The organism is Sphingobium sp. CR2-8, from assembly GCF_035818615.1.
Lineage (GTDB): Bacteria > Pseudomonadota > Alphaproteobacteria > Sphingomonadales > Sphingomonadaceae > Sphingobium.
This window is the reverse complement of record NZ_JAYKZY010000001.1, coordinates 733693-849035: the sequence shown is the minus strand read 5'-3', so window position 1 is coordinate 849035 and position 115343 is coordinate 733693. Positions and strand designations below refer to the sequence as shown.

The window sequence follows — 115343 nt, the reverse complement described above, 5'->3', positions numbered from 1 at the left end:
ATTTTTGCAATAGGGGCATCGCGGCGCGCATCACGCGCCAAGTGCCGAGCAGGAACATATCGACGTTACGTTCGAAATCGTCATACTCGTCCGTGGAGGTCCTGCCGGCAGAGTTCACGACGACGTCGAGCCTGCCAAATTGATCGACGGCAGCACCTAGGCTCGACCTCACAGACAGGTCGTCCAATACATCGACCCGGCAAAACGCGGCCTCGCCGTCGTAACTTTTTATGTAGGCGATGGTCTGAGCCGCTGCGTCCTCATCGACATCGGCAATCAGCACTTTCACACCGCTGGCAGCAAGCGACAGGGCGATCGCGCGCCCGATGCCGCTCGAGCCGCCCGAAACCCAACCGACCTTGCCGCGAAGGCTGGGGTAGGTAATATCGTCCATGCAATTTTCTCCCTCATGTGCCGCAGCTCGTGCGATGCATCGTCCCAGGCTAATGAGCGCGATCCCGCTGGTATGTGCCCCAACTCTTACAGGCACCATCATACACAGGGCAACGAGCATCCCTAATCTGTTCTCCGGGCGAACTACCGTAGCTGGTTTCCGCAATCCGTTCGATCAACGCTGTGCCTGGCAAGTGCAACGTCACCAAGAGTTGGCAGTGTTTGCCGCGAGTCGCAATAACTGACCGGCAATGTTCGCGCAGTGAACGATCCAATCATTCGTGATTGCGAAGGCAATAAGCAGCATTTACGCCACAACAAAGCACGTCGCGCTGAGCCTGCGGCCGGGCCTCCCCTGGAGGCGCTGGGCCTCATCATCTCCGAAGCGCCCGGTGTCGAGTTAGGAATAGGATGCGTTCATGAATGATCTTCAAGTCGAGACCGAAGTGGTCGAGTGGGTTTCGGCACTCGAGGACGCAATCGCTTCACGAGATGCGGCCAAGCTGAAGGATCTGTTCAGCGACCCCGCTTATTTCCGGGACAATGGCGCTTTAACCTGGGATTATCGGCAGTTCCATGGACGCGATGTCGTCCTCTCGACCTTGCTCGGTCTGGCCGACGAGATGCAGCCGCATCGCTTCCGTATCTCGAGCGAATGGCCTGCGCCGAACCTGCAGGATCGCGGAGGCAATGAGATTATTGAAGCCTTCTTCGACTTCGACACAAAATTCGGCAAGGGCGTTATGGTGCTGAATGCGGTTCGCGACGGTGCGTCCTCAAGTTTGAGGGCCCGTGCGATCTTCACGCGTTTGGAAGCTCTCCATAGTGAGGAAACTCCGGCGCGTCATCCCGCTGGACGTGGCTATGTAGCTGCGCATCCAGGCCAGACCTGGAAGCAGCACCGTGATGCCGCCCGGCAATATCTGGACAGGGAACCGGAGGTAGTCGTCGTCGGCGCCGGACAGGCGGGGCTGACGACTGCAGCGTGCTTACGGCGGCTGGGCGTGGATGTACTCAATATCGACCGGTACGATCATGTGGGTGACAGTTGGAACAAGCGCTACGCTGCTCTTTACCTGCACAATCCCATTGAGATGAACGGCTTTCCCTTCCTGCCCTTCCCGCCACACTATCCCCAGTATTTGCCCAAGGACCTGATCGGGGATTGGCTCGACATCTACGCCCGCTACATGGATCTGACTGTGTGGACCGGAACAGAATTTGTCAGTGCGACCTACGACTCAAGTGCAGACCGCTGGGATGCGGTGGTTCGGTTGTCCGACGGAACGGAACGCGAGTTGCATCCCCGCCACATCGTCTGGGCGACCGGCGGCATCGGCGGCAAGCCATTCGTTCCGACCTTGGACGGTATCAGCGCGTTTGCCGGGAAGGTCATGCACTCGTCTCAATTCACCGACGCGGCAGACTACGGGATCAGGAAGGCGATCATCATCGGCGTGGCGACGAGCGCGCACGATATCGCCCGTAACCTGCATGACGGCGGCATCGAGGTCACAATGTTCCAGCGCGGCCCAGTCGTCGTGAACAATGTCGATACGGCCAATCTCGCTTATGCCGGATATCTCGACCCGACGATCCCGACGGAGCTTGTGGACCTTCGCTATGGCATCGGCCTCATCAACCCGCTCCGCGAAAGCGCCAGTCGAGCCTATCACACAATGGCGCAGGACATTGACCGCGAACTGCTCGATGGGCTGAAGGCTGCCGGACTGGAGCTCGGTGATGGCGTTGATGGCCAGGGCTGGCTGGATCTCTTCCTGCGGACGGGTGGCGGCTATTACCTGAACACAGGCACCTCAGAGCTCATTGCCGCAAGGAAGATCAAAATCGAGCAGTTCAATCGGATTGTTGAATTCGTGCCAGGAGGCGTGAAGCTTGATGACGGCTCCATCGTCGAGGGCGACATCATTGTCCTCGCCACCGGCTATCAAAGCCGCAAGTCGGAAGTGGCGGGGGTGTTCGGTCAGGACATAGGAGATCGTGTCGGGGAAATCGCGCGGCTCGATCCCGAAGGCGAATGGGCGAGCATGTGGGGGCAGACCGGGCAGCGTGGTCTGTGGTTCAATGGCGGCGGCATAAATCAGATGCGGCCTGGTTCGCAACGCCTCGCCTTGCTCATCAAGGCTGATCTGGCGGGCCACATCTCCGAGACGTTCAGAAGAAAAGCGAATGGTTGAAAGATCTGCCCGACCCGCGACGCGACGGGATGATTTCGCTCCCAGGAGATCAGGCACCAGCGCCCGGCCACAGACAGATAAATTGTCAGCATAGCCGGCACGCACTTCAGCCGACGAGGTAGAGAAGGGCGGAGACGGAGAATAGCATGGTACACAGATACGACGTCGTGATCGTTGGAGCTGGGCACGGAGGTGCGCAGGCGGCGATCGCGCTCCGGCAAAACGGGTTCGCCGGCACCATCGCAATGATCGGCGACGAGCCGGAACTCCCCTATGAGCGTCCGCCGCTCTCGAAGGACTATCTAGACGGTCAAAAGACGTTCGAGCGCCTTCTCATCCGACCGCCTTCATTCTGGGATGAACGGGGCATCGTTATGCTATTGGGCCGCCGGATTGTTGCGGTCGATGCCGCAAAACACAATGTGACCAGCGATGACGGACTGGTCGTCGGTTATGGCAAGCTGATCTGGGCGACCGGAGGGGCAGCGCGCAAGCTTGTCTGTTCCGGCCACGATCTTGCTGGCGTCCATACCGTGCGGACACGCGCCGACGTCGATCGGATGAAGGCCGAACTGGGCGGCATCTCGCGCGCCGTGGTAATCGGTGGAGGCTTTATCGGGCTGGAGGCAGCGGCCGTGCTAGCCAAAAGCGGCAAGCGAGTGGTCGTGCTTGAGGCGCTTGACCGGGTTCTCTCACGTGTGGCCGGGGAGGCGCTGTCACATTTCTATGAAGGCGAACACCGCGCCTATGGCGTTGATGTGCGTGTCAATGCCAAAGTCGATTGCATAGAAGGCTATGGCGACAAGGTTACGGCAGTCCGGCTTCAAGGCGGCGATACGCTGAAATGTGAGATGGTTATTGTGGGTATCGGTATCGTCCCATCAGTGGAACCAATTCTCTTGGCGGGCGCGATCGGCGGAAACGGTGTGGCTGTCGATGAGCAGTGCCGGACCAGCCTTCCTGATGTTTTCGCCATCGGAGATTGCGCACTTCACAGCAATGGCTACGCGGCGGGCGCGCAAATTCGGTTGGAATCGGTCCAAAACGCCAATGATCAGGCGACAGTCGCGGCGAAGACAATCGCCGGCATTGAGACGTCCTACGATGCAGTGCCCTGGTTTTGGTCGAATCAATATGATCTGCGACTACAGACGGTCGGCCTCTCGACCGGGTTTGATGCGGTCGTACAGCGTGGCGATCCCACGCAGCGCAGCTTCAGCCTGATCTATCTCAAGGCTGGCCAAGTCGTGGCCTTGGATTGCGTCAACGCGACGAAGGATTACGTGCAGGGGCGCGCCCTTGTCGCGGGCGGTGCCGCGCCCGATCGCCACTTGCTCGCGGATTTGTCGATGTCGCTCAAGGACATCGTGGCCGTTTCTCGGACGCGAGAACCACAATAGCCGGAGCAGTTTTTTCGCTGGGCCGAACCTCGGTATGGAGTTGATGGCACCGGCGCCGACCAGTTCCTCATCCGCACGGCCTGTCCCTTGCAGACGGTATCACAGCCCTACTAGATGGCGCAGTCGGCGATACGCGCGGAGCGTCGCGGGGCATCTGACAAGACGGTTTGAGCCGACGCTGTTAGCCTCGCCGATTATGCGTGGATCCTTATCAAGTGGGCGATCGATCCGTCACCTGTATCCCCGGTCGACGCAAACGAAGCTAGTCCCAGAGGACGTCCGCGCAAGTCGCCTGAAGCGGTGAGAGTGCCAACACGGCGCGAGCAACGGTTGTTTCCCGGGAGGTGGTGTAGCTTCCGCCGGTAGCGAAGCTGACCAGACGCGCGCTCATCGATAAAGCGCTGTAGCGGCCGGTCAGTTTCGCGGGTGGTCATCGGCGAACTTCGGTAAATTTGGGTTGCAACACTCAACTCAAGGAGACCACCGATGACCGCCGACAAGATGGACCTGCACACCCTGGTTGGGAAGAGTGCGGACGGCGATTTTCTGCGCGACATGATCGGCTTTGCCGCGCAGCGGCTGATGGAACTGGAAGTGGGCGGCCTGACAGGCGCTGCCTATGGCGAGAAGGATGCCGAGCGTCTCGCACAGCGTAACGGCTATCGCGACCGGGATTGGGAGACACGCGCCGGCGCCGTCGAGCTGCGGATCCCCAAGCTGCGCAATGGCGATCGGCCATTCCGAAGCCGAGGTCTTCTGGACCGACTTCCTGCGCAGCCTTGCCCGCCGCGGTTTGCGCGGCGTGAAGCTGGTCATCTCCGATGCCCACGAGGGTATCAAGGCATCCGTTGCCAAAGTGTTCAGCGCGACCTGGCAGCGCTGCCGCGTCCATTTTATGCGTAACGCCCTGGCCCATGCAGGCAAGAGCGGTCGCCGGGTCGTGTCGGCGTTCATTGCCACCGCCTTTGCCCAGGACACCCCGGAAACCACCAAAGCCCAGTGGCGCAGCGTTGCCGATCAGCTACGGCCCACCGTGCCAAAACTCGCTGCTCTGATGGACAGCGCGGAGGAAGATGTGCTGGCCTACATGACGTTCCCCGCACAACACCGCACCAAATTACACTCCAATAATCCGATCGAACGGCTCAATGGCGAAATCAAGCGGCGTACCGACGTCGTTGGCATCTTCCCCAATGAAGAGGCCATCACCCGCCTCGTCGGCGCTATCTTGCTCGAACAAAATGATGAATGGGCGGTCCAGCGCTCCCGCTACATGACATTTGAGAGCGTCTCGGGATTAAGCGATAATGCCATCATCACGTTGCCTGCCATGGCAGCATGATCAACCCGGCTTAGCCGGAGATCGCCAAAGCTACGCTGGCGAACCTACACCATCAGGTGGGACACGATCCGAGCAACTTAGAAAACATTCCAAGTTCTAGGGTCATCCCGCCTTTTCACGATGGCAGTTTCAAGGCTCGCGGTTGTTGATCTTCGAGATTTGAACCCGCATGGCGCAGCGGAGCCCCGTATTCCTGCTCTGATCAGCAGAGGTGGGATAGTGGGAAAAGAGACGGCTCTACCTCTGAATGATAGCAATCAGGGGCGCACGTGACAGGCCTTGCGTTTGGCGAGCAATTGCATATCGCCTATGGTGGTGAAAAGATGGCCGAACGATTTTCAGGCTGACGGCTGGAGATGGCGGACGGCATCGCACGGCTGATCCTGGCCCGGCCGCAGGCGCTGAACGCCCTGAGCCGCCCGTTGCTTGACGAGTTGATCGACGCGCTGGATCATATTCGCGGATCCGGGCAGGCGCGCGTGGTGCTTCCGACGGGCAAAGGTCGCGGTTTTTCAAGCGGGGCGGATCTCAGCAGCGGCGGGTCGCCCGCCGGCGAGGCCAGTTTTGATGCCGGGCAGGTATTTGAGGAATATTACAATCCGCTGATCGAACGCATGTTCGATCTGCCGGCGGCGATTATCGCCGGCGTGCATGGTGCGGTGGCAGGGGCCGGCTGCATGCTGGCGCTGGCCGCCGACATCAGGATTGCCGCAGGTTCCGCTTTCTTCTTGCAGGCGTTCGCCAGGGCTGGCCTGGTGCCCGACGCGGGCAGCATCTGGCTGCTGCCCCGGCTGGTTGGCCGTGCACGTGCGTAGGCAATGATGCTGCTGGCCGAGCGAATGCTGGCCGAGACGGCGTGCGACTGGGGAATGATCTACGAGGTCGTCGATGACGCGGCGTTAGGCCATCGGGTCGAAGGGCTGGCGAGCATGCTCGCGACCGGCCCGACCCGCGCCTATGCGTTGATCCGGCAGGGGGTTCGCCAGGCGCTCGAACAGCCGCTGGTCGAGGCGCTGGCGATGGAAAGGCGCGCCCAGCGCGAGGCAGGAGCCAGCGCGGATTTCAGAGAGGGGATCGCCGCATTCCGCGAGAAGAAGCGCCACCCCGCCTTCACCGGTAGATGATCGACACAATGGAGACGAGCCAAATGACGAAACCGAGCGGACCGCTGGTTGGCGTGAAGGTCCTTGAATTCGCCGGGCTGGGGCCCGGACCGTTTGCAGGCACATTTCTTTTCGATCTGGGTGCCGATGTGGTGCAGATCGCCCGCGTCGGCGCGCCTGATCCGCCCGCAACCCGGTTCGACGCGCGCGGGCGTAGTACCATCGGGCTGGATCTGAAAGTGCCCGCCGATGGGGCTACGGCGCTAGCGCTGCCAGAAAAGGCCGACCTCGTTTTTGAAGGAAACCGACCTGGCGTAATGGAACGGCTGGGCCTTGGACCAGAGGCGATGCACGCCCGTAATCCGGGCTGGTCTATGGCCAGATGAGCGGCTGGGGACAGCATGGCCCCTATGCCATGACGGCCGGGCACGACATCAACTATCTCGCGTTTACCGGTATGCTTCATGCAATCGGCCCGGCGATCGACCGGTCGCGCCACTGAACCTTGCCGCGGATTATGGTGGCGGGGCGATGTTCCTCGTCGCTGGCGTGCTCGGGGCTCTCCTCAACGCCCGCGCAACCGGCATTGGTCAGGTGGTGGATGTCGGGATGACGGACTGCGCGTCCTATCTCGGATCGCTATTCTACGGGATGAAGGCGGCAGGTGAGAGGGTGGACCGGCGGGAGGCCAATCTGATCGATGGTGAAGCGCATTTCTACGGCACCTATCGTTGTGCCGACGACCGCTGGGTTGCCATTGGATCGATCGAACCGCAATTCTATCGGTTGCTGGTGGATACGATGAACCTCGGCGATGCCTTGCTTGGCCCGCAGATGGACAAGATGGCATGGCCGGCCCGTAAGGCCGCACTGGCGGCCGCGTTTGCGACAAAGACGCGGGACGAATGGTGCGCACTGATGGAAGGGACGGACGTCTGTTTCGCGCCTGTTCTGTCGATGGAAGAGGCACCGCGCCATCCGCACAACGTTGCCCGCGGCACCTTCGCGGAGATCGGCGGTGTGACCTTGCCAGCGCCCGTGCCACGTTTTTCCGCCACGCCAGGGGCGGCACAGTGGCCACCGGAGCCAGCGGCCCTCGATCCAGAGCCCGTTCTGTCACGCTGGCTAGGCTGACCGCCTAACAGCCCCGCCAGGCAGGCTTGCATATGGTTCTGCGAGCATATCTTGAGGCGCTGGGCCATTACGGCATCGAATCCTTTGCCCGAAAAGGCGGAATTGCTCAACGCAAGCGCGTCGGGCGGCGATCTCAAGATCAGAACCTGCCTCCATCATGGCGTTGATCCTGCTTTGGTCAAAGTGGCGCTGAGTGACGACGACACAGCCTAAGGTTCGTCATGCGGGCTCCTGCTCTTGAACCGTGCAAAGCAACCGTCCGAATTCCTTAAAGTCGGCTTCGCACGCCTGACCGATTTGGACGGGGTGAACGCCGGTGAGCGCTCCAGTACTGACAATCTGGCCTTTGGTCATCGGCCGCCCCAAGCGTGCCGCCTCATTGAGTGCAAAAGCGAATGCAGGGAGCGGTCCATCTGGACCCGTCCAAAGGGGGCCTGCACCCACGGATTGCACGTCGATCAAAGCTTCACAGCTTCCGGAGATCATGGTCGCGTCGAGACTTATGACGGGTCCGAGCAGGAGCCCGTTGTTGTTGCCGAAACCGGAAATGGATGCCAGCGGCCCCAGGGCGGTTAAAATCCCGAGCGGGCTGGCCGCGAATTCCACAGCCATGTTGACCTCGCCAACTAGCAATGCAGCATCATGGGATCTCCAGTCCGTGCGTCGTGGATCCGCGTCACACGCCAAAGTCAGCGCAAGTTCGACTTCGAAGGCAGCCTGTCCGCCCCTGTAGGCGGGAAAGATGCAAGTGTTGGCATCCCTGACAATTGTTTCATCGAAAATCGGGCCGATGAAGCGATCCACTCCGAGCGGGTCGCGCCATGGGTCATTGATCTTCGCAACCTTCCACCCGGCGAGTTCTCCCCGCCAGGCATCGATAGCCAAAGACTGGGCACGATAGGCTTCATCGATCGACCGGGGGACCTGGCCAGGAAAGGCGGCTATCGAACGCCCGGCACGGCGTGCCTCCACGAAAGCCCGAACCACTGCATGTAGATCGATGTCGGCTGGCGGCAAGCTCATGCGGAAGAACCAGCAGCTGCGGTCTGGGCGCTCTCACTAGCAACAAGCGCAGTCATGTTGACGATGCCGCGCGTGGTGGTCGAGGCTACAAGCACGTGGATCGGCTTCGACATGCCCATGAGCAGGGGCCCTACGGACAAACCGCGGGTCACCGAGGTCGCGAGGGTCAGGGCGATATTAGCCGCATCCAGCGAGGGCATCACCAGGAGGTTGGCCGCCCCGCCAAGAACCGACGTCGTCACGCTGCGTTCCCGGATAGCCGGGTTGAGCGCGCTGTCGGTGTGCATCTCTCCGTCCACCAGCAGTTCCGGCGCTTTGGTGCGCAAGATAGCAAGAGCTTCGCGCATCTTACGTGCACTCGGCGAATTGGATGCACCGAAATTGGAATGTGACAGTAGCGCTGCGGCAGGTGTGATACCAAAGCGGCGTACCTGCTCGGCAGCCATGATGGTGAACTCGGCGATCTGCTCGGCATTCGGATCGATATTGAGATGGGTGTCCGCGAAAAACAGCGAATTTTGTTCATGGATGAGGGCCGTCAATGCCGATACGCGGGCGACCCCGGGAGCACGCGGAATGATTTCCAGGGTCAGGCGGGTTTCCTCCCACCAGTCCGTAGGCGTGCCGCACAGGGCCGCATCGACGAGGCCAGCCTGCAGCAGCATCGCTGCCGTGACTGTCGGGCGAAGTCGAACCCGCTTACGAGCAGCCGCAGGCGTAACACCGCGGCGCTCGACCAGCTTGGTGTAGGCATCGACAAGCATCTCGAACGTGTCGTTCTCCAGCGTCGGATCAAAGACTTCGATGTCCTCGCCAATCCGGATGCGCAGGCCCAATCGGTTCAGCGCCGCTTCCATGACGGTGGTCCGCCCGACCAGAACTGGTCTGGCGAGCCGCTCATCGACCACGATCTGTGCGGCACGAAGTACGGAATCGGCTTCACCTGCTGCGTAGGCTACCCTGCGGGGCTGACGCCGTGCTGCATCGAAAACCGGCATCATGAGCTGGCTGGACCGATAGGCATGCCGCCCGAGGCTGGCGCGATAGGCGACCATGTCGGTGATAGGGCTGAGCGCTACCCCGGTGCGCGCCGCGGCCTCGGAGACGGCAGGCGCCACTTCGAGGATCAGGCGCGGGTCGAAGGGCTTGGGAATAATATGATTATGCCCGAACAGCATTGGCTCACCGCCATAAGCGTTGGCCACGGCTTCGTCTGGCTCTGCGCGGGCCAAGGCGGCGATCGCTTCGACCGCTGCCAGCTTCATCTCTTCGTTGATCTCGGTCGCCTGGCAGTCGAGTGCGCCGCGGAAGATGTAAGGGAAGCACAGCAGGTTGTTCACTTGGTTCGGGAAGTCCGAGCGGCCCGTGGCTATGATGGCATCTGGCCGGCCTTCACGCACAAGGTCAGGCATGATCTCGGGCTGCGGATTGGCCATCGCCAGAATGACGGGCTTGTCCGCAAGAAGCGGCAGCCACTCAGGCTTGAATACACCCGGCGCGGACAGGCCGAGGAAGATATCCGCTCCGCTTACGACTTCCCCAAGGGTTAGGGCATCAGTCACCCGAGCGTAGCGGGCCATGTTGGGCGGCATGTCGGCATTGCGGCCGGCGTGGACGACACCGTCAATGTCGGTCAGTGTGACGTTGTCGACCGGGAGGCCCAGCGAAACGAGCAGATCGACACAGGCTAGCGCGGCTGCGCCTGCGCCCGATGTGACGAGCCTGACATCCTCGATCCGCTTGCCCTGCAGCAGGAGCGCATTGCGAACGGCCGCTGCCACGACAATCGCCGTACCATGCTGGTCGTCATGAAAGACGGGAATGTTCATCCGCGAACGAAGCTCAGCCTCGATCGCGAAACACTCAGGCGCCTTGATATCCTCGAGGTTGATTCCCCCGAAGGTGGGCTCCATCGCCGCCACCGCGTCGCAGAACGCCTTGGGATCGCTGGCATCGAGCTCGATATCGAAGGCGTCGATCCCTGCAAACTTGCGGAAGAGGACACTCTTGCCTTCCATCACCGGCTTTGAGGCCAGCGGACCGATATTACCCAAACCCAGTACCGCCGTCCCGTTGGTGACAACAGCGACAAGATTGCCGCGAGCGGTAAAATCCCTTGCCGTGCTGGGATCGGAGACGATCGCCTCGCACGCTGCCGCCACGCCTGGCGAGTACGCCAGTGCAAGATCGCGCTGGGTTTCCATGCGCTTGGTGGCCTGGACTGCCAGCTTTCCGGGTTGAGGAAGGCGGTGATAGTCCAGCGCGGCCTGCCTGAAATCGTCGTTCATGCTCATCTGGAGGTCTTCTTTCTTAGAACCGGAAGCTCACCCATGCGCCGGCATAGGATGAGCTGTGATAGCCATTGTCAGTGAGGCCGCCGTGGGCGAGCAGGTGTTCCAGCCGTCCGGTCACGGATAGCCGCGGTGTTAGACTCCAGATTGCCTGCAGCCGGGCGACGTCGCCGGTCTTGCGATCACCACGTCCCGACGTGCCGGTGAAGGGTAAGCCATTTGCCCGATAGATCGCGTCACGCGTAGTCGCTCGCCATGAAAACTGATATTCGCCGGTCACACGCAGCTTCTTGGTTGGCATGACCGTAAGGCTTGGCGCGACGGCAATCAGATTCGTCGGCGTGAGGAAGCCGGCATAGCTGTAGTAGATGTTGTTCCCGTATGGCGCGAAGGCGTTGCGCAGCTTACCCCGGTCATAGGCTCCGCCGCCACTCGCATAATCGACATGGAGGCCGAGCCGGGGAGCCGTGTTGGATTTTCCGAGACGATAGGTCTGGGCGAGGAGGATCTGCCATGCGTCGAGCGTGCGCGAGCCATAGCTTCCGCCTTGGTGATTGACGGTCCAGTCCAGCGTCAGCGGGCCGACGTCACCCCACAAATGGGCACCGGTGTAGACACGCTCCTCGCGAGCCGTCTCCGCGCCCCAGGTGGTGTTCCGATTGCGCAGCCGCCAGACGAACGGATCGAGGTAGAGGCGGGATTTGCCGAACAGGTTGGTCGGCAGGACGTATCCCGCCGAGACGCCACTGAAACGCCGGTCATGGTCGGTGGGGTCGTCGCCAAATCCGCCATTGCCGAAGTCTGTATAATACAGGTCGAAAACATCGACGCGGGCCTTCGATCCCAAAGCCCAGACGCGAACGCCAGTGAGGCTGGTCTGGACCGTATTGTTGCCGCGGTTGGCGATCAGGAGATTCGCACCGTCGATGAAGATCTGACGTCCAACGCGGACACCGACATCGAGGTTCGCGACCGATCCGGTCACGTCGACGAACGCCTGCTGAACGAGAAAGTCATTGCGCAGCGTACCGGACAGTGTTCCGAGATTGCGGCCGGTCATGACCCCGCGCGCCAGTTCGCCATAGGCACGCACATGCTCACCAACATGCAGATCGGCGCCGAGAAACACGCGATACGCGTCCTGGCGCTGGTACGGAAGCTCGCGAGCCTGCGGATTGCTGGTAGTGTTCATCCGCAAGCGCAATTCACCAGACACCGTCAAATAGACATCGTCCGAGCCGAGCGGAATGTACTTGATATGGTCAATCGGATCGTCGCGCTTCGCAGGGTCGCGCATCTTGGTCCAGTCTTCCGCCCAGCGCAGGGGATTGTAGCCGTTCGAAGTGTTACCGTCGCCCGCCGCAGCCGTTGGGTAAGCAGTCACGATCGGCGTCGCAGGGACGCGGGTATCTTTTGCTTCCAAGGCGCTGATGGGCCGTCTCTTCATGCTTTCCCGTGCTTGTACGCTGGTCGCAATTGTCAGGGCTACGACCGCGCAGGCCGTAGCTGCGGCGTAACCGTAGCTTTTCATGCTTCTCTCCCGCTGACGGCTCTGCGGCCGTCTGGCTGTGATGCTTCTAGAGCTTGAGGGAGCAACCGATCGCAACGTTGGTCTCGCTGCGCGATAAAGGTGCGAGGCGATGTGGAAGAGCCCGGATCCCCCTTTAGGGCATCCGGGCCGATCTCAACTTACTCCGCGAGTTCGCGCATAACCTTGATAAGGTCAGACTTGCCTTCGAAGCCGATGCCGGGAAGCTCAGGCATGGTGATATGGCCGTCGATGACCTTCACGCCATCGGGGAAGCCACCATAGGGCTGGAACAGGTCGGGGTAGCTCTCGTTACCGCCAAGGCCGAGGCCGGCAGCAATGTTGAGCGACATCTGGTGACCGCCGTGCGGGATGCAGCGCGAAGGCGACCAGCCGAACTGCTTGAGCACGTCGAGGGTGCGCAGGTATTCAACCAGGCCGTAAGACAGCGCGCAGTCGAACTGCAGGTAGTCGCGGTCGGGACGCATAGCGCCGTGGCGCAGCAGATTGCGGGCATCCTGATGCGAGAACAGGTTCTCGCCGGTGGCCATCGGGCCGGGGTAATATTCTGAGATCGCGGCCTGCAGCGAGTAATCGAGGGGATCGCCGATTTCTTCGTACCAGAACAGCGGGTAGTCGCGCAGCATCTTGGCATAAGCGATGCCGGTCTCGAGATCGAAACGGCCATTGGCGTCGACAGCGAGCTGTGCCTCGTTGCCGATTTCCTTGAGCACGGCCTCGATGCGGCCCCGGTCTTCCTCAAGCGAGGCGCCGCCAATTTTCATCTTCACGACGTTGTAGCCGCGATCGAGATAGCCACGCATTTCCGCGCAGAGCTGGCTATTGTCCTTGCCTGGGTAGTAGTAACCGCCAGCAGCGTAAACGAAGACGCGCGGGTTGGCTTCACGGCCGTGGCGGTCGGCCAGCATGCGGAACAGCGGCTTGCCTTCGATCTTGGCGACTGCGTCCCAGATCGCCATGTCTAGCGTACCGACGGCAACCGAGCGCTCGCCGTGGCCGCCGGGCTTCTCGTTGGTCATCATCGCGTCCCAGACCTTAGAGGGATCGATGTTGGTACCTTCGTCGTTCAGCAGGCTCGCGGGATCGGCTTCGAGGATCCGGTCCTTAAAACGCTCACGGATCAGACCGCCCTGGCCGTAGCGGCCGTTGGAATTGAAGCCGTAGCCAACAACACGCTTGCCGTCGCGGACCACGTCGGTGACGACAGCCACCAGGCTGGCGGTCATCTTGCTGAAGTCGATGTAGGCATTGCGGATGGGGGAGGAGATCGGCTTGGTGATCTCGCAGACGTCAACGATACGCATTGGTTGCTCCTGATTTGAACTGGATGTGAGGTCGGGTGATTGTCTGGTCGCGCCGTCAGTGCTGGACTTCAGGCTCCGGCGTCGTGTGCAGAGTGATCTGGCGGGGGATTTCGCCCTTCTGTTCGGCGATCACCGCGTTCACCGTGTCGCGGTCGATGGCGCCTTCCCACTTGGCGATGGCGATTGTCGCCACGCCATTACCGATGACATTGGTGACGGCGCGCGCCTCGTTCATGAACCGATCGACACCAAGCAGCAGCACAAGTCCGGCGACCGGGATGGAATCGAAGGTCGAGAGGGTGGCCGTCAGCGTGATGAAACCGGCACCGGCCACGCCTGCCGATCCCTTGGAGGTGAGCAGCAGCACGCCGAGAATGACGATCTGGTGCCAAAGCGTAAGCGGGGTATTGGTCGCCTGGGCGATGAAAATCGCAGCCATGGTCAGATAGATGCAGGTGCCGTCGGCATTGAAGGTATAACCGGTCGGAAGCACCAGGCCGACAACGGGCTTATGGACGCCCAGGCGCTCCAGCTTGGCCATCATCCGGGGCATCACCGCTTCGGTTGAGCAGGTCGCGAAGGTGACCAACAGCTCGTCCTTGAAGTAGCGGAAGAAGTGCATGAGCGGGAAGCCAGCCCAGCGAGCAATGCTACCAATTACGACGATCACGAAGAACGCCGAGGTCAGGTAAACCGCGAGCATAAGGTGGCCCAGCGCCCACAGCGAGCCGACCCCATATTTGCCGATCGTGTAGGCGACGCCAGCACCTGCGCCAATCGGAGCAAGGCGCATGACCATGCCGACGATTCGGAACAAGGCCTGAAGAAGCGAATCGATCACATCGATCAACGGCGCGCCGCGCTTGCCGATCGAGACTAGGGCTATGCCCATGAGCAGTGCGACCAGAATGACCTGGAGCATCGCACCACTGACAAAGGCATCGGCCATGCTCTTCGGGATGATGTTGAGAAGGAAGCCGACGAGGCTGTGATCTTCGGTAGCAGCGGCCTGATACTTGGCGATGCCAGTGACGTCGATGCTCTTTGCATCGATATTCATGCCTGCGCCCGGCTTCATCAGATTAACGACAACGAGGCCGATCACGAGTGCGAGCGTCGAGAGCACCTCGAAGTAGATCATGGCGCGCACGCCGATCCTGCCCACCTCCTTGACGTTGCCCATCTTGGCTATGCCGAGCACCACTGTCCCGAAAATGATCGGCGCAAGCAGCATCTTGATCAGCTTGATGAAACCGTCCGCAAGGGGCTGAAGCTGTACAGCAATGCTGGGCGCGAGAAGACCGATAGCACCGCCAACAATGATGCCGATAAGTACTTGAATATATAGCTGGCTGAGTAACCTTTTAGCCATCACATCTCTCCGTTTCCGGCGAGCGCATTTGCATTGCGACCCGGCCCTCATTGGGGTTTGGGAGGCTTCTAAATGCGTGGACCCCATTGCATCCAATGCTGATGCAGTTTGTCGTTATGCCGATATTGCATTGCGATGCTTGACACCCTGAGTTTATCGTTCGTCCATGGAGTGAGAGAGAGGGCAGTCAGAATTATGAATTTGGAGTGGCTTGAAGACTTCATCGCATTGATGAAGGAGAGAAATTTCTCTCGTGCAGCTCAGCGCCGGAACGTAACGCAGCCGGCATTCAGCAGGCGTGTTCATTCCTTGGAGGATTGGATCGGATCGCCGCTGTTCATCCGCTCTCCTCAGGGCGTGCAGTTGTCAGTCGCGGGCGAAGCTTTCAGTGCCACGGCCGAGGCCGTCGTGCGTGATCTGTATCGAGCAAAGGCAGGAGCGCTGGAAGCTGCGGGGCGGGCCGAAACAACGCTACCGCTCGCTGCCACGCACGCCTTGTCCTTCACATTCTTTCCGGAATGGATACGTCTCCACGCGCCGCACGAGACATTAAATCTCATGTCTGACAGCATGGAGGCTTGCGAGCAGATGATGCTCCGCGGCGATGCGTCATTTCTGTTGCACCACAGTCACCCGTCGGTGGAAACCGCGCTTAACCCGCGCCAGTTCCGGACCGTGAAGGTTGGCGAAGATGTGCTGATCCCGGTGTGCCGGCCGAGAACTGACGGAACACCAATATGGCTCCTTGGAGATGGGCAGGATGAGACGCCATTCCCGCATCTAGCCTATAGCAATCCTTCCGGATTAGGCAGAATCCTGAAAGCCGACTGGGCTCAGAAGGGACATCGCTTTTTGCCAGCAGTGGTAATGACGTCGCGCTTAGCGGCTGCGCTACTTACAATGGCTCGAGACGGTCATGGGGTTGCGTGGCTCCCCAAATCCCTGGCTAATGCGGACATCACGGGGGGTACTTTGGTTGAAGCTGGTGAGAGCATATGCACGACGGTTGTAGATATTGCTTTGACCCGTCCGGTCGCACGCCTCAACTCTTCATCGGAGCGTTTCTGGCAGACATTTTTGTGAACACATGTCGACGATTAACAATAAAATTCCTCTTTTTTATATTTTCACTTTATAGATATTTTGTGGCAATAAAGTTTGTCAATTCAGGGGTTAAGGCACAAGACATCTGACGATAATCAAAAATCTTGAAGGGATTGTTGTTCGTGACAGTATTCAATTTGGCTTAAATATATCTAATTTTTATTATAATTTCTGTAATAATTTACGATTTATTATATATATAATATAATGCACCAGCGGGTCGCGCTTTAGTTTGCCGCGGCATGTTCTGCGAGTGTAGTCTCCTCCAGCAGCCTTGCTGCTTACCCAAGCTACGGTCAGCCCTCCCAGAAAGGTATCACGCCCGGCCAACGCGTGCCTTGCTCGCCTCCTTTCTTGTTCGGCGCGCGAAAAGCCACTCAGTCGCCTCGATCGCAGGTTCAATCGCTCGTCATAACAATCATAACTGGAGGTCATGCACTTGCCCCAAAGCATCTGCGGCAGAGGTGGCAAAGCTTGCGCTGGATCGACTGATATTATGGACATCGCCTTTTCGGCACCATTGCCCAAGTTGCGTCTGCTGGGCATGAGGCAAACGACCATGCAGCCATCGACAGCCTCGAAGTCGTTGCATGGCCCAAGTGCAAAGCCAGCCGGGGAAACCGAGGCGCTTTACCTCCCACAAAATGTATTACTTTCACATCATTTAACGTCGGTCGGCTGACATCCCTCCCCGCAACGAGTGGGATGGAAGGGAGCTGCGGCAAGCGGCAAGCGCGGCGTCCACGCATTTTCAGTCCCCTTTAGGCCAAGCATTGCCATGTCTATCTGGACTTGGCGCCGGAGGTGAACGCAAAGGTGTGGGCGATTTAGTTCAGCGACGATTGACCGTAAGCGGTAAAAATCCCCCACATTTTCATGATTTGGCGATTTGGTAATTAGTGCGCCTTGCATTTGCGAGGTTGCGATGAGTGGTGATTTCGAAACGGGTTTCGAAACTGAAAGGGCTGAGAGGGTAGGCAAGGCCGAGCGTCTTGATGTCATTCCCTTGTCGAATGGCAACCGTGGATGGACTCCGGCGGCGAAGGCGCGGATCATTGAGGAGAGCTTCAAGCAGGGAGCGAATGTGTCTGAGGTGGCGCGGCGTCATGGCATGCTCCCGCAACAGCTTTATAACTGGCGAGGGCGTTTCCGAGAGCGGGCCGAGGGGATGGCCTTTGTTCCCGCGGTGATCGAAGACCCGGCTGCACCTCCCGTACCGCCGCCATCTTCCGGGCCACCGGCGCCCTCAGTGTCATCGTTGCCCGCGAGCCTGAGGAGTGGCGGTGAGATCGTCATCGAGACCCGCGGGCTGTCGATCCGCATCCCGTCGCACGTCGATGCCGACCATATCGAGCGGGTGCTCCTGGCCGCGCGGGTGACCACGTGATCATCCCGCCCGGGCCGTTGAAGGTGCTGGTTGCAACCCAGCCCGTGGACTTCAGGAAGGGCATGGTAGGCCTCGCCTCACTGGTGCAGCAGGAACTGCGGCTCGACCCATTCTCAGGCATGCTTTTTGTCTTCCGGGCACGCCGGGCAGACAGGATAAAACTCCTGCTATGGGATGGCACCGGGCTCGTACTCGTGACGAAGCGGTTGCAGGATGGGAAGTTCCGCTGGCCCCGACCGGGAGACGGCGTGATGAAGCTGTCGGCGGCCCAGGCTTCGGCGTTGTTCGAGGGGCTGGACTGGTCGCGCATGCATGTGCCGCGCGTGCCAAAACCACTTCATGCACAGTAGATCGCACGCCTGATTCTGTCTGGCGCAGGGGTGTTCCCAGCCGTGCGAAACCGGCTAGAATACGGGCGTGGCGGCGCATCCTGAACCCCCTCTCGAGACCAGCCCGGAGGCTGGATATGACGAGCTTCCCGATAATGTGGAGCAGCTCAAGGCGATGGTGCTGGCCGAGCGCGCTCGCGCGGCGCGGCTTGAACATATCCTCAAGCTGATCAACCGCTCGACCTTCGGCAAGCGTTCGGAAAAGCTCCCGGTCGATCAACTGGCATTGACGCTGGAAGACCAGGGCGTCGCCCTTGGCGAAGCCGATGGCTTGCAGGACAAGACCGCCGAGGAGGCCGAACGTTATGGCCTCAGGCCGCGTCGTCGACGGGCTCCGGATGCCGAGCGCGCATCACTGCCAGCGCATCTGCCGCGCTTCGAGACAGTGATCGAGCCCGAAAGCCTGGAATGTGCCTGTGGCGGGGCGCTACACAAGATCGGTGAGGACCGGTCCGAAAGGCTCGACATCATCCCGGCCCAGCATCGTGTGATGGTGACGATCCGACCCCGCTATGCCTGCCGCTGCTGTAGCGACGGCGTTCGCCAGGCGTTGGCACCGGCACATGTCGTGCCGGGCGGCTTGCCGACCGAAGCGCTGATCGCCGATGTTCTGATCAACAAATATTGCGACCACTTGCCGCTTTACCGTCAGTCGAAGATCTTCGCCCGGCAAGGCATCGAGATCAGCCGCGCCACTCTGGCGAACTGGGTTGGTCGCGGCATCGCTGCGCTGATGCCGATCACCGACAGGATGCGCGCCGATGCGCTTGCCCGTGCCCGTCTGTTCGTCGACGAAACTACGGTCAAGGTGCTGGCACCGGGAACGGGCAAGACGAAAACCGGCTACATGTGGGTCATAGTGTGCGACGATCGCGCTCATGGCGGCGTCGATCCGCCTCTGGCGCTCTATACCTATATGCCGGGACGCGGAAAAATGTGGGCCAGGCAGTTGCTAGGGTCATACCAGGGCATCCTACAGGTCGATGCCTGGCAGGCTTATGACCAGTTCGGCAAGGATGATAGCGCCGACGCCGGCGTCACGAAGTCCTTTTGTTGGGCTCACCTGCGACGCGGCTTCGTCGATGCAGGCAGCGATGCCCCGGTCGCGCAGGACGCCTTGCAGCGCATTGCCGAAATCTATCGCATCGAGAAGGAAATCCGGGGGCGCGCGGCCGAGGAACGCCTTGCCGTCAGGCAGGAGCGAACCCGTCCACTGGTCGACAAGCTCCATGCCTGGTTCGCCGCCACCGCACCGCGCATGATGGCTGGATCGGCAACGAGCGATGCGATGAAATATGCGCTCAAGCGCTGGGCGGGCTTTACCCGGTTCCTCGACGACGGCAGGATCGAGATCGACAACAACGCCGCCGAACGGGCCGTCAGGCCGGTGACTCTCCAAAGAAAAAATGCACTCTTCACCGGCCACCAACTCGGCGCCGAAAACTGGGCAGCGATCTCCTCGCTGGTCGAAACCTGCAAGATGCTGGACGTCAATCCCTACGCCTATCTCTGCGATGTCCTGGCCCGGATCATCACCCGCGCAGACACCGATCCCATCGACGATCTGTTGCCGTACAACTGGCTCGATGCCAACGCCGCCCAAGCTTCGTTCGAACTAAGCAGCATCGCAAGCGCCGCCTGATCACTCAGATGACAGCACCGCTCCCAAGGCCACGTGGGGGATTTTTACCGCTTACGATTGACCGTGTGCATTAGCGAGCCAAAGCGGGTCGCAGACGCCCCGGGGCGGTGGACTCTTTGTTCGGAAGGGCAACAGGCTGACCAGTGGCACTGCAGGGACGGGTACGCCAGCATGAAGATGACGATGGAGCCGGACGATCGGCCGTGACAAGGTTGCCGTAGTCAACCTGAGCGGGACTCTTTGATGCGTCCCGCGAGTCCGAAGCAGGCCCCCGTATGCGTCGGCCTGTAGCCTTCGTTCAACCAAGGACATCTATGCATTTCATCGGCGTCGGCGGGATTACGCAGCCCGTGTTATAATCAAAATGCCATCCTGTGCGTTCCGAGAGAGCGGCGAGCGAATTACACGCCTACGGCTTCCAGTAGTATCCGGGCCGCATGGCGATTGGCGGCGCCTATGTCTCGGTCAGACGTTGCCTGGGCCATTACGATTGCGCCTTGGATAAGCGAGAGGATCTGAATGGCGGTGCGCCCGGGATCAATCAAACTCAAAGGCTTTATGAGTTCCGTAACGAACCTGTGCAAGCTCTCGAAATACGTATCAATCATCGCTTGGATCTCGGGGGCGTCTGCGTCCGGGCCAAACTCTGCCATTCCCTTCACGAATGGGCATCCACGGAACGGCCGCTGCTGAAAAGATGCATCGAGCGCGTCGAATATCGCGAGCACTTGCTCGACAGGGGAGAGCCCGGGACGCTGGGTTGCGCTTACAAGCATCTGCATCCAAACGCCGGTCTGGCTTTGGAGATAATCGGCAATCAGGCATGCCTTGGACGGAAAGTGCTTATAGAATGTCATCTTGGCCACGCCGCTTTCGGCGATGATACGGTCGATGCCGACCGTGTGGATACTGCGCCGGCAGAACAGGTCTGACGCGGTCTTCCGGATACGCTCCCGAGGCGGAAGGGCGGAAAGCGGACGTTCGCCCGGATCGTTCAGTTGCTGCATGTCATGGCTTTCATAAGAGCTACATAGTGGGTTTCGACAGGAAAAATAGACCAACCTGTCTATTCCACTTGCATAAACAGACAGGTCTGTATATCTGATCCCAGTCGTTTAGCGAAAATGGGATTTGAAATGAGCAAAAAGGTAGTGGTGGTCACCGGCGCGAGCAGCGGCTTCGGCAAGCTCACGGTTTTGGAGCTGGCACGTCAGGGGCACACGGTCATCGCCACCATGCGGGATGTCGACGGTCGTAACAGCGCGGTGCGCGACGAACTGATCGAAACCGCCAAGAACGACGGCAAAGCGTTGCAGGTTATCGAGATGGATGTCGCCAACCAGGCATCAATCGAAACTGCCATTGCCGAAGTCATGACGCGGCACGGACAAATCGACGTGCTGGTCAACAACGCCGGGCTGATGCCGATCGGGGTTACCGAGGCTTATACGGTTCCAGACGTTGAGCGGCTTTTCGCCGTTAACCTCTTCGGCGCCATCCGTACCAATCGCGCCGTCCTGCCGCACATGCGTGCCGCCGGCAGCGGGTTGCTGGTGCAGGTCACGTCGCTGATGGGGCGGTTCACCATTCCCTTTTTTGGCGTTTATGCCGCCAGCAAGTTTGCGCTTGAGGCGCTGGCCGAAACCTATCGTTACGAACTCAGCAGTTTCGGGATCGATTCAGTGATTGTCGAACCGGGCCCGTTCCCCAGCAATCTCATTACGTCCAGCCCGCAGCCGTCCGATGCCGCAGTGCTGGAATCGTATGGCGAAATCGCTGCGATACCTGGCCAGATCGTGGCCCATTCCGATCAGCAGTTCGATCCCGCCAACCCGCCGCGCCCACAACTGGTCGCCGATGCGATCGCAAAGCTGGTGGGTACGACGGAGCGGCGTCCACTGCGCACCGTTGTGATGCCCGACGGCCTGGATTTCGGCGTTCAGCAGATCAATGATGCTGTCGCCCCGATCCAGAATGGCGTCCTGAAAGCTATGGGCATGGAAGCCATGATCTGACGATCATCCATATCATCAAAAGCGTGAATTGACGCTTGGAGAACTCGGATCATGCGTATCGTTGCTTTGGGAGAGCATGTGATCCCCTGCAGGCCCGTGATACCTGCGACGTCGCACTGGATGTCTAGAGCAGAATCCGATCACTCTGGCTCATACCCGATGGCTGTGAAGTAGTTTGCGCATTCTTCGGGAGCGAAGCGTGGCAACGCGTCACGTATCGCATCCCATAACTCCGGAATGGTTCGGGCGGCGGCTTTTCGCAGGATAACCTTAAGTTTGAAGAAGGCGTTTTCGATGGGATTAAAGTCGGGGCTATATGGCGGCAGGAACAGCATGCGCGCTCCATCCTCTTCGATGGCTTCACGGGCAGCCTTTGCCTTATGCGCCGGCAGATTGTCGAGGATGACAATATCACTAGAATGCAACGGTGGCGTCAGTACCTGCTGGGCATAAGCAGCGGACCATTCGCCGGTCATGGGACTGTCCAATACGATTGGCGCAGTGATGCCGTCAGGCGCAGCTCGCCGGTGAAAGTGGTGTTTTTCCAATGGCCAAGCGGGATGGGAGACCGACAGCGGGTGCCCCGCCTTGCCCGTCCGCAGTAAGAGAGGGCGACGCGACGCATTGGTATCGCTCGCCGCTCACCGTGAGTTTCTTCGCGACACGTGCGGCTTTGTTAGCAATGGCAGGCGCCCACCCTCTCGCTTTCTTGGCCACAAAATTACCGTTAATGGGGCCTCACGTCGCCCCGCTGAACCGAATTGTGATCTGGACCGGCGTTTTCGGATGGACTGACGCGCTTTTGATTAGCGCGCATTCGGTCCATTCAGAGGCCGAAATACCTCGGTGATCCAGTCGATGAAAACCCGGAGGCGGGACGCCAAATACCGGTTCTGCGGGTAGAGGATGAAGACCGGCAGAGCAGGCGGAGGCGCAGTAGTGATGACGGGAATGAACGCACCCGCTGCGATCTCCTGGACGACCCAACTATGCGGTATCTGGATAAGTCCCAAACCGGCAAGACCTGCAGCCGAATAGTTCTCGGCCCCACGGGCCTTGATCTGAAAGGGCAGAAGAATCTCGCGGTACTGCTGGCCCGCTCCGAATTTCAGCGGATAGGGTTTGCCGGTCGCTGACGCTGTATAACCGACCATTAGGTGGCCCTCGAGGTCATCGGGCGTCCGGGGTTCGCCGTGATGCGCGAGATAGGCGGGGCTCGCCAGGGTGATCTGGTTCAAGCTTGCGACCTTTCGTCCGACAAGGCCGGAATCGGGAAGGTCGCCCACGCGAAGGACGCAATCCACGCCTTCGGGGATGAGGTCCACAATTCTGTCTCCTTCGCTGATGCTCAGGGCGATGTCCGGGTATCGAGCGACAAAGTCGGGGAGGGCCGGCATGACAAACCGGCGCGCGAGCGTGCTCTGGAGATCGACCCGCAGCGGACCTCGAGGTTCGCTTGCGCGAAAAAGGGTCTCGGTGTCGTCCAGATCCGCGAGCAGTTGAATGCAGCGATCCCGATAGAGCCGGCCTTCAGGCGTTGCCCCGACGCTGCGGGTGGTACGGTCCAGTAACCGCACCCCCAGATCCCGCTCCAGATGCTGGATCGCAGTTGTCGCCGTTGCCCGGGGCAAGCCGAGATCTACCGCCGCAGCGGTAAAGCTACCCCGTTCTACTATCCGAACAAAAAGACGCATGATGGCAATTCGATCCATACCCCATAATAGAAGATTGTTCGTTCCTGCGGAATAGTGCTGTCAAAACTCTTCGACTAGTCGGAAATCACAAAAGAACTAGAGATCGAAGCCTGATCCATACCACCGGAGGCTTTATGTCCGAGCACGTTTACACGCAGACGATCAACGGCGTGGCGGCACCGATCACCGACACGTTCGACGTCATCAATCCCGCGACCGGCGCCGTCTTCGCGCAGGCGCCGGAATGCACACCCGAGCAGGTTGAGGAGGTCATGACCGCCGCGCACGCGGCGTTCCAGACCTGGCGCAATGCGGGGGACGCGCGTCGCGCGGCGCTGTATGCGGCAGCCGACATCATCGAAGCGAACACCGGGCGGTTCGTCGAAATCCTCGTGAAGGAGCAGGGCAAGCCCAAGGCCGATGCGGGTATCGAAATCTTCGCCGCAACGATGGTCTTCCGCTACTATGCCGACCTCGCAATCGCCCCTGACGTCATCCAGGACGACGAGGTGGCATACTCCGCCGTCATCCGCCAGCCGATCGGCCCCGCCGTCGCCATCACGGCCTGGAACATCCCAATCATCCTGGCCACCTGCAAGATCGCGCCGCTGCTGGCTGCTGGCAATACGGTGATTCTCAAGCCTTCGCCCTACACCCCGCTGACCACTCTGCTCCTGGGCGAGTTGCTGCGCGGCGTGTTCCCGCCCGGCGTGCTCAATGTAGTCAGCGGTGGCATGAGCTTCGGCCCCGAGCTTACCCAGCATCCGCTCACCCGCAAGATCACGATGACCGGTTCGACCGCCACCGGTAAGAAGGTGGCTGCCGCCGCTGCCGCTGGCATCAAGCGCGTCACGCTCGAACTTGGCGGCAACGACGCGGCGATCGTGCTCGCAGATGCCGATCCGAAGGTCATCGCGCAGCGCATCTTCTGGGGCAGTTTCCGCAACTCCGGTCAGCTTTGCATCGCTGCCAAGCGCATCTACGTCCACGAGAGCATCGTCGCCGATGTGACCAAGGAACTAGCTGCGATCGCCGAGACAGTCAAACTGGGGGACGGCATGGAAGACGACACCCAGCTAGGTCCCTTGCAGAACCTTGCGCAGTTCGAGAAGGTCAGCGAGATTGTCGAAGATGCGCTGGCCAAGGGTGCGAAAGCCGTCACCGGTGGTCACAAACTGGATCGCCCGGGCTATTTCTACGCACCGACGATTCTGGCCGATGCGCGCCACGGTATGCGTGTTGTAGACGAGGAGCAGTTTGGACCGGTCATGCCGATCATCACATTCTCTGACGTCGAGGAAGTGCTGAAACTGGCCAACGACACCGAGTTCGGTCTCGGCGGTTCGGTCTGGACGAGCGACTCCGTCCGTGGAGCCGAGCTGGCGCAGCGGCTCGAAGCCGGCATGGTGTGGGTCAACACGCATAGCGACAATGTGTTTCCGACCCAGCCGTTCGGCGGCGTCAAGCAGAGCGGAGTCGGTCTCGAGATGGGGCCATGGGGTTATATGGCCGCGACCGATGCACAGACGATCTACGAATCCCGCCGGACCGACACAATGTCGAAGCAGATTCACGTCGCATAAGGCTCGTCCGTTGACCTCGCCGAGGCAGCCAACCGTCTATAATGCGATAGGTGAGCGAGTTGGCGAGCTGCCAATTACCCGGATGAAATTGTGTAGTGGGCAAAGCTGCCGGCAGAACCATTCGGATACGATCGTCCAGATCGCTGCGCTCCTGTTGCGGCCCTGGACGATCATTTGAATCCACACCCCTGGAGAATCAAGATCATGCGTATAGTTGCCCTGGAAGAACATGTGTTGCTGCCCGAACTAGCTGACAGAATTCCTGCATCGGAGGTAGCCGCATCCGGATGGGTGCCAGCAGGGTGGGCGCCAACCGGTGATGGCGAGAAGCTAAGTGCGCTCGACCGGGCGTTGAGCGATACGCAGGCGGAACGCATCGATTCGATGAACGAAACCGGGATCACGTTGCAGGTGCTCTCCGTTGTCGGCCCTGGTGCTGAGATGCTGGCAGGTGAGGAAGGCGTGCGCTTTGCGCGCGAATATAATGATCGATTGGCGCAGGCGGTCGAACGGCATCCGGATCGTTTTGCGGCGTTCGCCCATCTTCCCATGAGGGAACCCGAGGCCGCCGCCGACGAACTGGAACGGTGCGTGAAACAGCTCGGCTTCCGCGGTGCCTCGATCAATGGGACTACCGATGGACTGTTCCTCGACGACCCGCGTTTCGCGTCGATCCTGTCCCGTGCGGCAGCCTTGGGCTGTCCCCTCTATATCCATCCCGGCCCTGCGCCGCGTGCGGTTCGGGATGCCTATTTTCAGGGACTGCCGGACTTTACCTCTTTCATCCTGTCCAACGCCGGATTCGGTTGGCACGCCGAAACCGGCCTACACATCCTGCGGCTCGTCCTGTCCGGTGCGCTTGATCGCAATTCAAGTCTGAAGCTCATCATCGGCCATATGGGCGAGATGTTGCCGATGATGATGAAACGTGTCGATGCCATGTTCGGGACAGGTGCGGCGTTGGGACTGAACCGGGACGTGTCGCAAACGATCCTGGATCAGGTGTGGATCACAACCAGCGGCTTCTTCGACACCGCCGCTTTTCTTGCAGCTTTGACGTCGTTTGGTGCGGATCGAATTCTGTTCTCGGTCGATTATCCCTACAGCCCCAATGATGAAGCTACGGCATTCCTCAACAACCTGCCGGTTTCTCCTGCAGATCGGGCCCGCATCGCTCACGGCAACGCCGACGCGCTTCTCGGCTTGTCATAGGCCAACCGCCACGCGCTATTGATGAGCCGCCCGCGCGCCCCTTAGGCTGCGGCGGCCACGATATGCGGGTCGCGCATCATAGTCGGTCCGTATGACCCTGAATGAGATTCGGAAATCGAAATGTCGTTCAGGGCATACCCGCATTAGGTATCGACTGATCTAGCGATGGTGGATCTGATGCAGGCCCAACAACTTTCTTCCGCGATGATGGTCGATCGACACTTTGCCTGATTCGGAGAGGCGGACTTCTGCGGGCGCTAATTTCCGCGAGGAAATCCACGCTAGAACATAATCCGATCTCATTGAAGGTCGTGCTCCTGGTGGTGGTGTAGGTTTTGAGGGTTAGCGAAGCTGACCGGACGCGCGCTCATCGATAAAGCGCTGTAGCGGCCGGTCAGTTTCGCGGGTGGTCACCGGCGAACTTCGGATAAGTTGGAGTTGCGAAGCTCAACTTACGGAGACCACCGATGACCTCTGACAAGATGGACCTGCACGCCCTGGTTGGGAAGACAGCCGACGGCGATTTTCTACGCGACATGATCGGCTTTGCCGCGCAGCGGCTGATGGAACTGGAGGTGGGCAGTGTGACCGGCGCTGCCTATGGTGAGAAAGATCCTGAGCGCTTGGCACAGCGCAACGGCTATCGGGATCGGGACTGGGAGACGCGAGCAGGCACGGTCGAGCTGCGGATCCCCAAGCTGCGCAAGGGAACATATTTTCCCCGGTTCCTGGAGCCCCATCGCTTGGCGGAGAAAGCGCTGACGGCCGTCATTCAGGAAGCCTATATCCAAGGCATTTCAACCCGCTCGGTCGATGATTTGGTGAAGGCCATGGGGATGAGCGGTATCTCAAAGAGCCAGGTTAGCCGGCTGTGCGTGGAGATCGATGAACGCGTGAAGGCTTTTCTCGATCGTCCGATTGAAGGCGACTGGCCCTACCTGTGGATGGACGCGACCTATATCAAAGTGCGGCGGGCCGGTCGCATTGTCTCGGTCGCCGTCATCATCGCCGTCGGCGTCAACAACGATGGCCGGCGCGAAGTGCTCGGCATGGCGATCGGTCATTCCGAAGCTGAGGTCTTCTGGACCGATTTTCTACGCAGCCTTGCCCGTCGCGGTCTGCGCGGCGTGAAGCTGGTGATCTCCGATTCCCATGAAGGCATAAAAGCTTCCGTCGCCAAAGTGTTCAGCGCCACCTGGCAGCGATGCCGGGTTCATTTCATGCGCAATGCGCTGGCCCATGCCAGCAAGAGCGGACGCCGGGTCGTGTCGGCATTCATCGCCACCGCTTTCGCCCAGGAAACTCCAGAGGCCGCAAAGGCCCAATGGCGTAGCGTCGCCGATCAATTGCGCCCTACCGTGCCAAAACTCGCTGCCCTGATGGACAGCGCCGAGGAGGATGTGCTGGCCTACATGACCTTCCCAGCCCAACATCGCACAAAGTTGCACAGCAACAATCCGATCGAGCGGCTCAATGGCGAGATCAAGCGGCGCACCGATGTTGTCGGTATCTTCCCCAACGAAGAGGCGATCACCCGCCTTGTTGGTGCTATCCTCTTGGAACAGAATGATGAATGGGCCGTGCAGCGATGCCGTTACATGACGCTTGAGAGCGTCTCAGGTTTAAGCGATAATCCCATCATCACGTTGCCTGCCATGGCAGCTTGATCAGCCCGGCTTAGCCGGAGGTCGCTGTGACTACCGCAGGCGAACCTACACCACGCCTTGGGGCACGATCCCATTGAATCAAGGGTCTTTCCTTAGACTGGAAAATCTAATTCATCATGTCAGTTGGACGAGGAGGCCAGCCTGGCATGACGAAGTCCATCTCAGAGGATTTGCGTTCGCGGGTGATTTCGGCGGTCGATGGCGGTTTGTCACGGCGCGCGGCAGCCGAGCGTTTTGGAGTTACGGCGGCGAGCGCGGTTCGCTGGGTTCGCGAATGGCGAGAGAGCGGATCGACACGGGCGAAGCCCCAGGGCGGCGACATGCGGTCACGGCGGATTAAAGCCCATCGCGATGTTAGTCTCGGTGCGATCGACGAGCAGGTGGACATCACGCCGGTTGAACTGGCCGAGATGCTGCGATCGGAGCATGGAGCCGTATTTGCACCGAACACCATCTGGCGCTTCCTCGACCGTCACTCGATGACGGTCAAAAAAAACCGCGCACGCCAGCGAGCGGGAGCGGCCTGAAGTTCTCGGGTGGCGGCGCGCATGGTTCAAGGCGCAGCCTGATCTCAACCCCGAGCAGTTGGTGTTCATCTACGAGACCGGCGCGTCAACGAAGATGGCGCGTCTGCGCCGACGGGCAAGGCGCGGCATGCGATGTCGGTCGCCAATCCCGCACGGCCATTGGAAAACCACCACCTTCACCGGCGCGTTGCGCTTGACGGGGATGACTGCGCATGGTCCTGGACGGCCCCATGACAGGCGAATGGTTCGGGGCCGATGCCCAGCAGCTTCTGGCCCCAACGCTGCGCCCCGGCGACATTGTCATTCTCGACAATCTGCCGGCTCACAAAACAGCGGCAGCCCGCGAGGCGATCGAAGCAGTTGGCGCGCGCATGCTCTTCCTCCCGTCATATAGTCCCGACTTCAATCCGATCGAGAGGGCATGGCGTTGGAACCTCTGAGTCACAGGTTCATTTAGTGCCGCAGGTGGGCCATGGCGCGCTTTTGAGCTAGGTCCGTTGGATTGCGAGGCATGGCGATTTTATATCGGAAGAACATCCATTGGACAGATCTGCCGACGGATCGACGCCGGCGGCTTGTGGTCATTTTGGGGGAGCTGATCCAGCGACAGCTATCGCTTCCGCGGGAGGCAAGCCATGACAATGGAACTCACCAGGGCGCTGGCTGAAAAGGTCCTGCCGCGCCATCCAGAGCGGCAGGTCGTCGTTTATGTCCGTCAGTCGACGCCGCGGCAGGTAGTAGAAAACAGAGAGTCGACCCGCTTGCAATATGGCCTTGCTGATCGAGTTTGTGGGCTCGGCTGGCGGAGCGAGCAGGTGACCATCATCGATGATGACCTTGGACGTTCTGGATCATCGGCGCTAGACCGGCCGGGCTTCCAGCGGCTTGTCGCGGAAGTGGGGCTCGGCCATGTTGGGTTGGTTCTTGGGATCGAAGTGTCGCGCTTGGCACGATCGTGCTGCGACTGGCACCAACTGCTCGAAATGTGCGCTCTGTTCGACACGCTCATTGGCGATGCCGATGGTATTTATGATCCCGGCGCTTACAATGATCGCCTTCTGCTTGGGCTCAAGGGAAGGATGAGCGAGGCGGAGCTTCACATCCTCAAGGCCCGCATACACGAAGGCCGATGTGCCAATGCCCGTCGTGGCTAACTCTTTTTGGGCCTTCCGCTTGGCTACGTGCTGAAGCCTTCGGGCGAGGTCGCACTGGATCCAGATGAGGGAGTGCAGCGTGCAATCCGCTTGGTCTTCGCTGTCTTCGAGCGGGGGCGATCGGTCAGCGGTGTGCTGCGTTATCTCGTCGACCATGACCTGCAATTGCCTGATCGCGTGCGGAGCGGGCCGAACAAGGGAGATGTCTGCTGGAATCGTCCCAATCGCGCGACGCTATCGGACATGTTGCGCCATCCGGCATTTCTAAATGGCGCTCACAGTAGTATTACATGATTTCTCTGTTTATGTAATTTTGGGCTGCGACCATCCTCGTTGGAAAACGTCGCGAAGTAGGTTTCTAGTGTCATCCCCAGCTGCTGCAGCGCCGCTTGCCCAAGCGATCGCCAGTGCCCCCAAAAAAATGTCGCGACCTTTAGCTGACTGTCGTGCGAGGCCTTCTTCCTGCGCGACCTTCAAAATGCGCTCTGTCGTCTCGATAACGGCACCGCACGTCGGGGATAGCGGGGAATCCTTCCGGCACGCTGCCCGCAACGGCTCAGGCAGGCCTTCATAAGCCAGCATCCAGTCGCCCAGAGCTTCTATCCAAAGCTCAAGGACTCGGCCCGCATCGCTCTCTCCAGATTCGATTTCGACGCGACGATTGTCAAGGTCTTCATAGTGAATGACCAGCAGCGCGGCCAGCAGGGCGTCCTTGTTTGGAAAATGGCGGTAGAGAGTACCGGGCCCAACGCCCGCCAGCTTCGCGATGGCATCCATGGAAACGTCGACACTGTCACGGTCGAACGCCTGCCTAGCCACCTCCAAAATGTGGGCGCGGTTGTGTTGCGCGTCCCTCCGAGAGCTTGGCACGGTCGGCGATTGAAACATGATTTAGTCCAGACCTTGAAAATCGGAGAGTGTCTCCGTATTTATGCCATCGATCGGAGAGTGTCTCCATATAATGTACTATCGTCCTTTTAAACAGGGCGGCATCTGCGCACGGACCGAGGACATAATGACCCGACAAATGATTATCGGCATGCATCTGGGCAATGGATACGGCTCCTTGCCCGGCTCATGGCGCATGGCCGGGGTCGATCCTCTAAGCTATATAAGCTTCGACGCAAAGGTCAGGCAAGCGCAGGCCGCCGAGCGGGGCAAGCTGCATTTCCTTTTCCTGCCCGACGGTCCCAGCGCCGTGGCCGCCGACATCGAACATGAATTGCCCGGCTTCAACCTTGACGTCATGATGACGCTGGCCGCGGTCGCTCGCGGCACCGAGCGGATCGGCCTCGTCGCCACGGGTTCGACTACGTTCAACGAACCTTACAATCTCGCGCGGCAGTTCAAGGCCCTCGACATAATGAGTCACGGACGGGCAGGCTGGAACGCCGTGACTTCCGCGGGTGAGGATGTCGCTGCGAATTACGGCCTGAAGATCCCGTCGAGCGGGGATCGCTACAGCCGCGCTCATGAGATGGTCCAGCTCGTGCAGGCGCTATGGGGCAGCTGGGGCAAGGACGCCTGGGTGCACGACCAGACGTCTGGCCAGTTCGCCAGGACGAGCGAGGTCGCGCCGATCAATCTGGGGGGACGGTTCGTCGCCTCGCGCGGACCGCTTTACATCCCACCCTCGGAACAGGGCCAGCCCGTCGTCTTCCATGCGGGCGGAAGTAGCTCGAACGCCCTGAACCTTGCGGGCCGCTTCGCCAGTGCCGTCATCGGCGCGGCGTTCACCATCGAGGAAGGGCGCGCCCACCGTTCCGCGTTCCGCGATGCTGCCAAACGCGCCGGGCGCAATCCGGACGAGATCAAGTTCATCGCGGGGTTGATGACCACCATCGCCGACGACAAGCGCACGGCGCTCGATCGCCGCATCACGCTGACCGAACGGGCTTTCCCTCAGCGTGCCTCGTATCTCCAGCAGATGCTTGGGGTACGGATCGATCTGGTCCGGCTCGACGAACCATTGTCGCCGCAGCAGCTTGCTGTCGCCCGTCCATCACCCGGAGACCCGCGTTCACTCCGCGCGCTGGCGGTCGCGCGTGAGGGCTGGTCCGTGCGCGATATCCTCGCGCATGGCGTGATCGATTATCAGCCGGTCGTGGCCGGACCGCCAACCGAGGTCGCCGATCACATGCAGGAATGGTTCGAAGCCGAGGCCGCCGACGGCTTCTGGGTGTCGCCTGACGTCTACGCAGACGGGCTCGATCCCTTTATCGACTACGTCCTGCCGATCCTCCAAGATCGGGGGCTGTTCCACCGGGACTACGAGGGCAGCACCCTACGTGATCATCTGGGCGTGCCCGGCCAATATGGAATCGATCCGCGCGTCTCTCGCTGACCCACCCACCTCTTACCAAGATAGGATATGGACATGAAGATCGGCATCATCGGCGCAGGAAATATCGGCGGTACAATCGCACGAAAGCTGGCGGCCGCTGGCCATTCGGTGAAGCTGGCGGGCGCGAAGGGACCTGACGACATCCGCGACAAGGCGGCGGAGATCGGCGCGGTCCCGGTCACAGCGCAGGATGCGGTCAAGGACGTCGAGGCGATCATCCTCTCGATTCCGTTCGCGCAGATCCCCATTGTTGCCAGCGTCTTGACTGACGTACCGGCCGGCGTGGTCTTGATTGACACCGGCAACTACTATCCTTTTCGCGACGGAAACATTGCGGACGTCGATGGTGGCATGCCGGAAAGCGTCTGGTCAAGCGAGCAACTGGGCCGGCCGGTGGTCAAGGCGTTCAACGCGGTTCTTGCGGAAACCCTCGACAGCGCGGGCACGGCAGAGGGTACGGCCGGCCGGATCGCGGTCCCCGTCGCGGGCGATGACGGGCACGCCAAGGCCATTGCGAGCCGTCTGGTGAACGAAACTGGCTTCGATGCTGTGGATGCAGGCGATCTTGCAGGGTCCTGGCGCCAGCAGCCTGGCACCCCCGCCTATTGCACCGAACTGACGCTGCTTGAGTTGCAGGATGCCCTGTCTTCAGCGGACAAGGTCCGCGCGCCCCTTGACCGCGACGCGCTGATCAAGAGTTTTATGGAGGAGAATTCCCCTATCAGCCACGAGCAGATCGTCGCGCGCAACCGCGAGGTCACGGCTCCGAAGTGAGCCTTCGATCCGAAGGGAGGCAGCGCGTGCCGCGATCGTACGATTTCGTCGTGAACAGAAAGGCGCAGACATGAAAATCGAAATTCTGGGCTGCGCCCACATAGACAGCACTCTTGCTGAAAGCTGGGCGCAACCGGCCAGGAAGTGAAAGTCGCGAATTCGCGTGGACGAACACGATCGACGCCGATGCGCTGTCCACAGGCGCCCGCGCGGTCAGGAAAAGATGAGGCCGTCAGCGATGTCGAGGTGCTGATCCCTTCGGTACCCTCCGCCGGCATCGCGCATATCTTGGAGATCGCCGGTGAATGTCCCAAACGCTCGCACCGGATCATCATCGGCGTTCGGATTTATGGCCGCCATATGCATGGTCGATCCAATGTCGATGGCAGCAGCGCGTGGATTGACCATGGACAACGCGCCGGATTTTGATCGTTTCATTCCAAGTCCTCCTTCAAAACAGGAGGGTATGGGCGATGCTAAACGTCATCTTCCTAACCGGGATCGCCGCAGAACGGCGTCACCACTCTCAAGTACGCAAACACCCACGGGCCACGTTTTTTAACGGGGTATCATGCCTCCAATAAGCCATCGGCCGCGACCCTCCCGACCGCACCATAGCACGACCCGTTTCTACCGCGCACAGGCGGGCTCAGCCGGCGACGGTTTTTTAGTATGTCTCTTTCCGCCTTCAGCTTGGCCACTTCGCGGCGCAGCCGCTCTGAACCGCACCGGGACTGCCGGAGGCCATTCAGCTTAAATTATGCTGCCATTGGCGTGTCGTCCAGCATGGCGTAGTAGCGCTCCTCGGCTTCGGCAGGCGGGATATTGCCGATGGGCGCGAGCAAACGCCGGTTGTTGAACCAGTCCACCCATTCGAGCGTGGCGTATTCAACGGCTTCAAATGATCGCCAGGGTCCCCGCCGATGGATGACCTCGGCCTTGTAAAGACCGTTGATCGTTTCAGCCAAGGCGTTGTCGTAGCTGTCGCCAACGCTCCCGACCGACGGCTCGATTCCTGCTTCGGCAAGGCGCTCGGTATATTTGATCGAGACATATTGGCTGCCGCGGTCGCTGTGGTGGATCAGGCCACCGCGATGGACAGGGCGTCGATCATGGATCGCCTGTTCGAGGGCATCCAGCACGAAGCTGGCATGCGCCGTCCTGCTCACCCGCCAGCCCACGATATAGCGGGCGTAGACGTCGATCACGAAGGCCACGTAGACGAACCCCGCCCAGGTCGCGGACGTAAGTGAAGTCCGACACCCACAGCATGTTCGGCGCAGGCGCATGGAACTGACGGTTGACCTGATCGAGCGGACACGGCGCTGCCTTGTCGCCGATCGTCGTCTTCACCGGCTTGCCCCGGATCACGCCCTGTAGGCCCAGATCACGCATCAGCCGTTCAACCGTGCAGCGGGCAATATCGAAGCCCTCGCGCTGCATCTGGCGCCACACCTTGCGCACGCCGTAGACCTTGAAGTTGGCATCGAATACGCGCCGAACCTCGGGCTTCATTGCCTCGTCGCGCTGGGCACGCGGAGACAGACGCGTCGGATCGCGTCGCTGCGCCACACGCTCATGGTAGGTAGATGGGGCGATCGGCAGAACCCGGCAGATCGGCTCGACCCCATACTCACTCCGATGCTCATCAATGAAACTGGTCATCGCTTGAACCGGCGGTCGAGCTCCGCCTGGGCAAAATATGCGGAAGCCTTGCGCAGGATCTCGTTGGCCTGCCGCAGCTCACGGTTCTCGCGTTCCAACGCCTTCAGGCGCTCTGCCAGTTCGGTGGGAACACCAGCTCGCTTGCCGCTGTGTCGACGGCACAGTAATTTTCCCGGGAATGGGCAGAGAAAAATTGCCCACTTTGCGGTTTGAGGTTCAGGAGCCGGGCATCGGTACACCTCCATCTTTTGGCGGTCGCCCGCGGCGACGAGCTTCTGTCGGCGCCGGCGGCGTGATCCGGGCGGTCGAGCGCACATGCTCGGGTAGTAGGTCTGCATGTCGCCTGAGGCGATAACTCGAGCCATCGATCTGGATGACGATGGCGTGATGCAACAGGCGGTCGAGCAGCGCGGTGGCGACGACGGGGCTGCCGAAGATTTCGCCCCATTCGGCAAAGCCTCGGTTCGAGGTGAGGATCATCGCCCCTTTTTCATAGCGCGCATTGACCAGCTGGAAGAACAGATTGCCACCTCCGGGTATGACCGGGAGGTAACCGATCTCGTCGACGATCAGCAAAGATGGCCTGCAGTAGAAGCGGATCCTCTCGCGCAGCGAGCCCTCTCGTTCGGCCTTGGCAAGCGCACCGATCAAGTCCGCAAGCGTGATGAACGAGACGCTTTTGCCGGCTTTGACGGCTTCCAGGCCAAGTGCGCTGGCAAGGTGGCTCTTGCCGGTGCCGGGCGGCCCCAGCAGGTGGACGACCTCGCAGCGCGCGACGAAGTTCAGTTCGGCCAGCGCCAGGATGCGGGCTTTGTCGAGCGAGGGCTGGAACGAGAAGTCGTATCCGGCGAGGGTTTTGACAGTATTGAGCCGGCCCATCCGCAAAGCGGTCCGGATCCGCCGATCCTCGCGGAACGTCAGCTCCTCGAGCAGCAGTTGTTCGACCAACTCCAGCCCGGTGATCTCGCCGCGATCGAGGCGGGAGACGCAGGTGTCGACGACCTCGATGGCGCGCGGCATTTTGAGGCCGACCATACTGATCTTGACGCGATCAAGCAGCGACGCTGTTGGATCAGGAAGAAGCGAGTTCATGCTCTTGCTCCCGATGCCGCCAGTTGCTGACCGATGGCGGCGTAGAAGTCGAGTGAGCGGCGCGTGACCAGTTCGCCGGTAAAGCCATGCGGAACCGGGTTTTCCTCTTTAGGCCGATATTGCCGCCGGTGGCCTTCCAGCAGCGAGCGTTGTCGCCGTCCCTCGAGCAGGGGATGTCGTGCGATCAGCCGATTATCTTCGAAGATATGGATTTCGTCCGCCAGGCTGTGAACCTCGACCACGCGCCGTCGTGTCGCGTCAGGCACCGAGTAATAATTGCCGCCGACGCTCACCATGCCTTCATGACTGATCCTGCGTTCGAGCTTGAGAACCGCGCCGAACGGGATCAGAGGCAGGAGCTGCAGTGTCGGCTGCTCTTGGGCGAACGCCTCGTTGACAACACGACCGGTGGAGGCGTGAACACGCGGGTTGGCGACGTTGCCAAGCCAGTTTACGAACTGGAGGTTGAGATCATCGAGATCGCGGAACGTGCCGCCCAAGAAGAAGTCTTCACGGATGTAGCGGAACGGCCTCTCCACCTTGCCTTTGGTTTCGGGCCGATAGGCGCGGCAGGCTTTTGGCAGAAAGCCATAATGGTGAGCGAACTCGCCGAGCGTCCGGTTGTAAACGACGCGACCATCCTCATCCTCGCCCAGAACGGCTGTCTTCATACGATCGTAGAGGATTTCGCGCGGCACGCCGCCGATCGCCTCGAACGCGGCTCTGTGGCACGCCAATACGGTCTGCATCGTTTGACGCTGGGCGAAGCGCGCCCAGATCAGCCGGGAGAAGCCCAGCACCATCGAGAACAACCACACGATCTGGACGCTGTCCGGCGCGCTGGTAAATCGCACCCGGAACTGAGCAAAATCGACCTGTGCCTGTTGCCCGGGCGGCGTCTCGAAGCGTACGGCGAAGGGGCTGCCGCCGCCTGCCGGTCGCAATGCACGCACCGTATCGCGGACGGTGCTATAGCCGCCGGTGTAACCACGCTCGCAAATCTCGCGCAAAAGGCGCCGCGCGCTCAAACCCGGATAGGCATCAAGCCTGGACCTCAGATAGTCCATCCAAGGGTCAAGCAAACGCTCGCGTGGCTGCCTGGGTCCGTAGGTCGGCACTTCGATGCCTTGCGCAATGTATTTACGGACGGTCTTGCGGTCGATCCCGACCTGGCGGGCGATAACGGCCACCTTCAGACCTTGGCGATGTAAATCCAGGATCATTATCAGATCTCCAAGCTTCTTCATCGTAGCGCGCCTCCCGTCAGGAGGATCATGCCCGATATTTTGCTTTGGCCCTTGTCCGGGGCTCGCCCCGGACAAGGGCCAATCAGAAGAAGTGGGGAATTTTCAAATGTCCGTTCCGGGGCATTTTACTCCGCCATCAACATTGGGAAATCGGCCGCTTGCACAATAGCGTCGGACGTTCGTGCAGGACTAGAGCATCACGGCATCACGCCTGACGCGTTTTGGCAGGCGAGCACGCCAGAATATTCAACCGGAAGTTCCACGTTTTAATCAAGGCCCCCGGGGGCAGGTCACCGGGAAGATTTTGCCTGGGCTTAGGCCCTTGTTCCTTTTCTGCTCCGGTTCGACACCGACGGTAGCGCATCGACCCTTTTTCGCCATGCGATCAGTGACGAATGTCCGGTCATAAGAGGTAAGCCGATCAGGTCCGCAAAAAGAAAGCTGCAATAAAGTGTGATATCCGCCATCGAGAAACGCCCACCTGCCAGATAGGGCTGGTTTGATAACAGACTATCGAAATATGCCAGATTGGCGACGGCGTAGAAGCCGCGCCTTTTACCCCATTCCTGAGCGCCGCCCCATTCCGGCATGCGCCACGGACGTAATGCAAGGCCAAGGCGTGGTGTGCCGTAGTGAAAATAGTCGTCGATCGGATCAATCACCATCATCTCTGCCCGCCGCTGCATCATATGGATAACGTCTTTTTCCTTCGGCGTCTTTCCAGTCAAAATCGGATTGCTATCGAGATTGTCGAGATATTCGGTGATGGCCGTCGATCCCGAAATTATGGCTCCATCATACAGTTCCAGGATCGGTATCTTTCCCATCAGGTTCATTGCGAGGAATCTTGCTTGCTTAGGCTCTTCATAAGATCGGAAAGCGAAGCTCTGTCGAGCGTAAGCGGTAAAAATCCCCCACGTGGCCTTGGGAGCGGTGCTGTCATCTGAGTGATCAGGCGGCGCTTGCGATGCTGCTTAGTTCGAACGAAGCTTGGGCGGCGTTGGCATCGAGCCAGTTGTACGGCAACAGATCGTCGATGGGATCGGTGTCTGCGCGGGTGATGATCCGGGCCAGGACATCGCAGAGATAGGCGTAGGGATTGACGTCCAGCATCTTGCAGGTTTCGACCAGCGAGGAGATCGCTGCCCAGTTTTCGGCGCCGAGTTGGTGGCCGGTGAAGAGTGCATTTTTTCTTTGGAGAGTCACCGGCCTGACGGCCCGTTCGGCGGCGTTGTTGTCGATCTCGATCCTGCCGTCGTCGAGGAACCGGGTAAAGCCCGCCCAGCGCTTGAGCGCATATTTCATCGCATCGCTCGTTGCCGATCCAGCCATCATGCGCGGTGCGGTGGCGGCGAACCAGGCATGGAGCTTGTCGACCAGTGGACGGGTTCGCTCCTGCCTGACGGCAAGGCGTTCCTCGGCCGCGCGCCCCCGGATTTCCTTCTCGATGCGATAGATTTCGGCAATGCGCTGCAAAGCGTCCTGCGCGACCGGGGCATCGCTGCCTGCATCGACGAAGCCGCGTCGCAGGTGAGCCCAACAAAAGGACTTCGTGACGCCGGCGTCGGCGCTATCATCCTTGCCGAACTGGTCATAAGCCTGCCAGGCATCGACCTGTAGGATGCCCTGGTATGACCCTAGCAACTGCCTGGCCCACATTTTTCCGCGTCCCGGCATATAGGTATAGAGCGCCAGAGGCGGATCGACGCCGCCATGAGCGCGATCGTCGCACACTATGACCCACATGTAGCCGGTTTTCGTCTTGCCCGTTCCCGGTGCCAGCACCTTGACCGTAGTTTCGTCGACGAACAGACGGGCACGGGCAAGCGCATCGGCGCGCATCCTGTCGGTGATCGGCATCAGCGCAGCGATGCCGCGACCAACCCAGTTCGCCAGAGTGGCGCGGCTGATCTCGATGCCTTGCCGGGCGAAGATCTTCGACTGACGGTAAAGCGGCAAGTGGTCGCAATATTTGTTGATCAGAACATCGGCGATCAGCGCTTCGGTCGGCAAGCCGCCCGGCACGACATGTGCCGGTGCCAACGCCTGGCGAACGCCGTCGCTACAGCAGCGGCAGGCATAGCGGGGTCGGATCGTCACCATCACACGATGCTGGGCCGGGATGATGTCGAGCCTTTCGGACCGGTCCTCACCGATCTTGTGTAGCGCCCCGCCACAGGCACATTCCAGGCTTTCGGGCTCGATCACTGTCTCGAAGCGCGGCAGATGCGCTGGCAGTGATGCGCGCTCGGCATCCGGAGCCCGTCGACGACGCGGCCTGAGGCCATAACGTTCGGCCTCCTCGGCGGTCTTGTCCTGCAAGCCATCGGCTTCGCCAAGGGCGACGCCCTGGTCTTCCAGCGTCAATGCCAGTTGATCGACCGGGAGCTTTTCCGAACGCTTGCCGAAGGTCGAGCGGTTGATCAGCTTGAGGATATGTTCAAGCCGCGCCGCGCGAGCGCGCTCGGCCAGCACCATCGCCTTGAGCTGCTCCACATTATCGGGAAGCTCGTCATATCCAGCCTCCGGGCTGGTCTCGAGAGGGGGTTCAGGATGCGCCGCCACGCCCGTATTCTAGCCGGTTTCGCACGGCTGGGAACACCCCTGCGCCAGACAAAATCAGGCGTGCGATCTACTGTGCATGAAGTGGTTTTGGCACGCGCGGCACATGCATGCGCGACCAGTCCAGCCCCTCGAACAACGCCGAAGCCTGGGCCGCCGACAGCTTCATCACGCCGTCTCCCGGTCGGGGCCAGCGGAACTTCCCATCCTGCAACCGCTTCGTCACGAGTACGAGCCCGGTGCCATCCCATAGCAGGAGTTTTATCCTGTCTGCCCGGCGTGCCCGGAAGACAAAAAGCATGCCTGAGAATGGGTCGAGCCGCAGTTCCTGCTGCACCAGTGAGGCGAGGCCTACCATGCCCTTCCTGAAGTCCACGGGCTGGGTTGCAACCAGCACCTTCAACGGCCCGGGCGGGATGATCACGTGGTCACCCGCGCGGCCAGGAGCACCCGCTCGATATGGTCGGCATCGACGTGCGACGGGATGCGGATCGACAGCCCGCGGGTCTCGATGACGATCTCACCGCCACTCCTCAGGCTCGCGGGCAACGATGACACTGAGGGCGCCGGTGGCCCGGAAGATGGCGGCGGTACGGGAGGTGCAGCCGGGTCTTCGATCACCGCGGGAACAAAGGCCATCCCCTCGGCCCGCTCTCGGAAACGCCCTCGCCAGTTATAAAGCTGTTGCGGGAGCATGCCATGACGCCGCGCCACCTCAGACACATTCGCTCCCTGCTTGAAGCTCTCCTCAATGATCCGCGCCTTCGCCGCCGGAGTCCATCCACGGTTGCCATTCGACAAGGGAATGACATCAAGACGCTCGGCCTTGCCTGCCCTCTCAGCCCTTTCAGTTTCGAAACCCGTTTCGAAATCACCACTCATCGCAACCTCGCAAATGCAAGGCGCACTACTTACCAAATCGCCAAATCATGAAAATGTGGGGGATTTTTACCGCTTACTGTCGAGCCGGCCGGGCTACAATAAAAAAATTTCAACGTTCATCGTCGGAAATGATATTGTCATGCATCTACTATGCATCGACAAGGTGTCTCCTGAAGGGGTGAAGCGCTTGGTAGGATGCCGTAGCGATATCATCGCATGGGTCGGGAGCAACATCGTTCCCTACGAAGGGGATTTGCGCGCTTGGCTCCGCCGTCGGTCGCTGCCATCCCAGGATATCGATGACATCATCCACGACGCCTATCTATGTATCTCGCAGTTGTCAGGCGTGGATCACATCCGCAATGGGCGAGCCTATCTATTCACAACAGCTCGATCGGTGATGCTTCGTCGCGTTCGCAGGGACCGAATAGTTCGGATAGAAAGCCTGACGGAGGTTGAGGCAATGACGTTGCAAGATTCTGCCCCTGGCCCAGAACGGCAGGCCAGTGCCCGACAGGAACTGGCGCGCGTCGAGCGGCTGATCGCTGCGCTGCCGGACCGTTGTCGCGAGATTTTTCACCTCCGGCGCATAGAAGGAGTACCTCAGCGCCAGATCGCCGAACGCCTTGGTCTAGCCGAACATATTGTGGAGGCGCAGGCCATTCGGGGACTGAAGCTCATTATGAAAGCCATTGCGGAAGAAGAAGGAGGGGGTGTCCAAATCACGGGAAGACGAAGTGAGCAACATGCAACGAAGAACCAAGATGACTGATGACTGCGCAGCTTCTTGGGCTATCAAACTCGACGCTGGTTCCTTGTCCACAGACGAGGAGGCGGTACTGTCTGCTTGGCTCGCAGAAGATCCTCTCCACCACGGCGCATTGTTGCGCGCTCAGGCAACCTTAGCCTATCTTGATCGCGGACGGGCGCTCGCGGTCAGCAGTGAATCTGCAGAACCGCCAGCTATGATTGAAGGCTTACCGCATCCTGATCGCCGACGGTTTCTGCAATTTTCGGCCGGGGCTGCAGCGTTGACTGCCGGAGTTGGTTCAATGTTCGTTTTGCCTCGCCTGCGGCGGAATGAATTGCGCACGGACTTAGGCGAGATACGACGCGTGCCGCTCGCCGACGGATCCGTGGCGGTCCTCAATACCGCCAGTCGGCTCGCCATCACCTTGGAACCGCGACGACGTACCATTCAGTTGGAGAAGGGCGAGGCCTGGTTTCAGGTGGCGCACGACAAGTCGCGCCCTTTTGTGGTTGAATCCGGCACAGTTCGTGTTCGTGCCGTCGGAACTGCATTTGCTGTACGCCAACATGCTGACGGAGCCGATGTTCTTGTCACTGAAGGCGTCGTTGAAACTTGGATTGACGGGCATGAAGAGGCCCGCCGCCGACTAGCGGCCGGTTCTCGCTCTTTCGTCGACGCAGCCGTTATTGGCGCTACTTCGCCCATTGATAGCAAATCACAGGATGTGGAGCAGGCCCTGGCGTGGCGCGGTGGAGAGATCGTCGTGGACGGACAAACTGTCGACTATGCCGTGGCGGAACTCAATCGCTATAATCGTCAGCAGATCGTTGTCGGCGACCCGTCGATCGGCCGTGAGCGCCTTGTCGGCTATTTTCGGACAAACGATCCAATGAAGTTTGCGGACGCTGTTGTTGACATGACTGGAGCGCATGTCGTGCAACGGGAAAACGAAATTTTCATTATGCGATAATCGCTGCTCTTCGATGGCATTGGTCCGTCTCGATATGTCTATCTATCCCCAAATTTATGCCATGAGTGCAGATACCTATTTTACAAAAATATGAAAAAATAAATGTCCCCCGTCGGAAAGGGCCGCGCCGTGCATCACAGCAATAAGGAAAGGCGCAAAGACGCGCCGCCGGCATGGGGGACATATATGAGCATCTCAATAGCGATGATCGCTGCTATTTCGACGCAGCCTGCTTTAGCCGAAGTTCGAAATTTCTCCATCCCTGCTCAACCGGCTAACTCGGCCATCGCAACTTTTGCAAAGCAGTCTGGTCGTCAGATACTGGCGAGCGAAGAGCTGGTTCGGGGAAAGCGCGCAAACGCTGTCGTGGGCAAGTTGGAAGTCGAAGCCGCGCTCCGGCGTTTGCTTGCCGGTACTGGCCTTGTTGCACGGCAGCCTTCCGATGCCACGGGTATCATTACGATCAGGCGGGCAGTCGCCCCTTCTCCCTCCAAGACGTTTGCGCCAGCTACACTGGCATCAGACGCAGACGGCGCGCCAAATGGCGATATTGTGGTGACGGCCCGGCGCCGGAACGAAGCGTCGATTTCGGCTCCCGTGGTCGTTAGCGGTGTTAGCCAGAGCGAAATCAACCGGCGCCATTTGACCCGTGTCGAAGAACTGAACGCCGTCATTCCACAGCTTCAGATTGGGCAAGGTTCGATCCAAGGAGGCAGCATCGTGCTACGCGGGATCGGTGCAAATGCTAACACGACGACCGCGGATCAAGGCGTCACCTTCAACATTGATGGTGCACAGGTCGCGCGGTCAAGTGTTCGTCGTATCGGCCAGATGGATCTGGCACAAATTGAAGTCCTCAAAGGGCCGCAAGGGCTTTTTTTCGGAAAGAACAGCCCAGGAGGTGTCATCTCGATGCGCACCGCGGATCCGACCGGCAAATTTGAAGCAAAACTATCCACGCTATACGAGTTTGTCGGACGCGAAGCGCAAATCGACGGCTTTGTCTCTGGACCAGTGACAGATACGCTTGGGGTGCGCATCGCCTTCCTGGGCTCGCATATGTCGGGATGGGAGAAAAATATTTACCCGTCCAGTGAGCCGTTCGGTGTTGCAAGAAGTCGTCTTCCGCACGATCGGGAGGCCGCCGGTCGACTGACGCTCAAATTTGATCCGTCAGACATGTTCGATGCGCGATTCAAGCTCAATTACGGAAAGGTCAAAAGCGCCGGCAATCCGTCGACACGGCAATATGTCTATTGCCCCTTCGCCATTCCCCAGCTGGCGCTTGGCGCTAATCGAGCATCGGAGACGTGCAAGGCCGACAACAAAGTCTCCTATACAGGCTTCGGGCCTAACTTTCAGAGGTTCGGCCTGAATGACGGTGATCCCGTGCTGGACCAGCAACAGCTTCTGAGCTCTTTGGAACTCAATTACCGGCCGTCGGATCTGCTTACCGTGACATCGCTCACAAGCCTGTACAAGGCTAAGATCGACTGGGTGTCCCCCTACCTATCCACTTCAGACGCTAGCCGCGTAATCGTTGGCGATTATCATATCGACCTGCGTGAGTTAAGCCAGGAACTGCGCCTGGCCAGCAGCTTTGAAGGACCGGTCAATTTCTTAGCAGGCCTATATCTTCAGGATACCAAATTTCTGTACGATTTCCAGGACGTTAGAAATCCAGACAACCCCTTCAAGATCAGCGGTGCTGATCTTAACCTTGGTGGCTCCCATGCTTCGATCTTCGGCCAAGTGCGGATCAATCCGATCGCAACCGTAGAGCTAGCTGGTGGCGGCCGGTATTCGTGGGAAAAGAAGGACGTCTCCTTCAAAAATGTCGCCAACATCCCGCTCCCGGCCGATCCGGATCGCACATGGCGGAATTTCTCGCCGGAACTGACCGCCGCATGGAGACCTTCCAGCAAACTGACTGTCTTCGCAAACTACAAGCGCGGATTCCTCAGCGGAGGCTTCACGCCAAGCGGTGCGCCCTATCAGCAACAAGTGACCAAAGGGGGAGAGGCAGGTGTCAAGGCACTGCTCTTTGGAAACCGGCTCCGGGCTAATCTGAGTGCGTACCATTATGTCACTACCGGATTGCAGGTGACTTACCTGGATGGCACGCAATTCGCCATCGCGAACGCCGGCAAGGGCACCGTCAAAGGCATTGAAGCCGATCTCAACTGGCAGACCAGCGTGGAAGGGCTGACGTTTCGCGGCGCGATCGGATATAACAATGCGCGCTACAATATTTACAACGCTGGTTGCTATCCCGGTCAATCGATTGCGGCTGGTTGCAACTCTGGGCTTCGTCCCACCGGTGCCTACTCGCTTCAGGATCTTCGCGGGCGCCCGTTCAACAATGCGCCGGACTGGTCTGGCAATGCCGGGATCAACTATGAGAGTGATGTGGGCGAACACTGGCGTCTGGGGCTTTCGGCCGACGCAAGCTACACGAGCAGCTATTTCACGGAATCAAATCTCGCACCAAGTAGCAAACTTGGTGGGTTCTGGATGTTGGACTCCAATATTCGGCTGACGCAAGGCGGCGGTCATTGGGAGGCCGCGTTGCTAGGGCGAAACCTGACGAACAGGCATCCGTACCAGTTGTCGAATTCGGTTTTGTTTACAGGCGGCCCTTCCGGAACGAACGGCCCGACATTCGATGCCGATCGCTACGGCATCGTCAATCGGGGCCGCCAAATATCTCTCCAACTCACCTACCGCTTCGGTGCCCAGTAAAACAGCTTGAGTGGCTTCAGCGCCAGCTTTTCAACGCAATTATAGGATCGACATCATGAAGCATGACAAAAATGCTAGCGAGGCGCAGATAGCGCATCTGGACACTGTGACGAGCGTTTCTCGCCGAACTTTGGCAGGTGGTCTCGCAGCGCTTGTGACCTCGTTTGCAGGAGCCGGAGCAAGCCAAGCAGCGAATGGTGATAAAATGGCGAGGCAATTTTGGCCACTTGCCACGGGCACCGACTATGCGACCACAGATTCACCCTATTTAGATCCCGATTATCCATCCATGCATTTCCCCCATATTTTTACCAGTCAGGGAAAAGTCGTTCAGTCCTTCATGTGGCTTGCCGATGGTCCCGGAGCAAAGGGGTGCGTGGTCCTTTCGCCACAACGCTATGGCGGCGATAGCCTCGATAGCCTTGTGCCGGCCTTAGTGGGCGCGGGCATCCATGTGATGCGCTTCAATCCGCGCGGCATGTGGGATGATAACCAGAAATATTCTTTCGTCACCGCGCTTGAGGATCTGTTTTCCGCCGTAGATTTCCTACGGCAGGATGGAGGTCGACATGTAGTGCCTCCCGGGACAGGTATTCCCCGTAGCTTCCAGGTGGATCCGGATCGGATCGCGGTGCTGGGGAAAAGCGGCGGCGGCGGCATGATGGGCTGGATCGGCGGCGCTGAAAACGCAAATCTCAATACCGTCATTACCGTTGGCCCTGGCATGTTGCCCGAACGGCCATTTTCAGCCAAATATGGTAAGTTCTTTAGTGATCTGAAACAATCCACCGCCGGACGGGTCGATCTCAAGGCGGAACTGGAAGCTTTGACCTCAGCGCAATATGATCGTTTCGACATGGTAAAGGCCGCGTCCAAGTTGGTCGACAAAAACGTACTGCTCATTGGTCATTCCAGTAGGGAATATGTTGAGTTGCATCACAAGCCGCTTGTTCAGGCAATGCAGAATGCTGGCGCAAAGCATTTTGCGCAGGTCATTCTAGAGGCAAATGATTATTACCTGACCGCACGGATTGCGCTGGCAAGGTCGGTGATCGCCTGGCTCAAGACGGAGTGCGGTTTTTAGCAGAGGCGGTTCAAACGGGACCTTGTGATCCACAAAGAGAGATGGGAAGCTGAAGAGAAGTCGAGCAATGAAAATGGTCCCTGTCCGCGTATGGCGTGCAGACTACACACGGACAGGGACCGTCCGGCTTCAAGCCGGAAAGCCTTGCAGGCTCTTTTAGCCGATGCAATGGTGGGTATCATTTGGCCGCTTGGGTAAGACTGTCCAATCGACAGGCATTGAGAGAGCGGATAGTCGCCTTGCCGTTGCGGGCGTAGGCGCTCCAGCGCAGCTGGCCGCCAGCGGGAAAGAAGCGATCGGTGATGGTGGTTTCGCCATTGTCAGCATAGACCTCGACTATCGATTGATCGACTGGTAGGCGTATCGTGAAATGCCTCTGCTCGATCTTAATCGGAGCATTGTGCCGATCCGGAAAAGCGTCGTGGAAATGCGGGCCTGACCGCGTTTGATCGACGAATAACTCTTTCACTGTCGGATTGACGCCGATAAGCGTGCGGTAACCCTGATCGATCGTCGGACAGCGCGAGCACGATCTGGTCCGCGCTTCCCGCATCGATGTCTGGTTGAAGCTCGACCGAGCCGCCCTCGACGGGAAGGGCAAATTCCTGTTGGCTCAGTATGAGGTTCTCTCCATGCACGGGGTCGCGCCGCAGGGATTCCACTTCGTCGACGGGAGCCTGCGCAATCCGGTATCCGGCCGGGGTCTGGCGTAGCGACACCGTGCGGGGCAGGGACATCAAACCCTCTAGATCTCGCGCGCTGACGTTGATAATCACCTTGAGGAGAAGCTCGAGTTTTAATGTCTATGGCTCGAATGTTGGAAAATCCCTTTTCAAGGCGATAGGATTTTCCAGCATTCGATGTAGGGCTTGCTTGGCTTGTTTTTTATCCAGATTTTTTCGCACTGATGCCCATCCAAGAAGCAGCTAAAGGGCAGTTTGGACGTGATTTCGCAGAGATTTCAGCTCCGGCGATTGTTGTGTCATTTCCATCGACGTAGCTCAGGCGACAGTTTCGGTATGTCACGTCATCTCCCAGAGGCGATGTTGTTCAGACCTCTCGCCAGGCTTCAAGATCATCGGGATAGTCGATATCAAGAGACAGGGTATCACGAACAATTTCTACGAAATCCATACCCAGGCGATGCGCTTCGGCGCGGTGCGCATGAAAACTTCCGACACCATATTGAAAGAGAAAACTCGATGCTTTGGGCAAAGGCAGGGAGAGCGCGTTGGTGCCTTGGCGTCCGCGATCAGGTGCGATCCCGAGATAGTCTTGGCGGACATGTAAGAGAGCCTCAATATCGGCCCGGCCGATGCGAGGCAAATCAGCGGAGATGAGCAACAGTCGTCCAACTCGAGAGGATATAGCCGCATCACGCGCGCTGGCTGCTGCAGCGTTGAGACCGCCTCCCGGATCAGGGAGCAGCTTTACAGGTGATGATAAGCCGTGAACAGAAGGTCCAAGCACCCTGACATTGTCGTCGCCAACCACGCTTCGAGCCGCTTCTACGACCTGTCCTAGCATGTCCCGCACCAGCGCACAGCGGTCGTTCGCGTTGAGAACAGTCGCCAGCCGGGTCTTGCAAGCGCCTGGCGCCTTGATCGGGATAACCACCCAACTATGCACGGCTGTCAAACAGCAATGCTGCGTGCCAGCTTCAACGCTTCGCTCGCTACTCTTATACGATCATCCAATGTCGTCATCAGTATGTCGGTAGCGCAGAAGGGGACTTCAAGATCATCCGCAGGGTCGCGCTCATCTATCAGGATCGCGTCGATAACATCATTGTAATGGCGCGCGATAGAAGAATTGCTGATTTCGATACCAAGTTCGGTCATGATCTTCGATGTCGGGCCTTTCACCGATTGACCGCCAACGATCGGGGATATGGCAACAACCGGCGCTTTGGCGCGCCTCAAGGCATCGACTATGTCCGGTACAGATAAGATGGGGTCGATGCTAAGCCACGGGTTGGATGGCGCGATCAGGATGCTGCTTGTCTTGGGACTGCAGATCGCCTCGATGACGCCGGGGGCCGGACGGGCCTGCTGCGCACCTGCAAATCGGACCGACTGAATAGGAGGCGCGCAACGTTGTTCGACGAAATAACGTTGAAAGCTCAAGTCCCCGGCATTGGTAGCAACATGGGTCGCCACCTTGTCGTCGCTCATCGGCAGAATTTTCGATTTCAAGCCCCAGCTGGTGGCAAACCGCTCGGTTACACAACTCAGGCTTTCTCCTGCACTAAGCCAGTGCGTCCGCAGTATATGTAACGCCAAATCCCCGTCACCCAAGAGAAACCAGTCTTCGGCGTCCAGCGACCTGAGGGCTTCCATGAAGCTCCAGGTTTCCCCTTCGCGACCCCAGCCCTGCGCGGCGTTCGATCGACCTGACAGGGTATATAGCAACGTGTCGATATCGGGAGAAATTGCCAAGCCCAAATGCTGAAAATCATCACCGGTATTTACAATGACGGTAATATCCTCCGGGGGCAAAACGTGAGTGAGGCCCAGAACGAGTTTGGCGCCGCCGACGCCGCCTGTCAGCACAAGCGTGCTCATGTGAAAAGATCCTCTTCAACCGGTCGTATCAAGGCAGATGCTCCCGCATTGCCGAGGGGGAAGGATACGCCACGCAGGAGCGCGGCTGGCACGCCCTCGGCGCCTTCACCCATCACCAATGTTGCAGCACTTGCAATCTGGTCTGCCAGAGCGATCTGCGTCACTTCAAGGCGCCGTCCATCGCGATCCTGTTCGCCACGTCGGTCTACCAGTGACGGCAGCCCTGCCGCACCGATTGCGATGCCGACCACGCCGTGACGCCACGGCCTTCCAAAGCTGTCAGAAATAACGATGCCAACACCAGGGATGTCCCGATCCGCAAGCGACTGCAGCAATTCAGCAGCAGACCCGTCAGGGTCTACCGGAAGCAGTAATGCTCGCTCCTCATCGCCCGGTCCGATATTGGATTGGTCAATGCCGCTATTTGCCATCACATGACCCAGCCGGTGCCGCGTGATCAAGACATGAGGTACCGCCCGCACAATCCCGCTGCTTTCGCGCAGAATGAGCTCTACTAGTCGAGGGTCTTTTCGGGTCGAAGCTGCCATGGCCTTAGCCTTGGCACTTACCTCTACCGACGCGAGAGGAACCGAACGCCCCTCTGCCTTGGACAGGATCTTTTGCGTCACGACCAGGACATCGCCCGCCTTGAGTGGCCATAACCCTAGCGAAACCAGGCTTTGACGCAAAAGCGCGGACAAATTTTCGCCCTCTTCGACCTCGGGCAGATTATCTAATGGATGTATAGATATCATGATGAGCAGGGCCAAATCCGGATCAGAGGCGAAGTCGATTCGAAAAGCGATATTGAACGTGAAGATGGCGGCTTGAAATGAAGTGAAGCGACCAGATTTCATAGCCTGCCTGTTACAGGGATGTTGGCACCTGTGACAGCAGACGCCGCGTCGGAGAGCAGGAAGGCGATAACCTGGGCAAGCTCGCGCGGAGCTACCCACTTACCCACATCGGCTTCACCCATGTCCGATCTGTTGGTTGGGGTATCGATGATCGAAGGCAAGACCGCGTTCACCCGAACACCCTTCTCTTTCAGCTCTTCGGCGAGCGCTTCTGTAAGACGGGCGACACCTGATTTGCTTGCTGTGTACGCGCCCATGCCGAGCCCTGCCTTGAGCGTTGCTGCAGCACCAACATTGACGATCGCGCCTTTGGCGGAAATGAGCGAGGGGAGGAATGAACGGCTGCTATGTAGGGCGGTCATCACATTGATCTTGTGAAGAAATTCCCAGCTGCTCGGACTACCGTCTCCGATGGTTTCCCAACGAAATCCACCCGCGATGTTGACGAGACCATTGACCGGCCCGCTGCCAAGGATCCTGTCGGCCGCGGCCTGGGCGCCCTCAGCCGAAGTCAGATCGACCGATCCAATGAAATTTCCGGCAAATTCAGGTGCCTGACTTGAAAGGTCAATTCCGGTAACGTCATTGCCCTGTTCGATGAGGAAGCGTGCAACGGCATCCCCCAGAACGCCGGCGGCTCCTGTCACAACAAAATGGCTCATGAACATTCTCCTAGAACGATGTTTTTTAGTTTATAGCCGACCGTTCGGCCAGTTCTGCCTGACGCCATGCCAGCGCGAACAGTTCAGGTAGAACGGCAACGCGTTCCTTCGCCTGGGCGCTGGACGCAGTGCCGCGCAATACCCTGCCTTTTATACCGTGAAAGATCGCAGCCAGACGAAAGAAGTTGAACGCGATATAGTAGCCATAGCCGGGCAGGTTGTCGCGACCGGTCCGGGCGCAATAGGCCGCGAGATACTCTTCCTCGCTGGGAATGCCCAGGCCAGCAATGTCTGCATTCCCGAGGCCTGCTACGATATGAGGCGGCATCCGGTACATCATGGCGTTGTAGGCAAAGTCAGCGCCGGGATGTCCCAGTGTCGACAACTCCCAATCGAGGACCGCCAGAACCTTCGGCTCGGTCGGGTGGAAGATCATGTTGTCGATCCGAAAATCGCCGTGAATCAGGCTGGATCCGTCGTCACCGGCCGGCATATGATCCAGCAGCCATGCAATGAGCCGATCCATGTCCGGGTTCCGCCCGGCGTCGGCGTCTTCTTCATATTGCTTTGCCCAACGACCGATCTGCCGCTCGAAATAATTGCCGGTGCGGCCATAATCGCCAAGGCCGACATGGCTGTAATCGACCAGGTGCAACTGTGCCATCGCGCCGTTCATCGCATCAAAGATCGCCGCTCGTTCGTTCTTGTGCACGCCAGGAATGGTCGCATCCCAGAATATGCGACCCTCGACCATATCCATGATGTAGAACCATGTCCCGATAATGTTCTCATCGGTGCACACTGCGTGAACATGCGCGACAGGATAGCCCGCCTTGGCCAGGCCGATCAGGACCTTGGCCTCGCGTTCTACAGCATGTGCCCCCTTGAGCAGCTTTCCGGGCGGCTTGCGACGCAGTACATAGGCGCGGGTCGCAGTGAGCAGCTTGTAGGTAGGATTGGACTGGCCACCGCGAAACTGTTCGACACGCATCGGTCCAGCAAAGTCCGGCACGTTTGCACCCATCCATCGTGCGAGCGCCGCTTCGTCAAAGGCATAGCCTTCGCGGACCGCGCTGGTCCCAAGATTGTCGTCGCCGCTGCTCATGCGACCTGCGCCTTGAGGAAGTCGCGCTTGATCTTCTTCGCCAGGGACCATTTATGCACCTCGGTTGGGCCGTCATAAATGCGAAAAGCGCGAATTTCCCGAAACACCTGTTCCACGATCGTGTCGCCGGACACACCTGTGCCGCCCATCACCTGCACACATCGATCAGCCACACGCATCAGTGCCTCGGACACCGCTACCTTTGCCATCGAACTTTCCGCCGTGCCAAGCGAGCCGCCGTCCAGCACGTCAGCGCACCAGTCGATCGTCAGTTCGGCCTGTTTCAAGTCGATCAGATTTTCCGCCAGCATGAAGCCGACGCCTTCGTGGTCGACAAGCAATTTACCGAACGCTTGCCGCTTGCAGGCATAGGCGGTCGCGATCTCCTGCGCGCGTGTCGCAGCACCGTGCCAGCGCATGCAATGAGAGAGACGCGCCGGGCTGAGGCGGACCTGGGCATATTTGAAGCCCTCGCCGCTGGCGCCGAGCATCTGGTCTGCTGGCACGCGCAGATTGTCGATGGTGACAATGGCGTGGCCGCCGGGCATCGAGCTGTCTATCGTGTCCAGCAGTCGTTCGATGCGGACTGCGGGATCAGGCAGATCCACTAGGAACAGGCACGCGCCCTCCGGTGCCTTGGCCATGATGATGCCCACTTTTGCGCCCTGCGCGCCGGTGATGAAGGCCTTGCGGCCATTGATGACCCAATGGTTGCCCTCAAGGTGACACTCGGTCTGCATCATTGATGGGTCCGCGCCTGCACCGCCATCGGCTGCCGGTTCGGTCATGAAAAAGGCCGATCGAGCCTCTCCCGACAGCAAAGGTGCCAGAAAGCGGGCCTTCTGCTCGGGCGTTCCGACTTTGCCGAGCAGGTACATATTGCCTTCGTCAGGCGCCATGGTGTTGACGGCGACAGGCCCGAGGGGAGAAAGACCCGATCGCTTGAGTATGATTGCGGTCTCACGCTGCGAGAGGTGAGAGCCATCGTCAAGAATATGCGGCGTCATGACCTGCGCTGTGCGTGCCTTGGCCCGCAGTTCTGCTACCAGGTCCTCTGGTGGTCCATGACCGTGAACGGTAAGGCGCGCGTCCTTTTCGTACGGAACCACAATATCGCGAACGAATGCCTCCACGCGATCCGCTATGGCAGTGGCACGATCAGTCATCTTGTTCATCCTTGTTCAAAGCGTACTGACCAGATGACCGCCATCCACCTCGATCACCGATCCCGTCATGTAGGTGGAGAGGTCAGAAGCGAGCAAAAGCAGGGGGCCTTCCAGGTCATCGACTTGCCCAAGACGGCGCTGGGGTATCCGCTTGATCATCGCCTTGCCATGATCGCTGCGCCAGAATTCGTCGTTCAGTTCCGTGGCGACGTAACCAGGTGCCAGTGCGTTCACCCGAATCTTGTAGCGCGCCAGTTCAAGCGCGAGTGTCTTGGTCATCTGGATCGCACCCGCCTTTGACACGGCATAGGGTAGGACGCCGCCAGCCTGGCGAAGGCCAAGAATTGATGCGATGTTGATGATCGTCCCGCCCGCATTGCGTCGCTGCATGGCCCTGGCGACCGCCTGAGCCATCAGGAACATACCCTTGAGGTTGGTGTCGATCACGGCATCCCAGTCCTCTTCAGACTGTTCGAGCGCACTGCGATCCCGCACCAGCCCTGCATTGTTCACCAAAATGTCCACCCGCTCCAGAACCGGCGCTATCGCGGCGATGGAATCGGCACGCGTGACGTCGAGGCTTACGGTTTCGCATATGCCGCCAAGTGCTGTGATCTCGCTTGTCACGCTTTGAAGTGCGTCCAGCCGACGTGCGCCGATGATGACGGAGGCCCCGGCCGCCGCCAGAATTTTGGCAAAATAAGCGCCGAGCCCGCCTGATGCACCAGTGACCAAGGCCACCTTGCCGTCCAGCCGCCACCGCTGCATGTGATCGTCCATCGCTTGCTCTTTCATCTATGCCGGATAGAAAGGTTGATAGTTTTGCGATCCCTTTTTCAGCGACTTCGCCACGGCGAAAGAAGGATCAAAACTACCGCGATGCCGCTCGAGATCCTCGACGATGCCATCGACCCCTTTTTGTTGCGCCCACCAGAGTGGACCACCCGTCCAGCGCGGCCAGCCAAAGCCAAGCATCCAAACCGTGTCGATGTCGGAGGCACGCTGTGCGATCCCTTCCTCCAGGATCAGCGCTGCCTCGTTGATCATGATATGAACAGTGCGGACCAGGATCTCTTCGTCCGATACGGGCCGAGGCTCGATGCCGGCCTCCGCCCGGAACTGCTGGATTATCGCGTCGACGGCCGGCGAGCACACGGGTCTGCGTCGGTCGTCATAGTCATAATAGCCAGCGCCACTTTTCTGGCCCAGCCGTCCGCTGGCGCAAAGCGCATCATTGAGATTGTCGATCCGGGATGGGTCGCGATGCCACCCGATATCTACCCCTGCCAGATCGATCATCTGCAACGGCCCGACAGGCAGTCCCAGCCGTATGCTGACGGAATCGATTTGCGCGATGGTGGCTCCCTCCAGCAGCAATTGTTTCGCCTGGTCGAGCCTGGGCAGCAGCATCCGGTTGCCGATAAATCCGTAGCATACGCCCGAAAGGACCGGAGCTTTACCGATCCGTCTGGCCAGGTCCATGCAGGTCGCGAGCACATCCTGGCCCGTTTGCGCTCCCTTGATGACTTCGATCAGCTTCATGATGTTAGCCGGGGAGAAGAAATGAAGGCCGACCACGTCGTCTGGCCGCTGGGTGACGGCGGCCATTTCGTCAATGTCCAAGAAGGACGTGTTGGACGCCAGGATGGCGCCCGGTTTGGCGATTTGGTCGAGCGTCCTGAAGATATCTTTCTTGACCGCCATGTCTTCGAACACGGCCTCGATGATGAGGTCGCACGCGCTGAGCGCATCGAAAGCGATTGTCGGCGTGAGCAGGGCGTTGGCCCGTCCCTCCTGATCCGCCTTCATCTTGCCCTTCGCGACGCTTGAGGCAAATGTCCTGGCTATCGTTTCGACACCCCGTTGCAGAGCGTCTGCTTGCTTCTCGACAAGAATGACCGGGATGCCCGCGATCAGGAAATTCATGGCGATGCCGGTGCCCATGGTACCGGCGCCGATCACACCGACTTGCCCGATGGATCGCTTGGGCATATCCTTGGGCAAGTCTGCTATGGTAGCTGCGCGACGTTCGGCAAAGAACGCATGTTGAAGGGCTCGCGCCTGATCACTTTTGACGAGCCGGTCGAAAAGAGACTTCTCCAGGGCAAGTCCCTGCGCAAAAGGTTCGTGGGTCGCAGCCTTCACCGCTTCGACGCACGCCTTATCGGCCTCTAGCCCACCATATTTTCTGGGATTGGCCGCGACGTATGCGTCCACCTCGTCTGCGCTCGCCGCTACAGCTCTGTCGCCAGTCCGGCGCGGCGTCGAAAGTGTTCGTGCATATTCTAGCGCGACCGAGGCAAGCTCCTGATCGTCGGCCAGCTGATCGATCAATCCCAGCGCCTCGCCCTCCTGCGCAGAAATCGGTGCACCAGTCACGATCATGTCCAGGGCGGCTATGGCGCCAATGAGGCGGGGAAGCCGCTGGGTGCCACCCGCGCCGGGCAACAGGCCAAGCGTCACTTCAGGCAGGGCGATCCGCGTGCTCCGCGCTGCGATGCGATAGTGACAGCCCATCGCCACTTCCAGCCCACCGCCCAGACATTGACCGTGAAGCACCCCAAGGACGGGTTTCGAGCAAGCTTCGATACGATCGACTAACTCTGACAGGCCTGGTGCTTCCTCGGGTCGGTCAAACTCGCTGATATCGGCGCCTGCGGAAAACATCTTTCCTACGCCGCGGAGCAGAACAACCCGGATCAGCGCATCATCCTCTGCGCGATTGACCGCTTCGAGAAGCGCTTTGCGCAAAGACGCGCCAAATGCGTTCACCGGCGGATTTTCAAAGATGATTTCGCAGATATCATCAGTGCGTTTAAAGCTCAGCATCGCGCTTCTCATTCTATTAGGCAGCATTTCGGTGTGTCCGGATGGAATTGTCTCCCACCGGGCCTTAGAGTATTTCGAACAATCCCGCCGCGCCCATGCCGCCGCCAACACACATCGTCACCACGACATGGCGAGCGCCACGACGCTTGCCCTCGATCAACGCATGGCCCACCATCCGCGCACCGCTCATGCCATAGGGATGGCCGATCGAAATGGCACCGCCGTTGACGTTCAGCAGCTCGTCGGGAATGCCGAGCGTATCGCGGCAATAGAGAAGCTGCACTGCGAACGCTTCATTCAGTTCCCACAAACCGATGTCTTCGATCGAGAGGCCAAAGCGTTCAAGTAGCCTTGGTACGGCAAAGACCGGGCCGATACCCATTTCGTCGGGCCGGGTGCCAGCCACCGCCATGCCGACATAGCGGCCCAGCGGCGTCAGACCCCTGCGCTGTGCAAGCTGTTCCTCCATGAGAACGCATGCCGACGCACCATCGGAGAGCTGGCTCGCATTGCCCGCAGTGACAATACCATCAGGAACCACGGATTTCAGGGAAGCAAGGCCTTCACGGGTGGTCTCCGGGCGATTGCCTTCGTCCTTGCGCAAAGTGACCTCGACTTGGGATATCTCTTTTGTTGCCTTGTCAATTTGCTGCATCGTTGCCGTAACTGGCACGATCTCGTCGTCAAATTTGCCGGAGGCCTGCGCATGCGCCGTGCGCTGCTGGGACTGCAAGGCATAGTCATCGCACGCTTCGCGCCCGATCTTGTACCGCGCACCGACAACTTCGGCGGTCTGTAGCATCGGCATATAGATGTCGGGATGAAGGGCTTGTAATTGAGGGTCGAGCGCGAACCGCAAATCCGGCGTCTGGATAAGGCTGATCGATTCAAGCCCGCCAGCGACAGTAACGTCCATTTGATCGCTGATGATCTGCTTGGCGGCTGTGGCGATCGCCATAAGCCCCGATGCACATTGCCTGTCCAAGGACATGCCTGAAACAGTATCGGGCAAGCCAGCTGCCAGCAGCGCCAGTCGCGCCACATTGGGATAGGCATGGCCCTGTTCCAGGGCGCAGCCCATGACCACGTCATCGACTTCTCCAGGGTCGATACCTGCCCGATCTACCGCTGCCCTGATGGCATGGGAGCCCAGGGTCGGGGCGGGTAGATTGTTGAATGCGCCGCGATAGGCCCGACCGATGGGGGTGCGGGCGGTGGAAACGATGACGGCTGAACGCATGGGCAAATCTCCAAAATATGTTAGGTGCGCTGGCGGAGGGTCAGGCCGTCAATGCCTCGTCCGTGATGTCGTAGAGCAATGCGGCGCCAGATTGCGCTGCGGCGCCAAGACCCGTGGCCTCTGGAACAATGCAGGTGAGATAAAAGCGCACGGCCGCACGCTTGCCAGCCGCGAAATCCGGCGGGTCTGCGTCCGCATCAAGCAACGCCTCCTGTCGCGCCATCAGCCAGGCGGCGGTCAGGACGGACGTCATCTGCATGAACGGATAGCTGCCCGCCAGTCGATCGTTGATGGGCGCGGCGATCATCCATTGGGCTACCCGTTCCACGGCTTGGGCCAAGGCCATGATGGTGGGCGCTGTGCCGACGTCCGCTCTGATTTCGGCCAGCAGGCTCGCCAGACCCATGCCTTTGTCACCCACGAGCTTCCGGCCGACGAGATCTGCCGCCTGAATGCCGTTCGTGCCCTCATAGATAGGCATGATCCGCGCGTCGCGATAATGCTGGGCCGCGCCGGTTTCTTCGATGAAGCCCATGCCCCCATGCACCTGGACGCCTAGAGCTGCGACCTCACATCCGACGTCTGATCCATAGGCTTTGACAAGCGGGGTCATCAGTTCGGCCCGTACGAGCGCCTGCGCATCGCCCAGATGGGCACGATCCAGCTGACCAGATGCGTAATAAAGCAGCGCGCGGGCGGCCTGAGTAAGGGCGTTCATGCGCAGGATCATCCGGCGTACATCGGGGTGGCCGATAATCGCTACAGGCTCCAGACCCGAACTGCGATCTGCCCGCGGAGACTGAATGCGATCGCGGGCGTAGGCGAGGGCAAGCTGTCGCGCACGCTCGGCGACCTGAATGCCCTGATTTCCCACGTTGATCCGTGCGTTGTTCATCATCGTAAACATGGCGCGCAGGCCGCCATTTTCAGAGCCTAACAGTTCGCCCAGACATTCGTCATTATCGCCGTAGACCATGATGCAGGTTGGCGACGCGTGAAGACCAAGCTTATGCTCGATTGAGGCGCAGCGTACGTCATTGGCCGGGCCAGGGTTTCCATCTGCATCGAGCCTCTGACGTGGCACGAGAAAAAGAGAAATGCCTTTAGAACCGGGCGGCGCATCAGGAAGGCGTGCAAGGACGAGATGCACGATATTGGCAGCAAGATCATGCTCACCAAATGAAATGAAGATTTTTTGGCCCTTGATGCGGTAAAGCCCGTTTTCTGTCGGCTCTGCCACCGTTCGCAAGGCTCCCACGTCGGAACCGGCCTGTGGCTCGGTGAGGTTCATGGTGCCCGACCATTCGCCGCTTATCAGCTTGGGGAGCCAGCGTGATTTTTGATCGGTTGAACCATGGGCCTCGATCGCCTCGATCGCCCCTGCAGTGAGGGTGGGGCAGGCTGCGAAACCCAGATTTGCGGCGCTTAGATTTTCCAGCACCAAGGTTGCAAGGCTGAAGGGCAGGCCTTGACCGCCATAGGCCGATGGGGATGCGATCGTCCCCCAGCCGCTCTCGATGAAAGCGGCATAGGCCTCGCGAAAGCCATCGGGCATAACGACCTTGCCCTGCGTCCACCGTGGCCCCGGGTCGTCGCCGATCCTGAGAAGTGGTGCGAATTCACCCTCGGCAAACTCGGCGCTACCGTGAATGATGGCCTCGATCACATCTGTGTCAAGCGTCTCGAACCGATCGCTACCGATAAGATCGTCAACGGCTGCTATGTGGCGCAGGAGAAATCGCTGCTCGGTGACTGGACACGCAAAAATCATGACTGTCTGTTCCTGCGGCTTTACTTACGTGTTCCAAGCAAGCCACGCGCAATAACCCATTTATGGATTTCGGTTGGCCCATCATAGACGCGCATCGTCCGCAGCTTTGCCTGCATGAGCTGTAGCGGGACTTCCTTCGTCATGCCCATCCCGCCGAACGCCTGCATGGCTTGGTCCACGACCGTGTAGGCCATTTCGGTAGCGTACCATTTGATCATGCTGATCTCGGAACGGACATCGCGACCATTGTCGAGCTTCCACGCGCAATCATAGGCCATAAGACGCGCGGCATGGATTTTGGTAGCGGCCTCGGCGACCCAGAATTGAATGGTCTGACGCTCAGAAAGGGGCGCCCCGAACGTGACGCGCTGCGGGGCGTAATCGATAAGCATGTCGAGTGCACGCTGCGCCATCCCGATTGACCACGCCGCCATCTGAATGCGCCGCGTTGCCAGCCTGGTTTGCATCGGCGCAAAGCCCTGACCTTCGATGCCCAGCAACTTCCACCCTTCGACGCGGCAATCATCAAGCGCGATCTCATAGGTCGACTGGCCGCCGAGCATGGGAATGCGGCGCATGATGTTAAAGCCTGGTGCATCCCGATCGACAAGAAAGGCACTCATGCCGCCTCGCGCGCCCTTCTGGGGATCCGTCACCGCCATCACAATGGTGAAGTCCGCTTCATCTGCATAGGTAATCCAGATTTTGCGTCCGTTGAGGATCCAGTCATCGCCATCGCGCACGGCACGCGTCTTCATCATCGCAGGATCCGACCCGGCGCCGGGTTCGGAAATACCAATGGCCGACTTGGTTTGCCCGGCGACAAGGGGGGTAAGATAGGCTTCGCGCTGACGGTCGTCGACGGTGGCGATCAGCATGCGCAGATTGGGCGAGTCTGGCGGCAACACATAGGGTGTTACCGTGTAGCCGATTGCTTCCTCGACACCGACCATGGCAACCATGGGCAAGTCCGCGCCGCCGATGTCAAGAGGTGCGTCCAGTCCAAAAAGTCCCAGCTCGTGCGCCTTGGCGTCCAGGCTGGCCTGCTCTTCCTTGGTGACGTACATCTCCTTGCCGGAGGCTTCCCGCTCCATCACCGCGGCTTCAAGAGGCATCATGAAGTCGCGAGCGAACTTCGTGACGAGCTCGGTCACCATCTGATGTTCTTCGCTCAGCTCAAAGTGCACAGCCCATCCTTTCCCATGTCTTGTTCTGGTTCGCGCCGTGGCCTTGACGGCGATTCGCTGCGTGGACGTTTTTAAGCAAACAGCAATTTATTTGATGCTCGTCAAGTTACTGCTTGACAGTTTCCGCCGAAATTACGCTAAATCCCGTGCCAACGGCTGTCCCTACAGCTGCAAAACATGGAGGTCTGGGCAACAGTCCGGAGAAGGAGCAGGAAAGAATGCAGGAAGCATGGATCATCGACGCATGCCGGACACCGCGTGGTATCGGCAAGATCGGCAAGGGTGCCCTCACCGACATTCATCCTCAGCAAGTCGGTGCGACCGTGTTACGGGCGCTGGCCGATCGAACCGGTATAAACACTGCCGATGTCGAGGACATCATCTGGGGCAACGGGCAACAAGCGGGTAAGCAGGGCAATGACCTTGGCCGCATGACCGCGTTGGACGCAGGCTTTGACACCAGGGCAAGCGGTGTCACCATTCACCGTTTTTGTGGGTCCAGTCTGACCGCAGTCAGTCTCGCGGCGGCCAAGATCATGGCGGGCATGGAGGATCTCAACATCGCAGGCGGCGCCGAGCTGATGTCCTATCGTAAACTGCTGCCACGTGACCCGGCGGTCCCGTTCCTTCCAGACGCAGGCAACGCGCGGCTTCGCGCTCGCCATCCGCAGACAAGCCAGGGCCTTTGCGCCGACGCGATCGCGACGCTGGAAGGTATTGATCGCGAAGTGCTTGATGAGTTGGCGTATGAAAGCCAATGTCGGGCCGACCGCGCCATTGCCGGAGGTCGGTTCGATCGCTCTTTGGTCCCAGTCTATCATGAGGATGGCCGCCTTGCGCTCGACCGCGAGGAATATCCCAGGCCCCAGACCACGCGAGAGGGGTTGGCCGCACTGCCTTCAGCTTTTGCCCATGCGGCAGACGCGACATTTGACGCGTCTGGAACCAGCTTTGCAGACCTTATTCGAAAAGCTTATCCCGACCTTATATTCAACCACGTCCATCATGCAGGAAACTCGGCGGGTGTTGTCGATGGTGCAGGGGCGCTTCTTCTCGCATCGTCCGACTATGCCCGCAAACACGGACTTGTGCCGCGCGCCCGAATTGTCGCCATGGCGGAACTGGGCGACGATCCCACGCTCATGCTCAACGGGCCCGTACCTTCCACCGCCAAGGTCCTGGCCAAAGCGGGGTTGACCCCTGACGATATCGACCTTTGGGAAGTGAACGAAGCCTTTGCGGTCGTACCGGAAAAGTTCATTCGCGCCCTGTCGCTCGATCGTAGCAAAGTGAACGTCAATGGCGGCGCGATTGCGCTTGGTCATCCGATCGGCGCAACCGGTGTGATGTTGGTGGGAACGCTGCTCGATGAACTGGAAAGACAGGATCTCAAACGTGGGCTGGTGGTCATGTGTGCGGCCGGGGGAATGGCGCCGGCGCTGATCATCGAGCGGATCTGACGATCCAGGCTACGCTCTGGAGGGACAATGCTTTGCCTCGTCCCTCCAGCATCCGCTTTGTCGGTCAGGGGCTGACATCGACCGCAATGCCCGCTTGTACCTCGAACGCGCCGAGATCGGTCAGCGTCTCGATTACACGGTCATTTAAGCCGAGCAACTCTCGTGCCAGCTCGGCAGTATGCTGCCCTTGCATCGGTGCAGGCCTTTGTGGTGGCCGGGCGAGTTGGCAGGCTTCGACCAGGAGATTTTCCGCGAAGAATGTTTCCTCGATCTGCGGATGCGATACGGGTCGCAGAAAACCGCGCTCGGAAAAATAGGGATGGGCCGGCAGATCGGAAACGCGCTGCATGGCACCGGCAGGAACGCCGGCCGCCTGCAACATTTGGGCTGCCTCACCCGGACCTCTACGGGCCACCCAGTCGCGAAGGGCAAGATCAAGGGCCTTGCCGGCAATATGCTGCTCAGAGGCCGCAGATGCGGCGGGACGATCAAGCAGGTCGGCTCGCCCAATGGCATGGCACAGTGCACGTCTGTCAGCGTCATCGCGCACCGTAACGACGCACCATTCGTCGTCGCCTTTGCAGGCATAGACACCCCAGGGCGCTGCGATTTCAGTTTGCAATTTCACTTCATGACCGCGGGCTTGAGCCGACATTCTGGCGATGTCGGTGGCCATATGCCCGAGCATGACTTCGGCCTGCGCCACGCTTAAAGTGCCGCCCTGGCCGGTCTGCAGGCGGCGCAGCAACAAGGCGATGACACCTGCCGCGCCGATGCGACCGCAAACATGGTCCGGATAGACGGTTAGGGCATCGCTAAAGCTTGTCGGATCGTCCGCGTAGCGCCATTGCAGGCTTAACCCTGCCGCAGCCCGAACCAATGGGCCATAGCCCATGCGCCTGCTTTCTGGCCCAGTAGGGCCAAATGCAGAACTATCGACGATGACAAGTCTGGGATTAGCGGCAAGCAGGATGTCCGGCGCTAAGCCAAGCGACGCCAATGTGCCGGGCTTGAAGTTGGAAAGTATGACATCGGCTTTTGCTGCAAAGTCGAGGAACAGGGCCTTGCCTTCCTGTGAGCGCAGATTGAGGCCCAGGCTGCGCTGATTGCGGTGGCCGACAGCAAAGCTGACGCTGATAGGCTCGCCCCGGGTCTGGCGGCTTCCGTCAGGAAAGCCCGCATTCTCCACCTTGATCACATCGGCGCCAAGGTCCGCGAGCAGCCGGCCGGTTTCCGCGCCGACGACGATCACGCCCAGATCGAGCACGCGAAGCCCCGAAAGCGGCAGCCTGTTGGCCGATGCTGCAGAAGTCCGGGCAGGCATAGGGCGATCGGGCCACAGCTTCGCGCGTACGGCCTGTCCATCGCCCAGTGCCGGGGGTGGGCCGATGATGCCCGCACGGACGCCGTCAAATTCGACAAGGCCATTGGGCACCGCGACTGTGAGCCCTGGCGCGATTTCTACGTCGGCAAAAGCATCGCGGCTGACAAATTGTGGAGACGACAACGCTTGCTCGAGCCCGATCACGCGCGAGAGCGGGAGGCCGCGCCGCTGTGCTTCCTCTTCCAGCGCGGCTTGTGACTTATTGGCAAATAGCGCGGCAATGCGCGGTATGAGCGTCTTTGATTTATAGCGCGCGCGCAGGGTGTTGAAGGATGGATCTGCAAATTCTTCCGGTTTGCCGAGCCATTCGTACATCGCCTGCCACTGGCGCGGCGCGAGCATGCAGATACGCACATAACCGTCCGCACAGGCGATGATAGGATATTGGAAGCGGGCTTCGGGTCGGCCCCTCGGCAGCTTGCTTGCAGGAACCCCCTGGGCCGCACTGCCAGAACTGCCATAGCCTGGATCAAGTGCCGCGCTTGCACCGTCGAGCAGCGACATATCGAGCCAGTCGCCGCTGCCGCCTGTAACAGTGGCGTAGCGCGCGGCGAGGATGGCGAGCAATGCCTGTCCTGCCGCGCAGTGCAGGGCAAGCTCTCCAGGTGGCAAAAGAGGCTCCCGGTCAGGCAGGCCGGAGCGGGATAGTTCGCCGCTCATGGCGTGTAGCACCGGATCGGTGACCTGCCACGCGCTAAAACTGGTATTGGCCCCAAAGCCACTGAGCGAAAGTATGACCAGTCCCGGATTGGCGCGCCTGAGCGCCTCGATGTCAAGGTCCCAAGACATGGAGCGCTGGAGTTGCGATCCCTCTATTAAGACATCACAGTCGCGCGCGAGATTTTCAAATTCGCTACGATCGTCAGGCCGCTCTAAATCCAGGGCAATGCATGTCTTTCCCAGATTTGAGACCGCAAAGCCAAGAGCGTTTCCGCCTACCTGCTCCCCTGCATAACGATCCCTGCCGCCTGCACGCGGCTCGATCCGAACAACTTGTGCGCCCCATTCCCCCAAAATCCTGCCAATTGCGCCAAGCGTTCCCTCCACAAGGTCAAGAACGCGCAGGCCAGCCAACGGCCGATCATCGCTGCTCATCATGCTTCCAGTCTCCGGATACTGAGGGGCGTTGTCGCAAGGGGCTGCCAGACGGCATCGCCATCGTCGCAAAGCGTGATCATGCCATCGGTACCAACGGGGCTGCGGTCCCACGCCTCGAGAAGGTCAATAGTTTCCCTGTAGTGCCCAGGCACGCGGGCAAGGGTTCGTTCTCCCGCAGGTGTTCGAACCACGACAATTCCCTGATCCGGCTCGCCATCTCGCGAGTGGCGCACGGTAAACGCCTCCAGCGTAGCTGGGCCGGCATAGTCCTCCCGAACCTGCGGCGAGGGGCCTCGATTCCGGTCGGCCTCTGCCTGTACCGACCAGTCGGCTGCTAACGTGTCCTGCGGCGCATCTGACCCAAGCAGCAGGGCGTGGTGCTTCGTGACATAGCCGCCCTGACCGTAAAGCAGGCCGCTCGAATGAGGATGCGCCCGCAAGGCGCGCACCATCGCGCATATGGCATGGCTCATATAATTGTGCAGCGGACCGCCAAAAAAGGTCAGGCCGCCGGTCACGCTTGGCGCGGCCTGGTCCTGCTCAATGCCCATGAAGCGCAACGCCATCTTGGGCACGATCGGAAAACAGCTGTACAGTTCCATGAATGTGAGTTCTTCCACGCCGCCGACCTGCGCGAGAGCGGCGCTGAGGACTGCCTCCTGCGCTGTGCTGCGGTCATATCGGTCCCGGTCGAGGAAATTCGCTGGTTCGTTTGCAGCCGCTCCGCCCAATATGTAGACGAGCTTATCCTCTGGGATACCAGCGTTCCTGGCATGGGCCAATGTGGTGACGATGAACGCCGATGCCTGGTTCACCGACGGATTGGCGACCATAAGCTTGGGGTAGGGCCAGTTGATCAGACGATTATCCGGACCGATGGTCCCGATCGTCTCGGCAGATGGCGGCGTCTCCATCCAGGCGGATGGATTGTCGCCGGCAGCCTGCGCGTAAAGCGCCCATAGCTTGGCCGATTCATCATGGGCCTGCGCCGGAGACAGGTCCCAGGCAGCGTGGCTTGCTGTTTCGTATAGCGGGTAGATGCTGGCTGGATCCAGCATGGCATAGCGTTCGGCCAGCGGACTGCGAACGGTTGAAAGTCCTGCAAATTGGGCGCTTTGGTCTGATGGGGCCATGTCCGACCAAGGCAGCTTTGCGCCCGATTTACGCGCTTGCGCGCGTGCATTGGTCGCTTCCCCACCGACGATCGCGCAGGCCCTGTGTTCGCCCCGAACAACCTCGAGTGCAGCCTCATGCAAAAGACGCACAGGTGTTTCCCCACCGCGGCGGCTGTTTGTCGCCAGGGCGGGCGCGATCCCGACCTTGGCACATATATCGCCGACCGGATTTGTGTAGCGCCAGCTGGTCAGCGCGACCAGATCGACCGAATCCAGCTTTTCGAGCCATCCGCCACCCGCGTCCGCGTCGGCATTTTGAAGAGCTTTGGCGATCATTCTCGTGGGCTCGCAAACCGACAAGGGGTCTCGTGATCGCTCGACGCGCTCTCCGATTCCCACGATAACTGCTATGTGCTCGGCAGGCACCATCGTTCGCATCCTCCAACGCGGCGCGCACTCAGGCGCCGTCTTTCCTTTAGGGCATCGCGCGTCGGTTCCTGGGACGACAGGCGGGCCTTTGCTAGATAATGGCCATGAGTTGCCATCTTGGTTGATGTCCGTCAAGTTTGTTGCAGGAGCAGCGTCTTCTTGGGTCTGGGGCAGTAGCATGGAGAAGCCAAATTTCCGTGCGTGACTATGGTGGTTGCACCTTGCCCATCGCGCTGTTTGTCTAGCAGGCAGGATTAACGGGCCGTCCGTCTGGCCGGCAATGCCTTGTTGCCTGAAGCCCCGGGGCTGCGGCACAGTTGTTTGATAGATGACAAGTATATGCTTGACGATCAGCAAACTTGATGTCAATTTCCCTCACACCGCCGACCTTGGCAGCCAGAAAAAAGATGGCGCCAGATAGATCAAATACGGACGGATGTAGGGAGATGGAGAGATGGTGAAGGCGAAACTAAAAATCGGTTTGCTTACGGCGAGCAGTGGCCTGTCTCTCCTGGCGCTGTCTGCAGGTGCGATGGCGCAGGACGCAGCTCGCACCGATCGACCTGCAGTCGGGATCGCCGACATCGTCGTCACAGCGCAAAAGCGCTCAGAGAATGTTCAGGACGTGCCAGCCTCTGTTACGGCGATCGGGCAGGAGGCGCTCGAACTTCGGCAGATTAGCAGCGTATCGGATCTTCAGTCCCAGGTGCCATCGCTTGTCGTCGGCAATCTTTTTGGCACAAATCTCATAACGCTGCGCGGGATCAGTACCGGCCTTACTTCGGGAACGGACGACCCCTCGATCGCGACCCATATCGATGGCGCCTATCAGCCGCGGTCGCGTAGCATCGATGTCGCGATGGTCGATCTTGAGCGCGTCGAAGTGCTGGCCGGCCCGCAGGGTACGTTATATGGGCGTAACGCCACTGGCGGCGCTGTAAATTACGTGCTGCGCGGGCCGAGCGACAAATTTGAAGGCGAGATCACTGGGCGCGTAGGCAATTATGATCGTTATGGCGTGGCGGGCAGTGTATCGGGGCCGCTCAGCGATACGATTGGTGTGCGCATCACCGGCCTGTATGACAACCAGTCGAAGGGTTTTACCAAAGTCCTCAATGCTAATGCGCCGCGCGACAGTCTCGAAGAATATCGCGTGGTCGGCGGACGTGCGGTGGTCGAATTCAAACCAACCGATCGGCTGACGGTCTCTGTCGAGGGTATAGGTCTTGGCTCCAAGTCCTCGACATCCTTTTTCCCGTTTGCGCCATCGCTCAATGCAGCGATCAACGCTGCAAGTCAGCCACAATCCTATCGTGCGCACGAAACCTATACGGATGTCGATGCGAAGCTGGACAGCGACTATTATCAGGCAATCGGGACGATCAACTGGGATTTGACGGACGAGGTCTCGCTCAAGTCGATCACGGCCTATCAGGATTATCACCAGTTCATGGTGATCGATTCTGACGGCAGCGCGACCGCGCCTTTTCGTGGGCCAACGACATTCGTCACCGACACCAACACGTTCACGCAAGAATTCAATCTGAACGCAAGTCTCTTCGACGACAGGCTGAAGTCGATTTTGGGATTTTTCTACTATGACGACAAGGCCGATATCAATACGGATCTCACGATTTTTTCGACAGGGAGGCTTCGTTTCAGTACCCTGCAAAAATCGAAATCCTATGCCGTCTTTACCGATCATACTTTTTCAATAACGCCCAGCGTCCGTCTGATTGCCGGCATTCGGTTCAATCATGACGAAAAGTCAGCGTTGCAATCTTTTTTCATAGACCGGGCTAATGGCACGACGATTACCGGTCTTGCGCCGACCTTGACCAAGGCCTCGTTCGAGTCATGGACGCCACGGCTTGGTATTCAGGTCGATCTGGCAAACGACGTCATGGCTTACGCGCAATATTCAAAGGGCTTCAAATCTGGCGGATTCGCCTCCCAGGTTACGGCCGTCAATCCTTATGATCCGGAAAAGATCAAGGGCGGTGAGGTCGGCATCAAAAGCGATCTGGCAAATGGTCGCATACGGCTCAATGTGGCTGGATATTATTACGACTATTCCGACCTCCAGGTCCAGAATGTCGCGCTGATCAACGGCGTGTCCGTCTTCCAGGTCCGCAATGCAGCGGCGTCTCGCATCTATGGTGTGGAAGCGCAATTTCAGGCAGTCCTGACAGATGGTCTGAAATTCGATGCCGCAGGGATGGTCCAGAGCGCCAAATATACGGATTTCACGACCTGCAACAATACAGCATTCCTTGGTGCGTGCGGTACGGCTGCCACATCGACCTTCGTCAATGTCAAGGGCAACTGGCTCAACCGAGCACCCAATTACACCGTCAATGTTGGCCTTGAATATGAGCATGAGTTCCAGAGTGGCGCAAAGATCGTCTTGCGCGGGGAGTCCTACTTCAGCGGCAATGTCTATTATGACGAATTTGCCACCCCGTTGCTGAAGCAGGGCGCCTATAGCCTGCAAAATGCTTTTGTGTCCTTTTCGCCGGCGAGCGACAAGTTCACGCTGCGCGCCTTCATAAAGAACATTGCTGACACCAAATATAAGACATCAGGTTTCTTCCAGAGCTCGGCATTCCAGCAAACCGGCACCTGGGGTGCGCCGCGCACCTTCGGCGCCGAAGCAACGCTGCGATTCTGAGTGTCCATGTTCTCGCAGCTCCCTCGAACAAAAAATGGCGGATATTAGCTCATGATCGACCCCATTGTCCTAGAAGTCCTTCGGTGCAAATTCGAGGCGATAGCCGAAGATGGTGCCCGTACGATCATTCGCAATGCGATCAGCCCGGTTGTGGCGGAGTCAAAAGACTGTTCCTGCGCCATTTACAGTGCTGAGGGCGAACTGATTGTCGGGGGTGGAAAGGTTCAGATTGCGTTCCACATCGGCGGCAATGGCATTCGCGCCATTCTCGACGTGCATGCCGACACGATTGCCGATGGCGATGTGTTCCTGGTGAACGATCCCTATAATGGTGGAGGTCTGCACGCGCAGGACGTGATCGTGCATATTCCCGTTTTCGTCGATGGCACAATTGTCGCGTGGGTCGGGGCTTCTGCCCATATGATGGATATGGGCGGCATGGTGCCCGGCTCCTTCTCGACGTCTGCGACCGAGGTGTATCAGGAAGCCTTTCGTCTTCCGCCGGTAAGGCTGTTCCGCCAGGGGGTGGAGCAGCATGACATCTTCGCTATTCTGCGTAACAATATTCGACTGCCCGATGTTGTGGAGATGGACCTACGCTCTTTGATCGCCGGGGCCACCGTGGTGTGCGGCCAGGTTCTTCGGATCGTGGGCGATTATGGCGAGTTGGTGTTCGGCGAAGTGGTAAGCACGCTTTCGGACCTGACCGAAGCTGAAGTGCGCCGCCGGATCGCTGAGCTCGAGCCGGGATATTATATCGCGCGCAGCTGGACGGAATGGACTGATGATTTCTATCACATTCCGTGTGAACTCAAGGTCGAAGGCGGCCATCTGACCTTCAATTATCGCGGGGCGTCGGGTCAGACGAAACATTATTTCAACTCCAAGCCAGATGTTATCAAAAGCCTCTTGGGTGTCGGCATCTCCTCCTACCTTGCGCGCGGCCTGCCGTTCAACGAGGGGATTTTCCGGGCCTTCGACGTGGTGTGCGACCCTGGTTCGATCGTCGATGCCCAGCTTCCTGCGCCGATCGGTGGCCCACATCTTGAAGTCGGGCAGAATGCGATGGAAGTCGGCGTGCGGGCGCTCAACCTTGCATTGGCCGCTTCGCCGCAGGCGCGGGGACGCACCCATTTGTCTGGACCGCCGTCAAGCTCCGGCTCTGCGTTGCATACTCTTTCAGGCAAAGGGCTGGAAGGTGAGCCGCAAGGCTGGATCATGCTTGAAGGAGCGTTGGGCGGCGCGTCGGCGGCGCATTGTCGTGATGGCATAGAATTTTCCCGCGAGCTGGTCGGCAGCGGTCAGCTCATTGACCTTGTCGATGTCGAGATCCTCGAGTCCTGGTATCCCATCATGTTCGAATGGCGCAGGCTCCGGTCGGGTACCGGCGGTGGCGGCCAGTTCTCGGCTGGTCGGCCGACCTCGCTCGCCTATTCCGTCGCCGGCACGAAGGAACTGAGTCTGACCATCATGGGCAATCGCGAGCGCTTGCCCATTCCCGGTTCCGCCGGCGGATTGCCAGGCAATATCACGCGCTTCCATGTGCGCCGCGCCGCCAACGCAGAGGTTGAGCCGCTGGCCTGCCATACCGACGGTATTCGTCTGGACGAGGGCGATATGCTTATGCTCGAAGTGAGCAACGGCGGCGGCTGGGGCGATCCACTGTTGCGTGATGTCGCGCAGGTCGAACGCGAAGTAGCCCGCGGACTGATGACCAGCGCGGAAGCGGCCGGGATCTATGGAGTCGTGACAGGCGATCGTGGAGCGACAGAGGCGAGCCGGGCCGACATTCTCAAGCAGCGGCTCGCGAAGGCGACGCCAGCGCCCAATCCGCTGACCTGGACAGACCGCTTGCGCGAAGCATCCACAGGTGCGGCTGGACCGCTGGCTATCGGCATCGAGCAACGCGGGTCGGTTGCCGTGAGCGCCAGATCGGATACGCCGCTGGCGCTCAGCCCGGCCCACTGGACCGAGGGGTGCCCCCGTATCAGCAATTTCGTCGTGACCCATCCTGACGTCGAGATCACGGCCTATCTCGATCCTGTCACGGGTTATTTGCTTCTGGTGGATGTCGTTCCCACCGGCGACGAGTGCAGCTCGGCTTCTATGCCGAAACGGTGGACGGACGCCGCACACCCGCAGGACGTGCTGCAACAGGTCGAAGCAGTCGGCTGACAGCCTGATTGACCGATGCAAGAGATGATGCCGCCCAACAGCCATGCTTTGATTGGATAGATGTTTTGGTCGGATATGGGAGTGATGTTTGTGAATGAGAATGCCAGTCTCGCTGCGGGTGACTATGCTGCTACGCAATCCGGTTACGTCATCGGCATCGATGTCGGCGGCACATTTACCGACGCGGTGTGCAGTGATGGTCAAACCACCTGGAGAGCCAAGTCGCCGACCAATCCGGCACGCTTTAGCGATGGCGTGATGGGTGCCTGCTCGATGCTGGCCGAACATGCCGGACTGACGCCTGCTCAGCTCATGCGTCGTGTAACCCGGTTCGGCCTTGGCACCACGGCGGTCACGAATGTTCTGGCGACGCGCAGGGGTCGGACGGTCGGTCTGCTCACAACGAAGGGTTTTGAAAATCACCTTCACGCGATGCGCAATCACCGCGACGTGCGTGAGGGATGGATCGAAAAATTCTGGATGCCGGTAGAGCCTGAAGCGGTGCGCGGCATTGAAGAACGGATCGATCGAGCAGGGGAGATCATCAGGCCTCTGGTCGCAGGCGATCTCGTGGCCGCGGCGCAGGATATGATAACCCATAATGGCGTGAATGCCCTTGCGGTGTCCTTTCTCTGGTCTTTCCGCAACCCGGCGCACGAACAACAGGCGGTAGCGTTACTCAGGGAACATTTCCCGCAGATTCCGGTCTATAGCGGCGCCGACCTGCATCCGATCATGCGTGAATATGAACGGACCACTCTGGCAGTGCTCAATGCTTTTGCGGCAGATGCGCTCGATGGCGTCGAGGAACTTGAAGAGCAATTGCGGGCGCTAGGCCTGCAATGCCCGATGCTCCTCCTGCATTCGGGCGGCGGCGCGATCAGCGCGCAGGAGGCGCGACAGACACCTCTCGCGCTCGCGTCTTCGGGCCCTGCAGCGGGTTCTGTTGCGGCTGGAGAAGTGGCGATGAAAGTGGGCTTGCCCGACGCCATTTGCTGCGACATGGGCGGCACCAGCATCGACGTTGCTGTCGTCACTAACGGTGTGCCGGAACGCCGTCATACCGCCGAGCTGGGCGGGATCGTGATCGGACAGTCGGCAATCGACGTGGAGTCGGTAGGTGCAGGCGGTGGCTCGATTGCGTGGATCGATGATCGCGGTCTCTTGCGGGTAGGACCGCAATCGGCGCGCGCTACGCCAGGGCCGGTCTGCTACGGTCGGGGCGGCACGGAGCCGACGGTGACGGACGCCATGGTCTTGCTGGGCTATATCGATCCTGAATTGTTCAATCGTGGTGGGATGCAGCTCGATGTCGAGGGTGCGCGGGCAGCCTGCGCACGCGTCGGTGAGCGTTTGGGCATGGATGCGATGGCTGTTGCCCATGGCATCCGCGAGATTGCACTGGCTGAAATGAGCAAGGCGATGCGCGCGCGCATATCGTCCGGTGGCCTTGATACCCGTCGCTATGGTGTGATCGCTTTTGGCGGATCAGGGTCGCTATTTGCTACTGCGATGGCAAAGGAACTCGATCTGCCCTGGGTTCTGACGCCTGCACTCGCTTCGGTTTTGTCAGCCTATGGGGCCGCTACCGCAGATATTCGGCGTGAGCGTTCACGTGCGGTCGATCAGTTTTTGCCCCTTAAGAATAATGATGCCTATGAAACCCTGCGTGAACTGATTGAACGGGCCGAGGAAGATCTTGCTGCGCAGGATGTCGAACCCAATAGTCGCTCGGTCCATTGCGAGGCGGAGGTGCGTTTTCACAGGCAGAACGCATCGCTGACCCTCACGCTCGAAAAGGAGGAGCTGGATTCGCAAGGCTTGCTCCAGGGCTTCAAGGACAGCTATATTCGGCAGTTCGGGGCCAGCAGCATCACTGCCAAGACGCCGATCGAGCTTTCGACGCTGCGCGTGACCGGCATCGGCAAGACGATCCGGGCTGTCTTGCCACAGTCGCTTGATCAGGTTGAAGACGCCAATCTGGTGCCTATCAGTCATCGGGACGTGTATCTACAGCCTGATGCACCGACGAATGTTCCCGTGTTTGCAGCCGCCGATTTCCGGGTTGGACATCGTTTGTCGGGGCCTGCTCTGGTCGACGTCGGCGACACGACGCTTTGGGCACCCGACGGTTCGGTCGTCGAGCTGATAGCGGGCGGCACGCTCAAGACGACGATCCGATAAGGCGGGGGCGGTCATGGCATCCATTCCGCTCCGCGACATTCCGCACCACCACGCGGCGCGGCTGGGTCGGGACACTATAGCTGTTCGTGTCGGCGAGGAGGCGCTTAGCTGGGGCGATCTCGACGAGCGATCAACGCGGCGCGCTTATGCGCTGTCCGCGCTTGGCGTGGGCGCAAATGATCTTGTAACCATTGCGCTCAAGAATGAGCTGCTCTTCTTTGAGTGGACATTTGCCATATGGAAACTGGGCGCGGTACCCCATGCCGCATCCTGGCGCAGTTCAGCAGCCGAACTTGCTGCAATGCTCGAATTGGCGCGCCCGGCAGCGGTGATCGCCAGCGAAGCGGATCGACTGTCAAGCGTTGGCGCGATTTCAGCAGACTGGGGCTTGTCGGAAACCGGCAAGGGTCCGTTGCCCGATATCGTGTCCTCGCACTGGAAGGCCATGTCATCAGGGGGGTCGACCGGGCGACCCAAGATCATCGTGGATCACAAGCCCGCGCTGTACGATAGTCAATCCACTTATCTTGGGGTTGCGGACGGTGAAACGGTTTTAAATCCGGGACCGCTTTATCATAACGCGCCCTTTTCGATGGCGCATAATGCCCTCTTCAAGGGCAATCCGCTGATCAATCTTGCAAAGTTCGACGCAGAAGAGACGTTGCGGCTCATCGATTGCCATGGCGTTGCAAGCATCAACTTCGTGCCGACCATGATGCTTCGCATATGGCGTTTGCCGGACGACGTAAAGGCGCGCTACGACCTGTCTTCGTTACGCAATATCTGGCACATGGCAGCGCCCATGCCGCGCTGGCTCAAACATGCCTGGATCGACTGGATCGGCGCGGAGAAAATCAACGAGGCCTATGCGGGCACTGAGTCTGTGGGGGCGACAACCATCAATGGCACGGAGTGGGTGCTGCACGAAGGTTCTGTTGGCAGACCGAAAAATTGCAGTGTTCGCATTCTCGACGAGGCAGGCGCCGAACTGCCCAGCGGATCGATCGGCGAAGTCTGGTTGAAGCCCAATAATCCGCAAAAGGCCTATCATTATATCGGCGCGCAGCAGCCCTCTGGTACCAGCGACTATGAATCGCTTGGCGACCACGGCTGGGTTGATGCCGATGGCTATCTCTATCTCGCTGATCGCAGGACCGACCTCGTCATTTCGGGCGGATCGAATATCTATCCTGCCGAGGTCGAGAATGCGATCATGGAGCATCCTGCGGTCGAGACTGCTGTCGTTATAGGTCTTCCTGACGAGGATCTCGGCGCGTCAGTGCACGCCATCGTCAAATTGAATGACGGGTCTTCTAGCCGACCGGGCGCTGACGATTTGATCGCGTTCCTGCGCAGTCGGCTTGTCAGTTACAAATTGCCGCGCAGTTTTGAGTTTACCCAGTTCCAATTGCGGGACGAGGCGGGGAAGGTGCGCCGCTCGCAACTGCGGCAAGAGCGCATGAATGAAAACCTCGTCGGGCCTTTGACAGGAAAGAGCGTATGATTTTGGGATCGGATATTGCTGCCGTCGTCACAGGCGGGGCAAGCGGGCTGGGTGAAGCGACTGCTCGCCGGCTGGCTGGACATGGCGTCAAGGTTGCGTTGTTCGACCTCGACAGGGATCGCGGCGAAGCTTTGGCAGCAGAGTTGGGCGGAATCTTCTGTCCTGTGGATGTGTCGTCCGCTCTTTCGGTGGATGAAGGCTTTGCAGCAGCGCGAGCAGCAATAGGTCAGGAGCGCATTCTGGTTAATTGTGCCGGCATCGGGAGCGGCAAGGCCAGGACCGCGTCGCGCGATCGTGAGACCGGCGCGATTACGACCCATTCGCTCGAAAGTTTCGAGCGGATCGTCCAGATCAATCTGCTGGGAACGTTTCGCTGCATCACCAAGAGCGCAGCCGGCATGATGACCCTGGCGCCGCTCGCCGATGGAGATCGCGGCGTTATCATCAATACCGCGTCAGTTGCGGCCGAAGACGGTCAAGTCGGACAGGTCGGCTACGCAGCTTCCAAGGCCGGGGTGGTCGGCATGACGTTGCCTATCGCACGCGACCTTGCGCGTGAAGCCATTCGGATCAACACCATTCTCCCTGGCCTTTTCAGCACGCCGATGTTCGCGCGAGCGAGCGAGGAGTTTAAGGCCAAGCTTTCGGCTACGGTGCCGTTTCCCCCGCGCCTAGGCCTGCCCCAGGAATTTGCCCAGCTGGCAGAAACGATGATCACCTGCGGCTATTTCAACGGTGAGGACGTCAGGCTTGATGGCGCCATCAGAATGGCTCCGCGCTGACCTGCCCTTTCCCCAAAAGCGGCTGGACCCTCGCCAGAGCTTGGATTGCCAGCCCTGCACATCAATCCGGAGTTGGTGATGACGTTTGACGATGATTTCACGATCACTATAGCTGGCGCCAGGATCGTGACCCCCGATCAGGTCGCTGTCATAAACCCGGCGACGGGAAAAGCCTTCGCCTCGGCCCCGGCAGCGGACGCCGCGCTTCTTGATCGCGCCGTCGATGCGGCGCAGACTGCCTTTCCCCAATGGCGCGATACTCCCATTGTAGAGCGGCGTCGGGCACTGCTTGCATTGGCCGATGCGATCGAGGCGAACGCTGCCGGGTTTGGCGCGTTGTTCACGCGCGAGCAGGGTCGGCCACTGGCACTTGCCACGCGCGAGATTCTCTCGGGTGCGACCTGGCTTCGGGCGGTGGTCGCGCAGGACGTACCTGTTGAGGTGGTGGAAGACAGTGCGACGCGTCGCGTCGAGGTGCATCATGTTCCCTTTGGCGTTGTCGCGGCGATCGTTCCCTGGAATTTCCCCTTCCTTCTGACGATCTGGAAAATTGCCCCTGCGTTGTTGACGGGCAATACCGTGGTTCTAAAGCCGTCGCCCTATACGCCGCTCTGCGCGCTCAAGCTTGGCGAGCTTGCAAGGGATATCCTGCCCGCCGGCGTTTTCAATGTGCTTTCTGGCGACGATGCGCTGGGACCACTCATCTCATCCCATAGCGGCTTTGCAAAAATTTCCTTCACTGGCTCTACAGCTACCGGCAAGAAGGTGATGGAGGCTGCGTCGCGTGATCTCAAGCGCATCACGCTTGAATTGGGGGGCAACGATGCCGCGATCGTCCTGCCTGACGCTGACCCTGATACGGTCGCCGATGCCATGTTTGCGGGCGCCTTTTTCAACAGCGCTCAGGTTTGCATCGCAACCAAGCGGCTCTATGTACACGCCGATATCTACGACGCAGTGCGCGACCGGTTGCATGCCCGCCTCCTTGCCGCTGTGGTTGGCGACGGGGAGACGCCGGGCGTCACGCATGGGCCGGTACAAAATCTTGCGCAGTATCGCAGGGTTACAGCGCTGATAGCGGATGCCGAGGCCAATGGGCTTACGCTTCTGCGCGGTAGCAGCGTGTCGCAGGGGGAAGGCTATTTCATTCCCTTGACGCTGGTCGACAATCCGCCTGAGGATGCGGCGGTCGTTTGCGAGGAGGCATTTGGTCCGGTCCTGCCGATGATGCGTTTTAGCGATATCGATGACGTGATCGACCAAGCCAATTGTTCCGAATATGGTTTGGCCGGTTCGGTCTGGTCTGAGGATATCGACGCGGCGGTCGCGATCGCAAAGCGGATGGATACCGGCTCGATCTGGATCAACCAGAACCGTCAGGTGGCACCGCATGTTCCCTTCTCAGGGTTCAAGCAATCAGGGATCGGGGTGGAGAACGGGCGGGCGGGCCTGCTCGAATTCACCCAGTCGAAATCCATCTATATCCCGAAATAAAAGCGTCAGAAGATAACGGAGGATGCGGATATGGCCGATGAAAAGCTGATAGAAACTCTATACGACAAACAGGCCCTTGCCGACAATCTTATGCAATATTGCAGGGCAGTCGATCGCATGGATGTCGACCTCATGAAGTCGACATATTGGCCGGACGGGACAGACGATCACGGCCGGTTTCGCGGCAATGCCCATGACTGGTGTGATGAGGCCATAAGGGCAAAAACAAAGCTGATAAACAGTAACCATCATGTGTCGAATGTCTACAGCGAGTTGAGCGGCGATTTCGCCAAGCGAGAAGCCATGTTCCTGGTTGTCACGACCTATCGCGATCATAGCTCTGCCATGTTCCTAGGCGGTCGTTATCGCGACTTGTGTGAAAAGCGTGATGGCATCTGGAAAGTGTTGCATCGCGTCTGCGTTTGGGACTGGAACAGGGAAATCGAGGCCAAGCCGGGCTGGCATCTGATGAGTGCACCCGAAATCTCGAACTGGGGCCAATTCTTCCCTGATGACCCCATCTATCAGGACTGGCGTTTAAGCCCGCAAACCAGCGCGGCAGCGTCGGGTCGCGCTGAGGTGTCCGCCTGGCGTGCGGCAGCTTCGTAATTATAGGAGTAGATCATGACCGTTGAAGTTTGGGCATCCCTTGTTTCCGATGGCAGTAGCCAGGACCCGAGAGGGATTGCTGTTCGCGCGAAGCGTCTCGAAACAGATGGTTGGGATGGCGGGGTCCTTGCGGATTCGCAAACCCTCGCCGCTGAGGCCTTTACCGTTCTGACATGGTGCGCAGCGCAGACAACGACATTGAAGCTGGGAACTGGGACGAGCAATCCTGCCACCCGCCATCCTTCCGTCCTCGCAAGCGCGGCCGCTTCGCTCCAGGTTGCATCCCAAGGCCGTATGACGCTTAGTATCGGGCGTGGGGATTCCTCGTTGGCCTATATCGGCGCTCCGCCGGTCCCGCTTTCCTATTTCGAACGGGCGCTCGCAACGATACAGGCCTATCTTCGCGGCGAAGAGGTGCTGCGTGAGGATGCTGCAAGTTTCCTTGGGAGCCTGCCGACGAATTTCGACAATCTGGCGATCGCGAACGCGCCTGAAACGAGCCGGCTCAAATGGCTGCCCGAGGGCTTTGTAAAGCCAGAGTTTGAAGTGGTGGCAACAGGGCCTAAGGTCATAACGATGGCTGCCCGGCATGCCGACCGCATTGCGCTGGCCGTCGGGGGGATACAAAACGTCTCGAATGGGGCATGGCCGAAGCCAGAGCAGAATTGGAGCGGAACGGGCGCGATCCTGCTTCTGTGAAATTTGCGGCGATCGTGCCATTTTATCCGCACACCAATGTGGATTTCGCCCGTGAACTGGCACAGGGCATGGTCGCGTCGATGAGCCGCTTTTCGATCATGAACAAGAAGGTTGTGGGGCCGGTCTCCGATGAACAACGCGTAAACCTGGAACGCGTCGCAAGCTCCTACGACATGAAAAATCATGGAGCGAACGTTAGCAAACAGACCCAAGCGCTCGATCCGGAATTCATCGACAAATTCGGCCTTGTTGGTGATCCCCAGCGCTGCGTTGAACGGTTGCTCGAAATGTCCGAGCTTGGCATCGACAAGCTCATTTTGTGGACGGCGGATTCGAATGGCCGGCCAGGTGAGAGCTACAGATATGCAGTGGAGGATGTGCTCCCGAACATCAGGCGCTGATCGTTATCAGACATCGGTCGTCTAACACGTCATTTGCTATTCTGTCTAATCTGATTGAATGGAAATAACGGTCCGTGTTCGGCATTTTTCGTGTGTAGATACTATGTACGGATCGTGCCGGGCACGGAGAGCTCCTTCGGTCGGATTTGGTAGCTAGGTGTTGAAACTCCAATCCGGATGAAGGTTTTGGACATCGCCCTTCATGAAATCTGATTTTCGCTTCGGCCAGGCCTGTCATGATGTTGGCGCTTCTTTGCAGACCAGTAACGGCATCGCGTGGGACGGATGACCCCCAAGCCTCCGAGGCGATCGCAGGCCCAGCGAAGGATAGAATCCCGCAGCAGAATATTGTCAGCGGCGATGCAGCTTGTCATCGAAAACGGGTTTGATCGCTTCTCTCTTCAGGATATCGGTAGGAAAGCCGACTGCAGCCACGAGCTGGTCAATTTCTATTTTGGCAATAAGGATGGATTGCTCAACGCATTGGCAATGCACATCATCGGAACGATCTCCCACGAGCTGCAATCGCTCGATAGCGAGCCATCGGGGTTTGAAAGTTTTGCGCGACAGATCCGCTATGTTGCGGCGATTCCAGATCGCAGTGGCGCCGCATTCACAGCGTACATCAGGATAGCGGGGGAAGCTGCTTTCCGTGAACCTGTAGCGCGATTATATCGCGATCGTCGCATCCAGACGGTGGATATATTCCGCAAATCCATTCTGGCTGGCCAGGAAAGCGGAGATATCAGGCGCACTGTTAGTGCCGATCATGTGGCCGAAGTGGCATATGACTTCGTGCGCGGTAATGTCGATCGGCAACTGCTCGACAGGAATGCAGATGCCCATGTTGAGTTCGACTTCATCGTCGATAGCTTCATTGAAATCCTTCGTGGCCAGCTTGTCGTCCACCGAAACTGACAAGCCGTGCATGGGCCCATCAAATCAGCTTGCGCCCTGAGTACCCAACGGAAGCAGGCTTGATGGCTTTGGCAGCCGGAAGCTCTAACGGGCAAAAAAATGTCCGGGACGTCGTTCGGCAACGGCTCGCATCCCTTCTTTGAAATCGTCCGTCACGAATAATCGCTCCTGTTCGCTGGCTTCATGCGCCATCTGACGGCTCACCGCATCTGCCAGGCCATCTCGCAGCGTCGCGCGGGTCGCAATAACGGCAAGCGGAGCCCCCTGCGCGATTTCCTGGGCCAGGGCCATAGCGCAATCATGAAGATCGCTCGCTTCAACAAGGCTGTCTACCAGCCCGATCCGCTGGGCTTCCTTGCCGTCAATCCGCCTGCCGGTATAGAGAAGCATCGCCGCTTTCTGCTGTCCTATCAACCGGGGCAGGCTGTGGGTGAGGCCAAAGCCGGGATGTATCCCCAGTTTGACGAAATTGGCGGAGAATCGCGCTTGAGGGGTCGCAATGCGGAAGTCTGCGAGCAAAGCCAGACCCATGCCCGCACCGATCGCAGCACCCTGAATGGCAGCCACGACAGGTTTGCGCCCGGCGAACAGGCGCGACGCGGCCATATAAAATTCTCGCGCTGTATCGCCGCTACCCTCGTCGGTTGAAAAGTCGGCCCCTGCGCAGAAGGATTTTCCCCTCGACGTGAGCAGGATGCATCGAACGTCATCATTGGCATCCATGCTGGCGAAACAGTCAGCAAGGGAAGTCAGTGATGCGGCGTCGACATAATTATGCGGCGGCCGTGATAGCTCTATCGTCGCCACATGCCCGTCCAACATGAAGTTTACGTCATCAGATCTATGGGACATATTTTATCTGCCTGCGCCGCGACGGCGTCCTCTCTCATTGTCCGCTGTGGCGATGGCTGCCATGCGCGGATCCTCTCGGTTAAATCGTGGCGATCCGGATTGGCTCCGAATATCATTGATGCCTGACAAATAAGCTGCTAAAACTTGCTGACTGTCAAGTTAATAGAGTCGAGTGCGTTTGAACGCGCCGGTGACGAGAGGAGCCATCATGTACGAACCGAGCAAGAGGCCATCCCCTGGTCTTAGACGGTTGCTAGCCCGGGCAATTCACGGTTCCGCAACCGGCTGCGCGGTCGTTCATGCCGGCCCGCGCGATGAAGCGGGGGCCGTGCGTTCCGTATCCGCCACATGATATGCCGTTGGAGCAGGGGGAATCATGCGTTTTGGAAAAAAGGATGATCGCTGCAGGCTGCGTACGCGCCGGCCATCATTGTACGCATATTGTGCGCCGGACGCACTGTTCCTGCTGCCGCTTTCTGCAAGCAGCGGCCTGAACAGGGCAATTTATCACACATCCTTGTAAGGAAGAATTTGATGAGGGCGATCCGTGTCACCAAGCCTGGCCAATACGAAGATCTGGAACTGGTCGAAGAGCCTGTGCCCGAGCTTGGACGGCGCGATGTCCTGATCAAGGTACGCGCCGCTTCCCTCAACTATCGCGACACGATCATTGCCAAGGGCAGTTATCCGGGGCCCCTGGCGCATCATCTGGTGCCACTTTCAGACGGTGCTGGCGACGTGGTTGCAATCGGGTCTGACGTAGCGCGGGTGAAGGTCGGCGATCGGGTGACGGCCAATTGCGTATGCGATTGGGTGGGTGGCCCGCATATCGCCGAGTATCGGTCTAACAGTATCGGCACCACGATCGATGGCATGCTTGCGGAATATGTGCGCGTCGAAGAGCGGGCGATCGTCCATCTGCCCGACAGCCTGTCTTACATCGAGGCTGCCTCGCTTCCCTGCGCGGCCGTATCGGCCTGGTCTGCGCTCCACGTCGCAGCGCCGCTCGCGCCGGGACAGACGGTGCTGATCCAGGGTACAGGTGGCGTGTCGCTCTTTGGTCTCCAAATCGCCCGGATGTTCGGCGCTCGCGTGCTGGCGCTGACATCATCGGAGGCGAAGGCCGAGAAGCTCAGGTCAATGGGGGCCAGCGCGGTGATAAACTATCGCGATACGCCTGAATGGGAGAAGCCGATATTGGACCTGACCGACGGCAAGGGCGTCGACAAGGTCATCGAAATCGGTGGGTCGGGCACGATTAATCATTCGGTGGCATGCACCCGGGCCGGGGGCGAGATCGGGCTGGTGGGTTATGTCACAGGAACACAAGGTGGTGTCTCGCCGATCGCGATGCAGATCCGTTCAGTCAATATCAAGCCCGTCTCCGTAGGGCCGCGGCTCTCCTTTGAGGCCCTTCTCGCGGCCATGCAGGCGACCGACATGCGGCCGGTGATCGATTCCGTATTCGGCTTCTCTGATTTTCGAGCCGCCCTCCTTCATCTGGAAAGCGGAACGCATGTCGGCAAGATCGCGATCAACATGACAGACTGATCTGCCTGGGAACAAGATCGTCGACATTCACAGAAAAAGACGCGGTTCCACGACGAAGAGGAGGAGAGTGATGGAGAGGATGGACGAGGCGACGCTGGGGCCATATTACAAGGCGCCTGACCCTTATGGCTGGCTAACGCCGCGCAAGGGATGCGAGGTCGATCCTGACAGCCTGGAAGGGCTGCCGGTGCCGGAACGCCATGCTATCGCCATTCTATCCTCCTTTGAAAAGGAAGGCCGCGCACGTCAGGGCGCTTACATGCTGCCGGTTCTTTTCGACCCGGATTATGGTCGCCTCAATCTAGCCGAGCGCGAATTTATAGGAGTTGTCGTTTCGGCGGTGAACCATTGCATCACATGCCTTATCGTCCACACACATCTGCTCGGTGAGCATATCGGCGATCATGGTCGTGCGCGCCGTATCGGCATTAATTACCGACAGGTCACACTGTCCAGCCGGGAGCGGGCGATCGCTGACTTTTGCGTCAAGCTCACGAGCCATCCCGGCCATATCGAACGAGCGGACATGCAGGCGCTCCAAAATGAAGGACTGGATGACGAGACCATCTACTACGTCGTTGAACTGGCGGGACTGTTCAACATGACGAACCGGACGACGGCGGCTTACGGGATGCGGCCGGATGATGAGTTTATGCGCGCTACAGCGCCGGTGAGAGGGTAAGATGGCAGAAGTGGATGCGCCTGTCCTGGTCGAACGACAGGACAATATCCTGATCATTACGATCAATCGGCCCGATGCGCGCAATGCCGTCAACGCGGCTGTGCACGCTGGTCTTGGAAATGCGCTCAAGCTGGCAGATAGCGATCCTGACGTGCGCGTTGTGGTTCTAACCGGAGCGGGCGATAAGGCCTTTTGCGCAGGCACCGACCTTAAGGCCATGGCGCGCGGCGAGAGCAACTGGCCTGACGACCGCGAACAGAAGAGCTGGGGCTGGGCAGGCTTTGTCCGTCATCCGATCGGCAAGCCCATCATTGCGGCGGTCAACGGGTTCGCGCTTGGCGGGGGAACCGAACTTGCCTTGGCCAGCGATCTTGTGATCGCCGCGGCGCATGCGGAATTCGGCTTGCCAGAAGTCCGGCGCGGTATCTTTGCCGCCGCTGGCGGTGCCTTTCGCCTGGCGCAGCAACTGCCCCCCAAAATCGCCATGGAACTTCTGCTGACAGGGGACACGATCTCGGCGGCAAGGGCAGTGGAGCTGGGCTTGGCCAACCGCGTGGTTCCCCTGGACGAGCTGATGCCAGCCACCATGAAGATGGCGCGGGCCATAGCCGCAAATGCGCCGCTGGCGGTGCAGGCCACCAAAAGGATAGCCAAGGGCATTGTGGAGGGGAAAATTGCTTCTGACGCTGCTTTCTGGGCAGCCAACAAGCAAGAAGGCTCGATCGTAATGCGTTCAGCCGATGCGCGTGAAGGCCCGCGTGCCTTTGCCGAGAAGCGCCTGCCAATCTGGCAGGGGAAATGATCCAGCAGGCAAGAACGCCGGGGCATCCGGCGGAAACTGAGGCTGAGTACGAGAAGATCGGAAACATGAAGAATTTGGACCTTCCCTTAGGAGCCGACCTGCTTGATGAGCCGTTCGAGACATTGCTCGCAGCCGCGCGCCGTCGGCGCGACGCGGCCCATCCCCGCCTGCAAACCTATTCGCCCAAAGTGTTCATTCCGCTAACGCAATTATGTCGCAACCTATGTCACTACTGCACATTTTCGCAGCCGCCCAAGGCAGGGCAGGCGGCCTATCTCACGCGCGAGGAGGTATTGGCCATAGCCCGTGAAGGTAAGGCTGCAGGTTGTACCGAGGCCCTTTTCACATTGGGCGACAAGCCCGAATTACGGTTCAAGGCGGCGCGCGATGAATTGGAGCGGCTCGGTCACGCCAGCACCATTTCCTACCTGGTCGAGATGTGCGCGGCCGTGTCGCAAGAGGTCGGGCTTTTGCCCCACGTCAATGCCGGCGTCATGAACCGGGAGGAGATGCTCGCATTGCGCGGGGTGTCAGTCAGTCAGGGCCTCATGCTCGAGACGGTTTCCGAGCGTCTCTGCGCCAAAGGCGGGGCGCATTATCGCTCGCCCGACAAGCATCCTGCCGCACGGATCGAAACCATCCGTATGGCAGGGGAGCTGCAAGTCCCCTTCACCAGTGGCATTCTGATCGGCATTGGCGAGACCAGGGCAGAGCGTATCGAGGCGCTTGAAACGCTGCGGGATCTGCATCTGGCCTATGGTCATATCCAGGAAGTCATTGTCCAGAATTTCCGCGCCAAGCCAAAAACCGTGATGGCGCATGCGCCTGAGCCCGATATGGAGGATCTGCTCTGGACTATTGCGGCCGCGCGAATGATCATGCCGCCCAACGTCTCGATCCAGGCTCCTCCCAATTTGTCAGCCGCAGATTTCCCCCGTCTGATCTTGGCGGGGATAAATGACTGGGGTGGTGTCTCGCCCGTCACGCCCGACCATGTGAACCCAGAAGCCCCCTGGCCCGAAATCGAACGGCTTGCGGCCGCCACTGCCGCGCATGAGCGCATCCTGGTTCCGCGATTGCCGGCATATCCAGCTTGGGGACTGCTGGGCCTTGATCGGTGGCAGGCTCCCAAGATGGCCGCGCTCGTGCGCGCATCGGCTGATGCCTCCGGATGGGGGCGGGCCGATTGCTGGTCTCCGGGCATGACGGTCGATCCGCACAGGACTGTGCCTCGTCTTAAAATCGTCTCACCGGCAATAGAGAAGATTATCGGTCGCGCCATCGCAAGAGAGGCGTTGAGTGAGAGGGAGGTCGTATCGCTACTCGAGACGCGCGACATCGACATGGACTATGTATGTCGATCCGCCGATCTGCTGCGTCGCGAAACATGCGGCGATACCGTCGCTTTCGTGGTCAACCGCAACATCAATTATACCAACATCTGCAATTACAAATGCGGCTTTTGTGCTTTTTCAAAAGGTGACAAGTCAGAAGCGTTGCGCGGCAAGGCCTATGACCTGGATCTAAACGAGGTGGTGCGCCGCGCGCGCGAAGCCTGGGAGCGCGGTGCCACCGAGGTCTGTTTACAGGGGGGTATTCACCCCCATTATACAGGTGACACCTATCTCTCGCTTGCGCGCAGTGTGCGCGATGCGGTGCCCGGCATTCACATTCACGCCTTTTCTCCCCTGGAAGTGACGCAAGGGGCCGCCACCCTTGGTCTGTCGATCGACGCATATTTGAAGATGTTGAAGGAGGCAGGGCTCAATACCTTGCCTGGCACGGCTGCTGAAATTCTCGACGATGAGGTCCGCGCCGTAATCTGTCCCGACAAACTCAGCACGCGTGAATGGCTTGATGTCGCCGAAGCGTCGCATCGAGCGGGGTTTAGGACCACGGCAACCATAATGTTTGGGCATGTGGAGACGCTGGAACATCAGGCGCGCCATCTGATCGCGATCCGCGATCTTCAATCCCGCACCGGAGGCTTCACCGAGTTCGTGCCGTTGCCCTTCGTCCATATGGAAGCGCCAATGGCGCTCAAGGGACTGGCGAGACGAGGCCCGACTTTTCGAGAGGTGCTTTTGATGCACGCTGTTGCACGGTTGGTGCTGCATGGCCGCATCGCCAATATCCAGACTAGCTGGGTCAAGTTGGGCCGGGTCGGGGTCGCTGCTTGCCTTGCAGCGGGCGCGAATGACATCGGCGGAACGTTGATGAACGAGAGCATCTCGCGTGCTGCTGGGACCCGGCATGGGCAGGAGCTCGCGCCCCGCGAAATGAAAGCGCTCATCGCCTCTGCGGGCAGGAAAGCGCGACAGCGCGACACGCTCTATGGAGAGGTCAGCGATGCCGTGCAGCAGCGCGGCGAAGACGCAGCAGCGCTCGAGCCCATCGTTCTGACGGCCCCGGTCAAACGCAAGGTAAACACAATGATGCAATTGGAGAGACTGTAAAGTGACGCAGGAAAGCAGAAAAACCATCGCCATTCTGGGTGGCACGGGCGCTGAGGGCGGCGGACTGGCGCTGCGCTGGGCGCATCAGGGCTATCATGTCGTCATTGGTGGCCGGTCCGCGGAACGCGCCTCTGCCGCGGCGGACGACATCAATGCACGGTTGGGAACCGATCTGGCACGAGGCATGGCCAATGCCGATGCAGCAGCGGCGGCCGACATTGTCGTTCTGGCAGTTCCCTATGCAGCGCAGAAATCAACCGTCGAGGATGTTCGTGCTGCTTTGGGCGGCAAGATTCTCATTGACGTGACGGTGCCGCTTGTGCCGCCAAAGGTCAGCATGGTGCAGTTGCCGGAAGGCGGATCGGCCGTCGGGGCGATCCAGCGGCTGCTTGGTGACGAAGTGCGCGTCGTTTCGGCATTCCAGAATATCTCTGCGCATCATCTCACGCACCTGGACGCAGAGCTCGATTGCGACGTTCTGGTCTGCGCGAACGATGCGGGCGCGGCCGACGAGGTTGTTGGGCTCGCCCAGGCCATCGGATTGCGCGCATGGAACGCCGGTGTGCTGGCGAACTCGGTTGTCGCTGAAGCTCTGACCTCGGTGCTGATAGCGCTCAACCGCCGCTACAAGGTTCCGGCTGCTGGCATAAGGATCACAGGCGTTCCGGTGTAATCATGGCCAGCACGTGAAGTTGAATGAGGCGGCGCGCCAATCGGGCCTGTCCGCCTCATTCAACCCGTCTACGGGTCATGCAGCTTTGCTTTTGCCACTTTCCCAAAGGCGCCAGCCGGCGTAAAGATAATGGATCGCGGCCCAAAGCATGATGATGGATGTAGCAACCAGCGCGTCGCTCGTGGCCGACGAGAGCGAACTGGAGCAGGCTTGGACCAACGCCTCCCCGCTGCCGGGTGGCGCACGACCGCCCGGACAGCTTGCTACGAAGCTTCCGTGGAGTTGGGAGGAGAAATAGCCCGCCGCCCGAAAGTCTATGATGAAGCCCGTTAAGAGCGGTCCCATGCCTCCCACCAGTCCGATGATCATGAAAACCAGGGCGGACGCTGTCGCCCGCATTCTGGGTGCGACCATCTCATGGACGAGACCGAATGTCGGCCCGACATACAGCATTTTCAGAACGGCCGCTGGCGCGATAAACGCTGCGGCCATGAGAACCGTTGGCTGTTGGAAACCTATGATGAACAGTGGGGCGGCAATGAGCATCCCAGCTGCCGGAACCAAACCGAACCTGGCCATGCCGAGCCATCGGAGCCGGTCGCAAATCATGCCGCCCATGATGCTGCCCAGTGCCCCCGATACGCCCATCGTCACGCCGTACATGAGACCGGCATCGCCAAAGCCAAGCCCATAGCGTCGAATGAAATAGGGCGCTGAAAATTGCGCGAACGAGAAACTTGCAATCAGCACCAACGCAGCAGCAATGACGATATGGCGTGATTGCGGCGTCCCCAGAACGATCCGGCAAACAGATAGGAGGCTCGGCACGGCTTCAGCGGAATTGTCGATATCGTTTGAAGAACCGCGAAAGGGATCGCGAAACAGAATGAAGCAGATCAGCGCGAGCACGATGCCTGCCGCGCCTAGGATCCAGAAAGCTTCGCGCCAACCAAGATGCTCGACGATCTGACCTCCTGCAACCGCACCTACGACGCCCCCGACGCTGATAAAGCTCATGAGAATGGCAATAGCTGTGGTCCTGCGTTCGCTGCCAAAATAATCCGCCACAAGCGATTGCGCAGTAGGTGAGCAGCCCGCTTCTCCGATGCCGACACCCGCCCGGGCCATGAAAAGATGGGTGAAGTTGCGCGCCGCTCCACAAAGCGCTGTCATCACAGACCAAAAAAGCAGGCATGCGGTCAGTAGCCGCCATCGATCGACGCGCTCGGCTATGCGGGCAATCGGTATGGCCATAATACTGTAAAGCACAGTAAAGGCGAGGCCACCAAGCCAACCCAATTGGGTATCGGTAAGGTTTAGGCTCACCTTTACCGCCTCTCCGGCGACGGACATGATCACCCGGTCCGCCTGGCTCAGCATGGTGATCAGGCACAGTACTCCCAGGATCAAGGCGTTGCTATGCTTACGGGTGACCGCCTCATGCGGTTCGCCCATGCCTCTCTCGCGACGGCTATGTCTCGATGCTACTTCACCCATGAGCCTGATTTCCGTTTCTGCTGTGATGGTGCGCATGGGTCGGGCCGGCATCGCTAGAGGGCACGGTCCCTGTCATGCGGTCAAAACCTTGAGATGCTGCCGGTAGGCGTCAGTCTGATTGCCCCGCATGCCCGCCAGCTGGCTTCCGGACGCTGCGCGCAGCATGAACAGAACGTCCCAGAATGCCAGATCGTAACGCTGAGAGGTGCGTTCCTCATATAGATCCAGGAATCGCTCTCGCTCGCGTGCTTGAACGAGGCTGCTGGAATGGAAGAATTTCACCAGAGACCCGCAGTAAAATGCAAGATCCCAGGCCGGATCGGTCAATTTCGCTAGTTCCCAGTCAAGAACGGCGACGACCGAACTGCCACAGAACCTGTAATTGGAGATATTCGGATCACCATGCACAAGTGTGACACGCGATTGCGGTGGCAGACGCTCCTGAAGCCAGGCTATCGCTCGCCTTATAAGTGGATCGTCGCCCACCCCACGTCCCTCCACAATCTGGATCATATGGCGCAGCGCATCCTGCGCGCAGCTTTGTGCAGTGGGAATGGCAAGAATCCGGCCGATACCGTGCGCTTCCCAGTCCAGTTGATGGATCGAGGCGAGCGTGTCGACATAGGATTGCAGTTTTGCGTCGCGCGCCGGATCGTCAAGCGGGAAGAAGCGTGGCCCTGTTTCGCCGCCCACACAGGCCATCGCCAGAAAGGGCTCACCCAGAAGCGCGGAATCGCGTTCCAGCCATAACGGTTCGGGCGCGGGGATCGGCGTGGGCGCTAGGGCTTTAAGCAAGGCGAATTCATCAGCAAGCTGCATGTCGAAGGGGGACGCCACGCCGTCCTTTGAAGAGCGTCGCAACACAAAGGCAAAGGGGGCGCCCTCCACCCGGCAATCGACGCGCCAGGTTTCATTGGAATAGCCGCCGGCGAGCTTGTGAACGCCCGTTACGATCGCGGAAGGTCCAAGACGGCTCGCTAGCCAGGCGGGTAGCTGGCTTAGGAGAACCGGCGCTAGATCGATGGCGGCGGGCGGACTCACCCTTAGTGCCGCCGCGCGAAGAGGGCGGTTATGATCACGCCATAGCCTATATTGCCGTCATGCGTGAACCGCGCCAGCATTGGCCCGTTCATATAGCCATGTTCCCGACGGAATGCGGGATCGGACATATCGAAACTCTCTCCCTCGACATGAAGGTCGAGCCGCTTGCGACCATAATAGCCCTTGAAATAGCCATTTCCTTCGGGCGATCTTTGAAGGAGTGGGGTGGCCTCGAGCTCGATTGGCCTGCCTGCCTGATCAAGGAGCGTCAGTGCGACCGAGACTGCCTCGCCACTCTCGCTCTTGCGGACGAGTGGCTGCTCCCAGTTCCAAAAGATCGTGTCGATCTTCTCGCTGCTTGTCGACAGGATCGCGCCGTCGGCGATGAGCAGTTCGCCATGGACGCCCGTCCAGAACCAGCCGTGCAGCGTGTAATCAGCAAATTCAGCTGAAATCCACGCACGACGCGTTTTGTCTTCAGCTGGCGCCCCCCTTGTTTCTTCGCCAACAGGTGCGTGGGTCTTCGGGTCGATCACCTGGTTCGGGAAGGCGCCGCGCACACCCCAGGACCTGTCGCGTGACCCAATCAGGCCGGCATCGAACCGCTTGCCGCCAATATTCACCCATCCCTCATAGGTTCCGCTTTGCATGACATGCATCTGATGATGGTCGACCATATTATCGCGCCGGATGAATACCGGTCTAAACTCGAAAGCCGGCGTGCGGGAGGTGAATGTCACGTCGCAATGTACGCCATAGGCGTTCTCGTCGGTCCAGATCCGCCAGACCCGCATAGGCTCGATCACCTCGATATGCAGCGGCCCCACGTTCAGATTGCCGCGATCATGACGCAGTGGGCGCGCGACGCGAAGATTATATTGTTGATCGCCATGGACCCCGCAGACCCAAGCGTCGATCATGTCGCGATTGGGGAAGACGCCGAATCCTATCTGGAACAGAAATTCCGAACCTGCCGCGTGGATATTGAATAAGCCGCGATCCTGAAATCGCGGATCGCCTGTGGCGACGTGATCGAGCGTGTCGATAGTCTGGTGGATCAGATAATCGTCAAGCGGTGTAAGCATGGAACATCACCTATGTGCATTGACGGGAGCGTCAGATTCAAAGCCCCCTAGTTGGCTGCATCGCCACCGAAGCGATAAGTTGCGCGCAGCATGATTTGCCTGCCCCGGCTGACATAGGCCTGCGTATCGGATAGTGTCCCTGCCATGCGTATTTCGCAAAAGCCGGACAGCTGCTTCGTTAAATCCCGGACAAGCGCTTCAGTAAATCCGGGACAGCTGGTGTAGGCAGTGGATGCCTGGTTGCTGTCATGGTTGAGTGATTTCGATATTTGCGTCCTGGGTCAAGCCATGCGGAGCTTTTTGTCGCCGCATGCTGTCACCTTTTAGCGTGATGCGATGGGCATTGTGGACGATGCGGTCGAGGATAGCATCGGCGATCGTGGGCTCGCCGATCATTTCGTGCCAGGCCGCCACCGGGAGCTGGGCGGTGATGAGTGTGGATCTACGGCGATACCGTTCCTCGAAGATTTCGAGTAGATCAAGGCGTTGCTGATCGTTGAGGCTATGGGTACCCCAGTCGTCCAGAATGAGCAGCTGAACGCGGGCAAGCTTGTCAACGACGCGTGGGAAGCGACCGTCGAGGCGCGCAAGAGCAAGATCCTCGAAGAGTCGCGGCATGCGCAGATATAAGACGGAGTGATCCTGGCGCGCTGCCTGTCGCCCGACCGCACATCCCAGCCACGTTTTTCCCGTGCCGGTTTGGCCGGTGATAATGAGATTCTCATTTGCCTTGAGCCAGGCGCCCTGTGCGAGAGAGAGGATATTGCGGCGATCCAGTCCGCGGTGCGCCCCGAAGTCGATATTTTCGACACAGGCGTCGACAAAGCGCAGTTTCGCGCTGGCAAGACGATTGGTCAGCCGTCGATCGGCGCGAGTGGCGATCTCGCGGTCAAGCATGAGCCCGAGCCATTCGTCTCGGGTCAGATCGCCAGCGGTGTCCTGCTCGGCAATGTCGCGCCATGCGGCCGCCATGCCTGCTAGCCCCAGGCTATGCATTTGATCAAGGGTAGGATGCGTCAGCACAAGATCGTCCTTTCTTCATTGATAATAGGACCCACCACGGATGTTGCCGTGCGCCGGTGTCGGTTTGAGTGGCCCCGTTGCCGGCTGGATCTTGTCGAGCCCGGCCTTGAGGATGGCGTTGACGGATGAGTAGGTGACAGCGCCGATCACCAGCGCCCGATCGCAGGCGGCTTCAAGCCGATTGCGTTCGTAGCGCCGGGCCAACGAGAGGATGCCCATGGCGGAGCGATAGCCCTGCTCGGGATGCGGCTTGTCGACCATCAGCCTTTCCACGAACGTCGCTGTGTTAGGACCCGTTTTCCTGGCGCGCTCGATCAGGCTCGCTGGCGATATATTCGCGTAGCGCTGATGCGCTTTGGGCATGTGCTCATTCACGGTAACGTGCCCACGGCGCTGCGATGTCCGCATATGGCTGGCGACCCGCGCATGATCGTAGAAGATCTCGACTACTCGATGCGTCAGGCGGATATCGACCTGCCGACCGATCAGTCCGTGCGGCACGGAGTAAAAGGTCTTGTCGACCTCGACATGATAATCAGGATGGACCTTGGCGCGTTTCCACTCGGCATATTCGAACACCGACGTAGGTAACGCTGCCAATGCCGTCCGTTCGATCTCGTCAAAGATTGCGCGACGGGATTTGCCGACATGGCGCATGGGCCGATCATTGAGATCAACCAGCAAGTCTGCGATCGCGGCATTGAGATCCGCCAGACTGAAGAAGCGCCGATTGCGCAGCCGCGCCAGGATCCAGCGCTCCACGATCAACACTGCGCCCTCGACCTTTCCTTTGTCGCGCGGCCGCCGGCTCCGGGTAGGCAGGATCGTCGTATCGTAATGCTCGGCCATCGCCGCAAAGGTCGCGCTGAGCGTGGGCTCGAACCATAGCGCTTTGGCAACGCCCGCTTTCAGATTGTCGCACACGATCGCGCGCGGAACGCCGCCAACAAAGGCCAATGCCCGGCACTGCGCGTCGATCCAGTCCGGCAACTGCTGGCTCAAGCTAGCCATTGCGAAGGTGAAGGATGAAGCACCCAGCACCGCTACGAAGATCTGTGCCTGGGTGATGACGCCGGTCACAGGATCGATCAGCGGCACAGTCTGCCCAGCATAATCGGTTTGCAGGACAGCTCCAGCCTCATGCCGATTGCGAAAGCTGACATGGGTCCGCCGCTGGAAGGACAGGAACCGATCGCAAAACCAAGTATAGCCATAGCCGTTGGGATGGGCAGCCCGATATTCCTGCCACAGCAAAACCAGCGTCACGCCCTTGCGCTTGATCTCCCGCGCAACCACTGGCCAGTCCGGCTCGCCCAGATCCTGAGGAGGGCGGCCGACACGGCGGAACACCAACCGTTCGATCGCTGTGTCATCGTCGTAGCCGGCCGGCAACGGCCAGCCTGTCAGCCCAGCCTCGCGCGCCCGCAGTAAATAGGTCGACACCGTCGTCTTGCTAAGCTTCAGCCGCTCTGACACGGCCCGTACCGACAAACCCTGATCGTAGGTCAGCCGGAGGATCGATCGCATGTCCTTCACGTCGGTTCGTCTCGTCTGCTTCCGCCTTGGCATCACCCCTCCCATCGCAACGATGAGGAGCAACAATGCCAGAGCGGCGCATCACAAAACCTAACCTTGATCCTGTCCCAAACCCTGTCCGGGATTTAGCGGAATCACTGTCCCGTATTTACCGAAATGCCTGTCCGCGATTTAGTGAAATAACTGTCCGGGATTTTCCGAAACACGCATCCCTGCCAGTCCGCCCGGTGCGGTGCCGGTTCCCACTACGCCTGAGCTACGCAGGAAGGTATATTGATTTGTGAGGTTCTTGCCCAAGGCAGCGAATTCCCACCGCCGCGAGCTGTCCCTGAAACTCATGGTCGCATCGAGGAGGGCATAGCCCCGCTGCAGGCCGCCGGGGTTTCCGGTCGGATCGGTATCGAAGGAGCTTAGATAGGATATGTTGGAGGTAATTGCGATCTGCTGACCATGGGCAAGATCGAGATTGTAGGAGAAGCCGCCATTGATGGACCATTTGGGCGAGCGGGATAGCCGCTGGCCTGACCTGTCCTGGAGCGAGAAGTTGCCATTGGCACCGCGGTTGCCGAAATTGCAGCCCTGGGCCTGGGTCTGGCCGCGATAGCACGCGACGATATATTCGTCGAACACGCCATCGGCATAGGCCAGCGCACCATTGAGTGACAATCCATCAATCGGCGTGCGATAGTCGGCCGTAAACTCCAGGCCGTCGGTCGATACCCGACCTGCGTTCTGGGTGCTTAGGATGGCGCCGACATTGGTGGATATCTGCAAGCCCTTAAGGTCATAGCTATAGGCTGTGAGATCCACGCGCAGCCGGCGGTCAAACAGCAGCGCCTTGACGCCCCCTTCGAACCCTGAAACCGTCTGTTGACCATAACGCACGTCACTATTGGCGATCCGGACCCCAGGGGCATCGAACCCGCCGGAGAGGAAGCCCTCCTTATAGGAACCGAATATTGTGAGGGACTGCGATGGACGGTAGGCAATGGTCGCCTCCGGGGAGAAGTTCTTCCACGTAGCGCGCGTGACGGCCAATGACTGATCGACCGGTGGAAATCCGCTTCGCACCTGACTTAGGCGTTTACGCTCATAGGAGTAACGTCCACCACCACTCACTTCGAGGCCTTCGAACGGCGTCAAAATGAGTTGGCCGAAGCCCGAATAGGCCTTGCCCTTCTGTATCAGGTCCCATGAAGATCCTGGTGCAAGCGCTACCGCGCCGGTATAGGTCTGGGTCAGGCTATGAATGTCGCTGTCGGACAAATGCGTGCCGATAACGAAATTCAGAAATGAGTCGAAGCTGCTCTGGAGGCGTATTTCCTGCGAGTGTTCCAGGAAGTCGAGCTCGATCGTTGCAGGCCTTACTCCCGCCGGGTTGGCGGTCGCGGCGGTATTGTCGTTCATCCGGGATGTCAGATCGTAAATGCCGGTGATTGAAGACAGTTTCAACTGATCGCTTAGGTCCCATGACAAATTGAGGCTGTACAGTCGCTGCTTCTGTCTGAGAAAAGGATCACCATCGCCGAAACGGGAATTGACCCGATTGGCAAACGGCCCAGGCGCTGCAAAATAGGTCTTGTCATCGGCCTTGCAGGCAATGGGATCGCCAAGTTGCGGTCTTCCCGTCGGACAGTCGACAAGCTGGCTATTATCAAGCGGACCGTTGGTGCGTAGCGACGAGTAGTTTACGCGCAAAACGGCCGTGATTGTGGAGCTTGGCTCATATTTGACCGTACCGCGCGCGGCGAACTCCTTCGCTTTGCCGACATCTCGGTTGGAAGGCGCATAAATATTGGACGGGTCGATGAGATTGTCAGCAAAGCCCTTGAGCCGTGACCCGTAGACAGCAACTCTTGCACCAAGCTCCGGGGTAATGGGGCCGGAAACGAAGCCTTCAGCGGTCACTTCCGAACCATAGGGTTCAAAGCCCGCGCTCATGCGCGATTGAAAAGACTGTGTCGGCTCTGCGCCATTGATCGATATGACGCCAGCAGGACTGTTCTTTCCGAAGAAAAGCGCCTGCGGCCCCTTGAGAACCTCGACCTGCGCCAGATCCATCATCGCAAGCCGACGTACGACCGAGCGCGACACCTGGACGCCATCGATATTGAAGGAGACGGCCTGATCTGCGGTGGGATTGCTTTCCGAACCAGAGATGCCGCGGATGGCTACGATCCCCTGCTGCGATCCCCCGCCTTCTCCAGACAGGAGATTAGGCGCAAGCTTGCCAAGTGCATCGATTGAATTGATTCCCAGCTGCGTAAGCCGCTCTCCGCTGACGGCGGTCATGACCACAGGGACTGACAAAGAGGTCTCGGCGCGCTTACGGGCTGTGACGATGATGTCGTTGGTTAAGCTATCGACTTTGGGGCCGACGGGCGGTTGCTGTTCCGGTGCGTCTTCCTGAGCATGGGCAGGTGTCGCAACCCACGCAAGAGCCGTGCATAACGCAATCAGACACGCGCCGTCATGGACGTTTCTCATATCCTCTCCCTCGTCGTGCGCCTCTTCTGAAGGTCGCATCTGGCTTGCTGCCGATTCGCAGGCGGGTTATTGCTTGCATCATGTTTAGTAATCGTCAAGTTTATTACTTGATATGTAACAAGCAATAAGCAAGGTCCGCCATGCGGTCCACGACAGGTCGATGGTCAGGCGTTCCGGAAAATCGGTCAAATTTTTGCCCCGGATCATGCCGCCGGACCAATCCTTCAGGTGGCCAGAGCGCAAAATGCAGTATGAGAACTGGTAGCTGCTCTAGAATGCCCAGACAGGAGCGCCATACAAAGACTCTGCCGCAAAGTCGGCTTGATCGTACGAGGGAAGGCCGGGTTTCGTGACGTGGCACGACTTATTACTCAGGAAATCAATATCTTGTGGCGCCTTCCGGGCTAACGTGCGCAGTCGCCTGACATGGATACGCAACGGTCGATCGTGGGTGGATCATCCATGTATCTCGCCAGTTGCCTGCGCAGGCATAATATTACTTGATGATTATCAAGTAATGTGCAATCAGGCAGCCAGAGGAGGATGGCTGACTGCTTGGGTGCGCATATATGGGACCCAAGCCGGCGGAGTTGTCCACCTGCAACCAAGGCGGGGCAGGGCAGCTTTCCAGTCGAAGAGAAGCTCTGCGAAAATTTGATACGGGTTGGAGTCCCTGGGCGTCCGACATCGTCATGCGGAATTTACCGCTCCACAATGTGTTGGGGCAGAGGGCCGATCGACGATTGCCGTCGAGAGTTGCCGCTATATCGACAGGAACGGCATTGAAAATAGCAATCATCAAAGAGCGAGCGATCGGCGAGAGGCGTGTTTCTGCCACTCCAGAAACAGTGAAGAAATTTCGCGACCTGGGGGCTGAAGTGGCGATCGAGTGCGGAGCCGGCGAGACGGCCATGCTTGGCGATGCCGATTTCGCCGCAGCGGGCGCGGTCGTCGCCGACCTCATATCGGTCCTTGAAGGGGCTGACATCATATTGGCAGTGCAGGCACCAGATCCCGTCACTCTTACGGGGATAAAAGAGGGTGCCTGGATTGTTGCAGGGTTTAATCCATTTGCCGATCGTGCGCGAGTTGAGTCCTACGCTAAGGCTGGGTACGAAGCGCTGGCAATGGATTGGATGCCGCGCATTACACGTGCGCAGTCGATGGATATCCTGTCTTCGCAGTCGAATCTGTCGGGCTACAAGGCCGTGCTGGACGCCGGGTCCGAATATGGCCGCGCCTTTCCGATGATGATGACGGCAGCTGGCACGGTGTCTGCTGCACGTGTCTTCATCATGGGCGTGGGTGTAGCGGGGCTGCAGGCGATCGCCACTGCCCGTAGGTTGGGCGCACAGGTCAGTGCGACCGATGTGCGCGCCGCGACCAGGGAGCAGATCGAATCGCTGGGCGCCAAGGGTGTCTTTGTAGAGACCGCCGCCGGGATCGAGGGCGAAGGCACTGGCGGCTACGCCACCGAAATGTCTGACGAATACAAGGTGGCGCAGGCCGAACTGGTCTCCTCGCACATCGCCAAGCAGGACATCGTGATCACCACCGCGCTGATTCCGGGGCGGCCTGCCCCGCGTCTGATCACCGACGCGCAGATCGCGACGATGAAGCCGGGCAGCGTGATCGTCGACCTGGCGGTCGAGCAGGGCGGCAATGTCGAGGGCGCGGTGGCGGGCGAAGTGGTCGTGCGCCACGGCGTCAAGATCGTCGGCCATCGCAACGTGCCCTCGCGTCTGGCGACCGACACTTCGGCCCTCTTCTCGCGCAACCTCTATAATTTCCTGTCCGCCTTCTGGGACAAGGACAAGGGCGCGCCCGTGCTGGACGAGGAAATCGGCAACGCCATCCGGCTGACGCAGGGTGGCAGAATCGTGAACGAGCGATTGCTGGCAAGCTGACAATATAGCGGCGGCTTGATCCGCCACGGCTCTCGCGCCCAGTTTTCAAATGGGTCGGGAGGATAGGGGAGTAGAAACGATGGACTTCATTGCCATCCTGTCGATTTTCGTCATGGCCTGTTTCGTGGGCTATTATGTCGTGTGGTCGGTGACGCCCGCGCTGCACACGCCGCTGATGGCGGTCACCAACGCCATTTCATCGGTCATCATCGTCGGCGCGCTGGTCGCGTCGGCCGAGGCGGGAAGCGCGCTCGCCAAATATCTGGGCCTGCTCGCGGTCGTGCTGGCGTCGGTCAACATCTTCGGCGGCTTTGCTGTGACCGAGCGGATGCTGGCGATGTACAAGAAGAAGGAGCGCAAGTGATGCACGAGGTCGCTCAGATCCCCTGGGGGGTCGGCCTGGCCTATCTGGTCGCCGGCGTCTTCTTCATCCTGGCGCTGCGCGGGCTGTCCAGCCCGGCGTCGAGCCGCACCGGCAACCGCTTCGGCATGGCGGGCATGGCGATCGCCATCGCCACCACCCTGTTCACCCATGACGTGCTGAACCTGCCCGAGATCATCGGCGCGATCATCGTGGGTGGCGGCATCGGCTTCATCACCGCGCGGCGGATAGCGATGACCGACATGCCGCAACTGGTCGCAGCCTTCCACAGCCTCGTCGGCCTGGCCGCCGTGCTGGTGGGCGCGGCCGCCTATCTCAACCCCGGCGCCTTCGGCATCGCGGACCTCGTCACCAACGAGATCCACAATGCCAGTCGCATCGAACTGGGGCTGGGCGTGGCGATCGGCGCGATCACATTCTCCGGCTCGGTCATCGCCTTCCTCAAGCTCAACGGCAACATGTCGGGCAAGCCGATCATGCTGCCAGGGCGCCATGTCATCAACCTGGGCACGCTGATCGCGATCCTGGGCCTGATCGGCTGGTTCTATGCCATGCCCGCGCCGACCCAGATGCCCTGGCTGTTCTGGACCGTCATCAGCCTGAGCTTCGCCATCGGCTTCCTGCTGATTATCCCGATCGGTGGGGCGGACATGCCGGTCGTGGTGTCGATGCTGAACAGTTATTCGGGGTGGGCCGCCGCCGCGATGGGCTTCACCCTGGGCAACAGCGCGATGATCATCACCGGCGCGCTGGTGGGGTCGTCGGGCGCGATCCTGTCCTACATCATGTGCAAGGCGATGAACCGTGGCTTCCTGAGCGTCATCGCGGGTGGCTTCGGCGCGGAAAGCGGCCCTGCGGGCGCTGGCGGTCCGGTGATCGACCGCGCCTACAAGCGGGGCAGCGCGGAAGACGCGGCGTTCCTGATGAAGCAGGCCGAAAGCGTCATCATCGTGCCGGGTTACGGCATGGCGGTCAGCCAGGCGCAGCATGCGCTGCGCGAGATGGGCGACATCCTCAAGAAGGAAGGGGTGAAGGTGAAATATGCGATCCACCCCGTCGCGGGCCGCATGCCGGGGCATATGAACGTGCTGCTGGCCGAAGCCAACGTCCCCTATGACGAGGTGTTCGAGCTGGAGGACATTAACGGCGAATTCGGCCAGGCCGACGTCGCCTTCGTCATCGGCGCTAACGACGTCACCAACCCGGCGGCCAAGACCGACAAGGCCTCGCCGATCTACGGCATGCCGATCCTGGACGTGGCGAATGCCAAGTCGGTGCTCTTCGTCAAGCGCTCCATGGGCGGGGCGGGCTATGCCGGCGTCGACAACGAGGTCTTCTACATGGACAACACCATGATGCTGCTTGCAGACGCAAAGAAGATGGTCGAGGAAATCGTCAAGGGACTCGCCCATTGAGCGGGGTGGCGTTATATTGAGGGCGGATGGTTCGGCGGCATCAGCGCCCTGAGCCGCGCTCCCATTTTAAAACCCGATTTGGACCAAATGAGAAGAGGCAGAGTCCGGCAATGGTGCAGGGCCTGCCTCCTTGCAAGACGGTGCCGCCGCTAGCGGGCATATTCACGTTGCGGCAAAGGGCGGACTTCGGCGCGTGTATTAGACCGCAATTCGCCTCAGAATGCTGGTTCGTGCTGGAATGCCGACAGACTTGGGCTGGAACAGGATATGGCAGATCGAATGGCTTCGCGTCCGATCGAGAGGAGGGTGGTTACGCCGCCTCCGCGCAGATATCCTTTCAAGCTTCCCCTATTTGCGTAGGATGTTTCACCACATCAAGAACCTCCCTTATCGATATGGCATGGACACCTTCAATTCTCTCGATGGATTGCCGAGCAATGCTATATAGTTCTTCACGAGATGAGGTCAGGAAATAGGCAAAAATAGTATGCCTGCCCAGCGTAAGGCCTGAATAGAAGCAGCCCGGCAGCATGCCGATTTTCCTGGCGACAGCGCTGGCGCTCGCTGGGTCGGCATCGATCCCGATATAGGCGCTCGAAAGGTTGCGCGCGATGCGTTTATGGATTTGAAGCCTGTATTGCAGCATGTCGGCTGAGAGCATCTTTTGTAAACGTAAGCGAGCGGTCGCTTCGGGAATATCGAGGCGCCGGGCAATTTCCCGGTTGCTCATGCGGCCGTCTTGACGCAGCAACTTGATAACATCCCGGTCAAGACTGTCGAGTTTCTGCGGCCTGCGCGTTCGGGTGGCCGACGGGCGCTCCTGACCAAGCATCGAAACCGTCCGGCCGCTCGCATTGATCTCCACACGCTGGATTCCATCGGCGCAGGTCAGATGATTCTCGATCAGGGAGATTATCTCACCATTGTTTCGCGCCAGCGCTACGACCATCAGGTGCGCTGGCCCGGACACGATATCGACCACCCCGAACCGACGGTTCGCCGCCAGTGCGCGTGCAACGGTGTCGATCTGACCCGCGACGACCGTAACGTCCATATGGGCCACAATGTCAAAGCCAAGGGGAATGGCGCTGCGTTGGCCGATAACGCGGATGTCGCCAGTATCGGTCAATCTACGAATCCGGTTGCCCACCATCGCTTCTGAGAGGCCAACAGCCGTTGCAATCGCACGATGGGAGGCACGCGGGCTGTGCCGCAGCATCTCGACAATCTTGAGGTCGGTTATCTTCAACTGGTAGCCAATCATATAGAATGCGCAAAAACGAGATATAATGGAAATGTCAAAGATTTGCGCAGAAAACTACGCTTTTTATGCACCACTATTGCGTATCGGCTCAATTTAAGTGTAATTTGATATCCATCAAGCAAAAGCTCGAGCCTTAGGTGGAGGAACGTAAATGTATGACCTGGTAATTCGCGGCGCCCGCATCATCGATGGCACCAACAAGCCCGCATTCGAAGCAAATCTGGCCGTGAAGAACGGACGTATCGCCTATGTCGGCACAGATGATGTCGATGGCGAGCAGGTGATCGAGGCGCGCGGACGTTATCTGACACCGGGCTTTGTTGACACCCACACACATTATGACGCGCAGGTCACCTGGGATCCCTGGTTGCGCCCACATTCCATGCATGGCGTCACGAGCTATGTCTGTGGGAATTGCGGCTTTGGGCTTTCGCCTGTGAGCAAGGACTCACTCAAATATCTCGTGCCGATGCTCGCGAAGGTGGAAGGTATCCCCTATAAATCTCTCGTCCAGGGCGCGCGGATAAATTGGGAAAGCACGGCTGAAATGTTCGAGCAGCTGACCGGGAACGTCGGCGTCAACGTAGGCTTCATGGTCGGGCACTCTACCTTGAGGGTCAACGCTATGCGCGAGCGCGCGCAAGACAGCGAGTCCACCCGCGCGGATATCGACGCCATGAAGGCCCAGTTACGCCAATCGCTCGACGAAGGCGCGCTCGGCTTCTCGTCCAGCCATATTGAAACCCATGTCGACCATGACGGCGAAGAGGTGCCCTCGCTCCATAGCCCGCATGAGGAGCTCCTTGAACTCATGTCCGTCGTCAAGGACTATGAAGGGACCATGACTGGTTATGTCTTGACGGGCATGAAGCCGGATGCGCAACAGATGCGAAGGATGGCGGAAGTCAGCCTTGCGAGCGGTCGGCCCTATGCATGGCCGCTCCTGATACCAGGTTTGCACGCGCCCGATATGATGGACGCGAAGATGGCGTGTACGGACGTCGCGCGTGAGATGGGGGCTGAACTGCGGGTGCAGGCACCCTCCTGCCCCGTCGGTGTCTACATCAACTTCAAGAATGGGCTTGGCTTTGATATGTTTCCCGGCGTCTGGAAGGACGTTTACCGCAAGGATCATGCCGGGCGCGTCGCTGCGTTTGCGGATCCCGTCATGCGCCAGCAGCTTGAAGAAGATGCGAAGAAATTGCCCGAAGGGGCCAACGGACAATATCGTGCGAAATTCGACAATTATCTCGTTCAGGGCGTCAAGGCTGCGGAGAATGAGAAATATGTCGGCCGCATGATGGGCGAGATCGGCAAAGAAGAGGGGCGAACCGCGTTTCAGGCGATTATGGACATGATCGTCAAAGATGATCTTCAGACTGTCTTCGTCCCCAACGATCCTGATGCGGACGAGCTGGCTATCTGGAAGGATATCGTGCGATGCATGCGGGATAGTCGCACTATTTGGGGCGGTGATGATGGTGGTGCCCATCTTGACGTGCTCGAGGCCTATTCTCATGGAACCCGCTTCATCCAATATGCGGTGAAAGAACATGGCCTGATGCCGATCGAAGAAGCGGTGCACTACTTCACCCAAAGTCCTGCCCAATTCATGGGGCTTAAGGACCGGGGTGTTATCGCCGTTGGGAAATATGCCGATCTGAACATCATTGATTTCGAGCGAGTTGCCGTCCAGCCGGTCGAATTCCGTTCAGACTTCCCAGCCGATGGCGAACGTCTTTACACCGGCGCCGAGGGGTTCGACTACGTCATAGTCAATGGCGTGCCGATCATCGCAGAAGGCAATTATACCTGGGCCAAGCCGGGTAAGATTCTCAAGGCTCGCGAAGATACGTATACGGTGGATATGGCCAAAGGGGCGGCGATCACAGAATCCCAGCCCATGCTTGAAGCTGCCGAATGAGTATCAGGCAATTTTGATAGCTTCACGGGAAATTGCGTCCTGACGGACGCAATTTCCCTTATCTTGTAACGCCGTTGCAAGGCGTTTGTCGTCTCGCGCTTTTTCGGGCGCGCGTCAGCGATCACTTGCGTCCGGCGCTAAACGTCTGTGGCCCCTGCCTCGGCGCGCGATCTGGCCCATCGCTTTCCTGCGCTGCTCTGCCTCAATGATCGCAGCTGAGCCTTGACGGCGCGATCAGGCAGCGGCCTTTCAATGTCTTGCTGTTACTTATTTTTCTGCCCAGAACTGCAGGCTGTGACAATGTCGAAAGACACTATGTTACGGATTCACACGCGACGCTTTGGAAAAACAAATATCATCGGGCCTGCAAGCGCCGCTTCTCATACCCACCCCTGAAGCAAACCCATCGCTGCTGCTGGCGCAACGGGGATTTCTCGTGGCCTTTCTGCCATGAGCCAGGCTTGCAGCACCTTATCATCGGTTGCGCGCTACATGAAAACATTGCCATTGAGCCACGTTTGGGCAAAAGCTGCGCGTTTGGCGGGCCTGGGAGGCGCGCGGAACAGGTGAATAGCAAGTGGGAGGTAAGTGGTGGCGGTCAAGCCGTTAAAGCGCAGGACACAGGAGGAACGCCGCCAGGAGTCTCAAGCCCGCATATTGGAGGCCGCTAAGGAGTTGCTAGTAGAACGCGGCTATGATCGGTTTTCACTACAACATGTCGGTCAGGCCGCCGGCTGCAGTTATGAACTGATCAATCATTATTTCGGCAACAAGGACGGCCTTCTTCAAGCCTTGGCCAAAAACATTCTGGCGACATTTTCCGGGAACATGTCTGATATCCAGAACATCGATAACGGGTTCGACGATCTTTCGGCTAAAATTCGATATATCGCGCAAGTGCCAGATAGAGATTATTTTTCATTCAGCGCCTTTATGCGGCTTGCTGCAGAAGCGCCCTATCATGCCAAGGTGAAAGTTCTAATCGTAAAGCGAAAGAAGGAAACGCTCAATATCCTCTCCAATTCGATAGAAAGAGGAATGCAGCTTGGCCACATCAAAGATGGCGTGGATGTCGATAAAACGGCACGAATAATATATGAATTTCTGCGAGGTTATGTTTACGTTCGCTTGCTTGAGCCAGGGCGTGGTCGCAAGGAGAAATTGCCTTCCACTATCGATGGATTTCTAGATTTGCTGAAATTATCTATAAAGTGCTGAGCTATAGATATCTCAGTTGGCGGGCAGCGGCGGTCCCGATTAAATCTCGCTGTCCTGGCGGCTGGCAAGATGGCCCGTCGCCTGAAGCGTGTCCCGCGCGCGTAACATATGGCAGGCGTCCCGCGCCCGGGGCCAGGCCCTGCATGGCAAGGCCAGATGGCACGGCGTCATAAGCACATTAGGGAAGGGGCTGTGGGCCTGCAAAGATTTTGCCAGGATTGAATATAGCCCCAGGATCGAGCGTTTGCTTGATCATCGCCATGATGGCTACGGCATGAGCGCCTCGTTCGGCTATCAGGCTTTCCTGCTTGCCGATCCGTAAGCGGTAAAAATCCCCCACATTTTCATGATTTGGCGATTTGGTAATTAGTGCGCCTTGCATTTGCGAGGTTGCGATGAGTGGTGATTTCGAAACGGGTTTCGAAACTGAAAGGGCTGAGAGGGTAGGCAAGGCCGAGCGTCTTGATGTCATTCCCTTGTCGAATGGCAACCGTGGATGGACTCCGGCGGCGAAGGCGCGGATCATTGAGGAGAGCTTCAAGCAGGGAGCGAATGTGTCTGAGGTGGCGCGGCGTCATGGCATGCTCCCGCAACAGCTTTATAACTGGCGAGGGCGTTTCCGAGAGCGGGCCGAGGGGATGGCCTTTGTTCCCGCGGTGATCGAAGACCCGGCTGCACCTCCCGTACCGCCGCCATCTTCCGGGCCACCGGCGCCCTCAGTGTCATCGTTGCCCGCGAGCCTGAGGAGTGGCGGTGAGATCGTCATCGAGACCCGCGGGCTGTCGATCCGCATCCCGTCGCACGTCGATGCCGACCATATCGAGCGGGTGCTCCTGGCCGCGCGGGTGACCACGTGATCATCCCGCCCGGGCCGTTGAAGGTGCTGGTTGCAACCCAGCCCGTGGACTTCAGGAAGGGCATGGTAGGCCTCGCCTCACTGGTGCAGCAGGAACTGCGGCTCGACCCATTCTCAGGCATGCTTTTTGTCTTCCGGGCACGCCGGGCAGACAGGATAAAACTCCTGCTATGGGATGGCACCGGGCTCGTACTCGTGACGAAGCGGTTGCAGGATGGGAAGTTCCGCTGGCCCCGACCGGGAGACGGCGTGATGAAGCTGTCGGCGGCCCAGGCTTCGGCGTTGTTCGAGGGGCTGGACTGGTCGCGCATGCATGTGCCGCGCGTGCCAAAACCACTTCATGCACAGTAGATCGCACGCCTGATTCTGTCTGGCGCAGGGGTGTTCCCAGCCGTGCGAAACCGGCTAGAATACGGGCGTGGCGGCGCATCCTGAACCCCCTCTCGAGACCAGCCCGGAGGCTGGATATGACGAGCTTCCCGATAATGTGGAGCAGCTCAAGGCGATGGTGCTGGCCGAGCGCGCTCGCGCGGCGCGGCTTGAACATATCCTCAAGCTGATCAACCGCTCGACCTTCGGCAAGCGTTCGGAAAAGCTCCCGGTCGATCAACTGGCATTGACGCTGGAAGACCAGGGCGTCGCCCTTGGCGAAGCCGATGGCTTGCAGGACAAGACCGCCGAGGAGGCCGAACGTTATGGCCTCAGGCCGCGTCGTCGACGGGCTCCGGATGCCGAGCGCGCATCACTGCCAGCGCATCTGCCGCGCTTCGAGACAGTGATCGAGCCCGAAAGCCTGGAATGTGCCTGTGGCGGGGCGCTACACAAGATCGGTGAGGACCGGTCCGAAAGGCTCGACATCATCCCGGCCCAGCATCGTGTGATGGTGACGATCCGACCCCGCTATGCCTGCCGCTGCTGTAGCGACGGCGTTCGCCAGGCGTTGGCACCGGCACATGTCGTGCCGGGCGGCTTGCCGACCGAAGCGCTGATCGCCGATGTTCTGATCAACAAATATTGCGACCACTTGCCGCTTTACCGTCAGTCGAAGATCTTCGCCCGGCAAGGCATCGAGATCAGCCGCGCCACTCTGGCGAACTGGGTTGGTCGCGGCATCGCTGCGCTGATGCCGATCACCGACAGGATGCGCGCCGATGCGCTTGCCCGTGCCCGTCTGTTCGTCGACGAAACTACGGTCAAGGTGCTGGCACCGGGAACGGGCAAGACGAAAACCGGCTACATGTGGGTCATAGTGTGCGACGATCGCGCTCATGGCGGCGTCGATCCGCCTCTGGCGCTCTATACCTATATGCCGGGACGCGGAAAAATGTGGGCCAGGCAGTTGCTAGGGTCATACCAGGGCATCCTACAGGTCGATGCCTGGCAGGCTTATGACCAGTTCGGCAAGGATGATAGCGCCGACGCCGGCGTCACGAAGTCCTTTTGTTGGGCTCACCTGCGACGCGGCTTCGTCGATGCAGGCAGCGATGCCCCGGTCGCGCAGGACGCCTTGCAGCGCATTGCCGAAATCTATCGCATCGAGAAGGAAATCCGGGGGCGCGCGGCCGAGGAACGCCTTGCCGTCAGGCAGGAGCGAACCCGTCCACTGGTCGACAAGCTCCATGCCTGGTTCGCCGCCACCGCACCGCGCATGATGGCTGGATCGGCAACGAGCGATGCGATGAAATATGCGCTCAAGCGCTGGGCGGGCTTTACCCGGTTCCTCGACGACGGCAGGATCGAGATCGACAACAACGCCGCCGAACGGGCCGTCAGGCCGGTGACTCTCCAAAGAAAAAATGCACTCTTCACCGGCCACCAACTCGGCGCCGAAAACTGGGCAGCGATCTCCTCGCTGGTCGAAACCTGCAAGATGCTGGACGTCAATCCCTACGCCTATCTCTGCGATGTCCTGGCCCGGATCATCACCCGCGCAGACACCGATCCCATCGACGATCTGTTGCCGTACAACTGGCTCGATGCCAACGCCGCCCAAGCTTCGTTCGAACTAAGCAGCATCGCAAGCGCCGCCTGATCACTCAGATGACAGCACCGCTCCCAAGGCCACGTGGGGGATTTTTACCGCTTACGCCGATCCCGATACCGTGTTCGCCGGTGCATGTGCCACCCACCGCCAGTGCCCGTTCGACCATATGCGCATTGACGATCGAGGCTTTGTGCCGATCTTCCGGGCATTCTGGATTAAGAACGAACAGAACGTGAAAATTGCCATCGCCCACATGGCCCACGATTGTCGCAAGAAGACCTTGTTGTTCAATCTCCTCGCGCGCTTCCAGCACGCTTTCGGCAAGGCTGGCTATGGGCACGCATACATCGGTCGACCAGATAAGAGCGTTAGGGCGTAGAGACTTAGCCGCGAAATAGGCATTATGCCGGGCTTTCCACAGACGGGTGCGATCTTCAGCCTGTGATGCAATCTCAAGGGCGCTGCCCCCATTTGCTTGTGCAATCTCGGCAAAGATAGCCGATTGTTCTGACACGGCATGTTCGCTGCCGTGAAACTCGAGGAACAAGGTGGGTTTGGCCGGGAGACCAAGTCCGGAATAGCTGTTGCAAGCTATGATCTGCGCATCGTCGAGAAGTTCGATCCGCGCGAGGGGAATACCGATCTGGATAGCGGTGATGACCGTGCGGACGGCGCCATGAAGATCGTCAAAATGGCAGGTTCCAGCGATGATCGTTTCGGCAATGCCCGACAGCTTGAGTGTGAGCTCGGTCACGATGCCAAGCGTTCCTTCTGACCCCACAAAAAGGGCGGTCAAATCATATCCTGCCGCCGTTTTGGCTGCCTTGGTTCCGGTTTCGATCACATTCCCGTCAGCCAGGACGACCTGTAGCGAAAGGGTATTATCGCGCATTGTCCCGTAGCGAATGGCGTTTGTTCCAGATGCCCGGGTTGATGCCATGCCCCCAAGCGTGGCGTTTGCGCCCGGATCGATTGGGAAAAATAGTCCTTTGTCCCGCAGCGCAAGATTGAGCTGTTCTCGCGTGACCCCTGCGCCTACCCGGCATCGCAAATTATCGGCGTCTATCTCTATGATGTGATCGAGCTTTGACATGTCGAGGGATATGCCGCCCTGAACAGCGGACAAATGTCCTTCAAGAGAGGTGCCGGCGCCATAGGGAATGATCGGGATCTGATGCGTGCGGCAAATAGCCACAGCGTCGACAACATCGTCGAGCGTCGATACGCTCAGTACTGCGTCGGGAATCTGGTGCCTATGATGGCCTTCCAACCCTGCATGCTGTTCACAGATAGCGCTGGACGTTTGGAATCCCGAGCCAAACCGCGCCGCCATAGCGTTCGAGGCAGCCACAAAATCAGGGGTTGCGATAGGGTTCTTGGATTTCATTGCCATTTGCTCCAAAAGGAAATAGTCCAAGAACTCGCGTCTTGAGCAAGCGCAACCACTTGGCTGGTCTGGCATGGCGCCGGCCCGGACCATATACTACAGACAACTGGGTTACTGGCGGGCAACGCTTAGGCACTATCAATTCGCATCGGTTTGGCTCTTGACGATATGGCGCGCCGGCGGACCCATCCCCGATTTGCAAAGAAGTCATTTGCAATTAGCCTGGGGACACACCCCCTCTATGCGTCTTGTTTGAGGGGCGTCAACTCCACTTTTCCCAAGCGGCAACGATTTTATCTCCATATGGCTGCTCATTTCGCGATACGCATCCTCTACCGTGAAAGCTTGCCCGTCCGGTGCGTCTGAGTGAGTAAAATCTCAATTTCACTTGCTATAACAGATATTTACTGCCTGACTCAACTGGCGCTCTTGGGCGGCTTGCCAGCCCCCTGGGTTCGCCTCGTGCAAATGTTACTTGATGATCGTCAATCTTATATGCAAAAGGCTGCCGCTCCTGAGGAGTCGCGAGATGGTTGAAGAAGCGGAGACGGCAATATCTCATGAGCGGCTGCGAGGGGGGAGCCATGCATCATTGCATGCAACCGGACTTGAAGCCTTTCGGACCTCCGCCGCTTGGTATGCCCTCGCCATTTTGTGCATTGTCGCGTTCCTCTCGCAGCTTGATCGTCACATAACCTCGATCATCGTTGCACCGCTGAAAAAGGAATTCGCGATCAGCGACACGCTGTTTGGGTTTCTCCACGGCTACGGATTTGCGATTACATATGCGATTTTCGGTATTCCCTTCGGATGGCTGGTCGATCGTAAAAGTCGTCGCAATATCATCCTTCTGGGGTTGCTGGGCTGGAGTCTTCTGACATCCCTTTCTGCTTTTGCCGAGAGCTATGCCCAGTTGCTTATCCTAAGAACCGGTGTCGGCATTGGGGAGGCGGTTCTTGCCCCGGCGGCTTACTCTTTGATCATTGATTTTTTTGAACCGCGCCAGCGTGGCCGCGCAACGAGCCTTTACTATGTCGCCATGTCGATAGGCGGAGGGGGCTCGGTATTGTTGGGAGGCCTTTTGCTGCAGGTCATTCCATCGGCCGGTCTGAGCCTTGGCGGTGTCGGTTTCGCGCCCTGGAGGCTTTTATTCCTGTTCGCAGGCCTTCCCGGGCTTTTGGCCTGCCTTCTCATGCTGACTGTCAGGGAACCTCGGCGCCGCGGCGTTGGGTCAGGTGAGGTCGCGTCGATCACAGACTTTCTCGACTATGTCTGGAAGCATAAAGCGCTTCTTATCCGGATTTCAGCGGCAGGCACATTGGCAGCGACTGTGGCCTTTGGAACCGCAGCGTGGGTCCCCACCTTGCTGGAGCGTCGCTTTGGCCTTGCGCCATCCTATATGGCAGGCGCGATCGGACTTGTGATGATTGCAGGTTCCATCATAGGAACATCCATAAGTGGCGCGATCTCGGACCATTTGACTGGCCTTAAGCGACCCGATGCGCGCACCCGGCCCATGCTCTTCGGCTTTGCCGCAATGTTGCCCGCATCGGTCTTCGCCTTGGTCTATGCGCCATGGCTGGTTATCTTGCTCTTCGGCGCTATCGTCTTTGGCGTCGCCCTTGTGCAGAGCGCGACACCTCTGGCCCTCCAGGAGGCCGTACCTGCCAACATGCGCGGTCAGATCATCGCTCTGCAATATGTGATCCTTGCTCTGTGTGGGATTGGCCTTGGTCCAACGATCGTCGGCCTGATCACGGATTATGTCTTTAAATCGAGCGACATGCTGTCCTGGTCCCTGGTGAGCCTGGCTCTGCCGCTTTCGTTGATCGGCTTTGCGATAGGTGCCTTTGGTCTGAACACGCAAAGCTATCGGGCTATCGAGGCGAGGCAGCGGCAGCATGTCTGACGCTGCTGAGACGGCATGTGGCGCTAAAGCTTATCGGTCATCGCGACTAGGTGTCTCGTGCGCATCCAAAATCCAGCCAGATCGGAAAACACTGTGAAGGGCAGCGCGCGTAGCGTCGTGCGCGGTCGCTCTGCCGCACGCCCAGGCCACCGCCAATGCTCCAAGAAATATGTCTTGCCCGGACAGGTTCGGACGGGCGAGACCCGCGCGTTGCGCCGACCGCAAAAGCCGGTCTGTAGTCTCGACCAGAGCCTGGCATGTGGTTTTAAGCGGTGATCTATTGGCTGACCAGGCAGATCGCAATGGCTCGGACAGGCCATCATAGGCCAGCATCCAATCGCCAAGGGCATCGATCCACCGTTCCAATATGCGCGCGGCGTCGCTTTCTTCTGCTTCGATCGCTGCTCTCTCTTGCTCCAGCCGATCATGATGAGGCGCGAGCAGCGCGACGAGCAGGGCATCCTTGTTCGCAAAATGACGGTACAACGTTCCTGATCCCACTCCGGCCATCCGGGCAATCGAATCCATCGACAGATCCACGCTGTTTTCAGCAAAGGCGCGGCCGGCAATCTCCAGAATATGCGCGCGATTTTGCCGGGCATCTACACGTGCTGGACGGACGCTCGACACAGACACCACAACAAGCCCTCTTGATAAACGGGGAGCCTCCCCGTATTTGGACGGGGCGGCTAACGGACCTGGCTAAACTAGTCAGGCATCGTCGAACAGACAAGAACGCTCCTGCAGGACGCGAGGGTTTAACATGACAGAAAAAATGCTCATCGGCATGGTCTTTGGAAATGGCTACGGTTCGCAGCCGGGCGCTTGGCGCATGCCAGGCGTCGATCCCAAGGGCTTCACGAATTTTGATAATCTCGTACGATACGCCCAGATCGCCGAGCGGGGAAAATTCCAGTTTCTCTTCATGCCGGACTTCCCGGCGCTCAAGTCGGATATCGGAACCGAAGCGCAGAGGCTCAATATCGAGCCGATGATGACGCTTGCCGCGGTCGCTCGCGGCACCGAGCGGATCGGCATGGTCGCAACCGGCTCGACGACCTTTAACGAGCCTTTCAATCTGGCCAGGCAGTTCAAGGCGCTTGACCTTATGAGCCATGGCAGAGCCGGCTGGAATGCCGTCCCAACGAGCGACCCCGCAGTAGCTGCCAACTATGGCCGCCCGGTGCCACCACGCGAAGAGAAATATGCGCGGCTGCACGAGTTCGTCCAGGTCGTGCAAGGCCTGTGGGGCAGTTGGGGCCGTGACGCCTGGGTTCACGATCAGGCGTCCGGATGCTTCACCAACCCAGCCGAGATCCGTCAGGTCAATTTGCGTGGACGGCACGTCGCGACGACCGGGCCGCTCGCGCTTCCGCCTTCCGAGCAGGGACAGCCGGTGATTTTCCAGGCGGGCGGCAGTGACAAGGGACTGGACGTTGCGGGTCGCTACGCGAGCGGCGTCATAGGGTCGGTTTTCACGATCGAGGACGCCCGTAACCAGCGCGCAGCTTTGCGGGCGGCTGCTGAGCGAGCCGGTCGCCACCCCGACGAGATCAAATTCTTTGCAGGCGTGATGACCACGATCGCGCCCAGCCGCCGGGAGGGCCTGGATCGCAGGATTGCGATGACCGGACATACTTTTGAGGAACGAGCTGGATATCTCGGCCAAATCCTAGGCCTGGCGCTGTCAGCCGCTCAAATGGACGAGCCGATCCCGTCGGCCATGTTGGCCAAGGCCCAACCCTCGGCGTTCGACCCTCGTGCGGCGCACGCGCTCAAGATTGCACGGGAAGGCTGGAGCCTGCGCGACGTTCTTGCCCATGGGGTTGTCGATTATCATCCCATGGTCGTAGGACCGCCGGTCGACGTTGCCGATCATATGCAAGAATGGTTCGAGGCAGGCGCCGCCGATGGATTCTGGTTATGTCCCGACGTGTACGAGGATGGACTGCCGCCACTGGCCGATGAAGTGGTGCCGATCCTGCAGGAGCGTGGCCTCTTCCATACCGACTATGAAGGAGCAACCCTTCGCGAACATCTCGGCGCGCCCCCCAATATGGGTTTGACCCGCGGCTTTAGCGGGAGAGATGGGGATGGAGAAGTGCAATGGCTTGGTCGTGCCGATGCTTGGTTTGAGGCGGTCCATCATGGTCTACCCGACCTTCTCTGGCGCCCGACCGGATAGCCGCGCTGGTCGTCGGCGCGATGAGGGCAGGCGGCTCATATGACAGCGCCCGGCACCGCAGGCTCGTCCATAACGATATCCGGCACGCAGTTTGAGACACTCGATCCTCTTCCAGATTGGGAAGAGCATGAGAAGCCCTCGATGCCGGGATCACCCTCGACGCCCCTTCACAGTGGGGGCATACGGGCCCTGTATCTGACCGTGGGTGTGCTGGTCGGGGCAGCGGGGGGCTTGAGCAACGCGCTGGTATCAGCAAATCTGCCGCAGATTGAGGGCGCTCTTGGCCTGACACCGGTCGAGGGCACGTGGCTGCCGGCCGCCTATGTGATGACGAACGTCTCTTCAAATCTGATCCTTTTCAAATGTCGCCAGCAATTTGGTATTCGCCACTTCGCCGAAGCAGGATTGATCGCCTATCTTGGCATCGCGCTGCTCTACCTCATGATCGCAAGTTATGAGGGGGCGGTGCTGGTACGCGCAGTGGCCGGATTTGCAGCGGCTCCGATGAATGCGCTCAGCGTCCTTTACGTGCTCCAGGCTTTTCCCAAGGTTAAACTTGGCCAGGGTCTATGCGTTGCGCTTGGCATCTCGCAGATCTGGACGCCTGTCGCCTGGCTGCTGTCGCCAGCCTTGCTCGATATAGGTGACTGGCAGACGCTATACCTTTTCGAATTCGGCCTGGCGCTATGCGCACTTGCAGCTTGCGTGATGCTCAAATTGCCTCCTGGCATCCGGATAGCGACGTTCGAGCGACTGGATTTCCTCACATTTGCCCTCATGGCGCCGGCGTTCGCCCTCATAGGGGCGGTGCTGGCGCAGGGGCGTACGCAATGGTGGACGGAGCAGCCATGGATGGCAGCCGCGTTGATTATCGCCTTGGGTCTCTTCATCCTCGCTTTCACGATCGAACATCATCGGCGCAATCCTCTGGTCAAGACGCGCTGGCTTGGCACTGCCGAGACCGCGCGCTTCGCCATTGGCGCATTTGGTATGCGCATGCTTCTGTCAGAACAAAGCTATGCCGCCACTGGCCTGCTGCGTACGCTTGGCGCAGGCCCGGACCAGCTTGTATTCTTCAATCTTGTCGTGCTGGCAGGATTGCTGCTCGGCATAGCCATAGCAGCACTGACTTTTGGCTGGAAAACCAAATCGATACCATTTGTAGCGTCCGTCGTCCTCATCATCATTGGCTCGCTGATCGACAACGGCGCGACGAGCGACATACGACCGCAGAACATGATAGTGAGCCAATTCCTCCTGGCGGTCGCATCGGGCTTGTTCATCGGACCGTTGCTATTATTCGGCGTTATGAAGGCGCTCGCGCAAGGCGTGGATCATATCGTTACCTTTGCAGTCCTGTTTGCTGTCACCCAGTCGATCGGAGGGCTGGCCGGGCCGGCATTATACGGGACGTTCGAGCAGATCCGGCAGCGCGAATATTCGGCACTTATCAGCGCCAATCTCGATCCTGGCGATCCTGTCGTGGCGCAGCGACTTAGTCTTCAGGGGCGGATCTATTCCACTCAGATCACCGACCCTGTCCAGCGAGAGGCGCTGGGTGTGGGCCAATTGTCGCAGATCGCTACGCGAGAGGCTCATGTGCGCGCCTTCAACGACGTGTTCACGCTCAACGCCATCATCGCTGCCATCTTCCTGGCATGGACGCTTTACCGCGTCGCTGTGACCGCCTGGTCGACCAGAAAACAGTCGCAGGCCGCCGCTAAGGCTGCCTCCCTATAAATGGTGTATTCCCATGACCGACGACAGATCAGCAAGCGATAAGCATATGGCTGGCGCTGCACTGCCAAACGCCCAGGACGGCAAACATCGACCCGCCGGCGCGGCGCCGGTCGCCGGACAGAGCCCCAACGATCCGCCTCCCAAGACGATCAAGCCCACCAGGAAGGCTATGATCGCGATGCTTCTGGTCTTTCTGATCGGCGCTTTGCTTGTCCTTTATGCCTGGAAGCTCTGGCCGTTCACCAGTGACGACAGGATGACCGAAAATGCCTATGTGCGCGGCCAGATCACCGCGATGGCGCCGCAGGTGAACGGCTATGTCGTCAATGTCCTGGTCGGGGATTTTGCAAAAGTGAAACGCGGGCAGCTGCTGGTGAAGATCGATGATCGCATCTATAAGCAGCAGCTGGAACAGGCGCTGGCACAGTTGCGGATAGCCAAGGCCAGTCTTGCCAATTGGGATCAGACAGTTGCCCAGAATGATGCGACATTGCGCACGCGTATCGCTGATCGCATGCAGGCGCAATCCGAACTGATCCGTGCGGAAGCCGATCTGTCACGTGTGGGAGAATTGGCAGATCGTGGCTCTGTGTCGCTGCGAGAGCGCGACCAGGTACGAGCGACCCAGTTGGCGGCGCGCGCATCCGTGACCCGCGCCGACGCCAATATTGAAAGTCAACGCCAGACAATCTTGTCGACCAATGTTTCGCGAGAATTGCTCGAGGGCGCGGTTCAGCAAGCGCAGGCACAGGTCGATCTCGCGCAGATCAATCTCGCCAACACGCTGATCCGCGCGCCGCGTGACGGTCAGATCGGAGAGGCATCGGTGCGGGTGGGCCAATATGTCGCGGCCGGATCGCAGCTGATGTTCCTGGTCCCCGAGCAATTCTGGGTGGTCGGCAATTTCAAGGAAACCCAGACTGCCCGGATGCGGATCGGCCAACCGGCCAGCTTCCGTGTGGATGCCCTCGATGATGCGCGTTTGACCGGGCATCTGGAACAAATTGCGCCTGCGACCGGGTCCGAGTTCAGCGTTTTGCGGCCCGACAATGCAAGCGGCAATTTCATCAAGATCGTTCAACGTATCCCCGTGCGTATCAGGATTGATCCCGGACAGCCACTGGCGCGTCGTTTGCGCCCGGGCATGTCGGTGGTCGCACAAGTGAACACGGCCGATACAGTGTCGCCGCGCGAGCATGCACGATGAGGCGTTATCTGCTCGCCGGAGGCCCCATTGTGCAGGCGCTGGCGCTCACCGCCTGCACACCTGACGTCCGGCCGATCCCCCCTTCGGCCGCGATCACTGCCCCGCTCGCTTGGCGCGACGCTGCGCCTGGTCCCACGGTCGGCGTCGAAGCGGACTGGTGGCGGCGATTGAACGACCCGTTCCTTCCCGATCTGATTGCAAGAGCGCTTGCGAATAATAGCGACGTGTTGGGCGCGGTTGCGCGGGTCGAGGAGGCGGAGGCGGTTGTTCGCCAGACCGCGGCTGAGCGGATGCCGACGGTTGATGCGGGCGGGAGCCTGGGCGGGCAACAGGGGCTGGGCCAGGCGGGCACGGGACCGTTGAGCCTGTCGGCTCAACCGCAGATGTCCGCGGCGTGGACGCTTGATCTCTTCAATCGTGTCCGCGCACTCGAAGGCGCGGCGCGCGCGCATTATGTCGCTTCCCAGGCTGATCGCGATGCTGCGCGCCTCGCCGTGATATCCGCGACGGTGCGCGGATATGTCAGCCTGCTATCGCTCGCCGCACAGCTGCACGTCAGTCGCGAGACTTTGACCAGCCGCCAAGAGGCGCTACGCATCGCCAAGGATCGTGCGATCCTGGGATATAGCTCGCAGTTCGAGCTTACGCAGGCCCAGTCTGAATATGAGGCGGTCGCACAGACCATCCCTGATCTCGAACAGGCCTACCGTGTGCAGGAGAATGCGTTACGCCGCCTGACAGGCGATCTTCCAGGTGATATCGCCCGGGGTGAACTTCGATCGATCATGTTGCCGGCGGTCCCGGCAGCCCTGCCATCGACGATACTGCGCCGTCGGCCCGACCTTGCCAGCGCGGAATATGCTCTGGTTGCCGCCGACCTTAAGCTTGCATCGCGCCGGGCAGAATTTCTGCCAAGCGTCCATTTGACGGGATCGGTCGGTGCGCTGTTTGCCAACGGACTGGATTGGAACCCTGCGACGCTCTGGAATGCAGGCGCCTCGGTGCTCGCGCCGATTTTTGCAGGGGGCCGCCTTACCGCAAATCTCAATACCGCCAGCGCCCAGCGTGATCAGGCGGCATTTGCCTATCGCGGCGCTGTACTGACCGCCTTTGGGGAAGTCGAAAATGCCTTGTCGAGCGAGCGTCTGCTCCGTCAAAAGGCCGACAATGTGATGCAGCGGCAGACGATCTTGCAGCGCTCGTTGACGCTCGCGCGCGATCGCTATCGTGGCGGCTATGCGGCCTATATCGAAGAACTCGATGCGCAGCGCAATCTTCTTCAAGTCGATCTCGACGCTATAAGGGTGCGCGAGCAGCAGTTAAACAACCTGGTTCAGCTATGGGCATCCCTGGGCGGGGGATGGGAGGCGAGGGACGCTTTGACCTTGCCCAGCGACACGTCAGGCCCGCACTGACGGGCCATGACGTGCCGAACATGTCGGGTCGCTCAGCTGTTCCCAAGAGCTGACTGCCCTTAAGGCGGCAGGATATGGCCAGGGAGTTGAACATCACGATGTAAGCCAGCGGCCATCGCGTCAGGCGCCACACGTACGACATAGCGTCCTTGCGATACGATCCAGCGACGCTGACCCGCGTCAAACCGGGAAAGCAGGCGCGGGTCTACGCGCATTTCGAGCCGCCGACTTTCGCCCGGTTTCAACTCCACTCTTTCAAAGGCTCCAAGGCGCGGAACGAAGCCGCCCGTCCCGGGGCGTTCGACATAAAGTTGTGGCACGTCCGCCCCCATCCGATCCCCTTTGTTATGCACGGTGACCGAGGCGATTATCGTTCCCCGCTCGACCCGGGTCGACAGTTCCTCATAATCGAACCGGGTAAAGCTCAGTCCGTGCCCGAAGGGGAACAACGGCTGGACTTTCTCTCGCGCATACCAGCGATAGCCTACGTCGGAGCCTTCGACATTATAGTCCATATGGAAGACCCCACCCTTGATGGGGCTGCCAGGATTTGAGGTAGTCGTTTTGGGATCACGCTGCATGGGGTGCGGCAGATTGTCGATGTCAGCGGGAAAGGTTACCGGCAGACGGCCTGACGGATTGACACGGCCAAACAGAATGCCGGCAATGGCCTCGCCGCCGCCCGATCCCGGGTAGAAGGCTGCCAGAACCGCGGGAACCTTCGCCAGCCATGGCATCAGGACCGGTCCTCCCGATTGAAGTATCACAACGGTGTGGGGGTTCGCATCGACGACAGCATCGATCAGGGCATCCTGTTCGTCTGCAAGACTTAGATCAGGTCGGTCCTGTCCCTCGGTGCGCCATTCCTCAGCAAAGAGGAAGACCACATCCGCCTCGGCAGCCTTTGCGGTGGCATCGGCAATATCTACGCCATCTGCAAAATTGACCTCGGCTGCGTTGGATTC

The 115343-nt window shown here is 59.3% G+C and carries 90 protein-coding genes, 6 pseudogenes and 1 other annotated feature (2 of these 97 only partly in view); of the genes and pseudogenes, 52 read left to right on the top strand and 44 right to left on the bottom strand.

All coding sequences use genetic code 11. The features are described 5' to 3' along the window. Positions 1-394: the 5' portion of an SDR family NAD(P)-dependent oxidoreductase gene (locus U5A82_RS03575; RefSeq protein ID WP_326288653.1), read on the bottom strand. It extends 368 nt beyond the left edge of the window; only the first 394 of its 762 coding nucleotides appear in the window; its start codon is at positions 392-394; the stop codon falls past the left edge of the window. A gap of 418 nt (positions 395-812) precedes the next feature. Here U5A82_RS03575 and U5A82_RS03570 point away from each other — a divergent pair, with 418 nt between their 5' ends. The 6 genes and pseudogenes from U5A82_RS03570 to U5A82_RS03545 all read left to right on the top strand — a co-directional run bounded on the left by U5A82_RS03570 (position 813) and on the right by U5A82_RS03545 (position 7570). After that, complete coding sequence (locus tag U5A82_RS03570; protein ID WP_326288652.1) at positions 813-2591, top strand: flavin-containing monooxygenase; 1779 nt, start codon at positions 813-815, stop codon at positions 2589-2591. A gap of 146 nt (positions 2592-2737) precedes the next feature. After that, positions 2738-3991, top strand: coding sequence for an NAD(P)/FAD-dependent oxidoreductase (locus U5A82_RS03565; protein ID WP_326288651.1), 1254 nt, complete (start codon positions 2738-2740; stop codon positions 3989-3991). Between the two features lie 486 nt (positions 3992-4477). Then, a pseudogene (locus U5A82_RS03560) lies at positions 4478-5333 on the top strand (IS256 family transposase). 356 nt (positions 5334-5689) lie between these two features. Next, a pseudogene (locus U5A82_RS03555) lies at positions 5690-6457 on the top strand (enoyl-CoA hydratase-related protein). Between the two features lie 23 nt (positions 6458-6480). Next, positions 6481-6822: a CoA transferase gene (locus U5A82_RS03550; protein WP_326288650.1), complete on the top strand. Its 342-nt coding sequence runs from the start codon at positions 6481-6483 to the stop codon at positions 6820-6822. Next, positions 6819-7570 (top strand): annotated as a pseudogene (locus U5A82_RS03545) (CoA transferase). The gene U5A82_RS03550 and the pseudogene U5A82_RS03545 overlap by 4 nt, the downstream one beginning before the upstream one ends. A gap of 219 nt (positions 7571-7789) precedes the next feature. On the opposite strand, the gene U5A82_RS03540 reads toward U5A82_RS03545, so the two are convergent. From U5A82_RS03540 to dctA, 5 genes are all read right to left on the bottom strand, one after another. After that, a complete protein-coding gene (locus U5A82_RS03540; RefSeq protein WP_326288649.1) occupies positions 7790-8593 on the bottom strand; it encodes a 2-keto-4-pentenoate hydratase in 804 nt (267 codons plus the stop codon). Continuing rightward, on the bottom strand, positions 8590-10881 hold the full coding sequence (locus tag U5A82_RS03535) for an NADP-dependent malic enzyme (RefSeq protein WP_326288805.1): 2292 nt from the start codon (positions 10879-10881) through the stop codon (positions 8590-8592). Before U5A82_RS03535 ends, U5A82_RS03540 begins: the two co-directional genes overlap by 4 nt. Before the next feature lie 22 nt (positions 10882-10903). Continuing rightward, positions 10904-12415: an alginate export family protein gene (locus U5A82_RS03530; protein WP_326288648.1), complete on the bottom strand. Its 1512-nt coding sequence runs from the start codon at positions 12413-12415 to the stop codon at positions 10904-10906. Positions 12416-12573: 158 nt separating this feature from the next. Next, entirely contained in the window at positions 12574-13737 is a 1164-nt protein-coding gene (locus tag U5A82_RS03525; protein WP_326288647.1) for a mandelate racemase/muconate lactonizing enzyme family protein, read from the bottom strand. Positions 13738-13792: 55 nt separating this feature from the next. Further along, complete coding sequence (dctA, locus tag U5A82_RS03520; RefSeq protein ID WP_326288646.1) at positions 13793-15109, bottom strand: C4-dicarboxylate transporter DctA; 1317 nt, start codon at positions 15107-15109, stop codon at positions 13793-13795. 135 nt (positions 15110-15244) lie between these two features. On the opposite strand from dctA, the gene U5A82_RS03515 reads away from it, so the two are divergent. The 4 genes from U5A82_RS03515 to tnpC (U5A82_RS03500) all read left to right on the top strand — a co-directional run bounded on the left by U5A82_RS03515 (position 15245) and on the right by tnpC (U5A82_RS03500) (position 19631). Then, positions 15245-16192 carry a LysR family transcriptional regulator gene (locus U5A82_RS03515; RefSeq protein WP_326288645.1) on the top strand — a complete coding sequence of 316 codons (948 nt, stop codon included), beginning with the start codon at positions 15245-15247 and terminating at the stop codon, positions 16190-16192. 946 nt (positions 16193-17138) lie between these two features. Further along, positions 17139-17600, top strand: coding sequence for an IS66-like element accessory protein TnpA (tnpA, locus tag U5A82_RS03510; RefSeq protein WP_326288525.1), 462 nt, complete (start codon positions 17139-17141; stop codon positions 17598-17600). Continuing rightward, positions 17597-17950: an IS66 family insertion sequence element accessory protein TnpB gene (gene tnpB, locus U5A82_RS03505; protein WP_278391367.1), complete on the top strand. Its 354-nt coding sequence runs from the start codon at positions 17597-17599 to the stop codon at positions 17948-17950. Before tnpA (U5A82_RS03510) ends, tnpB (U5A82_RS03505) begins: the two co-directional genes overlap by 4 nt. Before the next feature lie 154 nt (positions 17951-18104). After that, entirely contained in the window at positions 18105-19631 is a 1527-nt protein-coding gene (gene tnpC, locus U5A82_RS03500; protein ID WP_326288792.1) for an IS66 family transposase, read from the top strand. A 401-nt stretch (positions 19632-20032) separates the two neighbouring features. Here the strand turns inward: tnpC (U5A82_RS03500) and U5A82_RS03495 are convergent, their stop codons facing one another. Then, positions 20033-20638, bottom strand: coding sequence for a TetR/AcrR family transcriptional regulator (locus tag U5A82_RS03495; protein ID WP_326288643.1), 606 nt, complete (start codon positions 20636-20638; stop codon positions 20033-20035). Positions 20639-20767: 129 nt separating this feature from the next. On the opposite strand from U5A82_RS03495, the gene U5A82_RS03490 reads away from it, so the two are divergent. Next, positions 20768-21646 carry an SDR family oxidoreductase gene (locus U5A82_RS03490; protein WP_326288641.1) on the top strand — a complete coding sequence of 293 codons (879 nt, stop codon included), beginning with the start codon at positions 20768-20770 and terminating at the stop codon, positions 21644-21646. A gap of 140 nt (positions 21647-21786) precedes the next feature. On the opposite strand, the pseudogene U5A82_RS03485 reads toward U5A82_RS03490, so the two are convergent. Beyond that, positions 21787-22244: pseudogene (locus U5A82_RS03485) on the bottom strand (transposase); the annotation flags it as partial. 208 nt (positions 22245-22452) lie between these two features. Further along, positions 22453-23358 carry a LysR family transcriptional regulator gene (locus U5A82_RS03480; protein ID WP_326288639.1) on the bottom strand — a complete coding sequence of 302 codons (906 nt, stop codon included), beginning with the start codon at positions 23356-23358 and terminating at the stop codon, positions 22453-22455. Positions 23359-23474: 116 nt separating this feature from the next. On the opposite strand from U5A82_RS03480, the gene U5A82_RS03475 reads away from it, so the two are divergent. From U5A82_RS03475 to U5A82_RS03450, 6 genes and pseudogenes are all read left to right on the top strand, one after another. After that, on the top strand, positions 23475-24923 hold the full coding sequence (locus tag U5A82_RS03475; protein ID WP_326288637.1) for an aldehyde dehydrogenase family protein: 1449 nt from the start codon (positions 23475-23477) through the stop codon (positions 24921-24923). 204 nt (positions 24924-25127) lie between these two features. Next, a complete protein-coding gene (locus tag U5A82_RS03470; RefSeq protein ID WP_326288635.1) occupies positions 25128-26135 on the top strand; it encodes an amidohydrolase family protein in 1008 nt (335 codons plus the stop codon). A 467-nt stretch (positions 26136-26602) separates the two neighbouring features. Continuing rightward, the gene (locus U5A82_RS03465; protein ID WP_326288634.1) at positions 26603-27802 is read left to right on the top strand and encodes an IS256 family transposase; all 1200 of its coding nucleotides are present in this window, start codon (positions 26603-26605) and stop codon (positions 27800-27802) included. Positions 27803-27948: 146 nt separating this feature from the next. Beyond that, positions 27949-28329, top strand: coding sequence for a helix-turn-helix domain-containing protein (locus U5A82_RS03460; RefSeq protein ID WP_326288632.1), 381 nt, complete (start codon positions 27949-27951; stop codon positions 28327-28329). 118 nt (positions 28330-28447) lie between these two features. After that, positions 28448-28754: pseudogene (locus U5A82_RS03455) on the top strand (transposase); the annotation flags it as partial. Positions 28755-28964: 210 nt separating this feature from the next. Further along, positions 28965-29483, top strand: coding sequence for a recombinase family protein (locus U5A82_RS03450; RefSeq protein ID WP_326288629.1), 519 nt, complete (start codon positions 28965-28967; stop codon positions 29481-29483). Between the two features lie 303 nt (positions 29484-29786). On the opposite strand, the gene U5A82_RS03445 is transcribed toward U5A82_RS03450, so the two are convergent. Beyond that, the gene (locus tag U5A82_RS03445; protein WP_326288627.1) at positions 29787-30371 is read right to left on the bottom strand and encodes a TetR/AcrR family transcriptional regulator; all 585 of its coding nucleotides are present in this window, start codon (positions 30369-30371) and stop codon (positions 29787-29789) included. Between the two features lie 139 nt (positions 30372-30510). Between U5A82_RS03445 and U5A82_RS03440 the strand changes: the two genes are divergently transcribed. Together U5A82_RS03440 and U5A82_RS03435 are read left to right on the top strand one after the other, a co-directional pair. Further along, positions 30511-31827: an NtaA/DmoA family FMN-dependent monooxygenase gene (locus U5A82_RS03440; protein WP_326288626.1), complete on the top strand. Its 1317-nt coding sequence runs from the start codon at positions 30511-30513 to the stop codon at positions 31825-31827. Positions 31828-31860: 33 nt separating this feature from the next. Further along, positions 31861-32601, top strand: coding sequence for an NADPH-dependent F420 reductase (locus tag U5A82_RS03435; protein WP_326288625.1), 741 nt, complete (start codon positions 31861-31863; stop codon positions 32599-32601). Positions 32602-32814: 213 nt separating this feature from the next. Here the strand turns inward: U5A82_RS03435 and U5A82_RS03430 are convergent, their stop codons facing one another. The 8 genes and pseudogenes from U5A82_RS03430 to tnpA (U5A82_RS21685) all read right to left on the bottom strand — a co-directional run bounded on the left by U5A82_RS03430 (position 32815) and on the right by tnpA (U5A82_RS21685) (position 39968). Then, positions 32815-33039, bottom strand: a complete 225-nt coding sequence (locus U5A82_RS03430) for a hypothetical protein (RefSeq protein WP_326288623.1) — start codon at positions 33037-33039, stop codon at positions 32815-32817. Between the two features lie 320 nt (positions 33040-33359). Beyond that, positions 33360-34421 (bottom strand): annotated as a pseudogene (locus tag U5A82_RS03425) (IS3 family transposase); the annotation flags it as partial. Continuing rightward, positions 34192-34308 (bottom strand) — a sequence feature (AL1L pseudoknot). (Overlaps the previous pseudogene by 117 nt.) 61 nt (positions 34422-34482) lie before the next feature. After that, positions 34483-35358: an IS21-like element helper ATPase IstB gene (gene istB / locus U5A82_RS03420; RefSeq protein ID WP_291551347.1), complete on the bottom strand. Its 876-nt coding sequence runs from the start codon at positions 35356-35358 to the stop codon at positions 34483-34485. After that, a complete protein-coding gene (gene istA, locus U5A82_RS03415; protein WP_326288618.1) occupies positions 35355-36605 on the bottom strand; it encodes an IS21 family transposase in 1251 nt (416 codons plus the stop codon). Before istA (U5A82_RS03415) ends, istB (U5A82_RS03420) begins: the two co-directional genes overlap by 4 nt. A 314-nt stretch (positions 36606-36919) precedes the next feature. After that, positions 36920-37516, bottom strand: coding sequence for a glutathione S-transferase C-terminal domain-containing protein (locus U5A82_RS03410; RefSeq protein WP_326288803.1), 597 nt, complete (start codon positions 37514-37516; stop codon positions 36920-36922). Positions 37517-37556: 40 nt separating this feature from the next. Beyond that, positions 37557-39083, bottom strand: coding sequence for an IS66 family transposase (gene tnpC / locus U5A82_RS03405; protein WP_326288792.1), 1527 nt, complete (start codon positions 39081-39083; stop codon positions 37557-37559). 154 nt (positions 39084-39237) lie between these two features. Continuing rightward, positions 39238-39591, bottom strand: a complete 354-nt coding sequence (gene tnpB, locus U5A82_RS03400) for an IS66 family insertion sequence element accessory protein TnpB (RefSeq protein ID WP_278391367.1) — start codon at positions 39589-39591, stop codon at positions 39238-39240. Further along, entirely contained in the window at positions 39588-39968 is a 381-nt protein-coding gene (gene tnpA, locus U5A82_RS21685) for an IS66-like element accessory protein TnpA (RefSeq protein ID WP_442802137.1), read from the bottom strand. The genes tnpB (U5A82_RS03400) and tnpA (U5A82_RS21685) overlap by 4 nt, the downstream gene beginning before the upstream one ends. Here tnpA (U5A82_RS21685) and U5A82_RS03385 point away from each other — a divergent pair. The 4 genes from U5A82_RS03385 to U5A82_RS03370 all read left to right on the top strand — a co-directional run bounded on the left by U5A82_RS03385 (position 39919) and on the right by U5A82_RS03370 (position 45596). Further along, on the top strand, positions 39919-40821 hold the full coding sequence (locus U5A82_RS03385) for an RNA polymerase sigma factor (protein WP_326288617.1): 903 nt from the start codon (positions 39919-39921) through the stop codon (positions 40819-40821). The genes tnpA (U5A82_RS21685) and U5A82_RS03385 overlap by 50 nt on opposite strands. Next, complete coding sequence (locus tag U5A82_RS03380; protein WP_326288802.1) at positions 40796-41770, top strand: FecR family protein; 975 nt, start codon at positions 40796-40798, stop codon at positions 41768-41770. The genes U5A82_RS03385 and U5A82_RS03380 overlap by 26 nt, the downstream gene beginning before the upstream one ends. A gap of 186 nt (positions 41771-41956) precedes the next feature. Continuing rightward, positions 41957-44512, top strand: a complete 2556-nt coding sequence (locus tag U5A82_RS03375) for a TonB-dependent receptor (RefSeq protein ID WP_326288616.1) — start codon at positions 41957-41959, stop codon at positions 44510-44512. A 55-nt stretch (positions 44513-44567) separates the two neighbouring features. Beyond that, entirely contained in the window at positions 44568-45596 is a 1029-nt protein-coding gene (locus U5A82_RS03370) for an alpha/beta hydrolase family protein (RefSeq protein ID WP_326288615.1), read from the top strand. A 178-nt stretch (positions 45597-45774) separates the two neighbouring features. Here the strand turns inward: U5A82_RS03370 and U5A82_RS03365 are convergent, their stop codons facing one another. The 12 genes from U5A82_RS03365 to U5A82_RS03310 form a co-directional block, all read right to left on the bottom strand. Beyond that, positions 45775-46149 carry a GH32 C-terminal domain-containing protein gene (locus tag U5A82_RS03365; protein WP_326288614.1) on the bottom strand — a complete coding sequence of 125 codons (375 nt, stop codon included), beginning with the start codon at positions 46147-46149 and terminating at the stop codon, positions 45775-45777. Between the two features lie 497 nt (positions 46150-46646). Next, positions 46647-47225 (bottom strand): 2-phospho-L-lactate guanylyltransferase, encoded by a 579-nt coding sequence (gene cofC, locus U5A82_RS03360; protein ID WP_326288800.1) that lies wholly within the window; start codon positions 47223-47225, stop codon positions 46647-46649. A gap of 5 nt (positions 47226-47230) precedes the next feature. After that, a complete protein-coding gene (gene cofD / locus U5A82_RS03355) occupies positions 47231-48160 on the bottom strand; it encodes a 2-phospho-L-lactate transferase (RefSeq protein ID WP_326288612.1) in 930 nt (309 codons plus the stop codon). After that, the gene (gene cofE / locus U5A82_RS03350) at positions 48157-49017 is read right to left on the bottom strand and encodes a coenzyme F420-0:L-glutamate ligase (protein WP_326288611.1); all 861 of its coding nucleotides are present in this window, start codon (positions 49015-49017) and stop codon (positions 48157-48159) included. Before cofE ends, cofD begins: the two co-directional genes overlap by 4 nt. Beyond that, the gene (locus U5A82_RS03345) at positions 49014-49679 is read right to left on the bottom strand and encodes an SDR family oxidoreductase (RefSeq protein WP_326288609.1); all 666 of its coding nucleotides are present in this window, start codon (positions 49677-49679) and stop codon (positions 49014-49016) included. Before U5A82_RS03345 ends, cofE begins: the two co-directional genes overlap by 4 nt. Before the next feature lie 25 nt (positions 49680-49704). After that, positions 49705-50784 (bottom strand): phosphotransferase, encoded by a 1080-nt coding sequence (locus U5A82_RS03340; protein WP_326288608.1) that lies wholly within the window; start codon positions 50782-50784, stop codon positions 49705-49707. Next, the gene (locus U5A82_RS03335; protein WP_326288606.1) at positions 50781-51950 is read right to left on the bottom strand and encodes an acyl-CoA dehydrogenase family protein; all 1170 of its coding nucleotides are present in this window, start codon (positions 51948-51950) and stop codon (positions 50781-50783) included. The genes U5A82_RS03340 and U5A82_RS03335 overlap by 4 nt, the downstream gene beginning before the upstream one ends. A gap of 15 nt (positions 51951-51965) precedes the next feature. Next, positions 51966-52718, bottom strand: a complete 753-nt coding sequence (locus U5A82_RS03330; protein WP_326288605.1) for an SDR family NAD(P)-dependent oxidoreductase — start codon at positions 52716-52718, stop codon at positions 51966-51968. Positions 52719-52745: 27 nt separating this feature from the next. Further along, positions 52746-54779: a 3-hydroxyacyl-CoA dehydrogenase NAD-binding domain-containing protein gene (locus U5A82_RS03325; RefSeq protein WP_326288603.1), complete on the bottom strand. Its 2034-nt coding sequence runs from the start codon at positions 54777-54779 to the stop codon at positions 52746-52748. A 64-nt stretch (positions 54780-54843) separates the two neighbouring features. Continuing rightward, on the bottom strand, positions 54844-56019 hold the full coding sequence (locus U5A82_RS03320; RefSeq protein ID WP_326288602.1) for an acetyl-CoA C-acyltransferase: 1176 nt from the start codon (positions 56017-56019) through the stop codon (positions 54844-54846). A gap of 40 nt (positions 56020-56059) precedes the next feature. Then, positions 56060-57790, bottom strand: a complete 1731-nt coding sequence (locus U5A82_RS03315) for an acyl-CoA dehydrogenase family protein (RefSeq protein WP_326288600.1) — start codon at positions 57788-57790, stop codon at positions 56060-56062. Between the two features lie 20 nt (positions 57791-57810). After that, a complete protein-coding gene (locus tag U5A82_RS03310; RefSeq protein WP_326288599.1) occupies positions 57811-58977 on the bottom strand; it encodes an acyl-CoA dehydrogenase family protein in 1167 nt (388 codons plus the stop codon). Positions 58978-59195: 218 nt separating this feature from the next. Between U5A82_RS03310 and U5A82_RS03305 the strand changes: the two genes are divergently transcribed. After that, on the top strand, positions 59196-60437 hold the full coding sequence (locus tag U5A82_RS03305) for an acetyl-CoA C-acetyltransferase (RefSeq protein WP_326288598.1): 1242 nt from the start codon (positions 59196-59198) through the stop codon (positions 60435-60437). A 64-nt stretch (positions 60438-60501) separates the two neighbouring features. Here the strand turns inward: U5A82_RS03305 and U5A82_RS03300 are convergent, their stop codons facing one another. Both U5A82_RS03300 and U5A82_RS03295 read right to left on the bottom strand, forming a co-directional pair. Continuing rightward, positions 60502-62919 carry a CaiB/BaiF CoA-transferase family protein gene (locus U5A82_RS03300; RefSeq protein WP_326288597.1) on the bottom strand — a complete coding sequence of 806 codons (2418 nt, stop codon included), beginning with the start codon at positions 62917-62919 and terminating at the stop codon, positions 60502-60504. Continuing rightward, on the bottom strand, positions 62916-64370 hold the full coding sequence (locus U5A82_RS03295) for an acetyl-CoA acetyltransferase (RefSeq protein ID WP_326288596.1): 1455 nt from the start codon (positions 64368-64370) through the stop codon (positions 62916-62918). The genes U5A82_RS03300 and U5A82_RS03295 overlap by 4 nt, the downstream gene beginning before the upstream one ends. 547 nt (positions 64371-64917) lie before the next feature. Between U5A82_RS03295 and U5A82_RS03290 the strand changes: the two genes are divergently transcribed. The 10 genes from U5A82_RS03290 to U5A82_RS03245 all read left to right on the top strand — a co-directional run bounded on the left by U5A82_RS03290 (position 64918) and on the right by U5A82_RS03245 (position 77900). Beyond that, on the top strand, positions 64918-67134 hold the full coding sequence (locus U5A82_RS03290; protein WP_326288595.1) for a TonB-dependent receptor: 2217 nt from the start codon (positions 64918-64920) through the stop codon (positions 67132-67134). A gap of 51 nt (positions 67135-67185) precedes the next feature. Beyond that, on the top strand, positions 67186-69309 hold the full coding sequence (locus U5A82_RS03285; RefSeq protein ID WP_326288594.1) for a hydantoinase B/oxoprolinase family protein: 2124 nt from the start codon (positions 67186-67188) through the stop codon (positions 69307-69309). Positions 69310-69393: 84 nt separating this feature from the next. Beyond that, positions 69394-71493, top strand: coding sequence for a hydantoinase/oxoprolinase family protein (locus U5A82_RS03280; RefSeq protein ID WP_326288798.1), 2100 nt, complete (start codon positions 69394-69396; stop codon positions 71491-71493). Between the two features lie 13 nt (positions 71494-71506). Then, positions 71507-72997, top strand: coding sequence for an AMP-binding protein (locus U5A82_RS03275; RefSeq protein WP_326288592.1), 1491 nt, complete (start codon positions 71507-71509; stop codon positions 72995-72997). Continuing rightward, on the top strand, positions 72994-73779 hold the full coding sequence (locus tag U5A82_RS03270) for an SDR family NAD(P)-dependent oxidoreductase (RefSeq protein ID WP_326288590.1): 786 nt from the start codon (positions 72994-72996) through the stop codon (positions 73777-73779). Before U5A82_RS03275 ends, U5A82_RS03270 begins: the two co-directional genes overlap by 4 nt. A 78-nt stretch (positions 73780-73857) precedes the next feature. Continuing rightward, entirely contained in the window at positions 73858-75273 is a 1416-nt protein-coding gene (locus tag U5A82_RS03265; RefSeq protein ID WP_326288589.1) for an aldehyde dehydrogenase family protein, read from the top strand. A gap of 30 nt (positions 75274-75303) precedes the next feature. After that, positions 75304-75882: a nuclear transport factor 2 family protein gene (locus U5A82_RS03260; protein ID WP_326288587.1), complete on the top strand. Its 579-nt coding sequence runs from the start codon at positions 75304-75306 to the stop codon at positions 75880-75882. Between the two features lie 15 nt (positions 75883-75897). Then, positions 75898-76581 (top strand): LLM class flavin-dependent oxidoreductase, encoded by a 684-nt coding sequence (locus U5A82_RS03255; RefSeq protein ID WP_326288586.1) that lies wholly within the window; start codon positions 75898-75900, stop codon positions 76579-76581. Continuing rightward, positions 76527-76982 carry an LLM class flavin-dependent oxidoreductase gene (locus U5A82_RS03250; RefSeq protein WP_326288584.1) on the top strand — a complete coding sequence of 152 codons (456 nt, stop codon included), beginning with the start codon at positions 76527-76529 and terminating at the stop codon, positions 76980-76982. The genes U5A82_RS03255 and U5A82_RS03250 overlap by 55 nt, the downstream gene beginning before the upstream one ends. Before the next feature lie 285 nt (positions 76983-77267). Further along, complete coding sequence (locus U5A82_RS03245; protein ID WP_326288582.1) at positions 77268-77900, top strand: TetR/AcrR family transcriptional regulator; 633 nt, start codon at positions 77268-77270, stop codon at positions 77898-77900. Between the two features lie 84 nt (positions 77901-77984). On the opposite strand, the gene U5A82_RS03240 is transcribed toward U5A82_RS03245, so the two are convergent. Then, complete coding sequence (locus U5A82_RS03240) at positions 77985-78722, bottom strand: enoyl-CoA hydratase/isomerase family protein (protein WP_326288796.1); 738 nt, start codon at positions 78720-78722, stop codon at positions 77985-77987. A gap of 471 nt (positions 78723-79193) precedes the next feature. Here U5A82_RS03240 and U5A82_RS03235 point away from each other — a divergent pair, with 471 nt between their 5' ends. The 5 genes from U5A82_RS03235 to npdG all read left to right on the top strand — a co-directional run bounded on the left by U5A82_RS03235 (position 79194) and on the right by npdG (position 84916). After that, positions 79194-80303: a zinc-dependent alcohol dehydrogenase family protein gene (locus U5A82_RS03235; RefSeq protein WP_326288581.1), complete on the top strand. Its 1110-nt coding sequence runs from the start codon at positions 79194-79196 to the stop codon at positions 80301-80303. A 79-nt stretch (positions 80304-80382) separates the two neighbouring features. After that, a complete protein-coding gene (locus U5A82_RS03230) occupies positions 80383-80985 on the top strand; it encodes a peroxidase-related enzyme (RefSeq protein ID WP_326288580.1) in 603 nt (200 codons plus the stop codon). A 1-nt stretch (position 80986) separates the two neighbouring features. Then, complete coding sequence (locus U5A82_RS03225; protein WP_326288578.1) at positions 80987-81787, top strand: crotonase/enoyl-CoA hydratase family protein; 801 nt, start codon at positions 80987-80989, stop codon at positions 81785-81787. A gap of 65 nt (positions 81788-81852) precedes the next feature. Continuing rightward, on the top strand, positions 81853-84243 hold the full coding sequence (gene cofH / locus U5A82_RS03220) for a 5-amino-6-(D-ribitylamino)uracil--L-tyrosine 4-hydroxyphenyl transferase CofH (RefSeq protein ID WP_326288794.1): 2391 nt from the start codon (positions 81853-81855) through the stop codon (positions 84241-84243). A gap of 1 nt (position 84244) precedes the next feature. Next, positions 84245-84916, top strand: coding sequence for an NADPH-dependent F420 reductase (gene npdG / locus U5A82_RS03215; protein WP_326288577.1), 672 nt, complete (start codon positions 84245-84247; stop codon positions 84914-84916). Positions 84917-84991: 75 nt separating this feature from the next. Here npdG and U5A82_RS03210 read toward each other — a convergent pair whose 3' ends face one another. The 6 genes from U5A82_RS03210 to U5A82_RS03180 all read right to left on the bottom strand — a co-directional run bounded on the left by U5A82_RS03210 (position 84992) and on the right by U5A82_RS03180 (position 93585). After that, on the bottom strand, positions 84992-86449 hold the full coding sequence (locus tag U5A82_RS03210; protein WP_326288575.1) for a spinster family MFS transporter: 1458 nt from the start codon (positions 86447-86449) through the stop codon (positions 84992-84994). Between the two features lie 36 nt (positions 86450-86485). Beyond that, positions 86486-87454: a phosphotransferase family protein gene (locus U5A82_RS03205; RefSeq protein WP_326288574.1), complete on the bottom strand. Its 969-nt coding sequence runs from the start codon at positions 87452-87454 to the stop codon at positions 86486-86488. 2 nt (positions 87455-87456) lie between these two features. Then, the gene (locus U5A82_RS21785; protein WP_473964816.1) at positions 87457-88539 is read right to left on the bottom strand and encodes an Rv3169 family protein; all 1083 of its coding nucleotides are present in this window, start codon (positions 88537-88539) and stop codon (positions 87457-87459) included. 246 nt (positions 88540-88785) lie between these two features. Then, complete coding sequence (gene istB, locus U5A82_RS03190) at positions 88786-89535, bottom strand: IS21-like element helper ATPase IstB (protein ID WP_442802142.1); 750 nt, start codon at positions 89533-89535, stop codon at positions 88786-88788. A 42-nt stretch (positions 89536-89577) separates the two neighbouring features. Then, positions 89578-91131: an IS21 family transposase gene (gene istA, locus U5A82_RS03185; protein ID WP_326287824.1), complete on the bottom strand. Its 1554-nt coding sequence runs from the start codon at positions 91129-91131 to the stop codon at positions 89578-89580. 138 nt (positions 91132-91269) lie between these two features. Next, positions 91270-93585 (bottom strand): TonB-dependent receptor, encoded by a 2316-nt coding sequence (locus tag U5A82_RS03180; RefSeq protein ID WP_326288567.1) that lies wholly within the window; start codon positions 93583-93585, stop codon positions 91270-91272. A gap of 782 nt (positions 93586-94367) precedes the next feature. Between U5A82_RS03180 and U5A82_RS03175 the strand changes: the two genes are divergently transcribed. The 3 genes from U5A82_RS03175 to U5A82_RS03165 all read left to right on the top strand — a co-directional run bounded on the left by U5A82_RS03175 (position 94368) and on the right by U5A82_RS03165 (position 97289). Beyond that, the gene (locus U5A82_RS03175; protein WP_326288566.1) at positions 94368-95492 is read left to right on the top strand and encodes an NAD(P) transhydrogenase subunit alpha; all 1125 of its coding nucleotides are present in this window, start codon (positions 94368-94370) and stop codon (positions 95490-95492) included. Positions 95493-95571: 79 nt separating this feature from the next. Then, the gene (locus U5A82_RS03170) at positions 95572-95856 is read left to right on the top strand and encodes an NAD(P) transhydrogenase subunit alpha part 2 (RefSeq protein ID WP_326288564.1); all 285 of its coding nucleotides are present in this window, start codon (positions 95572-95574) and stop codon (positions 95854-95856) included. Further along, positions 95856-97289, top strand: a complete 1434-nt coding sequence (locus U5A82_RS03165) for an NAD(P)(+) transhydrogenase (Re/Si-specific) subunit beta (protein WP_326288562.1) — start codon at positions 95856-95858, stop codon at positions 97287-97289. The genes U5A82_RS03170 and U5A82_RS03165 overlap by 1 nt, the downstream gene beginning before the upstream one ends. Positions 97290-97626: 337 nt before the next feature. Here U5A82_RS03165 and U5A82_RS03160 read toward each other — a convergent pair whose 3' ends face one another. After that, complete coding sequence (locus U5A82_RS03160; RefSeq protein WP_326288561.1) at positions 97627-98553, bottom strand: Lrp/AsnC family transcriptional regulator; 927 nt, start codon at positions 98551-98553, stop codon at positions 97627-97629. Positions 98554-98704: 151 nt separating this feature from the next. Here U5A82_RS03160 and U5A82_RS03155 point away from each other — a divergent pair, with 151 nt between their 5' ends. Continuing rightward, positions 98705-100477 carry an N-acyl-D-amino-acid deacylase family protein gene (locus tag U5A82_RS03155; RefSeq protein ID WP_326288559.1) on the top strand — a complete coding sequence of 591 codons (1773 nt, stop codon included), beginning with the start codon at positions 98705-98707 and terminating at the stop codon, positions 100475-100477. Positions 100478-101068: 591 nt separating this feature from the next. Then, the gene (locus U5A82_RS03150; RefSeq protein WP_326288558.1) at positions 101069-101695 is read left to right on the top strand and encodes a TetR/AcrR family transcriptional regulator; all 627 of its coding nucleotides are present in this window, start codon (positions 101069-101071) and stop codon (positions 101693-101695) included. Positions 101696-101873: 178 nt separating this feature from the next. Here U5A82_RS03150 and U5A82_RS21680 read toward each other — a convergent pair whose 3' ends face one another. Further along, on the bottom strand, positions 101874-102077 hold the full coding sequence (locus tag U5A82_RS21680; protein ID WP_442802136.1) for an FAD-linked oxidase C-terminal domain-containing protein: 204 nt from the start codon (positions 102075-102077) through the stop codon (positions 101874-101876). Positions 102078-102090: 13 nt separating this feature from the next. Between U5A82_RS21680 and tnpA (U5A82_RS03145) the strand changes: the two genes are divergently transcribed. The 3 genes from tnpA (U5A82_RS03145) (at position 102091) to tnpC (U5A82_RS03135) (ending at position 104583) form a co-directional block, all read left to right on the top strand. Then, the gene (gene tnpA / locus U5A82_RS03145; protein ID WP_326288525.1) at positions 102091-102552 is read left to right on the top strand and encodes an IS66-like element accessory protein TnpA; all 462 of its coding nucleotides are present in this window, start codon (positions 102091-102093) and stop codon (positions 102550-102552) included. Beyond that, on the top strand, positions 102549-102902 hold the full coding sequence (gene tnpB / locus U5A82_RS03140; RefSeq protein WP_278391367.1) for an IS66 family insertion sequence element accessory protein TnpB: 354 nt from the start codon (positions 102549-102551) through the stop codon (positions 102900-102902). Before tnpA (U5A82_RS03145) ends, tnpB (U5A82_RS03140) begins: the two co-directional genes overlap by 4 nt. 154 nt (positions 102903-103056) lie before the next feature. Further along, on the top strand, positions 103057-104583 hold the full coding sequence (gene tnpC, locus U5A82_RS03135; protein WP_326288792.1) for an IS66 family transposase: 1527 nt from the start codon (positions 103057-103059) through the stop codon (positions 104581-104583). Between the two features lie 4 nt (positions 104584-104587). Here the strand turns inward: tnpC (U5A82_RS03135) and U5A82_RS03130 are convergent, their stop codons facing one another. Continuing rightward, complete coding sequence (locus U5A82_RS03130; RefSeq protein WP_326288556.1) at positions 104588-105952, bottom strand: FAD-binding oxidoreductase; 1365 nt, start codon at positions 105950-105952, stop codon at positions 104588-104590. A 499-nt stretch (positions 105953-106451) separates the two neighbouring features. On the opposite strand from U5A82_RS03130, the gene U5A82_RS03125 reads away from it, so the two are divergent. After that, positions 106452-107831: an MFS transporter gene (locus U5A82_RS03125; protein WP_326288554.1), complete on the top strand. Its 1380-nt coding sequence runs from the start codon at positions 106452-106454 to the stop codon at positions 107829-107831. Positions 107832-107861: 30 nt separating this feature from the next. On the opposite strand, the gene U5A82_RS03120 is transcribed toward U5A82_RS03125, so the two are convergent. Further along, positions 107862-108470, bottom strand: coding sequence for a TetR/AcrR family transcriptional regulator (locus U5A82_RS03120; RefSeq protein WP_326288552.1), 609 nt, complete (start codon positions 108468-108470; stop codon positions 107862-107864). 136 nt (positions 108471-108606) lie between these two features. Here U5A82_RS03120 and U5A82_RS03115 point away from each other — a divergent pair, with 136 nt between their 5' ends. The 4 genes from U5A82_RS03115 (at position 108607) to U5A82_RS03100 (ending at position 114378) form a co-directional block, all read left to right on the top strand. Continuing rightward, entirely contained in the window at positions 108607-110016 is a 1410-nt protein-coding gene (locus U5A82_RS03115; protein ID WP_326288551.1) for an NtaA/DmoA family FMN-dependent monooxygenase, read from the top strand. 39 nt (positions 110017-110055) lie between these two features. Beyond that, entirely contained in the window at positions 110056-111756 is a 1701-nt protein-coding gene (locus U5A82_RS03110) for an MFS transporter (protein ID WP_326288550.1), read from the top strand. 169 nt (positions 111757-111925) lie between these two features. Then, on the top strand, positions 111926-112963 hold the full coding sequence (locus U5A82_RS03105; RefSeq protein ID WP_326288549.1) for an HlyD family secretion protein: 1038 nt from the start codon (positions 111926-111928) through the stop codon (positions 112961-112963). After that, the gene (locus U5A82_RS03100; RefSeq protein ID WP_326288548.1) at positions 112960-114378 is read left to right on the top strand and encodes an efflux transporter outer membrane subunit; all 1419 of its coding nucleotides are present in this window, start codon (positions 112960-112962) and stop codon (positions 114376-114378) included. Before U5A82_RS03105 ends, U5A82_RS03100 begins: the two co-directional genes overlap by 4 nt. A 59-nt stretch (positions 114379-114437) precedes the next feature. Here the strand turns inward: U5A82_RS03100 and U5A82_RS03095 are convergent, their stop codons facing one another. Next, a protein-coding gene (locus tag U5A82_RS03095; RefSeq protein ID WP_326288547.1) for a beta-glucosidase family protein crosses the window boundary here: on the bottom strand, positions 114438-115343 show its final stretch. It continues 1557 nt past the right edge of the window; 906 of the gene's 2463 nt are visible here — the last part of the coding sequence; its start codon lies beyond the right edge, outside the window — the gene reads right to left on this strand; its stop codon occupies positions 114438-114440.

Bases quoted from the DNA above. Each gene is read 5' to 3' on its own strand.
- U5A82_RS03570 (WP_326288652.1), top strand. From the start codon at position 813: ATGAATGATCTTCAAGTCGAGACCGAAGTGGTCGAGTGGGTTTCGGCA.
- U5A82_RS03565 (WP_326288651.1), top strand. From the start codon at position 2,738: ATGGTACACAGATACGACGTCGTGATCGTTGGAGCTGGGCACGGAGGT.
- U5A82_RS03550 (WP_326288650.1), top strand. From the start codon at position 6,481: ATGACGAAACCGAGCGGACCGCTGGTTGGCGTGAAGGTCCTTGAATTC.
- U5A82_RS03540 (WP_326288649.1), bottom strand. From the start codon at position 8,593: ATGAGCTTGCCGCCAGCCGACATCGATCTACATGCAGTGGTTCGGGCT.
- U5A82_RS03535 (WP_326288805.1), bottom strand. From the start codon at position 10,881: ATGAACGACGATTTCAGGCAGGCCGCGCTGGACTATCACCGCCTTCCT.
- U5A82_RS03530 (WP_326288648.1), bottom strand. From the start codon at position 12,415: ATGAAAAGCTACGGTTACGCCGCAGCTACGGCCTGCGCGGTCGTAGCC.
- U5A82_RS03525 (WP_326288647.1), bottom strand. From the start codon at position 13,737: ATGCGTATCGTTGACGTCTGCGAGATCACCAAGCCGATCTCCTCCCCC.
- dctA (WP_326288646.1), bottom strand. From the start codon at position 15,109: ATGGCTAAAAGGTTACTCAGCCAGCTATATATTCAAGTACTTATCGGC.
- U5A82_RS03515 (WP_326288645.1), top strand. From the start codon at position 15,245: ATGCTTGACACCCTGAGTTTATCGTTCGTCCATGGAGTGAGAGAGAGG.
- tnpA (WP_326288525.1), top strand. From the start codon at position 17,139: ATGAGTGGTGATTTCGAAACGGGTTTCGAAACTGAAAGGGCTGAGAGG.
- tnpC (WP_326288792.1), top strand. From the start codon at position 18,105: ATGGTGCTGGCCGAGCGCGCTCGCGCGGCGCGGCTTGAACATATCCTC.
- U5A82_RS03495 (WP_326288643.1), bottom strand. From the start codon at position 20,638: ATGCAGCAACTGAACGATCCGGGCGAACGTCCGCTTTCCGCCCTTCCG.
- U5A82_RS03490 (WP_326288641.1), top strand. From the start codon at position 20,768: ATGAGCAAAAAGGTAGTGGTGGTCACCGGCGCGAGCAGCGGCTTCGGC.
- U5A82_RS03480 (WP_326288639.1), bottom strand. From the start codon at position 23,358: ATGGATCGAATTGCCATCATGCGTCTTTTTGTTCGGATAGTAGAACGG.
- U5A82_RS03475 (WP_326288637.1), top strand. From the start codon at position 23,475: ATGTCCGAGCACGTTTACACGCAGACGATCAACGGCGTGGCGGCACCG.
- U5A82_RS03470 (WP_326288635.1), top strand. From the start codon at position 25,128: ATGCGTATAGTTGCCCTGGAAGAACATGTGTTGCTGCCCGAACTAGCT.
- U5A82_RS03465 (WP_326288634.1), top strand. From the start codon at position 26,603: ATGACCTCTGACAAGATGGACCTGCACGCCCTGGTTGGGAAGACAGCC.
- U5A82_RS03460 (WP_326288632.1), top strand. From the start codon at position 27,949: ATGACGAAGTCCATCTCAGAGGATTTGCGTTCGCGGGTGATTTCGGCG.
- U5A82_RS03450 (WP_326288629.1), top strand. From the start codon at position 28,965: ATGACAATGGAACTCACCAGGGCGCTGGCTGAAAAGGTCCTGCCGCGC.
- U5A82_RS03445 (WP_326288627.1), bottom strand. From the start codon at position 30,371: ATGTTTCAATCGCCGACCGTGCCAAGCTCTCGGAGGGACGCGCAACAC.
- U5A82_RS03440 (WP_326288626.1), top strand. From the start codon at position 30,511: ATGATTATCGGCATGCATCTGGGCAATGGATACGGCTCCTTGCCCGGC.
- U5A82_RS03435 (WP_326288625.1), top strand. From the start codon at position 31,861: ATGAAGATCGGCATCATCGGCGCAGGAAATATCGGCGGTACAATCGCA.
- U5A82_RS03430 (WP_326288623.1), bottom strand. From the start codon at position 33,039: ATGAAACGATCAAAATCCGGCGCGTTGTCCATGGTCAATCCACGCGCT.
- istB (WP_291551347.1), bottom strand. From the start codon at position 35,358: ATGAACTCGCTTCTTCCTGATCCAACAGCGTCGCTGCTTGATCGCGTC.
- istA (WP_326288618.1), bottom strand. From the start codon at position 36,605: ATGAAGAAGCTTGGAGATCTGATAATGATCCTGGATTTACATCGCCAA.
- tnpC (WP_326288792.1), bottom strand. From the start codon at position 39,083: ATGGTGCTGGCCGAGCGCGCTCGCGCGGCGCGGCTTGAACATATCCTC.
- U5A82_RS03385 (WP_326288617.1), top strand. From the start codon at position 39,919: ATGATCCGCGCCTTCGCCGCCGGAGTCCATCCACGGTTGCCATTCGAC.
- U5A82_RS03380 (WP_326288802.1), top strand. From the start codon at position 40,796: ATGCAACGAAGAACCAAGATGACTGATGACTGCGCAGCTTCTTGGGCT.
- U5A82_RS03375 (WP_326288616.1), top strand. From the start codon at position 41,957: ATGAGCATCTCAATAGCGATGATCGCTGCTATTTCGACGCAGCCTGCT.
- U5A82_RS03370 (WP_326288615.1), top strand. From the start codon at position 44,568: ATGAAGCATGACAAAAATGCTAGCGAGGCGCAGATAGCGCATCTGGAC.
- U5A82_RS03365 (WP_326288614.1), bottom strand. From the start codon at position 46,149: ATGCGGGAAGCGCGGACCAGATCGTGCTCGCGCTGTCCGACGATCGAT.
- cofD (WP_326288612.1), bottom strand. From the start codon at position 48,160: ATGAGCACGCTTGTGCTGACAGGCGGCGTCGGCGGCGCCAAACTCGTT.
- cofE (WP_326288611.1), bottom strand. From the start codon at position 49,017: ATGAAATCTGGTCGCTTCACTTCATTTCAAGCCGCCATCTTCACGTTC.
- U5A82_RS03345 (WP_326288609.1), bottom strand. From the start codon at position 49,679: ATGAGCCATTTTGTTGTGACAGGAGCCGCCGGCGTTCTGGGGGATGCC.
- U5A82_RS03340 (WP_326288608.1), bottom strand. From the start codon at position 50,784: ATGAGCAGCGGCGACGACAATCTTGGGACCAGCGCGGTCCGCGAAGGC.
- U5A82_RS03335 (WP_326288606.1), bottom strand. From the start codon at position 51,950: ATGACTGATCGTGCCACTGCCATAGCGGATCGCGTGGAGGCATTCGTT.
- U5A82_RS03330 (WP_326288605.1), bottom strand. From the start codon at position 52,718: ATGCAGCGGTGGCGGCTGGACGGCAAGGTGGCCTTGGTCACTGGTGCA.
- U5A82_RS03325 (WP_326288603.1), bottom strand. From the start codon at position 54,779: ATGCTGAGCTTTAAACGCACTGATGATATCTGCGAAATCATCTTTGAA.
- U5A82_RS03320 (WP_326288602.1), bottom strand. From the start codon at position 56,019: ATGCGTTCAGCCGTCATCGTTTCCACCGCCCGCACCCCCATCGGTCGG.
- U5A82_RS03315 (WP_326288600.1), bottom strand. From the start codon at position 57,790: ATGATTTTTGCGTGTCCAGTCACCGAGCAGCGATTTCTCCTGCGCCAC.
- U5A82_RS03305 (WP_326288598.1), top strand. From the start codon at position 59,196: ATGCAGGAAGCATGGATCATCGACGCATGCCGGACACCGCGTGGTATC.
- U5A82_RS03300 (WP_326288597.1), bottom strand. From the start codon at position 62,919: ATGATGAGCAGCGATGATCGGCCGTTGGCTGGCCTGCGCGTTCTTGAC.
- U5A82_RS03295 (WP_326288596.1), bottom strand. From the start codon at position 64,370: ATGATCGCCAAAGCTCTTCAAAATGCCGACGCGGACGCGGGTGGCGGA.
- U5A82_RS03290 (WP_326288595.1), top strand. From the start codon at position 64,918: ATGGTGAAGGCGAAACTAAAAATCGGTTTGCTTACGGCGAGCAGTGGC.
- U5A82_RS03285 (WP_326288594.1), top strand. From the start codon at position 67,186: ATGATCGACCCCATTGTCCTAGAAGTCCTTCGGTGCAAATTCGAGGCG.
- U5A82_RS03280 (WP_326288798.1), top strand. From the start codon at position 69,394: ATGTTTGTGAATGAGAATGCCAGTCTCGCTGCGGGTGACTATGCTGCT.
- U5A82_RS03275 (WP_326288592.1), top strand. From the start codon at position 71,507: ATGGCATCCATTCCGCTCCGCGACATTCCGCACCACCACGCGGCGCGG.
- U5A82_RS03270 (WP_326288590.1), top strand. From the start codon at position 72,994: ATGATTTTGGGATCGGATATTGCTGCCGTCGTCACAGGCGGGGCAAGC.
- U5A82_RS03265 (WP_326288589.1), top strand. From the start codon at position 73,858: ATGACGTTTGACGATGATTTCACGATCACTATAGCTGGCGCCAGGATC.
- U5A82_RS03260 (WP_326288587.1), top strand. From the start codon at position 75,304: ATGGCCGATGAAAAGCTGATAGAAACTCTATACGACAAACAGGCCCTT.
- U5A82_RS03255 (WP_326288586.1), top strand. From the start codon at position 75,898: ATGACCGTTGAAGTTTGGGCATCCCTTGTTTCCGATGGCAGTAGCCAG.
- U5A82_RS03250 (WP_326288584.1), top strand. From the start codon at position 76,527: ATGGCCGAAGCCAGAGCAGAATTGGAGCGGAACGGGCGCGATCCTGCT.
- U5A82_RS03245 (WP_326288582.1), top strand. From the start codon at position 77,268: ATGACCCCCAAGCCTCCGAGGCGATCGCAGGCCCAGCGAAGGATAGAA.
- U5A82_RS03240 (WP_326288796.1), bottom strand. From the start codon at position 78,722: ATGTTGGACGGGCATGTGGCGACGATAGAGCTATCACGGCCGCCGCAT.
- U5A82_RS03230 (WP_326288580.1), top strand. From the start codon at position 80,383: ATGGACGAGGCGACGCTGGGGCCATATTACAAGGCGCCTGACCCTTAT.
- U5A82_RS03225 (WP_326288578.1), top strand. From the start codon at position 80,987: ATGGCAGAAGTGGATGCGCCTGTCCTGGTCGAACGACAGGACAATATC.
- cofH (WP_326288794.1), top strand. From the start codon at position 81,853: ATGAAGAATTTGGACCTTCCCTTAGGAGCCGACCTGCTTGATGAGCCG.
- U5A82_RS03210 (WP_326288575.1), bottom strand. From the start codon at position 86,449: ATGCGCACCATCACAGCAGAAACGGAAATCAGGCTCATGGGTGAAGTA.
- U5A82_RS21785 (WP_473964816.1), bottom strand. From the start codon at position 88,539: ATGCTTACACCGCTTGACGATTATCTGATCCACCAGACTATCGACACG.
- istB (WP_442802142.1), bottom strand. From the start codon at position 89,535: ATGCATAGCCTGGGGCTAGCAGGCATGGCGGCCGCATGGCGCGACATT.
- istA (WP_326287824.1), bottom strand. From the start codon at position 91,131: ATGCCAAGGCGGAAGCAGACGAGACGAACCGACGTGAAGGACATGCGA.
- U5A82_RS03180 (WP_326288567.1), bottom strand. From the start codon at position 93,585: ATGAGAAACGTCCATGACGGCGCGTGTCTGATTGCGTTATGCACGGCT.
- U5A82_RS03170 (WP_326288564.1), top strand. From the start codon at position 95,572: ATGGACTTCATTGCCATCCTGTCGATTTTCGTCATGGCCTGTTTCGTG.
- U5A82_RS03165 (WP_326288562.1), top strand. From the start codon at position 95,856: ATGCACGAGGTCGCTCAGATCCCCTGGGGGGTCGGCCTGGCCTATCTG.
- U5A82_RS03160 (WP_326288561.1), bottom strand. From the start codon at position 98,553: ATGATTGGCTACCAGTTGAAGATAACCGACCTCAAGATTGTCGAGATG.
- U5A82_RS03155 (WP_326288559.1), top strand. From the start codon at position 98,705: ATGTATGACCTGGTAATTCGCGGCGCCCGCATCATCGATGGCACCAAC.
- U5A82_RS21680 (WP_442802136.1), bottom strand. From the start codon at position 102,077: ATGCAAGGCGCACTAATTACCAAATCGCCAAATCATGAAAATGTGGGG.
- tnpA (WP_326288525.1), top strand. From the start codon at position 102,091: ATGAGTGGTGATTTCGAAACGGGTTTCGAAACTGAAAGGGCTGAGAGG.
- tnpC (WP_326288792.1), top strand. From the start codon at position 103,057: ATGGTGCTGGCCGAGCGCGCTCGCGCGGCGCGGCTTGAACATATCCTC.
- U5A82_RS03125 (WP_326288554.1), top strand. From the start codon at position 106,452: ATGGTTGAAGAAGCGGAGACGGCAATATCTCATGAGCGGCTGCGAGGG.
- U5A82_RS03115 (WP_326288551.1), top strand. From the start codon at position 108,607: ATGCTCATCGGCATGGTCTTTGGAAATGGCTACGGTTCGCAGCCGGGC.
- U5A82_RS03110 (WP_326288550.1), top strand. From the start codon at position 110,056: ATGACAGCGCCCGGCACCGCAGGCTCGTCCATAACGATATCCGGCACG.
- U5A82_RS03105 (WP_326288549.1), top strand. From the start codon at position 111,926: ATGATCGCGATGCTTCTGGTCTTTCTGATCGGCGCTTTGCTTGTCCTT.
- U5A82_RS03100 (WP_326288548.1), top strand. From the start codon at position 112,960: ATGAGGCGTTATCTGCTCGCCGGAGGCCCCATTGTGCAGGCGCTGGCG.